Below are 112,970 nucleotides of genomic sequence, written 5' to 3'. Positions count from 1 at the left end.
ATCTCGGTGGGCCCGTCGGAGACGGTCGACGCGGGTCGGGTCATGACGGTACTGGGGCTGCACAGCCGCACCGAACTCCGCGAAGGTTTGGCCTGCGCCGTCTTGCGCCGCGCCGATCATCGGCCCACCTTCGACGTGCTGTTCGATCTGTGGTTTCCGCCCGCGCTCGGGGCGCGTTTCGTCGACGTAGACGTGGACGAGCCGCTCGACATCCGGGACATCGAGCAGGTGCGTGAGCAGCTGGTAGACCTGCTGGCCTCCGATGCCGGCGATCTGCCACTGAATTCGTTGATCGCTCAGATCGTGGAGGCCTACGGGAAGTACAACTCCACCCGGGGGACGTCCTACTCGGCGTATCAGGCGATGAAGTCGTTGTCCTTGGACCAGATCGAGGCCAAGCTGCTGATGGGCTTGCTCGGCGACGGCGACTCCGATTCCCCGGCCTCGCCCACGGGCGAGGCGGTTGCGAAAGCGATGGCAAAACAACGCATCTCGAAGGTCCGCCAGCTCGTTGAGGCGGAGACCAAACGCCGCACCGCCGAACAGCTGGGGCGGGAACGCGTGACGGCGTACGGTGTGCCACAGCTTGCCGAGAACGTGGAGTTCTTGCGCGCCTCGGGGGAGCAACTGCGCAACATGCGCCGTGTCGTACAGCCGTTGGCACGGACCTTGGCCAGCCGTCTGGCGGCGCGGCGGCGACGTGCACATACCGGCCAGATCGACCTGCGCCGCACCCTGCGCAAGTCCATGTCCACCGGCGGCGTGCCCATCGACGTCGTGCAGAAGAAGCCACGCCCGGCCCGGCCAGAGCTGGTCGTGTTGTGCGATGTGTCGGGATCGGTGGCCGGGTTCTCGCATTTCACGCTGTTGCTGGTGCATGCGCTGCGTCAGCAGTTCTCGCGGGTGCGTGTCTTCGCCTTCATCGACACGACCGACGAGGTGACCCACCTGTTCACGCCCGACACCGACCTTGCCGAAGCCATCGTGCGGATCACCCGGGAGGCAGAGGTGTTCACCGGCGATGGGCACAGTGACTACGGGCATGCCTTCAAGACGTTCGTCGAGAAGTTCCCGACGGTCCTTTCCCCCCGAAGTGCGCTGCTCATCCTGGGTGACGGACGCACCAACTACCGCAATCCTGCGGTCGAGGTGCTCTCATCGATGGTGTCCTCCAGCAGGCACGCTCACTGGCTCAATCCCGAGCCCAAGAACCACTGGGGAACCGGTGATTCGGCCGCCACGCGGTACCAGGACGCCATCACCATGCACGAATGCCGATCGGCCAAGCAGCTGGCCACGGTGATCGACAACCTGCTGCCCGTCTAGCGCCGGTCAGCACTCCAGTAGGCTGGCAATTCGTGCAATCTGTCCCTGACACTCGTGGCGTGAGCGGCTCATCGCAACGCCGCCGACTTGGGGTGATGGGCGGGACGTTCGACCCCATCCATAACGGTCACTTGGTTGCCGCCAGCGAGGTCGCAGACCGGTTTGAGCTCGACGAGGTCATCTTCGTGCCAACGGGCGAGCCGTGGCAGAAGCAAGGGCGCAAGGTCAGCCCCGCCGAGCACCGGTATCTGATGACCGTCATCGCGACCGCATCGAATCCGCGGTTCACCGTCAGCCGGGCCGATATCAACCGTGGCGGCGCGACCTACACCGTCGATACCCTCATCGACCTACGAGACGCGCATCCCGACGCGGACCTGTACTTCATCACCGGCGCAGACGCGCTGGCATCGATCCTGTCGTGGGAGAACTGGGAGCAGCTGTTCACCTTGGCCAAGTTCATAGGGGTTAGCCGGCCCGGATACGAGCTGAGTTCCGATCACATCGCCCATGCCGAGCTGCCTCCGGACGGGCTCTCGCTCGTCGAAGTGCCCGCGCTCGCCATCTCGTCGACCGACTGCCGGGTTCGGGCGGGCCAGGCGCGGCCGATTTGGTACCTGGTACCGGACGGCGTCGTGCAGTACGTCGCCAAGCATCAGCTTTACAGTCAGAACCGAGGGGACGCCGCATGACCGCAACCACAGACGCCGTCGAGCTTGCGACGCTGGCCGCACGGGCCGCCGCAGCCAAGCTTGCCACCGATATCGTCGTCATCGACGTCTCCGAACAGTTGGTCATCACCGACTGTTTCGTGATCGCCTCGGCCTCTAATGAGCGTCAGGTGAACGCGATCGTCGACGAGGTGGAAGAGCAGCTGCGCCGCGGTGGGCACAAGCCGGTGCGCCGCGAGGGTGGCCGCGAAGGACGCTGGACGCTTCTGGACTATGTGGATGTCGTTGTACACGTCCAGCATGAGGACGAACGTAACTACTATGCGCTGGAACGGCTTTGGCGTGACTGCCCGACCATTCCGGTGGATCTGGACGCGTTGCCCGCGGAGGCTGCGGCCGATGCGGAGGACGACGCATGATCCGCCGGTTGGTGCTGCTACGGCATGGGCAGACGACCTTCAACGCCGACAGCCGAATGCAGGGACAGCTGGACACCGGACTCTCTGATCTGGGCCGGGCGCAGGCGGTCGCGGCTGCCGAGGTGCTGGCCAAGCGGTTGCCACTGGCGATTGTGTCCTCGGATCTGCAGCGGGCGTATGACACCGCGACGGCGCTGGCGGACCGCTGCCATGTCGGGGTGTCGGTTGACGAGCGGTTACGGGAGACCCATCTCGGCGATTGGCAGGGGTTGACCCACCACGAGGTCGACGCCATTGCTCCCGGCGCCCGGGCTGCGTGGCGCGACGATGCGACCCTGGCGCCACACGGCGGGGAGAGCCGCATCGATGTGGCTAATCGCAGTCTGCCCCTCGTCGCCGAACTCATTGGCTCGGTGACCGAGTGGGGAACCGATGAGCGTGACCACCCGGTGGTCCTTGTTGCCCATGGCGGTCTTATCGCCGCACTCACGGCCGCGCTACTGCGCCTGGACGTCAGCAATTGGCCGGTACTCGGCGGGATGGGCAATGCGAGCTGGGTCCAGCTGGGCGGACATTCGGCGGACGGCGCCGGATTTGACGACATCCGGTGGCGCCTCGATGTGTGGAACGCCTCGGCGCAGGTGACCAATGACGTCCTCTGAGGGAGACTCAGGGCGCAGAAAGCTGCTGATTTTTGCGGACTCGTTGTCCTACTACGGACCTACTGGGGGTCTACCCGCCGACGATCCCAGGATTTGGCCCAATATCGTTGGGCGGCATCTCGATTGGGATGTCGAGCTGATTGCACGAATTGGCTGGACTTGCCGGGACGTGTGGTGGGCGGCCATCCAGGACCCGCGGGCCTGGGCAGCGGTACCGCATGCCGGGGCCGTCATCTTCGCGACAAGTGGGATGGATTCACTGCCGTCGCCGCTTCCGACGGCGTTGCGGGAGTCGATAAGGCTGATTCGTCCACCGAGATTGCGCAGCTGGATCCGCGACGGGTACGGCTGGTTGCAGCCCCGCCTTTCGCCCATCGCGCGGGTGGCGCTGCCCCCCAAGCTCACCGTGGAATACCTCGAAAAGACACGTGGTGCACTCGATTTCAACCGGCCTGGGCTGCCCATGATCGCCTCGTTGCCGTCGGTGCACATCGCCGAGTCGTATGGCCGCGTGCACTCGGGCAGGGAAGCCACCGCTTCGGCCATCCAGACCTGGGCGTCGGAACACAACATGCCGGTGGTGGACCTGAAGGAAGCCGTCGGCGAGGAGATCTTCGCGGGCCGGGGGAACCCGGACGGAATCCACTGGAACTTTGTCGCACATGAGCGCGTTGCCGAATTGATGATCAACGCGCTGCGGACCGTGCTGCCCGAACTCGGGGTTCGGTGACCCATGCCGGTTGTGGTGGTGACAGATACGGGGGCGCGACTGCTACCGCAAGACGCCGAGATGCTGGGTATCCGGCTGGTGCCGTTGCATGTCTTGACCGGCGATTTGGATCTGCGTGACGGCGTGGATCCCATCCCCGCCTCGGTGTACGAAAAGGGCCGCGCCACCACGGCCGGTGCGTCGCCCGCCGAGCTGACGGAGGTGTATCGGCAGGCCCTGATCGACAGTGGCGGCGACGGCGTGGTCGCGGTCCATTTGTCCGGCAGGCTGTCGAGCACGTTCGAAGCCGCCGAACAGGCGGCCCGTGAGTACGGCGATCGGCTGCATGTCGTTGATTCACGGTCGGCCGCGATGGGCAGCGGTTTCGTTGCGCTGGCCGCGGCCCGGGCCGCGGCTGCGGGCGCTGACCTGAGTGCGGCGTACCAGGCCGCGCGGGATGCGGTGGGGCGCAGTCGATGTGTCATGGTGGTACATAAATTGGACCATTTGCGCCGCAGCGGACGTATCAGCGCCACCTCGTCCTGGCTCGGCACCGCGCTGGCCCTCAAGCCGGTGCTACAGATCGACGAAGACGGCAAGCTGGTTCTCGCGCAGCGCGTCCGCACCGCCACCAAGGCGATCGGAGCGATGGTCGACAACATCGTCGAATTCGTGGGCGAGCGTCGCGTCTCGGTGACGATCCACCACGTTGACAACACCGAAACCGCCGAGAAGGTCAATGAGCTGGTGTGTTCGCGGCTGAATACCGCGCATGATCCGGTGATCTCGGAGATGGGGCCGGTGCTGGCGGTGCACGTGGGGCCCGGTGCTGTCGGGGTATGCGCCGAACCCGTGGAGTGAGCTAGGCGTTTGGATTTCTCCACAGCTCCGTATTGATCCACAGATACCGGTTCATCTCTGGCCGGATGGTCCGGTGCTTTCTAGCGTTGAGATATGGAATCCGAGCTGCTGCACCGACGCCTGGCGCCGCCCGGGCGCGAGGATGACGATGACGGAGATGATGATGACGTCGCGGGGGCGGCTGGTGTCGAGCCGGATCCTGCGTTGCGTTGGCTTCCGGATTCACTGACACCGGGCGGTCCGCACGGATGGCTGGAGTCCGTCCGCACCGATCCCGGCCGTGCCGGGATTGTCGCCTTGGGTGCCATCGGTGTGCTGGCAGTGCTGGTCACCATCTTCACTGTGATGCGTCAGCCGCCACCCCCGGTGAGTGCACATCTTCCTGCGGTGCAACCGGTTTCATCGAGTTCGGTGTCGGCGCCGAGTTCCTTGGTCATCAGTGTGGCCGGTCTGGTGAAGCGGCCGGGCCTGGTCACGTTGTCCAGCGGTGCGCGAGTCGCCGACGCGGTGACAGCGGCCGGGGGTGTGGTCGATGGTGCCGATGTCGTGACGCTCAACATGGCCCGGCCGGTTGCCGATGGCGATCAGATAGTGGTCGGCCTCGCTCCGGCGCCCGGGCAGCCGGTAGGAATGGCGAGCTCGATTATCGCCGCCGGGCAGCCGCCGGCCGCGGGTGGAGGAGCCGCGGGGACGGCACCGCAGGGGCGGATAAACCTCAACACGGCAACGGAGTCCGAGCTGGATACGCTACCTGGCGTGGGGCCGGTCATGGCGGCGTCGATTGTGCGGTGGCGATCTGAACATGGCAAGTTCACCAGCATTGACCAGCTCTCCGAGGTCGACGGGATCGGCCCGACACGGCTGGACAAGCTGCGTGCCCTCGTCGTGCTGTGACTCACGCCGATGAGTCTCTTCTGGATCTGCGGCTGGTACCGCCCGCGCTTGCCGCCTGGGCCGCGACGGCTACGGGAATCCTTTGGCCAATAGGTTATTTCATGGCTGCGGTGCTGGCGCTGGGCGCGCTCGCCGTGCAACTGCGTCGTCGCCGGCTGAACAAAGCACTCGTCCACGGGGCGCTCGTCATCCTCATCGTCGGTGTCGGGTTTTCGGTTGCCGCGGCAATGCGACGTGACGGGGTGCAGAGTCATCCATTGCGCTCCAGCGTGGGACAGGTTGTTGCGGTGCAACTACGAGTAACAGATGACCCGCGTTCTATCGCCGGTGGTCGTGCGATGGTGCGCGCCGACCTTGTCGCGATGGGTGATCCCGCACGGCCAAGTGCCGGCTCCGTAGTCCTCTTCGGGTCATCGTCGTTACTGAGCGTCGCCGCGGTCGGGGACACTCTGCAGACCCGAGCGGTGGTCGCTCGTCCTGCGCGGCGTGATCTGACCATCGTCACGCTAGCCGCCACGGGAGAGCCCACGGTGATCGGCCACTCGCCAATGCATGCTGCGGCCAACGGTATTCGTGATCGATTTGTCGAGGTTACGCGAAGTGCACTGCCTGTCGACCAAGCCGCGCTGCTGCCAGCGCTGGTGCTGGGCGACACCAGTGCGCTCGATGAGGACACCGTCGTTACGTTCCGAACATCGGGACTCACTCATTTAATGGCGGTGTCGGGGGCCAACGTATCCATCGTGTGCGGAGCCGTGCTGCTCCTGGGGCGACTGATCGGCCTGCGGGCCTCGGTGTTGTTGGCAGCGCTCATTCTGGTCGGTTTCGTCGTCCTCGTCAGGCCGTCTCCGAGCGTGTTGAGAGCCGCGGTGATGGGTGCGATCGGACTACTCGGTGTGTTGACAGCACGGCGGCGACAGGCCGTACCGGCTTTAGCGGCAACGGTTTTGGTACTGCTTGCCGTGTCGCCAGGTCTTGCCGTCGATATCGGGTTTGCGTTGTCGGTGGTCGCCACCGCGGCACTGGTGGTGTTGGCGCCGCGCTGGTCGGTGCGCCTGACCGCCCGAGGTTGGCCAAAGCCACTGGCCGACGCGCTGTGCATCGCGGTGGCGGCGCAGGTGGTTACCGCGCCGCTGATCGCCGCGATCTCCGGAAGCGTCAGTGTGGCCTCCGTCGCCGCCAATGTGGTCGCGGGAATTGTCATCGCACCCATCACGATCCTCGGCACCGCAGCCGCAGGGCTTGCCGTGATCTCACCGCTTACCGCAGGTGTGCTGGTGCGGTTCTGTGGCCCGGAACTGTGGTGGCTGCTGCGCGTAGCCGACTACGCCGCCGCGGATGGAGCGACAGCGATTTCGGTGCTCTCTGGTGTCGTCGGTTTCGTTATTGTGGCCCTGCTGCTTGGTATTTCGGTGTGGTTGTGGCGTCGTCGGTGGTTCCGCGGAGTGGTCTGGTTTGCGACGCTGTGCGTGCTCGCGTTGGTTATCTCGGCGCGACTGGCGAGCTGAGGGGGTATCTCTACGTCCTGGAAACGGTGAGCCGGCGGCGAGGTGATTGCACGACGGGTGCTTCGTGTCGCCGCCGGCTGTGGCGCAGCACCCGTAGCAGGAATGCGGGCCGTCGCATCTGGGATGGGGACTCGTGCAGGTGGCTGACGCGCAGGATCGTTTCAGTGATGCGAATGTCCTCACGCGCCGCGGCCATCATCGTGAGCGCCCACCACGCCAACAACCTCCAGGTGATACGTTGCGTGACAGAAGCATTCGCCGGAGTTCCGGTGAACAACGGAGCCGCTGTCTTGTTCTGCTGCCATACCGCGTTGATGCGCCGGCCGACAGCACCGAAGTATCGGCGGGCGAGCTCGGCATCGCCTGCGGTGAGGCAGTCCCGCAATGTCATTGCCTCGACAAGAGCCATCGTCATTCCTTGGCCCTTGATGGGGTCCAGGCTGCAGATCGCGTCTCCGATTACCAGCAGACCCTCAGGGAACTGCTGAATCTGGTCGTAGCGCCGCCACACGGCCTCGCGATACCGGTAGGTGTGCACGTCGTCGATCGGTATCGCCGACTGAATGGTGTCCACCAGCTCGGTGGGTACGAATTGTTCTGCGAAGGACAGCATTTCGTCGAAGGTGGTGGGTGGTTCTTCGAGATTGAGCCTGCCCAGAGTCATCATGACGGTGCCGTTTTCGCAGCGGGCGATCGCTCCGCCATACGGATGTTCTGGTGCAGGGTTGAAGAAGGTCAGCTTGTCCAAGTCGACGTCATCGGGAACGTGCAACAGCTGGCTCGCATACGTCACGGGCGATGCCATGCGGATTTCGGCAGGCCTTTCGCATCCGAGCCGATCCAGGAAGGTTTGGGTCCGCGGTGTCCGTCCGGTGGCGTCCACCACCAGGTCCGCGATGAGCGTCGTCACCAGACCGGTGGATCGCCGCGCCACCCGAACCCCGGTGACGCGGCGCCCGGCGGTCATGGGTTCGATGACGTCGTGTCCATCGAGAAACCTGACGTTATCGATTAGTCGAACATGTTGTCGTACATGTGATTCCAGGAATGGCCGGGTCGTGAGATAGAGCTTGAAAGTTCCGGGGTTGCGGAACTTGTCTGATCGGTTGAACATCTCATGCGGCCCAATGAGCATCCGGACACGCGAGAGGTCGCCCTCGTCGCAGACGGTGGCTCCATCCGTCCGGAGTTCTTCGAGAATTCCGGGGAACAGCTGTTCCAGCGCCTCGGTGCCTGAGCTCATGAACATGTGGATGTGCTCACCCTGCCGCACCCCGCTACGTGAGATGGCGCCCACGCCCAATTCATCGCGCTCGACCACAGTGACCGATTCGTAAGACTCCGACAGCACCCTGGCTGCCAGTAGTCCGGCCATCCCGGCCCCGAGGACTACCGCGTGATCTCTGTGTTCCCGCTTTTCAGGTGTCATCGCTGATCCTTTCGTCTCGATGCACCCTACTCTTACTGCTCTCTTAATTTCTTAGAAAAGCCTTAGATTTGGGCGGTAGCGCCGTCATCCGCCGAAAAGCAGGTACAGCCCCGTGAAGGTGTAACCGACCATCACCAGCATCATCGCCAGCTGCCCGGTCACCTGATGTCTCCTGGGTAAAACCTGCAGGGCCCGGTCGTGCGCGGCCATCACGCCCGCGATGTGCCCGGCCAGCACGAAACCCACCTTGAGCGTCGCAAGCACCGACGGATGCATCGACAAGACGTACGACACGTCGACAGTGGAGAACCATCCGCGCCCGAGCGGGTCGGCGAGTCGCAGCAGCGTCTGCTGACCGCGCTCCACCAGATAGGTCAGATAGTGGGCGAACACATAACCGATGACGATCGGGATCAGTGAGTGCGCGAGCAGGCCCGGCATACCGCGCCGAGTGGCGGGGGTGACCCCACCGGTCGCGCGCGCAGCCAGGCAGAAGGTGGTCGCGACCGTGGTCACGAAGACCGTCAGCCCGACGGTTCGGACCGCGACTGCCGCGACTGTGGAACCACCGGCAAGTTCGTCGACGAACGTGCGCCAGCCGGGCATGGCCGAGAAGCTGTCGAACGCGGTCGAACCCAGCAGGACAGCGAGCACCGCCACGATGCCGGGCCGAATCGGCAGCGACAGCAGATGGTCGAACGGGTTGCCGACCGCGATGCGGCCGTCAGCGTTGCGCCGCACGGGTGATAGCCGCGAAGCCACCATGCTGTACACCTCGAACGGATCGGCGCGTGCGAACCAGCGCGTGCCACATGCCAGCGCGCCCGCGAGAGTTATCGTCAGGTACGCCAGTAGCCAGATCTTTACTGCGCGAAGCGATCCCGGGTCCGCGCTGGCCAATTCCAGCCATACGAACATGTACAGTCCGGCGGCTGCGGGCCAATATCCCCACCGCCGTGGGTATCCGGTGGGCGGGGGCCGCCGCGACGCGGCCAGTAATCGGTACGCGGCGCGCAGGGGAGACAGCAGCCGCCACACCGGCCCGAACAGCAGCGACAACGCGACCACGCCGACCCACAGCAGTACGTAGAAGACGCCCGGCAGCGAATTCCTGCCGTCCTGCGGGCCGAAGGCCGCGGCCACGGTGATCCACGCGGTCGCCAGGAGTACCAGTGCGGTACTTGTCCAGCGCGCGGGCCGCCCGCCGGCGACGGCCGTGACCCACGCCGGCAGCGGTCGCCCGGGCCGGTCCGCGTCGAACCGGGGCTTCTTCCATGCCAGCGCAACGACGGCGAAGGTGAACGTCAACGCCCACGCCGCGCCGATCAGTGCATAGGTGTAAGGGATCGGAAGATCGGACGAACCGCCCAGGCCGTGGGCGAGTATGGCCGTCGACCGACCGGCGGTCACGGTTGTACGGAGATCGTGGCGATCGTCTTCTTGAGCCGATGGAGCTCGACATCGACCTTTCCGGGCACCGTGACGCTGAACTGGAACGTCTGGCCGCTCTTCGGTTCGATCTCGAAGCTGTGATCGGGGGTGGAGTGCACGTGTAGCTCGTCGGCGACATCGCTGTCCACGCGGATCACGATGGGCTCGGAGACTCGGGTGTGCAGTGTGGCATTGCTCGGTGTGACGACCCCGCCCTTGATGGTGACATCGATGGTCAGCTGAGGTGACGGTGCGGTCGATTCGGTGGCGGGTGTCTCCCTCGATGTTGCGCAGCCGCTGCAGATCAAGGCGACGGCGCAGATCGCGGTCAGCGCTTTGGCGATCATTCTCGGTTCCTCCTCATCACGTTCTAATCACGGTGCTGCTCTTCCTCGTTGGCCGGGTCGTCCTCGTCGTCGTGACGGCGATCCCGCATCGCCACCCAGATGACCACGCCCGCCACGACAACCGCGGGTGCGAATGCGGGCAATGCCAACAGCAACGAGTGGTCTGCCAGGTACGCCACGGTCATGGGCCGTGTGGCACCGGCTCCTTGGGTCCCGGTGTCGGCAATGCATCACTGTCACTGCGTGTTTCGGTGCCATTGATGCGCCCGGCGCCCCAGCTCAATGCCGCGATGAGCGCCAGGGTGCAGAACAGCACCACCAGCGATGCCACGTTGAACAGCCAGGACGGATGATTCTGGTTGCGCTCGCGCTGCAGGATCGTCAGCTCCTGGGTGAACGGCTTGGTGCTGGACGCCAAGGCTGGCGTCTCTTGCGCACCGATGCCGGGGTCGGCGGGAAGGAAGATGGGCACCCCCGTCATCGTGGTGCCGTCCTGCACACGCAGCAGTGTCTTCCACGAGCCGTACACGGGGATGGGCTGAGTCGAACGGTAGTGGCCCTCGCCGATCTTCTGCAGTCTGTCTATCGCCAGGCCGTGATCGTTGGCCAAGCCGCCCTGCCAGGACAGGATCGTCACCCATTCGGGATCATCACTGATCAGATCGTGCGGGCTGATCACCACGTCGGCCGACACCATCCGCTTGCCGCCCTCGTTGGACAGTTCGCTCAATGCGATTGTCGCGGTGGCATGTTCGGGTACCTCGGTGCGTAGGCCGTTGGCCACCGCAGCCCCGAGAATGAGCACGGTCAAGACAACCGATGTGATGCTCACGGATGGTTTGGGCAGCTTCTGGCCGGTGAGCACCATGCCCAGCAGGGCTCCGCAGACACCCATGGCGATCGCGGCAGGCACCGACATCGCCAGTGCCTCCGGCCACATGCTCAGCGGCCATGGGTAGCGATAGACCGCACCGATCCAGAGAGATTCCAGCCACAGACCGACGGTCCCTACGCCCAGGCCCGCGATGGCGCCGAACAGTATGGGGCGCTTGATCAGCGGGGTCAGGGCAATGAGCTCGACGACCAACGCGGGCCCGAGATACAGCGCGAACCAACTCGTCGGACCGCCGAGTATCGGCCCCGCGAGCAACGAGACGGCTGCGCGCAGAACAATGGCGAATAGGGCGCCGATGATTGCGGCGCCGCGGCCCATCACGGTTCGTGCGCACACCGCGGCGAAGGCAGCGGCCGCGGCGATCATCATGGGCTGCTGGACCAATCGGAACTGTTCGACGCCGAAGTCGTATTCGATCTGGAACACCGACAGTCCGATGAACAACCCGCCAAAGGACAAGTAGCGCAAGAATTTCACGAAAGTCGTGTCATCGTCTGGGTTGAAGCCGATGGCCCGCCTGCCCTCGTATTCCAGGATCAGTACGGAGACCAACGAGAGCCCGGCGCCGCCGATCAGCATCAGGTGGGTCGGGCCCCACAGTGTGACGTCCTGGCCGAAGATGCGGTGCCAGATGTCATCCAGCGGGAAACCGATCAATGCGTACAACCCACACATCGCCATCAGCAGGCCACCCACCGGTGCGTACCAGGTGCGGGTGATGCGCACCGCCGCCGGCCCGGGTTTGTCGTAGGGCAGGACCACCGCCAGGGTGCCCGCGATGAACAGCAGGAACAGCCCGAACAGAATGAAGTAATGCGCGGGATTGGCTAGCGGACCCGCATCGCGGCCCTTGCCGATGTGCAGGCTGACATCCCAGATGAAACCGAACAGTGCGGCGACGATCGTCGTGACGAAGAGGCAGATCTGTAAGGCCACCCAGGAGGGGCGGTTGAACTTCTCACCCACCCGGTCTGCGAGGTTCTGTAACCAGGTGATGCGTCGCCGACGATGCAGGTAGCCGATCCACAGCAGACCGCCGGAGACGATCGTGGCGGCCACAGACATGCCGATCACCTGGTCGAGTGCGGCACCGCCGCCTTCGTCGGCGGCAGCGATGATGTGCAGAGACTCCGTTGTCATTGGCCGGCCATCCTGTTCGCTAGGTGGGGAGCGACGGTGCTACTGGTCGGTAATGTTTCCAGAATTCTGCGGCTCAAACTGGGGTACGTACTAATCGGTCACCGGGTGGAAGTGGGAAACTCCCTGTCCCCGCGGCATGGCACGATCGTCGGGTGACCGATGCGCTGCACCTCATCCTGGGAGACGAAGAACTACTGGTCGAACGCGCGGTGACTTCGGTGCTCCAGGCTGTTCGCGGCAAGACGGGCGCGGATATCCCCGTCAATCGATTGCGAGCAGGGCAGGTCGACGTGGCCGAGCTGGCCGAGCTGCTGAGCCCCTCGCTGTTCTCTGACGAAAGAGTGATCGTCGTCGACGCCGCCGCCGAAGCAGGTAAGGACTCGGTCACCCTCATCGAGCAGGCAGCCTCGGATCTGCCGCCGGGTACTTTTCTGCTTGTCCAACATTCGGGTGGTGGCCGTGCGAAGGCGCTGGCCACCACATTGCAGGATCTCGGCGCAGCGGTGCACAACTGTGCGCGGATCACCAAGGCCGCCGAGCGGGCCGACTTCGTACATAAAGAATTCCGCCGGCTGGGACAGAAAGTGGACGCCGGCGTGGTCGCCATTGTGATAGACGCCGTCGGCTCCGACATCCGTGAGTTGGCGGCAGCGTGTTCGCAGTTGGTATCGGACACCGACGGCAACGTCGACGAGGCCGCGGTGCGCCGTTACCACTCCGGACGTGCGGAGGTGTCTGGATTCGATATCGCCGACAAGGCGGTGGTGGGTGACGTCGCCGGCTCGACGGAGGCGCTGCGCTGGGCGATGCAGCGGGGCGTCCCGCATGTGCTGTTGGCCGATGCGCTCGCCGAGGCGGTGCACACCATCGCACGCGTGGGGCCCATCAAACAGAACGCGTACGCGGCAGCATCCGAACTGGGGATGCCGCCATGGCGCATCGAAAAGGCGCAGAAACAGGCACGCCGGTGGTCGCGTGACGCGGTGGCCGAGGCCATCCGGGTAGTGGCCGCGCTCAACGCCGATGTGAAGGGGGCGGCGGCCGATGCCGACTACGCCCTGGAATCTGCGGTGCGCAAGGTGGCCGAATTGGTGAATACCTGACTCGGCGGAGCTGCTGTGGGACGCGAAAAACGCCGAGCACGCGTGCGCGCTCGGCGTTGATCGAAAACTAGATCAGAGCTTGTTCAGAGCCAGGGCCAGCGCCGACTTCTTGTTGGCGGCCTGGTTCTTGTGGATGACACCCTTGGTGACAGCCTTGTCCAGCTTGCGGCTGGTGGCGACGAGCAGCTCGCCCGCCTTCTCCTTGTCACCTTCGGCGACGGCATCGCGGAAACCGCGGACTGCCGTACGCAGAGACGACTTGGTCGCCTGGTTGCGCAACCGGGCACGCTCGTTGGTCCGGATGCGCTTTTCCTGCGACTTGATATTGGCCACGCGTCTAAATCCTTCGGTAAATCGTCCGGTAGGGCGGCGGGCCTCCAGATCATTGGATCCAGGGCAGCTGAGCAGCGCCGCAAGGGAAGAGACTACCAGGGGTGCGGCCGAAACCTGAAACCGGCGGGTCGGTCAACAACGTGAGATTGCGTCCAGGTAGCCAGCAAGTATCGGCGATACGCGCGCACGCACTGCCGAATCCGGCGAGTTAGTGCAGCATAGGCAAGGTGAGCCTGCGAACAGTGATGCCAAACTCGGGCCGACCCACACGCACGGCGGCAACGCCACGGCTAACCCGGCGTGATGACCAGATCTTTGGCGGATACCGCGCACTGGTGTCCGAGAAGGGTGCCTACTCCAAGGCATTCGACGAAATGTTCGACGCGGATGGCAACGTGCGCGGCCCCTACAAGGGGATCTACGCCGAGCTCGCGCCCACCGACGCTGCCGACCTGGCCGCGCGCGCAGACGCGCTGGGCAGGGCATTCGTCGATCAGGGAATCACCTTCTCGTTGTCGGGTCAGGAACGGCCGTTTCCGCTGGATCTGGTGCCGCGCGTCATCGCCGCGGCCGAGTGGTCACGTCTGGAGCGGGGCATCGCCCAGCGGGTGCGGGCGCTGGAGATGTACCTGGCAGACATCTACGGCGATCAGGAGATCCTGCGTGACGGGGTGATCCCACGTGCCTTGATCACGTCCTGCGAGCACTTCCACCGCGAGGCCGCCGGGATCAACCCGCCCAACGGGGTGCGTATCCACGTCGCGGGAATCGACCTGGTGCGCGATGCGCAGGGCACCTTCCGGGTGCTCGAAGACAACCTGCGGTCCCCGTCGGGGGTGTCGTACGTGATGGAGAACCGCCGCACCATGGCGCGCGTGTTCCCGGACCTGTTCACCTCGCACCGGGTGCGCGCGGTGGACGACTACGCCTCGCACCTGCTGCGCGCCCTGCGTAAATCGGCGGCCACCAACGAGGCAGATCCGACTGTGGTGGTTCTCACCCCGGGTGTCGCCAATTCCGCCTACTTCGAGCACTCACTATTGGCCCGCCAGATGGGTGTGGAACTCGTCGAGGGACGCGACCTGTTCTGCCGAGACAACCAGGTATACATGCGCACCACCGAGGGGGAGCGCCAGGTCGACGTCATCTACCGCCGCATCGACGACACCTACCTGGACCCCATGCAGTTCCGTCCGGATTCGGTGCTCGGGGTCGCGGGGCTGCTCAATGCCGCACGCGCCGGGAACGTCGTCATCTCCAGCGCCGTGGGCAACGGAGTGGGCGACGACAAGCTCGTCTACACCTACGTGCCGACGATCATCGAGTACTACCTCGGCGAGAAACCCATCGTCGCGAACGTCGACACCTACCGATGTTGGCTCGACGACGAACGCGAAGAAGTGCTTGACCGCATCGACGCGCTTGTCATCAAGCCGGTGGAGGGGTCCGGCGGGTACGGCATCGTGTTCGGCCCCGATGCCTCCGAAAAGGAACGCGCCGCGATCGCCAAGAAGATCAGAGCGGACCCGCGCGGGTGGGTGGCCCAGCCCGTGGTCCAGCTGTCCACGGTGCCCACGAAAGTTGGCGATCAGCTGGTGCCCCGGCACGTGGATCTGCGCCCCTTCGCGGTCAACGACGGTGACGACGTGTGGGTGCTGCCGGGTGGCCTCACCCGGGTGGCGCTGCCGGAGGGCTCGCTGGTGGTGAACTCGAGCCAGGGCGGCGGGTCCAAAGACACCTGGGTGCTGGCCTCGCGGGCCTCGGTCGCCGATCGTGAGCTCTCGGGCGCCGAAGTGGTTCCCGAACTGCCGCAGGCGGCGGAGGTCGAACAGGGACCTGAGGCAGCCACCGCGGGTCTGCAGGTGCAACAACAGCAACAACAACAGCAGGTGATGTCCTAATGCTGGCGCGAAACGCGGAGTCGCTCTACTGGATCGGCCGGTACGTCGAGCGTGCCGATGACACCGCGCGCATCCTCGATGTCACGGTGCACCAGCTGCTTGAGGACGCCAGCGTGGATCCCGACCACGCCTCCCGGGTACTGCTGCGTGTACTGGGCATCGACGCGCCGGACATCGTGCTCGATGTGTGGTCGCTCACCGAACTTGTCGCGTTCAGCCGGGGAGTGCAGGGCGGGTCGATCGTGGACTCCATTTCCGAAGCGCGCGAGAATGCCCGCGGCGCACGCGAAGTGACTTCTACCGAGATGTGGGAGTGCCTCAACACCACCTACAACGCGCTGGCCGACCGCGAGCGCGCCGCCCGCAGGCTCGGCCCACACGAGTTCTTCACCTATGTGGAGGGACGCGCCGCGCAATTCGCGGGACTCGCCGACTCCACGCTCAGCCGTGATGACGGATACCGGTTTCTGGTGCTGGGCCGGTCCATCGAGCGGGTGGATATGACAGTGCGGCTGCTGCTCTCGCGCGTTGGTGACCGCGCATCCTCGCCCGCCTGGGTGACCCTGTTGCGCAGCGCCGGCGCCCACGACACGTACCTGCGTACCTACCGCGGGGTATTGGATGCCAGCCGGGTTGTCGAGTTCATGCTGCTGGATCGCCTGTTTCCGCGTTCGGTGTTCCACTCGCTGCGCCAGGCCGAGCTGAGCCTGGAGGAGCTCGATCACCAGCCGCACAGCCGGGTGGGGGCGCGTGCCGAGGCGCAGCGTCTACTGGGGCGGGCCCGCAGTGAGTTGGAGTTCATGCGTCCCGGGGTGCTGCTGGAAGACCTGCCGACGCGCCTGGCCGGCCTGCAGCAGACCTGCCGGGAATTGGGTGAAGCGGTGGCGCTGCAGTACTTCCACGCCGCGCCGTGGGTGGCGTGGAGCGATGCCGGTGGTCGCCACGATGTGGATCCCATTGAAGAAGGCGAGATCTGACGATGAGGCCCCCAGCGGGAGATACCCCCAGCTTGCGCGAAGAGGAGAAGTAGATGTGGCGCCTGCGAGTCGTCCATGCGACCGGTTACGCCTACAAGACGCCGGTGACCGCGTCCTACAACGAGGCGCGGTTGACCCCGCGTAGTGACGGCCGTCAGAACGTCATCCTCAATCGCGTAGAGACGGTTCCCGCCACCCGCTCGTATCGGTATGTCGATTACTGGGGTACCGCCGTCACGACGTTCGACCTGCACGCACCGCATACCGAGCTGGAGGTGACGGGTCTGTCGGTGGTGGAGACCGATGTCGCGGAAATGCCGGAGGAATCCGTGGGCTGGGATGACATCCACGCCACGGCCGTCCTCGACCGATTCGACGAGTATCTTTCGCCCAGTGCGTACGTCCCCCACAGCAAGAAGGTGCAGTCGGTGGGCAAGAGGATCGCCAGGGATGCCACTCCCGCCGAGGCCATTGTCGCGGCGTCGAAATGGGTGCACGCGGAGCTTGACTACGTGCCCGGAACCACCGGTGTGCACTCGTCGGCGCTGGATGCGCTGCGTGAAAAAAAGGGTGTCTGCCAGGACTACGCGCATCTGACATTGGTTCTGCTGCGCAGTATGGGAATTCCGGGGCGCTACGTGTCGGGTTACCTGCACCCCAAGGGCGATGCGGCAGTGGGCGAGACGGTGGATGGACAGAGTCACGCGTGGATCCAGGCCTGGGCCGGCGGCTGGTGGGACTACGACCCCACCAACGACAGCGAGATCAACGAGCAGTACATCACCATTGGCGTCGGCCGGGATTACTCGGATGTCAGCCCTCTCAAGGGCATCTACTCGGGGGGCGGGTCGACCGATCTGGACGTCGTGGTCGAGGTCACACGACTCGCCTAAACGCCGCAGAAAAGCCGGTTATTGCACAGGTGTCTGGCAAGAAGAGTAATAATGCGTAGACCATGGTGACCAAACAAGCTACCGGGCTATACGGCGGACGAACGGCGGATGAGCGCCGCGCGGAGCGGCGGCGACGCCTCCTTGAGGCGGGGCTCGAGGTGATGGCCAGTTCAGGCTGGGCAGCGACAACGGTTCGGGAGATCTGCAAGACCGCCGGACTGAACACCCGTTACTTCTACGAGTGCTTCGACGGCCTCGACGAGCTGCTCGTCGCGGTTTTCGACTGGATCATCGAAGACAGCATCGCCACGGCAGGTTCGGCGATGGCCGCGGCTGAGAAGGACTCACGCTCGCAGGTGCATGCTGGCGTCGTGGGTGCGGTGACCGCACTGACCTCCGACCCCCGGCGCGCCCGTGTGATCGCCACCGAGGCGATGGGAAGCCAGCGACTCACTCGTCGTCGTATGCGGTTGACGCACTACATGGCGTTGATGCTCGGTGCCGCTCGCGCCGAGTTCGACCCGGATGCCGATCCGAACTACACCGCGGTTCAGGCCGAAGCCCTGGCCGCGGGTGTCGCCGGCACCGTGTTGGCCTGGCTCGACGGACGGTTGCGTCTGGAGCGCGAAGAACTGGCCGAGTACACCGCGCAGTTCATCGATCAGGCCATGTTCACGCCGTCGCCGGTGCGCAACTCCGTAGAACTGCGCAACTCCGTAGAACACTGACTGAGTTGCGCTGAGGCGCTGAGCGCTCAGCTCCAGGAGAACTGTGCGCGCAGACGTGTCGCGACGATGTTGAATCGCTCTACGTCCAGGATGGCGCCCTCGCGCCGAATCCCTTCCTCGGGAACATCAAGCACGCGATCGAGGCGCACCCAGCTGGGGCGCCCGTCGTAATCCCAGCTGCCGCTGCCGAGCGCCACCCAATCCAGATCGCTCTCGTGGCGCTCCCGAGTGGACAGCATCAGGCCGAGCAGTAGCGTCCCGTCCCGTCCCACGACGAGCACCGGGCGGTCCTTCCCCTGCGAGGGGTCATCCTCGTAGACCACCCACGTCCACACGATCTCCCCAGGATCGGCGCGGCCATCCAGGTTGGGCGTGTACTCGATGCGCCGGGCGCGATGGGCCGTAGGCACGCTGCGGTGCGTTACGGGGCGCCCCGGAATGGCTGTCTGTGGTTCGGGCTCCACGACACCGATCGCCTCCAGCCCGCGCTGGAGCCCCCGCTGGACGAGTTCCGATCCCTGTAGCTGCCGCAGCACCTTCGGGCCGTCGCGGAACACGACTTGCTCGACGGCGGACGCCGCCATCCTCCCGAGCCTCCGCCCGAGCGTCTGCCACTGTGACGCCATGCTGCGAGCATACTGACCGGTAGGCCTCGAAGGCCCCCACAAGGGTGGGGGGTACCTCCCGCGTGCGGGGGCGTGCTCCCAGCGTGTGTCGGGAGCATGGTGCGCGGCATGGGAGCATGGTGCCGTGCCAAGTTTTGCCGACACGACGTTCACGGACCCGGCGCGCATCCGTAACTTCTGCATCATCGCCCATATCGACCACGGGAAGTCGACCCTGGCCGACCGGATGCTGCAGCTGACCGGGGTGGTCGACGCGCGATCCATGCGTGCCCAGTACCTGGATCGCATGGACATCGAGCGTGAGCGCGGCATCACCATCAAGGCGCAGAACGTGCGGCTGCCCTGGAAAATCAGCACCGCGCCCGATTCCGCCGAGTACGTCCTACATCTCATCGACACCCCCGGGCACGTCGACTTCACCTATGAGGTGTCGCGCGCCCTGGAGGCGTGTGAGGGTGCCGTACTGCTGGTCGATGCGGCACAGGGCATCGAAGCGCAGACGTTGGCCAACCTGTACCTGGCGCTCGACAAAGACCTGACGATCATCCCGGTCCTCAACAAGATCGATTTGCCCGCCGCCGACCCCGACCGCTACGCGCAAGAGATCGCGCACATCATCGGCTGCGAACCCTCCGATGTGCTGCGGGTGTCCGGGAAGACCGGCGAGGGCGTCGAGGCACTGCTCAACGAGGTAGTGCGGTTGATTCCGGCGCCGCAAGGTGATCCGGATGCTCCGGCGCGCGCGATGATCTTCGACTCGGTGTACGACATCTACCGCGGCGTTGTCACCTACGTCCGCGTTGTCGACGGCAAGATCACGCCGCGCGAGAAGATCGCCATGATGTCGACGGGCACCACCCACGAACTGCTAGAGGTGGGCATCGTCTCGCCGGATCCCAAACCCTCTGTGGGGCTTGGGGTCGGTGAGGTGGGCTACCTGATCACCGGCGTGAAAGACGTGCGCCAGTCGAAGGTCGGTGACACCATCACCTCCGCGCGCAAGGGTGCGACCGAGCCGCTCACCGGCTATCGCGAACCCAGGCCGATGGTGTACTCCGGGCTGTACCCAGTGGACGGATCCGACTATCCGAATCTGCGTGAGGCGCTGGACAAGCTGCAGCTCAACGACGCAGCGCTCACCTACGAGCCGGAGACATCGGTGGCCCTGGGCTTCGGATTCCGTTGTGGCTTCCTGGGATTGCTGCACATGGAGATCACCCGTGAGCGGCTGGAACGGGAGTTCAACCTCGACCTCATCTCGACAGCACCGAACGTGGTGTACCGGGTGATTACTGAAGGAATGGCCCCCGGCGATCCAGGGATGATGGTGACCAACCCGTCCATCTGGCCCGAGGGCAAGATCCGTGCCGTCTACGAGCCGGTGGTCAAGACCACCGTCATCGCGCCGAGCGAGTTCATCGGTTCGATCATGGAGCTGTGCCAGTCGCGGCGCGGCGAACTCGGCGGCATGGACTACCTCTCGCCGGAGCGCGTCGAGCTGCGTTACACAATGCCGTTGGGCGAGATCATCTTTGACTTTTTCGACTCGCTGAAGTCGCGCACCCGCGGCTATGCCAGCCTGGACTACGAAGAGGCCGGTGAGCAGGAGGCCGACCTGGTGAAGGTCGACATCCTGCTCCAGGGCGAGGCGGTCGACGCGTTTTCGGCCATCGTCCACAAGGATGGAGCCAGCGCCTACGGCAACAAGATGACCGTCAAGCTCAAGGAGCTGATCCCGCGCCAGCAGTTCGAAGTGCCGGTGCAGGCTGCTGTCGGCTCCAGAATCATTGCGCGCGAGAACATTCGGGCCATCCGTAAGGATGTGCTCTCCAAGTGCTACGGCGGCGACATCACCCGCAAGCGCAAGCTGCTGGAGAAGCAGAAGGAGGGCAAAAAGCGCATGAAGACCATCGGACGGGTCGAGGTGCCGCAGGAAGCCTTCGTGGCGGCGCTCTCCTCCGAGTCCGCGGCGGACAAGCCCAAGAAGTCCTAGCGGCGGCCCACCTCAGTCTTCCTGGCAACACTGACTCGGCATCCCGACGATCGCCCCGCCCTGCGGCCAGCCGGCGGGCGAGTCTTCCCAGGGCTCCTGACGTCCATACGGCGTCAGGTCCAGGAACGGATACCCGACCGCGGAATGGTCCAGCCCCCGCGCGAAGGCCGAATAGGTATGAAAGACCTCGTTTCCGCGGCGCAGGAAAACGCTGGCGCCCGGCCAGTCCCCACGCAGGTCCTCGTCGCTGAATCCATCGGCGCACAACTCATCACGCGACTTGTAGTTGTACTCGACCGGCGCGCGTGACGGGTCGAGCGTGACGTGGAAGTCGTAGCTGAAATCGCCGTCGTTGGTGGAGTACCACGGGAACGTCCACCCGTGTTCGTCGCGGTAGCGGGCGATGCTTGCGTACGGCGCACGGGATACGCAGGCGAAGGTGACGCCCTTGTCGGTCAACAATGCACGGTCCCGTTCGGTGAACGTCATGTCGGCGGCCCCGGTGCAGCTGGGGCAGCCGCGGTCGATCTCGTCGAGCCACATGAAGTGGTGGATATACAGCGTGTGTCGTCCCTCGAACATGTCCAGGAGCCGTACCTGTCCGTCGGGGCCCTCGAATACGTAATCCTTTTCGACCTGCACCATGGGCAGTCGTCGACGTTCGGCGTTGACGGCATCGCGCAGATGCGTGGCCGCGCGCTCGTGGGCCAGCAGCTGCTTGCGGGCCGTCAGCCATTCCTCGCGGGTGACGGCGGTGGGGTAGGCGGGTGAGCTTGTCATATCCATACCGACCCGGCCCGGCCGGAAAAATCATCGCGTCGATACGCTGAGGTACATGAGTACCGTGCTTGCCGGGCTTCGCCTTCCCATTGTCGGTGCTCCGATGGCCGGCGGTATCACGGTGCCGGCGTTGGCGCGCGGAGTGAGTGCGGCAGGCGGTTTCGGTCTGATGCCTGCCGGATACCGCACCATCGCGCAGTTGGATCAGGACCGCGAGGCGATGGGCGATCTGCCCTTCGGCTTCAACGTTTTCGTCCCCACGCCGGACCATGGTGCCGACTTGCGGGAGTATCTCGACAAGCTGAAGGTCTGGGCCGACAAACTCGAGGTCGCTCCCGGTGACCCGGTCTGGCATGACGATGCATATGCCGACAAGATCGAGTATCTGGTCGCCAACCCCGTCCCGGTGGTGTCATTCACCTTTGGTGTGCCGTCCGCGCGGGATGCGCAACGGCTGCACGACGCCGGATCCGAGGTGTGGATCACCGTCACCAGTGCGGTCGAAGCCACGATCGCCGAGGGGATCGGCGCCGACGCGCTGGTTGTCCAGGGCCCAGAGGCCGGCGGCCACCGCAGCAGTTTCGATGCCGGTGCTCCCGAGGAGCCGCTGGTGAACCTCATCGCGAACGTGCAGGCAGTCACCGCGTTACCGCTGGTCGCCGCGGGCGGCATCATGGACGGCGCCGACATCGCCCGGGTGCTTTCCGCCGGAGCGGCGGCAGCGCAGCTGGGCACCGCACTGGTGGTGACCGACGAGTCAGGTGCCAAACAGGTCTACAAGGACGCTCTGCTACAACCGGCCGAGACGGTGGTGACCCGGGTGTTCTCGGGCCGCCCGGCGCGCAGTATCTCCAACGCATTCCAGCGTGATATGGAATCTGTTGCCCCGGTGAGCTTCCCGGCGCTGAACTCTGCGACCAAGGAACTTCGGGCGAGCGGGGACCCGGACGTGATGTCGCTGTGGGCCGGCACCGAACATCACCGCGCGCGGGCCCTGCCGGTGGCGGAATTGATGTCCGTGTTGGCTGCCGAGCTGGACTCGGCACGGGGTGAGGCGACGACATGAAGCCGGCCGCTCTCATCTGGACCATGGTCATCGCCGCATGCGTGTTGATCGGCCTCGACCTGGTCATCTACCTGGCGGGGCCGCGTACTGGAGGCTCGACCGGTGTCCTTGTGACGCTTCTGGTGTTCAATCTGCTGCTCTTCGGCGGTCTCGGTATCTACCTGCGCCGCCGACGCTAAATATCCGGTGCCTCCCCGGGACGCACATACGATGGTCCGATGGTGTCGTCTCTTGATCCCGAACTGTCGCTAGAAGGACTGTTGTCCTCCAGTCAGTCGCCCATTCAGCGCCGCGGTCCCTTCCCGCCGATCGCCGACTACGCATTCCTCTCGGACTGGGAGAACACCTGCCTGATCGCTTCCAACGGATCGGTGGAGTGGATGTGCGTGCCCCGGCCGGACTCGCCGAGCATCTTCGGAGCCATCCTCGACCGTGGAGCGGGACACTTCCGGATCGGGCCGTACGGGCACAATGTTCCGGCCGCGCGCCGTTACCTGCCGGGCAGCCTGATGGTGGAAACCACCTGGCAGACCAAGACCGGATGGCTCACCGTCCGCGATGCGCTGGTCCTCGGGCCGTGGCATGACGTCGATTCGCGGTCGAAGACGCACAAGCGCACGCCGACCGACTGGGACGCCGAACACATCCTGCTGCGCACCGTGCGCTGTGTCAGCGGCACCGTCGAAGTGATCATGAACTGTGAGCCCGCCTTCGACTATCACCGTGAGGGGCTCACCTGGGAGTACTGCGGTGATGGATACGGCGAGGCGATAGCGCGAGCGGCCAAGAACCCCGAGGCCAACCCCACCCTCAAACTCACCACGAATCTTCGGCTGGGGTTGGAGGGCCGCGAGGCCCGGGCGCGCACCCGCCTCACCGAGGGTGACAATGTCTTCGTCGCGCTCAGCTGGTCCAAGCACCCTGTCCCGCAGACGTATGCGGAAGCTGCCGATAAGATGTGGAAGACCGCCGAAGCCTGGCGGCAATGGATCAACATCGGCGAATTCCCCGATCATCCGTGGCGGTCATACCTACAGAGCAGCGCGCTGGTCCTCAAGGGCCTGGCGTACTCGCCGACCGGAGCACTGCTGGCGGCATCCACCACGTCATTACCGGAAACTCCTGGGGGAGTGCGTAACTGGGACTATCGCTATTCCTGGGTGCGGGACTCGACCTTCGCGCTCTGGGGGCTGTACACGCTTGGGCTGGACCGTGAGGCCGACGACTTCTTCGCCTTCATCGCCGACGCATCCGGTGCGAACAACGGGGAGAGACATCCGTTGCAGGTGATGTACGGCGTGGGTGGGGAACGCACGCTGACGGAGGGGGAGTTGCCGCATCTATCCGGGTACGACGGGGCCAGGCCGGTGCGGATAGGCAACGGCGCGTTCGATCAGGTCCAGCATGACATCTGGGGCACCATGCTCGATTCGGTGTACGTGCACGCGAAGTCACGTGAACAGATCCCGGCGACACTGTGGCCGATTCTGAAGAATCAGGCAGAGGAGGCCGCGCGGCACTGGCGCGAACCCGACCGTGGCATCTGGGAGGTCCGCGGCGAGCCGCAGCACTTCACCTCCTCCAAGATCATGTGCTGGGTGGCGATGGATCGTGGTGCCAAACTCGCCGAGCTGCACGGAGAGAAGAGCTACGCCCAGCAGTGGCGCGGTATCGCCGACGAGATCAAAGAGGACATCCTCGAGCATGGCGTCGATGAACGCGGAGTGCTGGTACAGCGCTACGGTTCAACGGCTTTGGATGCTTCACTGTTGCTCGCGGTGCTCAACCGCTTCCTGCCGCCCGACGACCCGCGAATTCGTGCGACGGTGTTGGCGATTGCCGATGAGCTGACCAACGACGGTCTGGTGCTGCGCTACCGGGTGGAGGAGACCGACGACGGGCTCTCGGGTGAAGAAGGCACCTTCACCATCTGCTCGTTCTGGTTGGTCTCGGCATTGGTGGAGATCGGCGAGGTGCGCCGGGCACGGCACCTGTGCGAGCGATTGCTGTCCTTCGCCAGCCCGCTGCAGCTCTACGCCGAGGAAATCGACCCGCGTACCGGTCGGCATCTGGGCAACTTCCCGCAGGCGTTCACCCACTTGGCATTGATCAACGCCGTCGTGCACGTCATCCGCGCCGAGGAGGAGGCGGATGTCAGCGGAACCTTCCAGCCCGCGAACGCACCCACATGAGGGCCCGGGGCGGCACCGTTGCCATCGCGGCGGCGATGTGTGTGGTCGCATCCGGTTGCGGCCGCACGTCGGGCCCCGCTGAGCAGACGCCTACCACGACGGAATCCTCTTCGGGGACAACGGCGGCGAGCACCGCAGTGAATCCCGCCCCGGCATTTGGGTATACGCCCGTATTGGAGTCGGTCAAGGGCGCCCAAGGGACGATCACCTACGACGTCCAGGTGCCGCAGCTCTCCGGCGGAATGCCCGCCGTTCGTGATCGATTCAACGAAGGTACCCGCGCCGCGCTGCGGGAATTGATCGACACGTTGCCCGGTCCTGGCGCGAGCCAGCAGGTGTCGATCGGTGACGGTGATGTCGGGCCTGAACTGGAGACCACCCGTGTCGCCATGATCGGACCGCACGTGGTCGCGGGTATCCAGGTGTATCTCTGGTACGCCGGTGGCGCGCACCCTAACCGGTCGGTCTCGACAATCGTGGTCAATAGCGATACCGCCCAACCCATCACGTATGACGACCTGTTCCCCAACCAGTACGCGGCCCTCGAACGGCTGAGGCAGGTACTACCCGGTCTCGATCCGACGGGGCGGGTGCGGCAGCAGACCGTCAACGGGCGACTTGAGCAGTGGGTGCCGGCGCCGACGGGACTGCGGTTCTATGTGCCGGTCTCGCATGCCGCCGGTGATTTTGTTCCGATTACCGTGCCGTGGGACAGGATTCGCGATCAGGTGGCGCCTGGGATTCTGCCGGTATTGAGTCAATAGTTGGGGGCTGTGCTTGTGACGTCACGTCTTGTGTTGATGCTGGTGTTGATGTGTGGTGTTATCGCCGGTTGCCTCAAACCGCCGGAAGAACCCACGCAGACTCCTGAAGCCCCGTCGTCCACCAGCGCGACACCGTCCAAACCGGTTGTCTCCGCAACTCCGGCGCAAGCGCCGCCGACCGCCACGCCCGCGTTTGGCTTCACCCCAACGCTGGAGCCGGAGAGCGGAAAGCAAGGCAAGGTCGACTACAACGTCAAACTGCCTCACGTCACTGGAGATAACGCCGGCGCTCGGGACAGATTCAATGAAGGCATGCGCGTGGCGCTGAAGGACGTGGTGCGGATCCTGGACGATCCGAAGAACACCAAGCCGGCGACAATAGGCGATGGACAGCTGCAGGCACGGGAATCGAGTCGGGTTTCTTTCATTGGTCCACATGTCTTGTCGGGTGCCGCGGTGTTCCTCGCGAACAGCGGTGGACCGTATCCCAGCAATACGGTAGCGACCATCACCATCAACACCGATACGGCTCAGCCCATCATGTTCGGTGACGTCTTCGCCGACCAGAGTGCGGCTCGGGAGCAATTGCGCACGCTGGCTCGGGAGCTGGGGCCGCCCGATCGCATCAAGGCCGCCGGAGACATGAAGTCTGAGCAGTTCCTGCACTGGTTACCCGTGCCGAACGGGCTGACCTTCTATATCTCTGTTCCGCACGTCGCAGGAGATTTTGTACCGGTTACCGTGCCGTGGCAGAAGATCCGTGACCGGGTGGCTCCCGGGATGCAGCAGGTGCTCAGCCGGTAGGTAAACGGCGCGCGAAGTCGGGCGCGTGCTCGGGCAGCGGTCCGATCGCCACCCCGTAGGCCGGAATCGCCTGCAACCATGGGTACTTGGTGGCGATCGACAACACCGATGCGATCCTGGTGCTCGGGGTGATGTCGGTCGTCGAGCCCACCGCGGAGAACACCCTGCGGTGTACGGCACGTTGCACGCGCTGGATCAGGGCGGTCGGTCCCCATCGGCGCAGCTGTACCTTGCGCAGGTCGGCGGTGGTGAGTGTTCCCCGACGCAACGGCTCGGCGAGGATGCGTGCGGTGGCCACGGCGTCGGCGATGGCGAGGTTGATACCCACTCCACCGACCGGGGACATGGCATGCGCGGCATCGCCGATGAACAGCAGCCCCTCCCGGTACCACGTGCGGAGCCTATTGAGCTGCACATCAAGCAGTTTCACATCATCCCAGCTGGTGATGGCACCGGTGCGGCCGGCCAGCCAGGGCACCATTTCGGCGATCCTGTCGCGTAGCACCTGCACATCACCGCTGCGCATCTGTGAGTCGGTGCCCTTGCCGATGAGATACCCGCATTGAAAGTAGTCACCGCGATCGAGCATCACCATGAAGCGGTTGGCGCCGACCCTCGCGCGCGGCCCCTGTGGGTCATCGTGATGCTTGGGCAGGCGGAACCACCAGACATCGATCGGAACGCCGAACTGTCGCGGCCGCATTCCGGCCGCGGCGCGAAGCGCCGAGCCACGGCCGTCGCAGGCGACGGTGAGGTCCGCCTTGAGTTGGCCGGCTTCTCCTGCGGCGGTGCGGTATTCGACGCCGGTGATGCGATCGCCGGATCGTAGGAGCCCGGTGACTTCCGTGCTGCGCAGCAGCCGGAAGGTGGGCTCGAGTTCCGCGGCACTGGCCAGCATCTCCAGAAAGTCCCATTGAGGTGCCATTGCGATGTGCTTGTGCGGTCCGGGAAGCCGATTGAGGTCGCCCAGCCGATATGTTTGCTCACCCAGGTCCACGGTTACCTGCTGAACCAGGTTGTGCGGCATGGCCGCGAACTGCGGGCCGAGCCCCAACTCATCGAGCAGGTTCAGCGTGCTGGCATGCACGGTGTCTCCGCGAAAGTCCCGCAGAAAGTCGGGGTGCTTCTCCAGCACGGTGACGTTGACGCCGGCACGTGCGAGCAGTAGCGCCAACATCATGCCGGCGGGTCCTCCGCCGGCGACTGCACAGGTAGTGCTGTGCGACAGATCAGGTTTGGTCACGAGTCCTCCTCCACGCCACGATCAGGACCGCGGCCAACGCGAACACGGGCATCAGCGAAAGAGTCCAACTCAACGCCAGCGGCGGTCCGGGCTGGCGCAGCACCTCCAGGTTGAGAATGCCCTTGCCCGGCCCCCGCGGACCGGTGATGTCGAAAATAAACTGGTAATGCCCCTCTTCCTGCAGCGCCCGGATATCTAAACCCCAGACCTCGCGCTTGCGTGGATGGCGGGCCAGCGGTTCGGCGCGGCCCTCCTTACCGTCGGGTGATACGACGGTAAGGGTGCCCGACTTTCCGGTGATCCCATCGACGGGAATGAAGGTGAAATCCAGTGATTGCATGGCGCGCAGCGGCCATGTCGAGAACCCGACGGTCAGCGGATACGGGCCCGCCGCCACCTGTTCGGTATGCACCACGTTCACCGGCGCGTAGGCGTTGGCAGGGGCGCTGACCCCGAGTGACAGGCCGATGACGGCTATGAGCGACAACAGGATTCGGTTGTGCCTCACGCGACGGCCTCCCTAGTGTCGGCGTCGTTTCCGGGCACCCTGAGCATCAGCGCGATCCGTTGCGCCAGGAATCCGGCGAGGGCGCCCAGCGCCAGCCCCGCCAGGCCGACGGTGATGTAGCTGCTCACGGTTTCGGTTCCCTGGTGATACAGCATCGCTCCCTGCAGCAGATACCCCATACCTGCCACCGAACCCAGGACCGCGCCGATCGCGGTCATCGGCCACCGTTGCCATCTGCGGTCCCGTGCCTGGTGCAGCAGCCCCGCGGCGAGCAGGGCGAAGACTGCGAGAAATATCGGCATCATTCCCGGGATCGTGGGTGGGCCACCCCAGAGGTCATCGCGTAGCGGCAGTCCCACTGCCGCGGCGTATTCGTGTGCGGCCCAAGGTGAGAACCACCAAAAGATGGCTTGAATGGCGGCCATGATCGCCGCGACGCCGAGCGGTGCCAGTGGCGACCGCAAGACGCCCGCAACGAGTAGCAGCACGAGCGGGACAATGAACGCCGAGCCCAGTGAAATCGGGTTGAAGTCGAACTTGAAGAGGAACAGCGCGGTGAACGGAATGGCCGTCATCGCCGCCACCAGCGACGCCTGCGCCATCAAACCGATGACGCCCCAGCGAAATCGGCGTGCCGCCGCGAAGGTGACGACACTGCCGAGGTCGGTGACGGTCCCGGATACGAACAATGCGAAGTGTGGGGGAGAGGCCAGGACGGCATCGAACCCGTAGACCGTGTGCCACCACAGATCCAAGAGGCCGTACATGAGAAACGATGCGGCACCGCAGCCGGAGAGCAGGAAGCCCAGGGGCGCGGTGAATCTGCCGCCGAACACGCGGACAGGCACACCACCTATCCAGCGCGGTACCTCTTCGCCCGCGCGTTGGGCGGCCGTGATCAGCAACACCATGACGAGGCTGGTGATTCCACCGATGGCACTGCCCGCGTAGAGGAACAGATGCGGCAGCGTGAAGAACGTATCGGGGCCCACATCGTCATGCCATTCCACGTCCCAGGTGGTCCCCACCGCCCCCACCACGCTGCCCAACAGCACTCCGTACGCCCCCAGCGGTGCGTACTTCTCGATGGTGGCGCGGGTGATGCGCGGCGTCTGCTGGGCGCCGACACTCGTGGTGCTTGTCTCCGGGCTCATCTCAACCTCCAGTCACCCATAGTGGCATTGTCGTGCGCTCATCGGGATCACCCGACGGTGGCGTGACGGTCACGACGATGTCCCAGGGCCCGGCCATCGAGAGCATCACTTGGTCGAACTTGGTGCGGCCGGATACCACCTCGCGCAGCGGTGGCATGGCGTGGCCCATCAGCGGCATCACCAATTCGACTGATACCGACTCGGATTCGGGCAGATTGCCATCTTCACGGTCGGCGATGGCGATTTCCAGTGCCGTCATCCCGACGCGGGGATGGTCGATGGTCACCGTGACGGCGTAGTGCTCGGTACCGGAATAGAGGGTGACGGCTTCGGGCGCGCTGGGCCAGGCAATCCATGTCAATCCCACCACGGCGGCAAGTATGGCCGCGAGCCCCGCCCACACCTGACGTGTCATGAGATGTCCAGTCGTACCGGGATTGTCAGCACCCGATAGTCACGCTGCGCCTGAATCCAGGCGAGATACCGGCCCGGCCTGGGGAACGTGAAGGTGAACGGCACATCGGGGCCGAAGGCGGCCACCGTCTCATCGGGTGGACTGTCACCGTTGAGGGGCGGCGCACCGACCGCCGGCGGCGGGAAAGACTCCGCATCATCTGGTGTGGGCGAATGGCCGGCGCGGTGATCCATGCCCGTCATGCCGGGCATATTGGTTCCACCGTGACCGCCCATGGAATGAGCATGGGCCCAGACCGCTGAATCCTGGACCGCGGTGCCGAGACCGCCCGCGGGGGCGTCGCGCGGAATGGGTCCGGCGATCACCAGATGACCGAGCATGCCCAGCCACGGCTGCAAGACCGGGTCGGCTCCGACCGTGGCGGAGAGTGTCGTCGGCCGCCCCGCACGCAGGCCGGTTGCGGTGACGTGCACGTGCAGCCCATCGATCATGCGCATCCCGGGTCCGTCGAATGGTGCGGCTGCGGCGGGCATCCCGCCATGCGATGTGAGTCCACCCGGCAGGCGCACCGTCTGCACGCCGCCGCCACGGCGCACGAACTCGGCCGATACCGCGTACCGGCCCGGGACCGCCGGCGAGAACGGCACCGAGTAGCGGCCCGGCGCAACCCTTATCGGATGCAGGTGGGATAGTCGCCCATCCGGGGCCACAACCAGCAGATGGATCAGCGCGCTGTCATGGATGACAAGGTCGTCTGCGGACAGCCCGGTCGCCGTGTCGATGAGTGAGAAGTAGACGTCCGTCGCGTGTCCCGAATCCAACTCGGGCTGTTCGGCGATGAGCATGGCCGAAGGCCGGGAGTAGTCGGTGACCGCGGGGCGGTCCAACCGGTAGGGGTTGGCGGTGTTGTCGACGGTCGGGTCTCGTTGCGGGCCTGGCTCGGGCGGCGGGGGCGCCGATGCGGACAGCACCGCGCCGGTGATGGCCACCGCGAGGGCCGTCACCGTGGCGGTCACCGGCACCGCGATCCACACACCACGACGTACCCGAGTGGCCACCACGAGTGAGACCACCAGGAGCAGACCGGTGGCGGCCAGACCCAGATAGGCCACTCGCTCGGGTGGTGACATCGCCTGACCGACGAGGACCAGCGGGATCCGGGCGGTGTGCACGCCGTCGCTGATGGTCAGGTCGGTCGGGCCGGTGCGGTCGACATCGAGAGTCGCGCCGTACGGGCCGGGTTTCTCGCCGAGGACCACCATCGCGGTAGAGGTGGGTACGCCCGGAGCGGGTTGACGGTCATCGGTACCGGCGCCGGTGGGCACGGTTTGTACCCGGAGCGGGCCGGCCGCGGTGCCGTGGTGAGCGATCACATCGACACGCAGTGGGCCGGGAATGCTGGTCACCCGGCGGGCGACCACGGTGAGTTCACGCTCGCCCAGGCTCAGCGCGACCTGCACGTCGGCTCCTGCGGCTGCAGAATCGGCCGCCGCGACGGGGGCCCCGCTGAACAGTGCGGACAGTACGAGCACCAGGAACAGGCACTTCGCGCGCAAGTGGCTCATCGGCATCCAGTCTGCCCTGCGCCGGAGAGGCCGCGGAATGGTCCGCCTAAACTGGCTCGCGTGAACAGCGACAGCGTGATCGGCCTCCTGAGTTGGTGGGATGGCGTGGAGCTGTGGCTCAGCGGACGCGGGTTCATCCTTCAAACGATCATCGTGATGCCGGTTGTGCTGGTGCTGGCGTACGCGATGGCCGTGGCCGGTGACAAGATCTTGTTTGTGCTGCTCAGCATGGTGAATCGGCTCGGTCTGTTCTATCGGGCGACGCGCCGCCATTCCATAGAAAATCGGGTCGCCGCGGCCGCCCCGGTGGACCTTCCATGAGCGGTATGCCGCAGTCACGCGTCACGTTGGCGCTGGTTGCGCTGGCCATTCTGGTGATAGTCGCCTGGCTGTTGAGTCGGTAGTTACTGTCTGTTGACGTAATAGTGCTTCTACCTGCCGATTCGACCGTAAAGACCGCGTCAAAGGGCTCTGCTACGCTTCCGCTCATGCATTCCGCCGCCCCGGGTAACCGCGTGCGCCACATCTTGGCGCTCATCGCGGTCGGTACATGCGCGGTTGCAGACGTTCACTGTTGTCGCTAGACCCATCCCGTCCGCGGTTTGGTGTCGGTAGCGGCTAGTTCGAAGCCCACTGGCTGTTTCGCTACCTTTCTGTCGTTACGGGATTCAGAGATTTCCGCTGAGATATCCGTCCCAGGTAATCGTCATCCCACGAAAGGCATCGCATGCTCGGCTCCAGGATCAACATCGCGAAGACGGTCGGCGCCCGCCGGTGGCGCCACATCGGAGTTCTTGCCACAGCGGCAACAGTTCTCGCCGCCTGCGGTGGGGGATCCAGTGATGTCGCCGGTGGCGAGTCTCATTCCAATGCCGACACCACATTGACCCTCGTTGCCTACGCCGTACCGGAGCCCGGCTGGAAGAAGATCATTCCGGCATTCGCGAACACTGCCGAGGGCAAGGGTGTCGCGGTCACTACCTCGTACGGCGCCTCCGGCGACCAGTCGCGGGCTGTCGTCGACGGCAAGCCGGCCGATATCGTCAACTTCTCGGTTGAGCCCGATGTGAGCCGTTTGGTCAAGGCGGGCAAGGTTTCCGAAGATTGGAATGCCGACGCTACAAAGGGCGTGCCGTTCGGTTCCGTGGTTTCTCTTGTGGTGCGCAAGGGCAATCCGAAGAACATCAAGGACTGGGATGACTTGCTCCAGCCTGGGATCACGGTGATCACCCCCAGCCCGCTGAGCTCGGGCTCGGCAAAGTGGAACCTGTTGGCGCCGTACGCGGCCAAGAGCAACGGCGGCCGCGATGACCAGGCGGGTATCGACTACATCAATAAGCTCGTCGGCGAGCACATCAAGCAGCGCCCCGGTTCGGGACGCGAGGCCACCGACGTGTTCCTGCAGGGCAGCGGTGACGTGCTGATCAGCTACGAGAACGAGGCGATCAATGTCGAACGTCAGGGCAAGGACGTCGAGCATGTCAATCCGCCGCAGACATTCAAGATCGAGAACCCCGTCGCGGTGGTCAAGGAAAGTGCCCACCTCGACAAGGTGAATGCCCTGAAGAACTACCTGTACACCCCGGAAGCTCAGAAGATTTGGGCCGAGGCCGGTTTCCGCCCTGTCGATCCGGCCGTTACGGCAGAATTCGCCAAGGACTTCCCGACGCCCGAGAAGCTGTGGACCATCGCCGAACTGGGCGGCTGGAAGACTGTTGACCCGGCACTGTTTGATAAGGAAAACGGCAGCATCACCAAGATCTACAAGAAGGCGACCGGATGACAGCGTCTACGGAACAGTCGGCGGAACCGGCCTCCGAGCCGAAATCGGCTGCCCGGCCCGACCGTGAGGTCGGTGCCGGGCAGCCGGGGGGGCTTTTGAGGCGCCGGTATGGAAGTACCTCGCTGCGAGTCGGTGCGGCATCGATCTGGCTCAGCATCATCGTGCTGTTGCCGCTGGCCGCAATCATCTGGCAGTCGGCAGGTGGCGGGTGGACCGCGTTGTGGAACGCGATCACTTCGAACGCCGCGGTGAGCTCGTTCCAGGTGACCCTGGGAGTCTCGTTCGGGGTGGCCGTGATCAACCTGTTTTTCGGGCTGCTGGTGGCCTGGGTGCTGACCCGTGACGACTTCCCCGGAAAACGTTTGGTCGACGCCGTCATCGACCTGCCGTTCGCGTTGCCCACGATTGTGGCAAGTCTGGTGATGCTCGCGCTGTACGGCCCGGGCAGCCCGGTGGGCATCCACATCCAGCACACCAGGTGGGGTATCGGGATCGCACTGCTGTTCGTCACCCTGCCGTTCGTGGTGCGATCCGTGCAGCCTGTCTTGTTGGAACTCGACCAGTCCGTCGAGGAGGCCGCCGCGTCGCTGGGGGCCGATAACTGGACGATTTTTCGGGCGGTGATCCTTCCCGCGCTGCTTCCGTCACTGTTATCGGGTGCGGGCCTCGCCTTTTCACGTGCGATTGGTGAATACGGTTCGGTGGTGCTGATCGGTGGTGCGGTGCCTGGCGAGACGGAAGTGTCTTCGCAATGGATCAGGACGCTCATCGAGAACGACGATCGCACCGGCGCCGCGGCGATCTCGATCGTGCTGCTGATTATTTCGTTTGTCGTGTTGTTCGTCCTGCGCACCATAGGGTCGCGCGCGGCCAAGCGAGAGGAGCTGGCGCAGTGACGCCGTCACCGCTCGTCAAGTATGTGGCGCGTTACACGGCGCTGCTGTACATCGGCATCCTGGTGATCGTTCCGGTCGGTCTGATCCTGTGGCGCACCTTCGAGCCCGGGGTTGGAGCGTTCTTCGAGTCGATCGCCACCCCGGCCGCGGTGTCGGCCCTGCAGCTCTCGCTGCTGGTGGTCGCTATCGTGGTGCCGCTGAACGTCATCTTCGGCATCCCTACGGCGTTGGTACTGGCGCGGAACAAGTTCCGCGGCAAGGCCGTGCTGCAGGCGATCATCGACCTCCCGTTTGCGGTCTCACCCGTCGTGGTGGGTGTCGCGCTGATCCTGTTGTGGGGATCGGCGGGTGTGTTCGGGTTCGTCGAGAACGATTTGGGGCTCAAGGTCATCTTCGGGTTCCCGGGCATTGTGCTCGCCAGCATCTTCGTCACGATTCCGTTCGTCATCCGTGAGGTCGAGCCGGTGCTGCATGAGCTGGGCACCGAGCAGGAAGAGGCAGCCGCAACGCTGGGAGCCACTGCCTGGCAGACGTTCTGGCGTATCACGTTGCCGTCCATCCGGTGGGGCTTGACCTACGGGATCGTGCTCACCATCGCGCGCACACTGGGTGAGTACGGCGCGGTGATCATGGTGTCGTCGAACCTGCCCGGGACGTCGCAGACCCTGACCCTGCTGGTGTCCGATCGCCATCAGCGCGGCGCCGAGTACGGCGCCTACGCCATCTCAGCGTTGCTGATGGCTGTGGCGGTGATTGTCCTGGTGGTCCAGGTGGTCATCGATGCGCGACGAGCAAAAGCCAATAGCGAATAGCAAGGAGCCACAGAATGACTGACGCGATTACCGTTCGCGGCGCGAACAAGCATTACGGCGACTTCGCCGCGCTGGACAATATCGACTTCGAGGTGCCCTCAGGCTCGTTGACCGCGCTGCTGGGGCCCAGCGGTTCGGGCAAATCGACGTTGTTGCGGGCCATCGCCGGGCTGGACCAGCCCGATACCGGCACGATCACCATCAACGGGCGTGACGTCACCGGTGTTCCGCCACAGCGGCGCGGCATCGGGTTCGTGTTCCAGCATTACGCCGCCTTCAAGCACCTGACCGTGCGCGAAAACGTCGGATTCGGTCTCAAGATCCGCAAGAAGCCAAAGGCCGAGATCAAGGAGAAGGTCGACAATCTGCTGGAAGTGGTGGGGCTGAGTGGTTTTCATGCACGCTATCCCAACCAGCTTTCCGGCGGCCAACGTCAGCGCATGGCGCTGGCCCGGGCGCTTGCCGTCGATCCGGAAGTGCTGCTGCTCGACGAGCCCTTCGGTGCGCTCGATGCCAAGGTGCGTGAGGACCTGCGGGCCTGGCTGCGCCGACTGCACGAGGAAGTGCACGTCACCACGGTGTTGGTGACCCACGACCAGGCCGAGGCTCTCGACGTCGCCGACCGGATCGCGGTGCTCAACAAGGGACGCATCGAGCAGGTGGGTTCTCCCGACGACCTGTACGACCGCCCGGCGAACAGCTTCGTAATGTCCTTCTTGGGCCCGGTGGCCAAGCTGAACGGAATCCTGGTGCGCCCGCACGATATTCGTGTGGGACGCAATGCCGACCTCTCCCGGGCCGCCGCGGAGGGCACCGGCGAGACCACTGGGGTGACGAAGGCCACGGTGGGTCGGGTGGTGCACCTCGGTTTCGAGGTGCGGGTGGAGTTGACCAGTGCCGCCACCGGCGAGCAGTTCACCGCGCAGATCACCCGTGGCGACGCCGAGGCGCTCGGGCTGCACGAGGGCGACCAGGTGTATGTGCGGGTCACCCGGGTTCCCGACTTGGGCGACCTGGCCGAGGTCGCGTCCTAGGGACCGAGCACCGCATGCTGCAGCGAGAGAAGGCGCTGTTGTCGCTCATAGCCAGGCAAGACCAAGAATGTTTCTGAAACAGTGCGGATAGAGAAATGGCCCCCGGTTCTCCGGGGGCCATTTTGTTATCGGACTCTAGTGCTCGTCGTAGTGATCGCCGTGTGGGGCGTGGCGGTGCCCGTCGTGGATGTAGTCCACGTGGTCCTCGTGAGTGACCGCCTCGTGGCCGCAGTCAGGGCCGTGGACGTGGTCGGGATGATCGTGGGTCTTGTGCTCGGTGCTGGTCACGCGTTCAACACTATCGCAGACATGCGCATATAACAATGTGTTGAGCGGGAAAGAGTCGCACGTGCGGAGGGTTTACTAGTGCGGTACCGGGACCGGCGCCGGGACCGCCGCGTCGTAGCGCTCGACAACCACCTCGGCGACCAGCCGGTCCGCACCTAAAGGCGCTGCCACCTGGATGCCCGCACGTCCGGCCTCGGCGCGCATCTGATCCAGCAGCAGCCCGGGGGACAAGAACCACGGTGCGACAACGATGTCCGTGGCTCCGCGTGAACGCAGCGAACCTGCCGCCTCGGCAAGGGTGGTCGATTCCCCGGTGGCGAACACCGTCGTCGAGATGGCCCACTGCGCGGCAAGCGCCCGGGTGCGAGCATTGGCTGTGGAGTCCGAGGAACCGACCGCGGTGAGAATCACGCCGGGACGGGCGATACCGAGTTCAGTCACGCGACGCCGGGCCAGCCGCAGCAGGCGATCATCGGCACCGAGCACCGGGGCTTGCGTCACCCGCAATCCCGGGGGCGCCCCGGACAGCACGGTCGGCAGATCGATCCGTGCGTGGTAAGCGTCCGATAACAACAGCGGCACCACGACCGCATCACCGCTCAAATCGCCCAGCACATCAACGAGATTCGGCTCGGACAACTCAAGGAACGCCAGCCGGACGTCCAGTTCCGGCCGGAGCATCCGCACCTGCGCGACCAATCGGCGCGCGTTCTCCGCGAACCGTGGGTCGCGGCTCCCATGTGCGACCGTAAGAAGCGCCGGACTACGCACGATTCAGTTCGACGGCGCTCAGGGCATCGCCGACCAGCCCTGCCGCCAACGTGTTACCGCTCGAGGGATCAATCAGCAGGAAGCTTCCCGCCGTCCGGTCGTCGGCGTATTCATCGACACTGATCGGCTCGGCCAGGCGAACGCTGATCTGCCCGATGTCATTGAGTTCCAGCGATTCCGGCGCGGGATCGGCCGACAGGTTCTGCTCATCGAAGCGCTCCACCAGCTCGCTGACGATCGCGGGAACTGTGCGGGTGCCGTGCTTGAGCAGCAGGCGTGCCCCGGTCTTCAACGGCTTGTCGGCGAGCCAGCAGACCGTGCCGTCAATCTCCGAAACCGGATCTGGCACATCGGGTGATGCGATCAGATCGCCACGCGACGCATCCACATCGTCGGCCAGGATCAGCGTCACGCTGCGGCCCGCCTCGGCAACCTCGAGTGGCCCATCGGCGGTGTCGATGCCAGACACGGTGGTGCGCTGCCCGGCGGGGGAGACGATCACCTCGTCGCCCACCCGCACGACGCCGGCGGCAACCTGTCCGGCGTAGCCGCGGTAGTCGGGGTACTCGGCGGTACGGGGTCGGATTACATACTGGACCGGGAAACGCAGACCCACATTGCTTGATTCCTCATGCGCTGGAATCGATTCCAGATGCTCGATGAGGGTCGGCCCGCTGTAGAAACCGGTCCGCTCGCTGCGGGTGGCGATGTTGTCGCCGTGCAGTGCCGATACCGGGATCTCCACGATGTTCTCCGGCTTCCAGCCCAGCGAGCTGGTCAGTTCGTTGAACTCGGCGCTGATCGCCTCGAAAATTCGGGCGCTATCGGCCACCAGGTCGATCTTGTTGACCGCCAACACCAGCCGTGGCACACCCAGTAGCGCCAGTACTGCCGCGTGTCGACGGGTCTGCTCGATGACGCCCTTGCGTGCGTCGACGAGAAGGATCACCAGTTGTGCCGTCGAGGCTCCCGACACGGTGTTTCGGGTGTACTGCACGTGCCCGGGCGTGTCGGCGAGGATGAACGAACGCTTCGGGGTCGCGAAGTACCGATACGCCACGTCAATGGTGATGCCCTGCTCGCGCTCGGCGCGCAGTCCGTCGACAAGCAGTGAAAGATCGGGAGCATCGAGCCCGCGTGATTCGGAAGCCTTTGTCACGGCATCGAATTGGTCAATGAGCACCGACTTGGTGTCGTACAGCAGCCGGCCCACCAGGGTGGACTTACCGTCGTCGACGCTGCCGGCGGTGGCAATACGCAGAAGATCGCTCATGATCAGCCCTGCCCTTGATTCTTCGTGCAAGCCCTCATCAGAAATAGCCCTCTCGCTTGCGGTCTTCCATCGCGGCCTCGGACACTCGGTCGTCGCCGCGCGTCGCGCCCCGCTCGGTGATCCGCGATGCGGCCACCTCGGCGAGCACTGCATGGACGTCGGTGGCATCCGAGAGCACGGCGCCCGTGGTCGAGCCGTCTCCCACGGTGCGGTATCGCACCGAAAGTGTTTGTAGCTCTTCACCGTCGCGCGGCCCACCCCAGGGGCCCGGCGTCAACAGCATGCCGTCACGGTTGAACACTTCGCGCTCATGCGCGTAGTAGAGATCGGCCAGCTGCACGTTTTCGCGAGCGATATAACGCCACACGTCCAACTCGGTCCAGTTGCTGATCGGGAACACCCGCACGTGCTCGCCGGGCGCGTGCCTGCCGTTGTAGAGGCTCCAGAGTTCGGGGCGCTGCTTCTTGGGATCCCACTGCCCGAACGCATTGCGCAGGCTGAAGATGCGCTCTTTGGCGCGCGAGCGCTCCTCGTCGCGCCGTCCACCTCCCAGCACCGCGTCGAACTTGTTGTCGGTGATGGCCTCGAGCAGTGGGATGGTCTGCAACGGATTGCGAATTCCATCGGGCCGCTCGGTCAGGCGGCCGTCGGCCAGGTAGTCCTCTACATTCGCGACCACCAGGCGCAAGTTGTGGCGTGCGACGATCTCGTCGCGGAAGGCCAGCACTTCGGGCAGGTTGTGGCCGGTGTCGACATGCAGCAGTGCGAAAGGAAGCGGTGCGGGCCAGAAGGCCTTGAGCGCGGTGTGCAGCAGCACCGTCGAATCCTTGCCACCGGAGAACAGCAGCACCGGGCGCTCGAACTCGCCGGCCACCTCGCGGATGATGTGAATTGACTCGGACTCGAGATCTGTCAGTGCCTCAGTCTGGCTCAACGCGGTGTCCGTTCTGATTTCCGGTCCAATGTGTGTCGTCATGAGGCGTGCAACCCGCATTCTGTCTTGGCCAGGCCCTGCCAGCGCCCGCTGCGGGCATCGCCACCGAGAACTGGCTTAGAGGTGCAGGGAGCGCAGCCGATCGACGGATATCCCTCGTCCACAAGCGGATTGACCAGCACTCCGTGCTCGTCGATGTACTCCTGCATTTTCTCGTCCGACCAGGCGGCAATGGGATTGATCTTCACCAGTCCGAAGGCCTCGTCGAAGGTGATGAGTGGTGCATTGGCTCGAGTAGGGGCGTCGACCCGGCGGATGCCGGTGACCCATGCCGAGTACCCGGCCAGTGACTTGCCTAGCGGCACCACCTTTCGCAGCCGGCAGCACTCGGCGGCATCACGGGCGAACAGGTCCTTGCCGAGCATCTCGTCCTGCTCGGCGACGGTCTGCTCCGCCGTCACGTTCACCACGTGCACGCCGTAAACCATCTCGGCGGCGTCGCGGGTCCCGATGGTCTCCGCGAAGTGGTAGCCGGTGTCGAGAAACAGTACGTCGATGCCCGGATGTACCTGCACGGCAAGGTGAATCAGCACCGCGTCCTGCATATTGGAGGCGACGACGTACCCCTTGGGGTCATTGCCGAAGTGCTCTTCCGTCCACCGCAGCAGCTCCTCGGCAGAGGCGTCCTGCAGTTCGGCGGCGCCGCGCTCAGCCAATTCACGCAGCTGGTCGGCGTTCTTCTGGCCCTCCAGAACGCTCATCGCAGATCCGCCTCCTCAGCCCGAACCGCCCACTGCGCGAAGCGCTCTCCGTCGGTGCGCTGCTTGACGAAGTTGCGCACCACCCGGTCGACGTAATCGCCGAGCTCGGTGCTGGTGACCTTGTGCTGGCGCAGCTTGCGCCCGAATCCGCTGTCCAGGCCCAGGCTTCCGCCCAGGTGCACCTGGAAGCCCTCGACGCTGGCACCGTCGCCGTCGTCAACCATCTGGCCCTTGAAGCCGATATCGGCAACTTGGGAACGTGCGCACGAGTTCGGGCAGCCATTGATGTTGATGGTGACCGGCGTGTCCAGCTGAGCATTCAGGTCATCCAGCCGCTTTTCCAGCTCTGGCACCAGATCCTGTGCACGCTTGCGGGTTTCGGTGAAGGACAGCTTGCAGAACTCGATTCCCGTGCAGGCCATCAGGTTCTTGCGCCAATGCGACGGACGCGAGGGCAGCCCGAGCGCGTCCAGCCCTTCGGTCAGCTCGCCGAGCTTGTCGTCGGGGACGTCGAGGATTATCAGCTTCTGGTACGGCGTGAAGCTCACCCGGTTCGAGCCCGCCTTCTCGGCGAGGTCCGCGACCGCGGAAAGGATGGTTCCCGATACCCGGCCTGCGATGGGTGAGACGCCAACGGCGTTGAGCCCGTTCTTGAGTCGTTGCACACCGACATGGTCGATGGGATGCGCGGGCGGTACCAGCGCGGGGCCGTCGAGCAAGGGCCGCTTCAGGTACTCGGTTTCGAGAACTTCTCTGAATTTTTCGATGCCCCAGTCCTTGACAAGGAACTTCAGCCGCGCCTTGCCGCGCAGTCGGCGGTAGCCGTAGTCGCGGAAGATGCCGACGACACCCTCCCAGACATCGGGAACCTCGTCGAGCGGCACCCACACCCCGAGGCGCTGCGCCAGCATCGGGTTGGTGGACAGGCCGCCGCCCACCCACACGTCCAGACCTGGACCGTGTTCGGGATGGACCACGCCGATGAAGGCGACGTCGTTGATCTCGTGCACCACATCCTGCAGACCGGAGATGGCCGTCTTGAACTTGCGGGGGAGGTTGGAGTACTCCTTCTTCCCGATGTACCGGCGCACGATTTCGTCGACCGCCGGTGTCGGGTCGAGCACCTCATCGAGTGACTCGCCCGCCAGAGGAGAGCCGAGGATCACGCGGGGGCAGTCGCCACAGGCCTGCGTGGTGTACAGGCCCACCTCGTCGAGACGGCGCCAGATCTCGGGCATGTCCTCGACGCGGATCCAGTGGTACTGCACGTTCTCCCGGTCGGAGATATCGGCGGTATCGCGGGCGTATTTGGTGGACAGATCACCGAGGGTGCGCAGCGCGTCGACGGAGAATGCCCCGCCGTCGCAGCGGACCCGGAGCATGAAGTGCTCGTCCTCGAGCATGTCGGTGTTGTCATCACCGGTCCACGTGCCGTCGTAGCCGGGCTTGCGCTGGGTGTACAGACCCCACCAACGGAAGCGGCCACGCAGGTCGGTCTTGTCGATGCTCTCGAAGCCCTTATGGGCGTAAATGGTTTCGATGCGCTCCCGCACGTTCAGCGGGTGGTCGTCTTTTTTCACCTGCTCGTTGGAGTTGAGAGGCTCGTGGTAGCCGAGTGCCCACTGGCCCTCGCTGCGCTGTTGCTTGGGGCGAGCGGGCCGGGTCTCGCTGGTGGTCATGGTGCTCCTCAGAAAGGCAGGCACAGTCGTGGGCGACACACCGGGGGCTGACCGGAGGCGCAGATCCTCACGACCGTTTGGGTGGCAGACGGGTAGGACTACGTCACTAGGGGAGACAACACGCGCTACAGACACGCTTCAGGTCGATGTGTCGCCGCGCGACAAGGGGGACCTGATGTGTGCTCACCCGGCCAATTGTGCCATGCGAAACGGGCACCCCGTACGACCGGGTCGTAATTACGCTCATTGTGAGCAAAACCTCTATTCGGTGTGGGGGATTCCCGCTATTGACCGGACAGATTTTTTCTGCCGTCGCCCCTGGCACACACTTGAGCGGTGAGACCCGAAACGATTGCCACCCTGCCGCCCCTGGTGCCAGCAGCGGGGCGCCCGTTCGGGATCTACGTGCATGTTCCGTTCTGCGCCACACGCTGTGGATACTGCGATTTCAACACTTACACCGCCGACGAACTTGGTGATGGCACCTCACCCGCGGGCTGGCTCGAGGCACTGCGCGCCGAGCTGGACCTGGCCGCGCGGACCCTGCACGGGAAACCGCTGGTGCAGACCGTGTTCGTCGGTGGTGGCACACCCTCCCTGCTGGGCGGCTCCGGGCTCGCGGAGGTGCTCGACGCGATCAGTGCCCATTTCATGTTGGCGCCGGGCGCCGAGGTGACCACCGAGGCCAATCCCGAGTCCACCTCGCCGGCGTTCTTCGAGACGATTTGCGCCGCCGGGTACACCCGCGTCTCGCTGGGTATGCAGTCCGCGGCTCCGCATGTGCTGGCCACGCTGGATCGTGTGCACGCCCCCGGGCGGGCGGTGGCGGCGGCGCGGGAGGCGCGTGCGGCCGGTCTCGGGCATGTGAATTTGGACCTCATCTACGGCACACCCGGTGAGACCGATGATGATCTGCGCCGGTCCGTCGATGCCGTGCTCGATGCCGGGGTAGACCATGTCTCGGCGTATGCGCTGGTGGTCGAGGAGGGCACCGCCCTGGCCCGGCGCGTCCGGCGCGGCGAGCTGCCGAATCCCGATGAGGACGCCCTGGCCGACCGGTATCAGCTGCTGGACACGGCGCTGTCGGCGGCGGGGCTGGACTGGTACGAGGTGTCCAACTGGGCACGCCCGGGCGGGGAGTGCCGCCACAACCTTGGGTACTGGGCCGGCGGTGACTGGTGGGGTGCCGGGCCGGGTGCGCACGGACATGTCAACGGGGTGCGGTGGTGGAACGTCAAGCACCCCAACGCCTACGCCAAGCAGTTAGGGCAGGGACAGCTTCCCGTCGGCGGGCACGAGATCCTCAGCCCCGCCGAACGGCACACCGAGGACGTGTTACTGGCGGTGCGGCTGAACACGGGAATCGCCTTGGCGGACTTGACCGTTGAGGAACGTGGCCGGGTGCCCGCCGTGGTGTCCGGGGGGCTGGGACAGCTGGTGGGTGATCGGCTGGTGCTCACCGATGGGGGGCGCCTGCTGGCGGACGGCGTGGTGCGCACGATCCTGGATTAACGCCGCCTAAAGCCCGCGTAGCTGATCCATATCGAAAACTCTGGCGTGGAGTACAACCCGGTTGCGCAACGCGGCCCGGACGGCTCGGTGCAGTCCATCCTCCAGATAGGTGACGCCCTGCCACTTCACGGCGTGCGGGAACAGGTCCCCGTAGAACGTCGAGTCCTCGCTGAGCAAGCGGTCCAACGCGAGCACCGTGGTGGTGGTGACGAGCTCGTCGAGACGGATCTGCCGGGGCGGGATGCGCGACCAATCCCTCGTCGACAGCCCATGCTCTGGGTACGGCTTCCCCTCGCGAACACCCTTGAAGATCACTGCAAATCACTCCGTAATGATCCCTGCATAACAGTTGAGGTTAGCCTGGACGGCCTCGGTGGCGGGTTAGCCCAGCGTGGCCCCGTAAAATAGGGCACATCACGCGTGAGGGAGGTGACCATGGCCAGTGCCGATGACCGGCGCTTCGAGGTGTTGCGCGCCATCGTCGCCGACTACGTCACGACCAAGGAGCCGATCGGCTCTAAGGCGCTGGTCGACAGGCACGGCCTCGGGGTTTCCAGCGCCACCGTCCGCAACGACATGGCGGTGCTGGAGGCCGAGGGGTACATCGCCCAGCCGCACACCAGCTCAGGACGTATCCCGACGGAAAAGGGCTACCGCGAGTTCGTCAACCGGCTCGAGGACGTCAAACCGCTCTCGGGTGCCGAGCGCAAGGCCATCCTGAATTTCTTGGAAGGCGGTGTCGACCTCGATGACGTGCTGCGCCGTGCGGTGCGCCTGCTGGCGCAGATGACTCGTCAAGTTGCCGTCGTGCAGTACCCGACGCTGTCCTCGTCCAGCGTGCGTCACCTTGAGGTGGTGCTGCTGACCCCGGCCCGGCTGCTGCTGGTGGTCATCACCGACACCGGGCGGGTCGATCAGCGGATTGTCGAGCTGGGCGACGTCATCAGCGATGACCAGCTGAGCAGGCTCCGTACGCTGCTGGGCGCGGCCCTGGACGGCAAGAAGCTGTCGGCGGCCTCGGTGGCTGTCGCCGAGCTCGCCGAACAGTCCGACGACGACCTGCGCAATGCACTCACGCGGGCGGCGACGGTCCTGGTGGAAACGCTCGTCGAACATCACGAGGAACGCCTGCTGCTCGGTGGTACCGCCAACCTGACCCGCAACGTCGGCGACTTTGGCGGTCAGCTGCGCACCGTGCTGGAAGCGCTGGAGGAGCAGGTGGTGGTTTTACGCTTGCTCGCCGCCCAGCAGGAGGCCGGCCGGGTCACCGTGCACATCGGTCACGAAACCGCGGCTGAGCAGATGATCGGCACCTCCGTCGTCTCCACCCCGTATGGTGCGGGCGGAGCGGTATTCGGCGGTATGGGTGTGCTAGGACCCACACGGATGGACTACCCGGGAACCATCGCGAACGTCGCGGCGGTTGCCATGTATATCGGCGAAGTGCTAGCTAATCGCTAGCGATATGTGAACTAGACAGATACCAACGGAGCGAGATCAACACAGTGGCGCGTGATTACTACGGCATCCTCGGGGTCAGCAAGGGTGCTAGCGACAGCGAGCTCAAGCGGGCGTACCGCAAGCTCGCCCGTGAGCTGCACCCCGACATCAATCCCGATGAACAGGCCCAGACGCAGTTCAAAGAGGTCAGCATCGCCTACGAGGTGCTGACCGATCCGGACAAGCGGCGCATCGTCGACCTCGGTGGCGACCCGCTGGAGAACGGTGGCGGCGGCAACGGTTTCGGCGGTGGCTTCGGTTCCGGTTTCGGCGGCCTTGGCGATGTGTTCGAGGCGTTCTTCGGCGGCTCGGCCGGTGGATCGCGCGGTCCGCGCGGCCGGGTTCAGCCCGGATCCGACTCGCTGCTGCGGATGCGGCTTGAACTGCTGGAATGTGCGACCGGTGTCAGCAAGCAGGTGACTGTGGACACCGCGATCCTGTGCGACGGATGTGCGGGCAAGGGTACCCACGGAAATTCGGCGCCGAGCGCCTGTGAGACCTGTGGCGGCCGCGGCGAGGTACAGACCGTGCAGCGTTCCCTGCTTGGCCAGGTGCTGACGTCACGGCCGTGCCCGACGTGTCAGGGGGCCGGGGAGGTCATCACCGATCCATGCCACAAGTGCGGTGGCGACGGCCGGGTGCGCGCGCGTCGTGAGATCACGGTCAAGATCCCGGCCGGTGTCGGCGACGGGATGAGGGTGCGCCTGGCAGCTCAGGGTGAGGTCGGCCCCGGAGGCGGACCGGCAGGTGACCTGTACGTCGAGGTGCACGAGAAACCGCACGACGTGTTCATTCGTGACGGGGATGACCTGCACTTCACGGTTCGGGTCCCGATGGTGGAGGCGGCGCTGGGTACCAGCGTGTCCGTCGACGCCATCATCGATGGGCCGACCGTGGTCAAGGTCGAGCCGGGATCGCAGCCGGGTTCGGTGGTGACGCTGCGCGGGAAGGGCATGCCGCATCTGCGCACCGGCGTCCGTGGAAACCTGCATGCGCATCTGGACGTGGTGGTGCCCACCCGAATAGATGCCAAGGAACGCGAGCTGCTGAAAGACTTCAAGACCCGGAACAAGGAAACCGCCGAGGTGGTGTGGGCCGAGTCTGCGTCCGGCGGGGTGTTCTCGCGGCTGCGCGAGGCGTTCACGGGCCGCTAGATCCAGATGGCGGCCGCCACGATCTTCTACGTTGACCAAATCCCCGCCCTGGGGGAGCCGGTGAGCCTGCTCGGGGACGAGGGGCATCACGCCACGCGGGTGCTGCGCATGCGCGTCGGTGAGCCCGTCATGGTGTGCGACGGTGCGGGCGAGGTTGGCGACGGCGTCGTCGCCTCTGTCGACCGCGCTGGCCTGTCGATCGAGATCACCGGGCGCTGGAGCGTTGCTGCTGCCGCGCCCAGAGTGACTGTGGTGCAGGCACTTCCCAAATCCGATCGCTCCGAACTTGCCGTCGACCTGGCGGTGGAGGCGGGCGCCGACGAGATCGTCCCGTGGCAGGCGCGGCGATGTGTGTCGCGCTGGGACACACCGAACGACCCGAACAAGGCGGAGAAGGGTCAGCGGCGCTGGGAGGCGGTGGCCCGGGCGGCGTCACGCCAGTCCCGGCGGGCTTTCGTACCGACGGTGTCGGAGCTGCGCTCGACGGCGCAGCTGGCCGAGTTGGCCCGTGAGCGGGTCGCCGGCGGGGCCATCGTGCTGGTGCTGCATGAATCGGCGGACTCCGGGCTCAGCGCCCTGGGCGAGCGGTTGTCCTCGGTGCCGTCGGTAGTGCTGATCGTGGGGCCCGAGGGCGGTGTCGCGGACGAGGAGCTGGGCGTTTTGACGGACGCGGGTGCGGTTCCGGTGCGTTTGGGGCCGACGGTGTTGCGCACGTCCAGCGCCGCCGCTGTCGCGTTAGGTGCCCTCGGGGTGCTCACCGACCGATGGGCCGACGGCCCGCTGGCGCACCGATGAGCGCCCGCGCGAAGCGACGACAACGCTAATCGCGTGGAGGCTGACGGTTGCCAGCGGTAAACTCGACGCAACTTCACAACCCAAGAAAGCAGGCGACTTCAACCACGTGACGAGCCGAGAACAAGGTGCCGCTGTGCCGTCCGTATCGTCGTCATCGTCTTCGGACGTGCGCAGCAGCGTCGAGATTCCGAACGATCTCATCATGGGCCTGCTGGGTTCTGCTGATGAAAACCTGCGGGAGCTCGAGGACATGTTGACTGCCGACGTCCACGCCCGCGGAAATACCATCACCTTCACCGGCGAGCCCGCTGACGTGGCGTTGGCCGAGCGGGTGGTCTCCGAGCTGATCGTGATCGCCCGCCGGGGCCAGCAGCTGACGCCCTCGACGGTGCGGCATACCGCGGCAATGCTCGCCGGCGACGACGACGAGTCGCCCGCCGAGGTGCTGAGCCTGGACATTCTGTCGCGGCGTGGCAAGACCATCCGCCCGAAGACGCTGAACCAGAAGCGCTACGTGGATGCGATCGACGCCAACACGGTGGTCTTCGGTATCGGACCGGCCGGTACCGGCAAGACATATTTGGCGATGGCCAAGGCGGTCAACGCGTTACAGAGCAAGCAGGTCACCAGGATAATCCTGACCCGCCCAGCGGTCGAAGCGGGGGAGCGGCTCGGCTTCCTGCCCGGCACGCTGAGCGAGAAGATCGACCCATACCTGCGGCCGCTGTACGACGCGCTGCACGACATGATGGATCCCGAACTCATCCCGAAGCTCATGTCGGCCGGGGTCATCGAGGTTGCGCCACTGGCATATATGCGGGGCCGCACTCTCAACGACGCGTTCATCATTCTCGACGAGGCACAGAACACCACCGCCGAGCAGATGAAGATGTTCCTCACCCGGCTGGGCTTCGGGTCCAAGATTGTGGTCACCGGTGACGTGACACAGGTCGATCTGCCGGGTGGTGCCCGTTCCGGATTGCGTGCCGCGGTCGACATTCTCGACAATATCGAGGGAATTCACTTCTCGGAGTTGACCAGTGCCGATGTGGTCCGCCACCGGCTGGTATCGGAGATCGTGGATGCCTATGCACGTTTTGAGGACTCCGATCTGACAGGTAACCGCGCGCAGCGGCGCGCATCGGGGAACCGGAGCCGGCACCGATGAGCATCGAGGTCGTCAACGAGTCGGGCATCGACGTCGCCGAGGGCGAGTTGGTCAGCGTCGCACGATTCGCCATAGCGGCAATGGATGTCCATCCGGCGGCAGAGCTTTCGATGATGCTTGTCGATCTTGCGGCCATGGCGGACCTGCACATGAGGTGGATGGATCTGCCCGGTCCCACCGATGTCATGTCCTTCCCGATGGACGAACTGGAGCCCGGTGGGCGCCCGGATGCGCCCGAACCGGGGCCCTCGATGCTCGGCGACATCGTGTTGTGCCCGCAGTTCGCGGCCGAACAGGCTGAGGCGGCGGGGCATTCGTTGGCTCACGAGCTGGCGCTGCTGACCGTGCACGGCGTGCTGCATCTGCTGGGCTACGACCACGCCGAACCCGAGGAAGAGCGCGAGATGTTCGCGCTGCAGAACCAACTGCTGAAGGATTGGTACGAGCAGCAGGCCCAGCTGTACCGGGATAGCCGTCTGCTCGACAAGTCGCGCAACTTCGACGAGTGATGTCTGGCATAGGGCTGCTGCTGGCGGCGATCGTCCTTGTCGGTCTGGGCGGTGCGTTCGCGGCGATCGACGCGGCCATCAACACCGTGTCCTCGGCGCGTGTCGACGAGCTGGTTCGGGAGGAAAGGCCGGGCGCGGTAAGGCTTTCCGTGGTGATCAGGGAGCGTCCGCGCTATGTGAACCTGGTTGTCCTGCTGCGCACCACCTGCGAAATCTTGTCGACGGTGTGTCTGGCCGGATACCTGACCGCGCGGATGAGCCTGGGTGCGGCGCTGACGATCTCGGCGATCGTCATGGTGGTGACGAGCTTCGTGGCGATCGGGGTGGGCCCGCGTACGTTGGGACGCCAACATGCGTACTCGATAGCGTTGGGTGCCGCCGTTCCGCTGCAGATGATTTCGGTGTTACTGGGCCCCATTTCGCGGCTGCTCATCCTGCTCGGTAACGCGGTGACGCCCGGACGCGGTTTCCGCAACGGCCCGTTCGCCTCCGAGATCGAGCTGCGCGAGGTGGTCGACATGGCGCAGCAGCGTGGTGTGGTGGCCGATGACGAACGTCGAATGATCCAGTCGGTGTTCGAGCTGGGCGACACACCGGCCCGCGAGGTGATGGTGCCGCGTACCGAGATGGTGTGGATCGAATCTGACAAAACAGCCGGTCAGGCGACCTCGCTGGCCGTGCGCAGCGGGCACTCCCGTATCCCGGTGGTCGGCGAGAACGTCGACGATGTGGTCGGGGTGGTTTTCCTCAAAGACCTTGTGCAGCAGACGTACTACTCGGTGAATGGTGGCCGCGACGTCACGGTGGCGCAGGTGATGAGGCCGGCGGTGTTCGTTCCGGACTCCAAGCCGCTGGATGCGCTGCTGCGTGAGATGCAGCAGCACCGCAAGCACATGGCGCTGCTGGTCGACGAGTACGGGGCGATCGCCGGGTTGGTGACCATCGAGGACGTGCTGGAGGAGATCGTCGGCGAGATTGCCGACGAGTACGACCATGACGAGGTTGCTCCGGTAGAGAACTTGGAAGACAAGATATTTCGTGTCTCCGCCAGGTTGCCGATCGAGGACTTGGGAGAGCTCTACGGCATCGAATTCCACGAGGACCTCGATGTCGAGACCGTGGGCGGACTATTGGCGTTAGGGCTGGGTCGCGTTCCGCTGCCGGGGGCCAAGGTCGCCACGCACGGACTTTTGCTACAGGCTGAAGGCGGCCCGGACACGCGGGGCCGGGTGCGCATCGGCACGATCCTGGTGCAACCCGACCTCGACAGCGGCACGGTGGCAGATGACGAGAAAGCAGAGGAAAGAAATGACTGAATCAGACGCCAGTCTGAACGATGAAGATAACAAGCTCGTCGTGCTGGCCCGTGGAGCGATGGGGCGCGCCGAGGCGAAGTCGGGAGCGGCGGTGCGTGACGGCGACGGCCGCACCTATGCCGGTGCGCCGGTGTCGCTTTCGGGGCTGACGTTGACCGCGCTGCAGGCGGCGGTGGCGGCGGCGGTGTCCAGCGGAGCTTCGGCCATCGAGGCGGCGGTGCTGGTCGGTGGTTCCTACGAGGATCCGGGTGTCGCGGCGGTGCGAGAGCTGTCACCGTCGGCGACGGTCATCGTGACCGATCGCACCGGTGTGCCTGCGGGGCAGTTGTGAGCGGATCCGATGAGGAGTTCCGTTCTGGCTTCGTATGTTTCGTCGGGCGGCCCAACACCGGAAAGTCGACGCTTACCAATGCGCTGGTCGGGCAGAAGGTCGCCATCACCTCAAGCCGGCCACAGACCACGCGGCACACGATTCGCGGGATCGTGCACCGCGAGAATTACCAGATCGTTCTCGTCGACACTCCGGGGCTGCATCGGCCGCGCACACTGCTTGGACAACGACTCAACGATCTTGTGCGCGATACGTATTCCGAGGTCGACGTGATCGGTCTGTGTATTCCGGCCGATGAGGGCATTGGGCCGGGGGACAAGTGGATCTACGAGCAGATCAAGCTCGTCGCGCCGCGCACCACGCTGCTTGCGATCGTCACCAAGATCGACAAGGTGAGTAAGGAGCGGGTGGCCGAGCAGCTGTTGGCGGTGTCCGAACTCGTTGGGCACGATGCGGATATCGTGCCGGCATCGGCGGTCTCTGGAGCCCAAGTCGAGGTGCTGACAGAGGTTTTGGCATCCAAGCTGCAGCCGGGGCCAGCGTTCTACCCCGACGGTGAGTTGACCGATGAGCCCGAAGAGGTGCTCATGGCCGAGCTGATCCGTGAGGCCGCGCTCGAAGGTGTACGTGATGAGCTACCGCACTCGTTGGCGGTGGTGATCGACGAGGTGAACGAACGCGAGGGGCGGCCCGAGGGCTCGGAGCTGATCGACGTGCACGCGATCCTCTACGTCGAGAGGGACAGCCAGAAGGGCATCGTCATCGGCAAGGGTGGAACGCGGCTGCGGGAAGTCGGGACCAACGCGCGCAAACAGATCGAAAAGCTGCTCGGCACTAAGGTTTTCCTGGATCTGCGGGTCAAGGTGGCCAAGAACTGGCAGCGCGACCCCAAACAGCTCGGCAAGCTGGGGTTCTAGGCCCGCCTACCGCCCCGCCGCCCCGCCCAAACCGCACCCCCGCCCCGCCCGCCTACCGCCCCGCCCAGACCGAGGTTGTGGCGGTTTCGTCTCGCACAAATTCACCACAACCTCGGTCTCGCTGAGTTGTCAGAGGTCCATGGCATGGTCGCGACATGGGGAACCTGGTCATCGGGAGTGCGGCGATTACTTCGGGAGCGCTCACCCGCCACGAGTTGCGAACCGGCTATCGGCGCATTTATCGCAATGTCTATCTACCCGTCGGAGTGGAGCTCACCGCACGTGTACGGGCCGAAGCGGCCTTCCTGTGGTCGGGCGGCAGTGGCGTGGTGTGCGGCATCTCGGCTGCGGCCTTGCACGGTAATCCGTGGATATCTGCTGACCGTCCGGCCGAATTGATCCGCGAATGGCGTAGCGCACCCAAGGGGATCGTCTTGCATGCGGACTCGCTGTGTCCTGATGAGTTGACCGTGATTGGCGGGGTTAAGGTCACGACGCAGACCAGGACGGTGTTCGACATCGGTCGTCGGGTCTATACGTCCCGTGCGGTCGAATTGGTTGACGTGCTACTTCGGGACTGCGCGAAGAGCGAAGTAGACGATCTTGTTTCGCGGTATCGGGGTGCGCGGGGCATTCGGCGATTGACGAATGTGTTGTCGCTCGCGGACCCCGGCGCTGAGTCTGTTCAGGAGACACGACTGCGGATGTGCCTTGTCGGTGCGGGACTACCGCGTCCTGAAACTCAGATCGAACTCCGCGGTCGTGATGGGCGGACCATTCGCCTCGACATGGGTTGGCGGGAGCAACGGGTGGCCGCCGAGTTCGACGGGGCGCAGCATTGGGGCGACTCCGCTCAGCATCGCCGCGATATCGAACGGCAAGAGATGATCGCTTCGATGGGCTGGAGGCTGGTGCGAGTAAGTCGTGACCAGCTCATCAACCAACCGTTGGCGGTTATCCACCGGGTTCGAGCCGCCCTGAGCGCCGCGCAGCGAGCAGCTTAGCCGCCGAGACCGAGGTTGTGGCGAATTTGTGCGAGACGAAACCGCCACAACCTCGGTCTCGGCGTATGGGGTGCGCGGGGGCGCACCTCACCACCAGGGGTCGGGGGTTTCCGATGCCCAGTCGTTGATCGACTCCAGCTGCGCCGCAAGGGAAATCAGCAGCGGCTCGCTGTTTGCCGGACCCATCAACTGCACACCGACCGGCAAACCGTCCTCGGTGAACCCGGCGGGCACATTGACCGACGGCCACCCGAGCACATTCCACGGCCAGGTCATGGGACAGGCACCGATCTGTCCGCGATCCGTTGCGATACTGCCGATATCGTCGAAATCATAGATACCCGTTGGCGGTTGGGCGGTTGTCGGCGCCAGCACGACATTGAAACTGCCGAAGATCTTGCCGACGCGTGCCTGCAACCGCGGCTCCGCGGCCCGCGCCCGCCGCAGCGCCCAGCCTGCCAGTCGATCGCCCGTGCGCATATTGGTCACGGTGCGGTGATCCCAATGTGCCCCGGCATCGAGCCGGTCGCGCCACGGCAGCAGCCCGGCGGTTGCCCGCGGCAGGAAGTTCAGAGCCAGTCCGATGCCGTAATCCGGATCGCCCTCGGACACCATGTGCCCGAGGGAACGCAGCTGGTGGCCCACATATCGGGTGGCGGCTTCGATCGTCGGATGAAGGCGTGCGGAAAACCCCGAGAACGGAACCTTGAGCGACAGTGCGATACGAAGCTGCCCCGGGTCTTCGTGGACGGCATCGAGCACCCGGACGTGGGGTGGCTTGTGCAAGTCCCCGGAAGCGCTCCCCGAAGCGGCGTCCAATAACAGTGCGGCGTCGGCAACCGTGCGGGCCAGGGGCCCGTGCACCGTTATCCCGTTGAACGCCTCGGCCTGTGGCCAGGTGGAGATCCGGCCACGCTGGGGCTTGATGCCGATCAGATGTGTCCACGCGGCCGGAATGCGGATGCTCCCCGCCCCATCCGAACCGATCGCCCCCGCGACGAGGCCGGCCGCTACCGCCGCGGCGCTGCCGCCCGACGATCCGCCGGGGGTGTGACGGCGACTCCACGGGTTGCGGGTATGTCCGAAGCCGGGCCCACTGGTGAAGCCCCACTGGCCCAGCTCGCAGGTGTTGGTCTTGCCGACGATCACCGCGCCCGCCGACCGAAGCCGCCGCACCAGCTCGGCGTCCTCGGACTCCGAGCCGACGGCCCCGGCGGTGCCGAATGCGGTCGGGGTGCCCGCCAAGTCCGTGTCGTCTTTGATGGCGATAGGGACCCCGAGCAGCGGCAGCCGCTCGCCGGCGGCCAATCGCTTGTCGGCCTCGGCGGCGTCGGCGAGGGCGCTCTTGGTGCACACCACCCGGAACGCGTTGAGGGTCGACTGGCTGGATTTGATCGCGTTGAGCGCCGCGAGGGTCAGGGAAACAGAGCTGGCCGAACCCTCTACCAGTGCGGAGGCCTGGGAGGTGAGCGTAGGAAAGCCCGACATGACCAGAAGGGTAAGGCGTCGAAATAGTGCGTCAATGCGGGGATTCGTCGGTACCAGATGGAAAACTGTTCGAATGCGGCTTTACCGGGATCGTGCTGTCGTACTGCGGCAGCACAAGCTCGGTGAGGCCGACCGCATCGTGACCCTGCTGACCCGTCAGCATGGCCTGGTCCGTGCGGTAGCGAAGGGAGTGCGTCGCACCCGCAGTAAGTTCGGGTCACGGCTGGAGCCATTCGCGCATATCGATGTGCAGCTGTACCCGGGCCGCAATCTCGACATCGTCACGCAGGTGCAGGCCATCGACGCCTTCGCGTCGGACATCGTCAGCGATTACGGTCGGTACACCACCGCCTGCGCCATCCTGGAGACCGCCGAGCGGATCGCCGGTGAAGAGCGCGCCCCGGCCGTCGCCCTGCACCGCCTGACGGTCGGCGCGCTACGGGCGATCGCCGATCAGCAGCGCTCCCGCGAGTTGGTCCTCGATGCATATCTGTTGCGCGCCATGAGTATTGCTGGATGGGCGCCCGCCATCAGCGAGTGCGCGCGCTGCGCCACTCCCGGCCCGCACCGTGCCTTCCATGTGGGGGCGGGCGGCAGCGTCTGCGTGCATTGCCGCCCCGCGGGTGCGGTGACCCCGCCGCCGGGTGTGCTGGAGCTGATGGCCGCACTTCATGACGGCGACTGGGTGGCCACCGATGACGTGCCGCAGACCCAGCGCACCCAGGCCAGCGGATTGATCGCGGCGCATTTGCAGTGGCATTTGGAGCGCAAGCTGCGGACACTCCCGCTCGTCGAACGCGGGACCAGGTTAAATATGACCCATGGTGAAGAGCAGCCAGCCCGATCCGCAGCAGGATAAGTACTTCACGGATTGGGCCGATGTCCCGCCCGGCTACGCCCCGACGTTCCCGGACAAGACGGTTTTTCCTGCCGTTTTCCCCAAGCTGCTGCCCGGTTCGGGCCCCGCTGGCACCCGGCCGCATCCCGCGCCGATGCATCCGTCGGGTGCCACACCGCCGGCCATCCCCAAGGAGCTGATTCCCCGGCACGTCGCCGTGGTGATGGACGGCAACGGGCGCTGGGCGCGGGCCCGCGGGTTGCCACGCACCGAGGGCCACAAGATGGGCGAGGCCACCATGATGGATATGGTCTGCGGCGCCATCGAGATGGGCATCCCGTGGCTTACCACCTATGCGTTCTCGACGGAGAACTGGAGAAGGCCCGCGGACGAGGTTCGATTTCTCATGGGCTTCAACCGCGACGTGGTCAAGCGTCGACGGCACGATCTGAACAACATGGGGGTGCGGTTCCGCTGGGCGGGACAGAAGACACGGTTGTGGAGCAGCGTCTACAAGGAGCTCGAGATCACCGAGGAGCTCACCAAGAACAACAGCACGCTGACGTTGACCACATGCATCAACTACGGGGGCCGGGCCGAAATCGCCGAGGCAGCAAGGAGAATCGCCCGACTGGTGGAGTCCGGGCAGCTCAAGCCGGACCGCATCACCGAGGAGACCATTGCCAAGTACCTCGACGAGCCGGATATGCCCGACGTCGACCTGTTCTTGCGGCCCTCGGGTGAATTCCGGTCGAGCAACTTCATGATGTGGCAGTCGGCCTACGCCGAGTTCGTGTTCCAAGAGAAGATGTACCCCGACTTCGACCGCCGCGATCTGTGGGCGGCCTGCCTGGAATACGCGCAGCGTGACCGACGATTCGGTACCGCGTAATGGTTGACGAGCCGCTCGCACGAAGAGGATCAGGCAACGACCCGGAAAACGGCGCCGACGAGATTCTGGACCGGGTGTACCGCGTGTTGCACCCGGTGCTACCGGTCGTCAGGGAAGCCGATGGCGCGCTGACCGCCGACTACGAGGGCACGCTCACCTCGATCCGCGCGGTCACCATCGCGGCGGGCCTGGATGTGGTGTCGCTGTCGCAGGTACTGGCTTGGGATGTGGCCGTCAACGCCAAATCGCGGCACCTGGTCGACGGGCTCGCGCAGAAGTCCCTGTTTGGGAACATCTTGTTGATTGCCAAGGGGCGCAAGGCAGATGTGTTGTTGCGCTACAACTTTCCCGCCACCGAAATCTCCGATGAGGCATTGGTGACACTGCTACTGATGGTGTTTTCGACGGGTGCTGACGCGAGAAAGGCGTTGGGCAACTAGGAGACCGGGTTGCTGGCGCTGCAACGACTGCACAGGCCGAAGACCTCCACCGTGTGGTGGACCTCGGTGAAGCCGTGTTCTTCGGCGATGTCGGCGGCCCATGCCTCGACGGCGCCCGCCTGTACTTCGACGGCGAAACCGCAGCTCTGGCAGACCAAATGATGGTGGTGGCCGTCCGAACAGCGCCGATATACCGACTCTCCGGTGTCGTTGCGCAGCACATCGACCTCGCCCGACGTCGACATCGACTGCAGGGTTCGATAGACGGTGGTCAGGCCGATGCCTTCCCCGGTGCGCCTGAGTTCGTCATGCAGTTCTTGCGCAGACCTGAATTCGTCCGTCCGTTTCAGTAGGGCGGTAATGGCTGCCCGCTGGCGGGTGGATCGCACGGTCCCTCGCAGGACCGGACGCTCCTCGCGGACGCTCATCGCTGTTCCTCGGTGTGCGCCACGGCATCGACGACGATATGAGAGAGGTGATCGTCGACGAGGCGGTACATCACCTCTCGCCCCTGACGCTCCCCGGAGACCACTCCGGCGGCCTTGAGCACTCGCAGGTGCTGACTGATAAGCGGCTGGGCGACACCGACCGCGTCGACCAACTCGTGGACGCAGCGTTGCGATTCGCGCAGCTGCAACACGATGGCGATGCGCACCGGAGCGGCAAGTGCACGGAGCAACTCGCCGGACTGTTCGAGGATCTCGCGCGGGGGCAGCGGCCCGGGCGGCGTGAGCGGAGCATGCGGTGGTTCGTCATGTGCGGAACTAAGCACGGTGTTCACCACGGCGCTTCACCTCAACCTGATCACGCCCCGGCCTGTCCGGAGACCCAACATTCGGGACCGGCGGCAAACCGGGCCCATCTACTGAGGGTAGTGGCCGATCGCCGATCTGGTTGTAACGGTGTGGTCGTGGCGGCTGGGGACCGGTGTGCATCCGGGCCACGTCGGTGCTCGCCCTCTGGACCCTCTGATGTTTGCTGACCTGTCCAAAATCGTTGGCGTGGTGGGTGACGAACAGGGCGGAACGGCCTGCAAGTGTCGCCATATTCAGCGACTCGCGCGGTGGCGGCCGTAGGTTCACTCCCGGTGTGTGCCGTCGGCTTTCTGGGCCCTCACCAATCAATTTATGCACCCTAACTGGTCGATTGCGGGTGAGCAGCGTCACAGCCTGCTCACAGGTCTCGGCGTTGACACGTGGCCGCTACATCTCTACGTTATGAAAACGATAACCATTATCAATTACGATTTTGACGCCTATCTGAGGATGATCGCCATGGCCACCTTTGCTACCGGCACCGATGAGCTGAAGAACACCGACGGTGTGAACCGGCCGGGGTGGTTTGTCAGCAGACGTGTCGACATCCTTTTTGTCTTCGGGCTGGGCGCGTTGTTGTCTGCAGTGCTCTTCGCGGCAGACGGGCACAAGGGCGTGTTCCTCATCGGTGCGGTGGCCTTCTCCCTGCTTTCCGACCTCCCGCATGTGCTGACGACATCGGCCCGGGTGTGGATGGATCCCCGCGAGCGGTCCCGGTTCTGGGCGCACTATGTGATCAGCTTCGTCGTGGTCGCCGCGATCGTCGGCACGTTGTGGTTCGGCGGCTGGATGGTGCCACTGCTGGCCATCTGGGCCTATTGGCAGGTGTTCCACGTCCTCAAACAGCACTTCGGCATCATCAACATCTACGCGGCAAAGAACGGTTACAAGGGCCCGCGCAACCGGCTCAAGTACGCGTTGTACGCCGTCTGCCTGGCCCCGGTGCTGTACCGGGCGAGCCAGGGCCTGAACTTCTCCGAGTACGTGGTCTTCGGCCACCGACTGCCCTTCTCGAACCTGAGCGTGCCGGTGCCGCCCATTCCCGGATTCTTGGTCATCGGTGGATTCGTCTGCGCCGCAGTCATGTTGGGTATTGCCGTATGGGAGCAATTCCAGTTGAAGCGGGCCGGGCAGCGCACGCTGCCCGCCATGTCGGTGGCCACCTTCGTCATCGCGGCACTGTCCTACAACCTGTCCTACCTGCTGGTATCGGACCTTTTCGCGCTCATTCTGATCGCGACGACAACGCACAGCCTGCAGTACCACCTGATCAACTGGACCCGGAACAACACCCGCTTCGCGCGCACAGAGGATCCGGGCGAGAAGAAGCTGCTGTTGGCACGGCTGTCGACGCGTAAGGCGCTGCCGCTGTACGTCGCGTTCTTCGCCGGGCTGGGCATCCTCGCCGGGCAGCTCGACACGGTCATCTTCGCGGTCCCGCTGACCTTCGTGCTGCACCACTTCTACATGGACGGCGCACTGTGGAAGAGCAAGGGCAATCCGGAATTGGCCTACGACCTTGGAATCGTCCGTGCTGGATAGCGGACTGATCGAGCAGCGGCAGGCTCGCGTGCCGGTATCGGTGCGGCGCGTCGAGTCTCGCCGCGACGCCCAGCAATTCGTCGCGATGCCATGGCGTATCTACGGTGACGACCCCTGCTGGCGCCCCACACTGCGCCGCGTCATGCACGCGAAGATGAACGCCAAGCACAACCCTGTGCACCGCGAGGTGCAGATCGAGAATTTCGTCGCCTATCGGGGCGGCAGCCCCGTCGGCCGCATCTCCGCAAGCATCGACTCGGCATACGTGCAGCGCTACGGGGACTGCGCATTCTTCGGGTTCTTCGAGAGCGAGGACGACGAAGCAGTAGCGGGTGCTCTGCTCGGGACGGCCGAACAATGGGCTGTGCGCCGGGGCGTCACCAAGATGGTCGGCCCGTTCAGCTATACCTCCCGTGAGGAAGTCGGCCTCCTGGTCTCCGGCTACGACAGGCCGCCGGCGGTCATGCAGCCCCACAACCCCCGGTACTACCCGGCGCTGGTAGAGGCGGCCGGATATCGCAAGAAGTTCGATTCCGCCTCTTTCCGTTGGCATGTCGACGGCAGCCCGGAGGTCCAGCAGCGCCTGATCAGGCGGGCCGACGCGGTGATGCGCGACCAGGGAGTGACGGTGCGCTCGGTGCGGATGCGTGACTATGCGGACGAGCTGGAGATACTGCGCGGTCTGTACAACGACTCCTTTGCTCACCATCCCGAGAATGTCCCGCTCAGTCGTGAGGTGTTCTCGGGGATGGCCGCGGAGATGCGGCCCCTGATCGACCCGAAAATCGTCCGGATAGTCGAATCCGAAGGCACCCCAGTGGGATTCCTGTTGATGCTGCCGGACGTCAATCAGGTCGTCGGGCGCTCGGGCCGGCTCACGCCCGCGCTGCTGGCACGGCTCGCGGCCCGGCGCGACGGACGCATCCGTGGGATCGAGACCGCCGTGGTGGTGCTCATCGGCGCGGTGCAGACTCAGTTCGGCGCCGGGATCGGACGGATCCTGGCGGGGGAGATCGTCCGGACAATCACCGGCAGCGGCTACTCCTCGGTTGCCACCACGTGGGTTCACGAGGACAACGTGTGGTCGAATTCGCTGACCTCTCAGATGAAGACGGACCCGGAGAAAATCCACCGGGTCTATCAGAAGGCGCTGTGATGGGCGATCGGATATTGGTCACCGGGGCCACCGGGTACCTGGGTTCCACTCTCGTCGCATCGCTGGTACAGGCCGGCGAGCGGGTCACGGTCCTGACGAACCCGCACGACCCTGCCGTTCTCGGCGACGAACTGCGTCCCCATGTCGACACGGTCTGCGCCGATATCACCGATGCGCAGAGCATCGACGACGCGATGCGCGGTGTATCCCACGTGTATCACCTTGCCGGTATCGCGTCGCCTAATTCTCGTCTTGGGCACAGGATTTGGCAGACCAATGTGCTCGGTACCTACCATGTGGCGCGCGCTGCGGTGAAGCAGGGTGTGCAGCGCGTGGTGCACGTTTCGTCCACCGCTGCCGTCGGTTACCCGCCCAACGGTGTGGTGGCAGACGAAGACTTTGATCCACGGGATTCGGTGCTGGACAACGTGTATTCGGCAACCAAGCGTACGGCAGAGCGGCTGATGCTGGACTTCGCCGAGCGCGGTCTGGACGTTGTCGTGGTGAACCCCGCCGCCGTGTTCGCGCCCGGTGTGGGGCCGGCACGGTCCTGGCGGGGGCTGTTGGTTGCCGCCCGTAGGGGTCTGCTGCGTGTGGTACCGCCCGGAGGCACCGCGGTGTGTTCGGCACGGGATTTCGTCGTGGGCATCACCGCGGCGATGGCCAAGGGCGACACGGGGCGCCGGTACATCCTGAGCACCGCGAATCTGTCCTACCGGCAGATCGGGGAGCTGCTCGTGACCGCGGTCGGGCGCCAGCATCCGGTGCGGTCTGCGCCCATGGGGTTGTTCCGGGCGGTGGGAAAGGGCAACAGGCTGGTGCGCGATGTCTCCACACGCTTCGACCCCGATGATGCGCTGATTCCCGAAAACGTCGAACTGATGGCCCGTGAGTTGTACTACGCGCCCGATAGGGCGGTGCGAGAGCTGGGAATTCCCCAGTTGTCTACCCACGAATTGATAGCGGAGTTTGTGCGATGAGTCCCCCGCAAGCGGGAGGTACCCCCAGCGTGCGCGAAGAGCATCAGGGCCGGATGACGGTCGAGGCACGGCAGACGCAGGGCGGTTCCAGGGAAGCGCTCGGCATATCGATGGCCGATGCGCGCGCACTGGTCGCGGACCTGACCGCCCGCCGCCAATGGATCTACTGGCTGGACCTGGCCGCGTGCGTGGCAGTTGGATACACGGCATTCCTGTTATGTCCGGCCGACAACTTGCTGTCGCTGCCGGCGGTGGCCTGCATGACGGTGGCGGCCTTCGCGTTCTATCGCGGAGTGCTGTTTGTCCACGAGCTGGTGCACGCCGAGCGTGACCTGCGCTGGTTCTCGGTGGTCTGGCACATAGTATGCGGAATCCCTTTCCTGGCACCGAAGTTCACTTTCGAGTTCCATCATGAACACCACGCTTCGCGCACCTATGGCACCGCCGAGGACGGGGAGTATGTGGCCTACAGCGGCGAGCCTCGCTGGCGCATCGTCCTCTTGCCATTCACCGCGCTGGGCGGTCCGCTGGCATTCGTCTTCCGGTTCCTGGTGCTGGCTCCGCTGAGCTGGCTGATTCCCGCGATCAGGCCCGTCGTGCTCACCCGCGCGTCATCGCTCATGATCGACGCCGATTTTGAGCGTCCGTTGCCGCCGGCCGGCACGCCCCGCTCCTGGTTGGTGCAGGAGATCGCTTGTTTCGCATACACATCCGCTTTGCTGGTGCTGCTGCTCCTGGGCGCCTTCTCGCCGTACCGGCTGCTGGAGGCGTACCTGGTGATCGCCCTGGCGCTGTTCGTGAACTGGTTGCGAGTGCTGGCGGCGCACCGGTACGAGGGCACGACCGAGCGGATGACGTTCCCGGAGCAGGTCCTCGATTCGATCGACCATCCCTCGGTCCCCGTCTTGGGCTCACTGTGGGCGCCGGTCGGGTTGCGTTTCCATGCGGTGCACCACTTCTTCCCCCAGTTGCCCTATCACCAGCTGGGCGAGGCACGCCGCCGGCTTGTGGCGGCGATCCCGCCCGATGCCGGGTACTGGTCCACCGAAGACCGTTCACTCGCCTCATCGCTGCGGCGTCTGCTCGCCCACCCGCGTAAGGACACGGCATGAACACCAGCCAACTAACCTCCGTTGCCAGAGAATCCGGGGCCGCCACCTACTCCCGGCGCCTCCCGATACGGCCGATTGAGGCACGCGGCGCCCGAGTGCGCGCCGACGACGGCCGCTGGTACGTCGACTGCCTGGCCGCGGCCGGGGCCATGTCGCTGGGCTGGAATCACCCGGTTGTCAGCGAGGCCGTCATGAAGACGGTCTCTTCAGGGGAACCGTTACTGTCCCTGGACTTCCACACCCCGTCCCGGGACCGGTTCGTCGAGGAGCTGCTCTCCATCCTGCCGGTCCGGCTTGCCGCCGACGCCAGCATCCACCTGTGCTCGCCGAGCGGGGCGAGTGCGGTGGAGGCCGCACTCATGCTCGCCGAGGTTGCCACCGGCGGACGCGAACACGTTGGTGTGCAAGGCGGATTCCACGGCTGCACCCGGGCGGCACGCGCGGCGAGCTCGGGGGGTGGACTGCGTCAGCAGCCGGTGGTTCTGTCCCCGCACGCGAGCTTCCTGCCGTACCCGCAGGAGTACCGCAGCCCATTCGGGATAGGCGGGGAGCAGGGGGTCGAGCTGGCGATTGCCGCGGCCGACGCGCTTGCGCGCCCACATAGCGGCGTGACGGCACCGGCATCACTGATCGCCGAGTTCGTGCTGGGTGAGGGCGGGGTGATTCCCGCTCCGCCGCGCTGGGGACAGGCATTGCGCCGGACCGCATCGACGCTCGGGATACCGCTGATCGCCGACGAGGTGCAGGCGGGTATGTACCGCACCGGCCCGGCGTGGGCGTTCCAGCATTGCGGCATCGAACCCGATATGGTGGTGATCTCCAAGGGGCTCGGATCGGGTATCCCCATCGCAGTCCTCGTGGTGCGCAAGGAATTTGACGTGTGGGAACCCGGTGCATTCACCGGGACGTTCCGCGGGAACGCCATGGCCTTCGCCGCCGCCAGCGCCGTGATGCGCTTCGCACGCGAGAACGGCCTGCGTGCACAGGTCGCCGCCCGGGGCAAGGTCTTCCTGGATGGCCTGAACGCCATCGCATCCCGCTTCAACCTGGTCGGTGATGTGCGCGGGATCGGGCTCATGCTGGGCGTGGAGATCGTGGATCCCGATCTGCCATGGCCGCATGAGGCCGGAGCGCCGGCACCCGAACTCGCCGCCGACATCCAGCGGGCGTGCCTGCACCATGGTCTGATCGTCGAGACCGGCGGCCAGTACGGCAACGTGGTCCGATTCTTGCCGCCGTTGACCATCGAGGAAGTCGATATCGCCGCGGCACTGAACGCGTTCGAGTTGGCTCTCGCCGCGGTAGAGCGCACGCGGTCACGCAGCGAGCCCGCATTGGCGGAATCCCGGTGACGCCCGATCCCAGCCCCTTCGTGAGTGACTTCCTCACCGGGGGAAGCGAAACCGCATACCGCGAAGCCATCGTGCTGGCGGCCGACCGGGCGTGCGCGGCGCTGGGCGGCGTCACCAAGCCGGGCCTGGTGGAGGGGTACGCGGCGCTGAAACGTGATGCTGGGCGCCTGGACCTCGACGATCCCGAGGGCGCGGGACTGAGCCGGGCACTGGACGAGGCTGCGGGGCTGCTCGCGGAGAAGTCCGTAGTGGTCACCCACCCGGCGTATCTGGCGCACCTGCACTGCCCGCCCGCGCTGCCGTCGCTGGCCGCCGAGGTCCTTATCAGCGCGTTCAACCAGTCGATGGACTCCTTCGATCAGGCGCCCGCGGCCACCGCAATCGAGCAGCAGGTCATCGAATACCTATGCGCCAGAATGGGGTACACGCCCGGATCGGATGGGACCTTCACCAGTGGGGGCACCCAGTCGAACCTGCAGGCGCTACTGCTCGCGCGGGATCTGTTCGCCCGCAACACCTACGGCTGGGACATCGCGGCACGGGGATTGCCGCCGGAGGCCAGCTCGTGGCGTGTGCTGTGCACCCGGCAGACACATTTCTCGGTACAGCAGGCACTCCGGCTCCTCGGGCTCGGGACCAGCGCCGTCCTCGAAGCACCCACCGACGATGCCGGGCGTCTGAGAGTCGAGGAGCTCGCGGGAATTCTGGACGAGGCGGATCGTGCGGGCACACCCGTGTTTGCGCTCGTGCTTACCGCCGGTACCACGGATTTCGGGGCGATCGACCCACTGGAAGCGCCCATCGCCATGGCCCGTGCGCGCGGAATCTGGAGCCATGTGGATGCCTGCGCGGGTGGGTGCCTGATCTTCAGCGAGGAGCACCGGGCCCTGCTGCGCGGTATCGAGCTGGCGGACTCGGTTGCTCTCGACTTCCATAAGCTGCTGTTCCAGGCGATCAGTTGCAGCGCCCTGTTGGTACGCAACCGTGCGAGTTTCGACGTGCTTGCCGCACATGCCGATTACCTCAATCCGGAGAGCGACGCCGAGCACGATGTGCTCAATCTGGTGGGTAAATCGCTGCAGACCACCCGCCGTTTCGACGCGCTCAAGGTGCTGGTCACGCTGAGGGCGGTGGGGCAGCGTCATATCGCGGCGATGATCGATGCCACCTGTGCGGCCGCACACGCTGCTGCCCAGGCAGCGGCTGATCATCCGGACCTGGAACTGGTGGCGCCGGTGTGCACCAACACCGTGGTGTTGCGCTGGCGGCAGCCGGGCCTGGCGGACGAGGTGTGCGACGGTGTCAACGACAGGGTCCGTGCCGAGCTGGCCCGCACCGGTAGGGCGATCGTGGGCCGGTCCAGTGCGGCTGGGGGACAGGCGATCAAGCTCACCTTCGTGAACCCGTTGGTCGCGGCGTCGATGGCGGCCGCGATGGTCTCCGAGATCGCCGCGCACGGTAACCGGATCTGGTGTGCCCGCATCCCAGAGGTCAGCGCCGTATGAGCAACCCCGTGGTGCGTGTTGACCGTGTTCCGGCATCCGATGCCCGTTTTGCCTGGGCCAAGAATGTCGAGTTCTCGATTTTCGGTTTGGAGAACGATTTCGCCGACGACGCCGATATCGCGGCGGGGGAGATGGTGCACTACCGGCCCTGGGAGCGGTCGTCGGAGATCTACGTCGGCTTTACCGAAGAGTCGCGGGACTATCCCGTCGGCGTATTGCGTGCGTTGCGGCACGATCCCGAGCTTGGGTTCGGTAGTTTCAGCACCTTGCGAGATGCCCGGAACTTCCGGAGCGGCACTGGACCGGCGCGCAATTACCTTTACCCGCAGTGGGATTCGTTCTTCGGTGAGGTGGCGCCGGAGCGCATCGCCGAGCTCGCCACACAAGGGGTACGCAAGAAGCACCGGCGCGCCGGAATGATCGAGCAGATCTGGCAGGCCCTCTTCGGGACGCTGGCCGCCGACGGCGTCCAGTTTGTGACGGTGGCGCTGGTGGTGCCGCTGTTCGACTGGTACCACCACCTGCTGCCCCACCGGCTGCATCAGATCGGCGACATCTTGCCCAACTACATCGGTGCGGACAGTGTGCCGGCCGTCCTCGACATCAGCGGCTCCTTCGTCCCCGATGCCGCCGCCGCGGTCCGTGACGGCTCGCTGTTGACCGCCACCACCGTGCTTCCGTCCCCCGATAAGGAAAGAACCAGATGAGATCGATTCACACCGAAGAGCATGTTTTCCGCAAGGTCAGCGAGATCGACTGTCCCGTAGACAAAGTGTGGGAACGGGTCACCTCGCAAGAGGGCATCAACGATGAAATGGGCCCGTACATGAAGATGACCATGCCCAAGCAGTTCCGCGGCAGGTCCATCGCAGACGTCACTCCGGGCACCCGGATTGGCAAGAGCTTCCTGCTGTTGTTCGGCATTCTGCCGTTCGGATTCGACGACATCACGGTGGCGCGGCTCGAGCCCGGCCGGATGTTCCGTGAAGAGTCGCTCATGACCGGTATGCGGGTGTGGGTACACCACCGCACCCTGGAGCCGGTGGCATCCGAGACGGGCGAAAAGACCAGGGTGACCGACGAGATCACGCTGGCCCCGCAGGCACCGCTGGGCTTGATCCCCGGGTGGGGCAGGCTGATGAGCAAGATTCTGGCGGCCTTCTTCGCGCACCGGCACCGGCGGCTGAGCCGGACCCTGTCCGTCACCGGAGCGCTGCGATGAGACGCCTGGGCGCGGGAGCCGCGGCGGTGCTCTCGGTGGCGGTGGCCGCCGCCTGCGCACCGGTGAACGAGGAGGCCGGGAAACCCGTCGGGCATGCCTTCGCGTTGTTGAAGTACCCGTCAGGACAAGGGGACCCGGCAGCAGAGCCGCAGGGCAAATCACCCTTCGGTGACTATGCACAGGAGGTCTCCGGCTCGGTGACCTATCTCGGAGAGACCACCGCGCTACCGGGTGCCGGAGTCATGACCATCGGCCCGGGACCCCGGCGCGGCGAATTGAAGATCGAGCAGTACTACCAGGGAGACCGATTCCCGTACGAGACCGGGATCGTCTCCGGTGGCGAGGGTAAGCGCAGCACCCTGGATGCCATCACCATCGTCAACCCGCTGGACTCGCGGGTGACGCTGCAATGCGCCATCGACGGTGGAATCACCTTGGCGGACATCGATAGTGAGCGTGAACTCAACGGCACCTGCGGCGGGGGAGCCACGGCTCACGGTCACATCAGGCCCGAGGGCAGTCGCAAGGTGACCTGGCGCGACAAGCCCGTCGAGCTCGTGCGCACGGTCATGGATCTGACCGTCACCGGTGTGAGCAGTGGCGAGATCCACCAGATCAACGAGGTACCCCGCGACAGCACCGTCGGCAGCTTTCCCTTGTTCACCTCGATTGACGTGAACATGACAGCGCAGGGCATCACTCTTGCCGAGAAGCTGGAACGCCAGGTCCTCCCGAAAGTGAAGGGCTGAGCATGACAACAGATGTAAACGCCCCCGCATTGCGTGCGGCAGATCTGGTCAAGGCCTACCCCGGCTCGGAGACTCGGGCCGTCGACGGGCTGAATCTGACTATCCCGCAGGGCATCGTCTACTGCCTGCTCGGCAGGAACGGGGCCGGCAAGACCACCACCATCCGGATGGCGACGACACTGCTCGCTCCCACCAGTGGGGAACTCGAGGTGCTCGGAATCCCGGTCGCCAAGACCAAGGAGTTGCGTCCCCTGATCGGTGTGGCTCTGCAAGAGGTGGCGCTGGATCTGTGGATGTCACCGGTCGAGCAGATCCGGATGAGTCTGGCCATCGCGGGCTGGCCCAAGGGGCAGCGGAGGGCGCGCGAGGAAGAGCTCGTCGAGCAGTTCGGCCTGAGCAGTTACCTGAACCGGAAGGTGGGCGCACTCTCCGGCGGCATGCGCCGTCGCGTCGACGTCGCGCTGGCGGTCGCCCACAACCCGCAGATGCTATTCCTCGACGAGCCGTCCAGTGGACTGGATATCGAAGGCAAACAGGAGGTGTGGAATGCCATCCGGCTGCTGCGCGCCGAAGGACGCACCGTCGTGCTGACGACTCACGATATGGACGAAGCAGTGTCGCTCGCCGACGAGGTCGGCATCGTCAAGAGCGGTCAACTCGTCGCCTCGGGCTCCACCCAGGAGTTCACCCGCAGCCACGGTTACGCCGTGGAGATCTCCGTGGACGGCGGCATACCCGAGGACACCGCCCACGAGTTGGCGGCCGCGGGATACACCGTGCAGCGCCAGGATTCCGGTGCGCTGACGGGAACCCTGGATTCCGCATCGGCATCGGACCTGGGGGCGCTGAGTGCCGAGCTCGGCCGGGTCGGCTTGGGCGCGGCCAGTATCGAAGTGCGATCCACCTCGCTGCGCGACGCATTCCTGGAGGTAACCCAGTGACCGCCTTGTCCAATACCGCACGGCTGTTCCGCCGTTACGTCGTTGTCGGCTTGCGGCAGCCGGTTTTCGGGTTCATCTTCCCGATCGTCTTCCCGGTCGTTCTGGTGATCTTCGTGCGGTCGATGTTCCAGCGCGTTGCCGACTTGCCCGGATTCCCGCTCTCCTCGTACACCGCGTACATCGCGCCCGGGCTCATCATGCTGATTCCGATGCTCGGTGCCGGGTACGGGGCCGGGACACTCATCGACGAGATCCGATCGGGGTTCACCGACCGACTGCGGCTGTACGGCGTCTCCACCGGCCAGATCATGGCCGCCAAGATCGGCTTCGAGATGTTCCGCATCCTGCCTGCGGCGGTCATCGTGATCGGGCTGCTCGCCTTCCTCGACGCACCACTGCGGGCGGGCCTGCTGACCGGGGTCTTCCTTGTGCTGGTGATGTTCTTGTGGTCGGCGGCCTACAGCTCGCTGTTCTATCTAGTGGCATTGCGAACCCTCAATCCGCAAGCGCCCGTGGCGATGCTGCCGCTGGCGCTGCCGGTGCTGTTCATCAGCCAGGCACTCATGCCCTCGGTGTTCCTGTCCGACTGGCTCAGGATCAGCATCAACGCGAACCCCTTCTCGCACATTGTGTCCGCCGCCTCCACAATCATGTACGGCGAGTTCGACGCGATGCTCGTCGTCAAGGGTTCACTGGTGGCCATCGGCATGTTCGCCCTCCTCCAAATTCCCATCCACCTGGTGATCCGCCGAAAAATAGGCAAGTAGAAGGCTCATAAAGAAAATGGAAACTACCTCAGGCCCCGACGTTCTTCGCGCAAGCGACTCATCACAAGTCCGCGAGTTCCTCATCGAGTTCATCGCCGAGGAACTCGAGATGCCCACGGCGGACGTCAACGACTTCTCCGAACTGGTGGGGGATCTCGGATTCGATTCGCTGTCGTTCGCGGTGGGAGTATCGGAGATCAAGGGCCGCTTCGGTATTCAGCTGACTAAGGACGATGTCTTCGAGTGCAAGACGCTCGGGGCGTTGATCGAACTGGTGGAGAGTCGTTTGTGATGAGCCGCTTGCGCGAAGAACCTCCGATATCGAACCCGGTGTTGGACAGACTGCGGGCCAGTGCCGTCAACGAACGCGGCCTGACCTGCGCACCGATCGGACCCGACGGCACATCGCGGCTGGCCGAACTGGGCACCACGGCGTGGGCCGATGTGCACCAGCAGGGGCTGCGTATCGCCGGTGCCCTGCAGGCGGCGGGTGTGCGAGCGGGTGACGCGGTGGCCGTATTGGCCGGTGCCCCAGGTGAAATCGCACCTTTGGTACAAGGCATCTGGATGTCGGGTGCCTCGGTGACCATGTTGCACCAGCCCACGCACCGGTCCGATATGCAGCTGTGGATCGCGGACACCGCCAAGGCGCTGGCCGCGGTGGGTTCGGCGACCGTGATCGTGGGGGACCCGTTCCTCGGGGCCGCCGGGCAATTCGCGGCCGTCGGTGCTCGCGCGCTGGAGCTTCCGGACCTGCTGACCGGCGCACCGGGGGAGATCATCGTTACCGACCAGGACGACATTGCCTTCCTGCAGTTGACCTCCGGGTCCACCGGCACGCCGAAGGCGGTCAGCATCACCTATCGCAACATCGAGGCCAATCTGCGGGCGATGGTCGACGCTTCGGGCGCCGATCCAGCGTCCGATGTCGTGGTGAGTTGGCTACCGCTGTTCCACGACATGGGCATGATGGGTTACTTGATCGTCCCGATGTGCCGGGGGATGAATACCGTCAGCGTGACTCCGATGGATTTCCTCGGTGACCCGCTGCTGTGGGCGGAACTGATCAGCAGGTACCGCGGCAGTATGACGGCGGGGCCCAATTTCGCGTATTCACTGCTGGCCCGACGTCTGCGCAAGGCACCGGAGGGTGCCTACGACCTGTCCTCGCTACGGTTCGCACTCAGCGGTGCCGAGGCCATCGATGTCGCGACACTGGAACGATTCGCCACCGAGGGCGCCCGGTTCGGTATGCGCGCCGACGCCATCGTCCCCGCGTACGGCATGGCTGAGGCCACCTTGGCGGTCTCTTTTGTTCGGCGCGGCGAGGGCTACCGGGTGTGTCCGCCGCATCCTGACCTCGTCGCCGTCCAGGGTGAAGAGGCCAGCGCCCGTGTGGCACTGGGCCTTCCGCTGCCCGGCTGTGAGGTGAGGGTGGTGGCCGAGGACCGCTCGGTGCTGCCCGCGGAGACGATCGGTGAGCTTGAGATCCGGGGAGAGAACGTGACCGCCGGATACCGCACCGCGGAGGGGTTCGAGCCGATGCTCGACGCACAGGGCTGGTTGTCCACCGGCGATATCGGGTACCTCACCGAGGACGGGCAGCCGGTGATCTGTGGCCGCAAGAAGGACATCCTGATCATCTCGGGTCGCAATGTGCACCCCGAAGACATCGAGCGGTCGGTCGCGGGCGTCCCGGGTGTGAAGTCCGGTGGTGTCGCCGCGGTACGTCTGTCCACCGCTGCGGCGGGCGAGGGGTTCGCGATGGTGGCCGAATCGGCGCTGCATGCCGACGATGCCGAGAGTGCACGCATCCGTGCCGAGGTGGCCGACCGTGTGTACCGCAGTCTGGGGGTGAGCCCGCGCGATGTCCACGTGGTTCCGGCCGGGTGGATCCCCAAGACATCCTCGGGAAAGCTGCGGCGGCGGGAGACCTCCGAACGGCTGAAGAGGTGTGAACCGGCCCGATGACGGCACGGGAGAATCTTCAGGCGGCGAGGCACAATGCCCGCACCTGGATGCCCGAAGGGCTTCGCACGCTGGGTGATGGCGGTGCCCGGTACCTGCGGCACCATCCGATTGCCGCACTCACCACCGTAGGCGAACAGTTCGTCCTCGGTGCGCATACGCTGCGGTACTTCGCGACCGACCTGGTGACGGGCCGGTTCCAGTGGGCGGAGTTCGTGCGGCAGGCGGCGTTCATGGCAGGAACCGCCGTGATGCCGACGGTGCTGGTGGCACTGCCCATCGGGGTCACGCTCTCCATCCAGTTCGCGCTGCTGTCAGGTCAGGTCGGTGCGACCTCACTGGCCGGTGCGGCTAGCGGGCTGGCCGTGGTGCGGCAGGCCGCCTCATTGGTGGCGGCCATATTGCTGGCCTCGGCGGTGGGCTCGGCGATGACCGCCGATCTCGGCTGCCGGACCATGCGGGAGGAGACCGCGGCCATGGAGGTCATGGGGGTGTCGGTGGTGCGGCGTCTGGTGGTGCCGCGCTTCGCGGCGGCGATCGTCGTCGGTATTGCGCTGACCGGCGTGGTCTGTTTTGTCGGGTTCCTGGCCAGCTATCTGTTCAACGTGTATGTACAGGGCGGTGCCCCAGGGAGTTTCGTCGCCACCTTCGCATCCTTTGCAACCACGGGGGACCTGCTGCTGGCCTTGTCGAAGGCCGCGGTGTACGGCGCCATCGTGGCGGTGATCGCCTGTCAGAAGGGGCTGGCCGCGCACGGCGGACCGACCGGGGTGGCCAATTCGGTCAACGCGGCCGTCGTGGAATCGGTGCTGCTGCTGATGGTCGTCAACGTTGTAGTCAGCCAGGTTTACACCATGTTGTTCCCGCGGGGTGTGCTATGACCGCCACCCTCCCGGCTCCTCGGGCGCTGTTGCAGCCCATGGTGTTCCGCGCCGACGCCGCGATGGGACCATTGGCGCGGTTCGGCCATATGGTCACCTTCTTCCTGCATGCCTTCCTGGCGATCCCGATTGCGCTGCGCCGTTACCGGCGTGAATTCCTGCGCTTGCTTTCCGATATCACCTGGGGCAACGGGTCGATCGTTGTCGGTGGGGGGACGGCCGGTGTGGTGCTGGTGCTCGGCGTCACCACCGGCGCCCTGGTCGCGATCGAGGGCTACAACTTCCTGGAACTGATGGGCCTGGGCCCGGCGACGGGGGTCATCTCCTCGTTGGTGACCACCCGCGAGCTCGCTCCGATCATGGCCGCCTTGGCCTTCGCCGTGCAGGCGGGATGCCGCTTCACCACCCAGCTCGGGTCGATGCGCATTGCCGAAGAAGTGGACGCGATGGATTCCCTTGCCATCCGGCCGATTCCGTACCTCGTGACGACACGCCTGCTGGCTTCCGTGGTGGCCATCATCCCGTTGTACGTGGCGTGTCTGACGATCAGTTATCTGTCCTGCCAGGTCATGGTAGGCATTGTCAGCGGCGGCTCGCAGGGCCCGTACCTGCACTACTTCACGTTGTTGTCCAGCGGCACGGACATCCTGTACTCGGTTCTCAAGGCCATCGTCTTCGTCTGGATAGCCTCGGCCGTGCAGTGCTATTACGGGTTCTGTGCCGACGGCGGACCGGAGGGCGTCGGTATCGCGGCAGGGCACGCGATGCGTGCCAGCATCACCGCGGTGATCGTCGTCAACATGCTGCTCACCATGGCGCTGTGGAGTGTCGACTCTGGCGCCAGGTTCGGGGGATGATGTGACGAATCACGTTGGTACTCATTATGACCTGGACGGTGTCGTCTTCACGCGGCGGCAGCTACTGACGCGTGGGGGAGCGGCCTTGGTCGCAGTCGCCGTGATCACATCGGCCCTGTTGATCAAGTCGACGGGAGTGCTGGACAGGTACGTCAACGTGGTCGCCGAGCTCCACAACGTCGGCGACGGGCTGCCGCCGCGGTCGGATGTGAAGTACCGGGGCGTACTCGTCGGTGCGGTGGACAGCGTCACCCCCGGGGCCGGCGCACAACCCAATCGGGTGTATTTGCGGCTCAAGCCCGGGTACGCGAGGTCGATCCCCGCGACCGTCACCGCGCGCGTGGTACCGAGCAATGTCTTCGCCGTCTCGGCCCTGCAACTCGTCGACCACGGGTCCGGTGCACCCGTTCGCGACGGGGCGCATATCGCCGAGGACACCCGGCTACCGACCGTGCTGTTCCAGACGACGGTGAACAAGCTGCGCGAGATCCTCTCCGCGGTAGGCCGCGGCCGCGAGGACGACACCGTCGGGATATTGGCGGCCGTCGGTGCGGCCACCAATCATCGTCGCACCGAACTGCTCACCAGTGCAGCGCAACTCGACCGCATCCTGGATCAGCTCAACGCCATCGTGGCGACGGACCAGGGGCCTTCCACGGTGTCGGCGCTCGTCGACGCGGCACGCGGGCTCTCGCAGACCGCACCGGATCTGATGGATGCCCTGCACCAGGCGGTGGGTCCCATGCGCACCCTCGCCGAGAAACGGGACCAGTTGCGTACGTTCATCGGCGCCGGGGTGCACACCACCGGTACCACCGTGGAGTCGCTGCGCAACCACACCGACCAGCTGATCCAGATCACCACCGACCTGACGCCGGTGCTGGGCGTGCTGGCCGACAACGCCGAGCACTTCGTGCCGATCACCCGGCGCATCACCAAGTTCTCGGACACCTTCTTCCAGGAGGTGTGGGACCCGGAACTGGCCACCGCCCGCGGGCGGGTGAATCTGTCCTTCACCCCGTCGTACACCTATACCCGCGCCGACTGTCCACGCTACGGAGAGCTGAAGGCGCCCAGCTGTTTTACCGCTCCCCAGATCGCGGTGCGGCCCGACCTTCCCGAGGTGTTGCTACCCCAGAATTATCAGCCCCCGGCCAATCTGGCCCCGCCGCGGGGCACGGTGGTGGGCCCCAATGGCAACCTGGTCGCGGTCGGGCCGCCGCTGGTGAACCCCAACCCGGACCTGCGTGATCCCAATCCGCCGGTGCCACCGTGGCTCAGTCCGGCTCCACCGGTACCCGGAAGCGCAGTCCCGGACGAAACCGCGGTCGCACCGGCATCTTTCGGCGGGAATGTGGGGCCCGTCGGCAGTGTCCAGGAACGGAGCCAGTTGGACCGGATCCTGGGGCAGCCGGCAACGGCGGCGGATCAGCTCATGCTCGGTCCGATTGCCCGCGGCACCGCCGTCACCCGAAACCAGGACGCGCACCACGAGGAAGGCAACCGATGAGGCGTTCGGCAACCGCGAGTTTGCGTGGTCCCGTCATCGGCCTCGCCATCTTCCTGGTGATCACCACGGTGTTGACGTGGCTGGTCTACGTCACGCTGCGGCGCGACGTCAGGGGTTCGACCATCTCCTACGCCGCGATGTTCACCGATGCATTCGGGCTGCGCGAGGGTGACGACGTGCGTATTGCCGGGGTCCGTGTGGGCAGAGTCCAGGGCATCGAGCTCAACGGGACACTCGCGAAGGTGAGCTTCGCCGTCCAGGACGGCCAGCGGCTCCCCGACAGCACCACCGCATCGGTGACCTATCAGAACATCGTCGGTCAGCGGTATCTCGCACTGGCGCAGGGCCACTCGGGGCACGGTGGCCTGCTGGCCCCGGGCGGCATCATCCCCGTCGAGCGCACCGAGCCCTCCTTCGATATCGGCATTCTGCTCAATGGGTACGAGCCCCTTTTCGCGGTGCTGGACCCTGCTCAGGTGAACAACCTGACCCAGGCGGTCATCGGCTCCCTGCAGGGGGACACCGCCGCGTTTGCGACGCTCGTGGACCAGACATCCACGTTGACAAAGACATTCACGGGGCGCGATGACGCTCTGGACCACGTGATCGGGAGCCTGGACCGGGTGGTGGGCAGCCTGGCGGCGCAGAACAGGGACTTCGAGGAGGCGATCGCCGCGACCCGTGCGGTGGTCGGTCAGTTCGACGGCCGCAGACCCGAGCTGGTGTCCTCCGTGGGCAAGATGACCACGGTGGTCAGAAACCTGTCGCAGATTGCTCACGATGTGAACCCGCCACTGCACGAGTTGCTCACGCGCGAGCCCGGTTACACCCGGCACATGCTCGACATCGAGCCGCAGATCGCCTACACCGGACTCAACACACCGCTGTTCCTCAAGGGCCTGGCGCGCATGTTCGGGGAGGGCGCCTACATGAATGCCTATGCCTGCGACGTGAACGCGTACGGATTCTTCCCCGGGCTCAACGACGTCGTCCCGATCATCGTCGACGCGGCCACACCGGGCGGCAAGGCCAAACACACGGCGCGATGCAGGAATGCCGGCGATGGCGGCTGAGACCATGAGGCCGCGGCGTCTTTCCGCTATTCGTACCTTTGTGCGGAGGCCGCTGGACTCCTACAACAAGACCTGGCTCGGTGTTGTCGCCGTGGCGGTCGTCGCGGTGCTCATCACCACACTGCTCTTGGTAAAGGAGCTAGGGATCGGATACCGGCAGTTCACCGCCGAGTTCCTGCAGGCCGCTGCGCTGCGGCCGGGAAACATCGTCACCATCGCGGGGGTGCAGGTCGGGTCGGTGACCGGTGTGCGGCTGGCCGGCGACCGCGTCGAGGCCACCTTCCGGGTCCGCGACCACGTCCCGGTGGGTAGCGATACGCGGGCGGCGATCAAGATCACCACGCTGTTCGGCTCTCGGTACGTCGACCTGCGCCCGGCAGGCACCGGCACGCTCGCGGGGCGGCGGATCGATCTGCCGCACACCGAGGTTCCCTACGACCTGCAGGCAGCGCTCGCCGACTCCACTCGCACCTTCGAACAGGTGGATGCCGACCGCATCGCCTCCTCGTTGAACGTCCTGGGCTCCCAGCTCGACGGTCTGCCGAGCGTGGTGCCGCAGGCCATGGAGAACGTACGTGCGTTGTCTTCGGTCATCGCGCAGCGACGCGATCAGCTCGGCACATTGCTGGCCAATACCGAGAAGGTCACCGGCATGCTGCGCCGTCAGCAATCCGATATCGGGACATTCATCCGCCAGGGGCAGGAACTGGTGGGGGAGTTCGTGGCGCGCTCGGCGGCTTTCCACGCGATGATGCGCTCGCTGCAGAGCATCGTGGACTCGCTGCGCAGCATCGTTGTCGATGACCACCGGGTACTCGACGGTGTCATCCACACCATGGAGGAGCTCAGCGGCAAGCTCGCCGAGCAGGATGCCTTGTTGCGCAACCTGCTCCAGATAGCGCCCGTGACCGTCCGGGAGATCGCCAACGCCACCGGATTCGGCAACGCGGTCGAGGGCAACCCGCCCGGGGGCGCCCTCATTGACTCGTGGATGTGCGCGATCAGTGGCCGCGCCAAGCAATTCGGGATGATCGAGTACGTGAAGGACTGCCAGTGACCAAGATTCGCCAACTACTCCTGGTCGGCCTGGGGCTGTTCGTCATCACCGCGACGACAGTGGGCGCCGCCTGGTCCGTCACGGGAGGCGGTAGGGCCATCACGGTGACGGCCCAATTCGACAGTGCTGCTGGTCTTTATCCCGGAAATGTGGTCGCCGTGCTCGGTATGCCGGTGGGGCAGGTCTCTAAGATCACCGCGAGAGGCGGATACGCCGAGGTGGAGTTCACCGTCGACAGGAAGGTCAAGATCCCTGCCGATGTCCAGGCCGTCACCCTCTCGACGTCGATTCTGACCGACCGCCAGATCGAGCTGTCACCGCCGTATCGCGGCGGGGCGACGCTGCGCGACCACGACACCATCGGCCTGAACCGCACCAAGACACCCGTCGAATTCGACCGCGTGCTGGGCATGCTCGACAAGCTGTCGGGCTCCCTGCACGGTGACAGCACCGGCGGCGGCCCCATCGCCGCGGTGCTCAATGCCGGTGACGGCGTTGCGGCCGGGAACGGCGACCGGATCAAGACGGCATTGGACGAGCTGTCCCGGGCATTGCGTCTGGGTGCCGATGGTGGGGCACACACCCGCGAACAGATGACCGCCATCGTCAAGAATGTCAGCGGCTTGTTGGACGCGGCGGCCCGCAACGATACGAGTCTGCGGCAGTTCGGTTCCACTGTGCGTCAGCTCAGCGACATCCTGGCACGCGAGAGTTTCGGTTCGGGGAGCACCGGCCGGCAGTTCAACGAGGTCATCGAGCAGACGGGCAACATCCTGCAGGCCCACCGGGATGCTATTGCCCGCGGTATTGCGAACGGCAACAAGAGTATCCAGACGGTGTACGACCGCCAGCGCGAGCTCGCCGAGTTCTTTGACGTGCTGCCACTGATGGCCGACAACTTGTATAACGCCATCGACCAGCGCAACGGTGCCATCCGCGCGCACTTTCTGGCCGACCGCATGGTCTTCGACGGGCAGATGGCCAAGGAGATCTGCAATCTGCTGGGGCTGCGCCAGCTTGGCTGCAGCACAGGGACATTGCAGGACTACGGACCCGACTTCGGATTGACCTACATGCTCGACGGTCTCGCCGCGATGGGGCAGAAGTGATGGGGCACAGGCTATCGGCATTGACGGCTGTGGTGTTTCTCTGTGCGGGGTGTTCCACCACGGGGCTGGCCGACCTGCCACTGCCGGCACCGGGATTGGGCGCCGGGGGCTACCGGCTGACCGCGGTCTTCGCGAATGCACTGAATCTGCCCGAGCGCGCCAAGGTGAAACTCGCCGGCGCCGATATCGGCGAGGTGGAATCCATGGCGGCCCGCGATTTCAGCGCCGTGACCACCCTGCGTATCCGGCATGACGTCACGCTTCCGATCGGCAGTACGGCGCAATTGCGCACCGCGACACCGCTCGGTGATGTGTTCGTGGCCATCGCGCCACCGGAACAATACGTCGGCGGCATGCTTGCCGACGGCGACACCATCCCGATCGACCGGACCGGGGCGGCCGCGACCGTGGAATCGGTGCTCAGCTCGGCGGCGATTCTCGTGAACGGCGGTGCGGTGCATAACCTCACCAACGTCGTCAACGGCACGGGCAGGGCTGCCGGGCAGGACGGGCAAGCCTTCGGGCGCATGATCGGAAAGTCGAATGAGCTGCTGGGCAAGCTCAATGCGCGGTCCGGACAGCTGGACGCCGCGATGACCGAGACGGCTCAGCTGGCCGAGGCGCTCGACGGCAAGAGTGACACACTCGCCGAGGTACTGCACGCGGCGGCCCCGGCCACCGCGACCCTGCGGGACAATGCCGATCAGATCTCGAATCTGGTTCTGCTGCTGGGCGATACCGCCAGCGAGCTGAGCAAGTTTCCGTCCATCGCGGGCACCGATACCAGCGGGCGCAGCGTCGTCGCCGACGCGAATGCCATCTCCCGGTCCTGGAATGACGTGGTGCTGGATCCCGAAACCAGCCTGCTCGCGCTGAACCGGCTGTACGCACCGTTCATCAAGATCACCGCGGGCTCGGCCATATCCGGCAGCGCCGGCATCGACCGCCTGGTGCTGGGTGCTATCCCGGATGCCGGTTTCGGGGGAGATCCCGGCTTCCACGGCCCGAAGCGGTACGACTGGGCCAAGCTCGTGGGAACCTTCAAATACACGCTGTGGCGACTGCAGGAGCGCGTGGTGGGTCAAGGGCCCGCCGCGCAGGAGGCCACCCGATGAGCCGCGCCTGGGTCAGCGGCCTGTCGCTGCTGATGATGCTGACGGTCTCGGTGACCTATCTGCTTGTCGGGGTGCTGCACGTGCGGCCGCTGGCGTCGAGTTACCCGGTGACCATCCAGCTCGCCGAATCCGGTGGCCTGCTGCCCAATCAAGACGTGACACTGCATGGGGTGCGTATCGGAGCGGTCGACTCGCTGAGCTTCACCGGCGCGGGAGTGAACGCGACGGTGAACGTGGACGGTGGTGTTCGGGTTCCCGCCTCCAGCACGGTGCGGGTCTCCGGGCTGTCCCCGGCCGGTGAGCAGTACCTGGATTTCTCGTCGGGATCGGATGCGGGCCCGTTCCTGTCCGCCGGGGACGTGATCACCCGGGATCGCACCGCCATCCCGGTCACCCCGGCGCAGCTGCTGGTCCATGCCGATGGTGTTCTCGCCCAGGTGGATCCGGCCAAGATCGACCGCATCAAGAAGGAACTGAGCCTGAGTTCCGAAGGGCCACAGAAGCTTACGTCGATCGTCGACGGTGGGGTGTTCCTGCTCGCCACCCTTGACTCGGTGCTGCCCGAGACGGTCAGCGCGATAAAAGACAGCCGGACGGTGCTGACGGCGGCGATCGACGTCAACGGCGGCATCGCAGCTACCGCACGCAATCTGCGCGGCACCCTGGCGGGCGTCAACAGGATGGACGGCGGCTACCGGAAACTTATCGACCAATCGCCACGGGTGCTGGGGGCCGCAGACAACCTGTTCGCCGATAACTCCGACACCATGGTGCAGCTGCTGGCCAACCTGGCCACCAATGCACGGCTGTCGTATGTGCGGGTGCCGGCGCTGAACGGGCTGTTCCCCGACTATCGCGGTTCGGCACTGGAGGCGTTCATCAGCACCATGCATGAGCACGGGCTATGGGTGACCGCCGACCTGTACCCGCGTTACGTCTGCGACTACGGCACGCCGCGGCGCCCGCCGTCTTCGGCCGACTACCCGGAGCCGTCGCTTTACACCTACTGCCGCGACGACGATCCCGCTGTTCTGGTGCGCGGCGCCAAGAACGCCCCGCGCCCCGCGGGCGACGACACCGCTGGCCCGCCTCCCGGCGCAGACCTGGGCGCCACCACCGATCCGACACCGCGCGGGAGGTACACCATCCCGACGCCCTACGGCGGCCCGGCGCTGCCGATCGAACCACCGAGGTAACGATGCCCGTGAACAACGCGCACGACCGTCCCCCGTCTGCTGCTACCCGTGCGGTGAACACCCGCCGGATCACGTTCACCTTTGACGGGGCGTCACCTTCGCAGCGGCACTTCGTCGCGGGCGATATCGCGATGAGCCATCTGGTCGCCCTGTTGTCCGGCTTCTTTCCCTCGGGGGAGGAGCTCTTCATCCAGTCGGTGCGGCGCTATGACAGCCAGATCGTCGATCCCGTGCTGAGGAAGCAGGTGGCCGGATTCATCGGGCAGGAGATGACCCACGGCATCCAGCACCGCGAGCTCAACACGCAGCTGGTTCACCGCGGCTACTGGGCCACCGGGCTCATGGACCGGGTGGGCGCGCGACTGGTCAAGCGAATGAAGCAGAACAGAGAGCGGCTACCGGATCGGGTGGCCCGGTCCGCGCTCGCAGTGACCGCCGCGGTGGAACATCTCACGGCAATCCTCGGGGAGCAGGTGCTCAGTGTCCCGTGGATACAGCAGCAGCTCACCGATCCCGAGGTGCGCGCGATGCTCAACTGGCATGCCATCGAGGAGATGGAGCACAAGTCCGTCGCCTTCGATGTGTATCGCCACGTCGGGGGTACCGAGCGCATGCGGATCGGGGCGATGGCCGTCACGCTGGCCCTCTTCCTGAGTCGGACGCTGATACTGCTGGCCTCGATCTTCACCGATCCGTGGGCGTGGCGTCATCCCGCGGCGACCCTCCGCAGTGTGGTCACCCTGCCGCGTACGCCGCTGTTCGCCGGGCTCGGTGCCAAGATCCGGTGCTACCTGCGCTCCGGCTTCCATCCCGACGACATCGACCACGGCCCCCTGCTGGAGAAGTGGCGCGACGAGTACTTCGGCCCCGACGGCATCCTGCTGGACCATCTGAAGTAGCTGCTAGAAGCCACCGAGGTAAAAGGCGCTTTGCGCGGCCCTTAGGCTGTTCAGGTCAATTACTGCAGTCTTGCAAGAGGAGCCTGAGCAGATCGTGGCCGCCAAGCCGAACGCCGCCGGTAAGAAGCCGGTGAACAATATTGACGCTGTCGTCAACCTCGCCAAGCGCCGGGGACTGGTGTACCCGTGCGGCGAGATCTACGGCGGTACCAAGTCGGCGTGGGATTACGGCCCGCTCGGTGTGGAGCTCAAGGAGAACATCAAGAAGCAGTGGTGGCGCTCGGTCGTCACCAGCCGCGACGACGTGGTGGGCCTGGACTCCTCGGTAATCCTGCCCCGGCAGGTGTGGGTTGCCTCCGGTCACGTCGAGGTCTTCAACGACCCGCTGGTCGAATGCCTGAACTGTCACAAGCGCCACCGTCAGGATCATCTGCAGGAGGCGTACCTGGAAAAAAAGGGTGCGAAAGAAGGTCTCACGGACCCCGAGTCGGTCTCGATGACCGAGGTCGTGTGCCCCGACTGCGGCAACAAGGGCCAGTGGACCGAGCCGCGCGACTTCAACATGATGCTCAAGACCCACCTCGGTCCGATCGAGACCGAAGAGGGGCTGCACTACCTGCGCCCGGAGACCGCCCAGGGCATCTTCGTGAACTTCAAGAACGTCGTCACCACCTCGCGCCAGAAGCCTCCGTTCGGCATCGGCCAGATCGGCAAGAGCTTTCGCAACGAGATCACCCCCGGCAACTTCATCTTCCGCACGCGCGAGTTCGAGCAGATGGAGATGGAGTTCTTCGTCGAGCCGTCCACGGCGCCGGAGTGGCACAAGTATTGGATCGACACCCGGCTGCAGTGGTACATCGACCTGGGTATCGACCCGGAGAACCTGCGGCTCTATGACCACCCGAAGGAGAAGCTGTCGCACTATTCGGACGGCACCGTCGACATCGAGTACAAGTTCGGTTTCAGCGGCAATCCGTGGGGCGAGCTGGAGGGTGTGGCGAACCGCACCGACTTCGACTTGTCCACGCATTCAAAGCATTCCGGTGAGGACCTGTCGTACTACGACCAAGCCGAGGACCGCCGCTACACGCCGTACGTGATCGAGCCCGCGGCAGGTCTCACCCGCTCGTTCATGGCGTTCCTGGTCGATGCTTATCACGAGGACGAGGCCCCCAATGCCAAGGGCGGTGTGGACACGCGCACCGTGCTGCGCCTGGATCCGCGCCTGGCCCCGGTCAAGGTCGCGGTGCTGCCGCTGTCGCGTAACGCCGACCTGAGCCCGCGCGCCAAGGCACTGGCCGCCGAGCTGCGCCAGAGCTGGAATGTCGACTTCGATGACGCCGGTGCCATCGGTCGCAGGTATCGTCGACAGGACGAGATCGGCACCCCGTTCTGCGTCACAGTCGATTTCGACTCGCTCGAAGACGACTCCGTCACCGTTCGCGACCGCGACGAGATGACACAGCAGCGTATTCCGATCGGCGGCGTGGCCGATCATCTCGCCAAATCTCTCAAGGGCTGCTAGCCGAGGAGCAGAAATGACTGACGTCCAGAATCACATCGGAATCGATCCCGCCAGCGCGCCCATCGAGGCGCCGGCGGCCGAGGCGCAGGTCCGCGCCGACGACCGTGGACACGTTTTCCACTCGTGGTCCGCGCAGGCGGCCATCGACCCGCTGCCGGTTGCCGGCGGTTCGGGTGCGACGTTCTGGGACTACACCGGCAAGGAGTACCTGGACTTCGCCTCGCAGCTGGTGAATCTCAATCTGGGACATCAGCATCCGCGTCTGGTCGAATCCATTCAGCGTCAGGCCGGCCGGCTGTCCACCATTGCGCCCGCCTTCGCCAACGATGTGCGCGGTGAGCTTGCCCGGCTGGTCGCCGAGCGTGCGCCGGGAACGTTGAACAAGGTGTTCTTCACCAACGGTGGTACCGAGGCCGTGGAACACGCGGTACGTATGGCCCGCCACCACACCGGTCGCCGCAAGGTGCTTGCCGCGTACCGCAGTTACCACGGCGGTACCACCACCTCGATGTCGCTGACGGGTGAGCCGCGCCGCTGGGCCAACGACCCGGGTGACAACTCGGTGGTCCGCTTCTTCGGTCCGTACGCCTACCGTTCGGTCTTCCACTCCACCTCGCCCGAGCAGGAAACCCAAAGGGCGCTGGAGCATCTGGAGCAGGTGATCAACCTGGAGGGCCCGCCCACCATCGCCGCGATCATTCTGGAGTCGGTGGTCGGCACCAACGGTGTGCTGGTGCCCCCGCCGGGCTACCTGGCCGGGGTGCGGGAGATCTGCGACCGGTACGGCCTGGTGTTCATCGCCGACGAGGTGATGGTCGGCTTCGGGCGATTCGGGGAATGGTTCGCCATCAACGCCTTTGACGTCACCCCGGATCTCATCACCTTCGCGAAGGGCATCAACTCCGGTTACGTCCCGCTGGGCGGTGTGGTGATCTCCGATGCCATCGCCACCAGCTTCGACCATCGTCCGTACCCGGGTGGGCTGACCTACTCCGGTCATCCGCTGGCCTGCGCGGTCGGTGTCGAGACCATCAAGGTGTTCGAGGACGAGAAGATCCTGGAGCGGGTGCGCGACCTCGGCGAGCGCGTGGTGCGTCCGGAGCTTGAGCGCTGGGTGCAGACGCATCCGAGCGTCGGCGAGATCCGTGGCCGCGGCCTGTTCTGGGCCGTGGAGCTGGTGCGTAACAAGGACACTCGCGAGCCGCTGGTGCCGTTCAATGCCAGTGGTGAGGCGGCCGCACCGATGAACGCCTTCGCGGCGGCATGCAAGAAGGACGGCCTGTGGCCGTTCACGCACTTCAACCGCACGCACGTGGCACCGCCGCTGATCATCAGCGAGGAGGATCTGCGGCGCGGGCTGTCGATCATCGACGAGGCACTGAACGTCGCCGACGGGTATGCCGACTAGCCGGTGAAGACGCCGCTGTAGGCGTTCAGGGCGGGCTGGCCGCCCAGGTGGGCGTACAGGACGTTCGAGCCCCGCTCGATGGTCCCGTCGGTGACTAGGTCGATCAGGCCTGCCATCGATTTGCCCTCGTACACCGGGTCGGTGATCATCGCCTCCAGGCGCCCGCACAGCTCGATCGCCTCGATGGTGGAATCGACAGGCACGCCATACTTTTCGCCTGCCCAGCCCTCGAGCACGGTGATCTCATGGGCGCTCAGGTCGCGTTCGAGACCAATTTGGCGTGCGGTGTGCCGGGCGATGCGGGTGACTTGTTCGACGGTCTTCGGGAGAGTGGCCGACGCGTCGATACCCAGTACTCGGCGCGGCGGGCCGCCGGCATCGGCGAGCGCAGCGAATCCCGCGATCATGCCGGCGTGCGTTGACCCGGTAACGGTGCACACGACGATGGTGTCGAAGAACACGCCCAACTGCTGTTCTTGTGCGGCCAGTTCATATGCCCAATTGGCGAAACCCAGGCCGCCGTACTTGTGTTCGGAGGCGCCTGCCGGGATGGGATAGGGCTTGCCGCCGCCTTTTTCGACGGCGGCCAGTGCGTCCTCCCACGACCCGCGGATGCCGATATCGAAGCCCGCGGGGTCCAGCTGAGTCTGGGCTCCCATGATCCGCGAGAGCAGGATGTTGCCGGCCTTGTCGTTGACCGGGTCGTCCCAGTCCACCCAGTGCTCCTGGACCAGGTGGCACCGCATACCGAGCACCGCCGCCACGGCGGCCACCTGCCGGGTGTGATTGGACTGGTAGCCGCCGATGGATACCAGGGTGTCGGCGCCGCTGGCCAATATGTCCGGGACGATGTATTCGAGCTTGCGTGTCTTGTTACCGCCGAAGGCAAGTCCGGAATTGCAGTCCTCGCGCTTGGCCCAGATCTGAGCGCCGCCGAGGTGTCGGCTCAGCCGTTTCAGCGGGTGGACGGGGCTGGGCCCGAAGGTCAGCGGGTAGCGGGGGAAATCGTGGATCGACAAGGCGCTCTCCTGGCAGTGTTCGGAATGGCAGCGATCGGAATGGAGTTGTGGGGCAGCGGTGTTCAGCCGGCGCCGCGTTCTTTGTGCTCGGCGCCTTCCGGTGCGGCGATGAGGGTGTGCCAATTGGTGCGCGCGGCATGACCGGCGCCCTCGCCGTCACCGGCCTCGCACCGGGCGATGATCTGCTCGTGCAGGGCCACGGAGTGGCGCCCGTCGCGGCTGGCGAACCGGATGCGCTCGAGGCGGCGCAGCACGGGGGTGACCTGCTCGAGCACCGCGGCGATGTAGGGGTTGGCACTGGCCTCGACGGCGATGGCATGAAACTCGTCGTCCGCGGTCAGCGCGGCATCGGGATCGTGCGCGTCGAGTGCGGCGGCGAAGCGCGCGTTAGCGTGCCGCATCGCGGCGAGGTCGCCGGCGGAGATGTTGGTGATCGCCTCCCGGACGGCAAGCTCGTGCATCGCCGCGGCGACGGACTGTGCCGCGCGTGCCTCCCGGACGTCGACGGGGCTGACGATGGTGTGCCGGCCCGGTTGGGTCTGCACCAAACCGGCCTGCTCCAGACGAGCGAGGGCCTCCCGGATCGGTGTTCGGCTCACGCCCAGCCAGCGGCTCAGCTCGTCGTCCCGCAGCCGCTCGCCGGGGGCCAGGGTGCCGTCCACGATGGCCTTACGCAGGGCTTTGTAGGCATCGTCGCGGAGCAGGGATCGTGCTACGACACCCTCAGAGAGCGGTACTGGCATGCAATATATTGCACATCGCCAGCGGCGTGCCGTCAAGCAATTAGGTGAATTTCGGGCAGAGGTGGCCCTGCTAGAAGCGGCCGCCGCCACCCCGGAAGCTTGACCCGGACGATCGGGACGACCCGCCGTAGGACGACGACCCGGAGCCGGACCAGGAGCTGTGGTGGCTTGATCCGCCGCTGAGCATGCCCCGCAGGATGCCGCCGATCACGGCACCCGCGACATTGCCGGCCACATCGCCCGCGACGGAGTATCCGGCGGAACCGCCGTAGTTGCCGTACCCGTTGCTGTAGTAGGACTGGGCCGCGCGCACCTCTTGTACCGCACCGCCTTCGGCGCGCGTCGCCAGTTCGGTCGCCCGGTTGGCCCACAGAATGGCGTTCGACGGATCCGACTGGCGGGCGGTCTCGGCCGTCGCGATGCTGCTCTCGGCTTCCGCGAGGTACCCCCGCGCGGCGGCGCCGACGGCCCCACGGTGCAGGCCGATGTACTGGCTGACCGCATTCACCTTCTGGCGGGCGCTGGTGATCGCCTGATCCAGCGCGCGGGCGCGGCGTTCGGCGGCGTCTTTCTCCTCCCGCACGGCAGCCAGCAGCTTGTCGAGTTCGGCATCGGCCGTGGCGAGGTGTGTGAAGGCGGTCAGTGGATCGGTGGATCCAACGCGTTCGGCATCGGCGACGGCGGCGACGGCGGTGTTGTGGGCCTTCGTCAGCTCGTCGGCACGTGGCACCGAGCCCTGCCGCTGGAGTTCTTCGGCCTGGGCGATACCCGACTTGGTGTCCGCGATTGCCGCGGGCAGCGCATCGGTGGCACGCCGGATGTTGTTGGCGGCGTTGTCCACTGCGTCCAGGAGCGCAGTGGCCTGGGCCAGTGCCGATTCGGCGCCGCGTACGGCGTCGACGAGGTTCATCTGCTGGCCCTCCATGGGGCGGGCCGCCAGTTCTCGACCGTGGGTAATCCGGGAGTCGGCGAATGTGACACGTTCGGTGGCTTCGGTGATGTTGTCGGCAATCGAGGCCAGCGCGGCGGCATCGAACTGGGTGCGCAGTTGCTCGAGAACCCGCTGCGACTCCGGCACCCGGGCGGTCGTTGCGACCACGTGTTGGGTCAGGGTGTCCAACTTCGTGGGCGCGTTGATCACCAGGTTCCGCAACGCGTCAAAGGCACTGGACTGGTCATCGAGGGTGCGGTCGGCGCGTGCGGCCGTCGTGATGACATCGATCAGCAGACGGCGCTGTTCCATCGGCGTCTCCGGGACCGCGTCGTCGAGCTGTTTGCGTACGGAGAATGCCTGGGCCAGGGCCCTTTTCGCGGAATCGACGGCCTGCTGGAAGGGTGCGGTCTGTTCGGTGCCGAATTCCTCGACGGCCAGCGTGAGCTCGGCCTCGCTGGTGCGGACCGCGTTGTCGACATTCACCACAAGCGATTTCGACAGTCCGTCGAGTGCATCGACCGATTGCGCGGCGAGGGCCTCGGCGTTGGTCGGGTCGATACCCTTGGCGGCCTCGATCTCCGCGCGGCGACGGGATCGATTGCGTAGCCAGGAGTACAGCATGAAGGCGCCGACCACGACGGCGCCGAAGGCTAATGCGACCAGGATCGGCTTCCAGGGAATCGAGGTGGACGACGCGGCGGCCGATTCCAGGCCGTTGGCGGTGTTGATGGCGGCGCCATCCCAATTCGATGAGCGCAGCGCGGGTTCGATCGTGTTGGTACGCAGGTCCTCGATCTCGGAGTCGCTGACGTTCTTGACCTCTGAGGCGACTTGGAAGGCATAGCTGCGCTCCTGGGTCGCCACGGCCAGCAGGGCATCGCGATCGCCCAATCCGCTTGCCTTCAGGGTCTTGTCCGCCCATGTCACGGGATCGGCGCCGTCGAAATCGTTGACGTACACCACCCAGAGCCGCACATGCTGCTTGTCGTAGAGCTGGTCGATGGCGGCGCGCACCTTCGTCGGGTTCTTGAGTGCCCCGGCCCGATCGGTGACATAGCTCGGTATGCGGAAGGGCGGGTCGGCGCTCGCCACCGGTGCCAGCAGCAGGGCCGGGGCAAACACCGTGAGCACCGCGATCATGACTCCCAGCAGGCCTCCGAGGGCACGCAGCAGACGCATGGTCGCCAATCTAATGCCTCGCGAGGCGCTTGGACCCGTCCTGGCAGACTGGTGCCCACGATGCGTACGGATGACTACAGGGATGCCCATAGGGATGCCTATAAGGACGCCTACACCGATGTCGACCGTGAACGCGTCGTCACCGAGACGCCGAAGACGGCGGCCCTCCTGGGAACCCCAGCGATTCCGGCCGTGCAGTCCCAGGACTACCGGACGGACTTCGCGCGCGACCGGGCCCGCGTCCTGCACAGCGCCGCATTCCGGCGTCTGGCGGATAAGACACAGGTGGTGGGTCCACGCGAGGGTGACACGCCGCGCACGCGGCTGACGCACTCGGTGGAGGTGGCGCAGATCGGCCGCGGTATCGCGACCGGGTTGGGTGCCGACCCGGACCTGGTGGACCTGGCCGGACTGGCGCATGACATCGGCCATCCGCCGTATGGGCACAACGGTGAACGCGCCCTCGACGAGGTGGCGGTCGACTGCGGCGGGTTCGAGGGCAATGCCCAGAATCTGCGCATCCTCACCCGGCTGGAGCCCAAAGTCGTTGATGCGGACGGCAACAGTGCGGGGCTCAATCTCACGCGGGCGTCCTTGGATGCGGCGACGAAGTATCCGTGGCTGCGTCCCGTGGGCGGCGGAAAGTTCGGCGCCTACGTCGAGGATGCGACGGCCCTGGAGTGGGTGCGCGCCGAGGCGCCGCCCAGGCAGCGCTGCCTGGAAGCGCAGATCATGGACTGGTCCGATGACGTCGCCTACTCGGTGCACGACGTCGAGGACGGCGTGATCTCCGGCCGCATCGATCTGCGGGTGCTGGCCTCGCCGGGGGAGGCGCAGGTGCTCGCGGAGCTGGGGGTGAAGTCCTTCGGTGGGCTGGAGCAGGGGGCATTGGAGGAGGCCGCCGCGCGCTTGGCCACGCTGCCGGTGGTCGCGGCGATCGGTCCGTATGACGGCACCTTGAGCGCGTCGGCGAACCTCAAGCGGCTGACCAGTGAACTGGTGGGCCGGTTCGCCTCGGCCGCGATCGGGGCCACCCGTGCGGTCGACGGGGATGGGGCGCTGGTTCGATTCGAGGCCCAGCTGACCGTGCCGGAAGTGGTTGCCGCCGAGGTAGCGGTGCTGAAAATGCTTGCGCTGCAATTCATCATGTCCGATCCGCGGCATATCGCGGTACAGGCCCGTCAGCGTGAACGCATCCATCGGGTGGCGCAGTGGCTGGCGGCGGGGGCTCCGGCCACGCTGGATCCGGTGTTTTTACCCGCGTTCGAAGCCGCCGCGGACGACGCGGCGCGCACCCGGGTGGTGGTGGATCAGATCGCCTCGTACACGGAAAGCCGGCTCGAGCGGGTGGACCGCGACAGCCTGGGCGTGCAAGCCAGCTGGGCCTGATCGCGCGGTTGGCTAAGCTGGCTCGGTGGCCGGACGCATCCCTGATCGCGATATCGCGGCGATCCGTGAACGCACCCGGATCGAGGACATCGTCGGCGACTACGTCCAGCTCAAGCGCGCGGGGGCCGACTCGCTCAAGGGGCTGTGCCCCTTCCACGACGAGAAGTCGCCGTCCTTTCATGTGCGGCCCAATCATGGCCAGTTCCACTGCTTTGGCTGCGGTGAGGGCGGCGACGCTTACACCTTCATCCAGAAGATCGAGCACATCAGCTTCGTGGAGGCCGTCGAGCGGCTGGCCGACCGCATCAACTACACCATCAACTACGAGGGTGGCGGTACGGCCGCGCAGCGTGACCGTGGCACCAGGGCGCGGCTCGTCGCCGCCAACGCCGCTGCGCAGGAGTTCTATGCCGCCGCATTGGATTCGCCCGAGGCTGCGCCGGCACGCCAATATCTGACCGAGCGCAATTTCGATGGCGCCGCCGCCAAGCAATACGGCTGCGGATACGCGCCCTCGGGGTGGGACACCCTGACAAAGCACTTGATGCGCAAGGGTTTCGAGTTCAAGGAGCTGGAGGCCGCGGGGCTGTCCCGTGAGGGCCGCCGCGGCCCGATGGACCGGTTCCACCGGCGGCTGTTGTGGCCGATTCGTGCCAGCAGCGGCGAGACGATCGGCTTCGGGGCGCGCAAGATCTTCGAGGACGACACCATGCCGGGCAAGTACGTCAACACGCCGGAAACCATGCTGTACAAGAAATCCTCGGTGCTGTTCGGTCTGGATTTGGCCAAACGCGATATCGCCAAGGGGCATCAGGCCGTCGTCGTCGAGGGCTACACCGACGTGATGGCGATGCATCTGGCCGGGGTGACCACCGCCGTGGCGTCCTGCGGTACCGCCTTCGGGGACGAGCACCTCTCGATGCTGCGGCGTCTGATGATGGACGACTCATACTTCCGCGGCGAGCTCATCTACGTGTTCGACGGGGATGCCGCCGGTCAGGCCGCCGCGCTGAAAGCCTTTGAGGGAGAGCAGAACCTGGCTGGCCAGTCGTATGTCGCGGTGGCGCCGGACGGAATGGACCCGTGCGACCTGCGGCTCAAGTCAGGGGAGGGGGCGTTGCGTGATCTGGTTGCGCGCCGCACTCCGCTGTTCGCCTTCGCGATCCGGACGGCGCTGGCCGATTCGGATCTGGAGATCGCCGAGGGCCGCGTGGACGCGCTGCGACGGTGTGTGCCGATGGTCGCCAAGATCAAGGACCCGACGCTGCGCGACGAGTACGCCCGGCAGCTGGCCGGATGGGTCGGGTGGGATGACGTGGCCCAGGTGCTCGCGCGGGTGCGTGAGGAGGCCGGTAAGGCGGCGAAGGGCGGTTCGGTCTCGCCCGACCGTCGTCCCCGCGGTTCCGAACCTGCCGCGGCACCCAAAGCCGCCATGCCCGACGCCAAGGACCCGACGTTGTGGCCGCAGCGTGAAGCTCTCAAGGCGGCGCTGCAGTTCCCGGCCTTCGCCGGACCGGTGTTCGACTCGCTGACTGCCGAGAGCTTCACCCACCCCGGATATGTGGCGGTGCGCACCGCCATCGAGACGGCAGGTGGCACTGGGGCAGGGATCGTCGGCGCAGAGTGGATCGACAAGGTGCGCCAGAGTGCGTCGTCGCAGAACCAGGTGATGCTGATCAATGCCCTGACCGCCGAGGCCATCCAGGTGGACAACGAAGAGCGGCTGCCGCGGTACATCGGCTCGGTGCTGGCCAAGCTGCAAGAGGTGTGGGTGGGACGGCAGGTGGCCGAGGTCAAGTCGAAGCTGCAGCGGATGTCGCCGGTGGACCACGCGGACGAATACCACGCGCTGTTCGGCGATCTGGTGGCGCTGGAGGCGTATCGGCGCAGCCTGGTGGAGCAGGTCAGCGGGGACGATCTGTCGGCGTAGCGGCGCTACTTGTTGTCGAGCTGAGGCTCCGGCTCCAAGATCATGGTGGTCTCGTCGATCGGTGTGAGCTCCACCATGTGCGGGTCGGGAGACAGTGAGTTGGCCAGGCGACGACGGCTGATCTCGATCAGCTTCTTGGTCGCGGGGCTGCCGGTGACGGCCTGATACCCGTTGACGATCTGCTCGTATCGGCGACGACCAGCCTTCGCACCCAGCACGTAGCCAGCGGCCAGCACCAACAAAACCCGAATCACGAACCCTCCACCAACTAAGAAGTTCTCCCTATCCTGCCTGACGCACCTGTGAACGGCTGAGCCAGGACGCTTCCTGGTGCCCGACTATGAGCGACAACACCCTGTGCACTCTGTTGTTGTCGCTCGTAGGCGGGCGATACGGCCTGGCGGCCGGTTTGGCTTTCACCCCTACCCGTAGGCTAAAGTCATGCCTCGGTTCGCGCTACAAACCGAGGCGAGCCGGGTAGTCCCCTGTAGCTCAATTGGCAGAGCTTCCGACTGTTAATCGGACGGTTCTTGGTTCGAGTCCAAGCGGGGGAGCACAGCAGGTTTTGCGCCTTGAACTCCGTCTCCTTCTGGAGGCGGAGTTTTGCATTCACCAGCCAGCAGCGCGAGCCGCCGACGCAGCATCCCGGTTCGGAGCGATGCGGATACCGCGAGCGCGGCGAGCAGCGCGACGCATCCGAACCACGGTGCGGAGGGGTGCTCGCCGGGGAGTGTGTACCGCACGAGGCCTGCTGTCGCGGCGAACCCGGCGGCAACCAGCCAGATCGTGAGCGGGCTCAACGCTCGCCGTTGGCGTATCTGTGTGAACCGCACGGCAGACGATCGCACCTGCGGATCGGTGGGTACGGCGCCGACGTAGGACGCGCGCAGCGCCTCGCCGTACGAGCTGGTCGGCACGCCCCACAGCGCCCACCGATGTTCGATAAGGCGTTCACTCTGGACACGGCTCATAAGCAGGCCGGCCGGGTATGCGATGAGCGCGACTAGTGCGCCCTGGAACGCGTAGGTGTATGCGTTGTCCTCCCAGGTCGCCACGTCTATGGCGGCGAGGAGGACAGTCATCGAGACGAATTGTTGCAGGGCATGGCCGACTGCCCGCCGCTGGAGGGAACCGACGAGCCCCCGGGCCCACCATTGCCAGGATGATCTTGCTGGACCCGCATTCTGCATGTTCAAGACCATATGACACGTTGCTGGTGGCTGTGAAATGTCGTTTCTCTGGTCGCGGCGGATAGCCGAACGATAAGCCGCGCCGTGAAAGGAGAGCTATGAACAACGCCCGCAACGAAGTTCTCATCGACGGCCTTGCTGATCAAGCAAGCCAATCCCGATGTCCCCTTGGGGTCATCCAAATCGAGGCTTTCGACACGGCTCGCGGTCTGGTGCGCGCTGGGCCGTATGAAATCGGGAAGGTGGAACGCGGAGCCGGCTTCGTCCCGTCGACCGACCCGCTAGGCGAGGGATCGAAGAAATCCGGTCGCAGTATGTCGACCACTACGGCGAACAAGGCGCCTGGGGGCGAGCGAATCGCTGAATCTCTTCTGCCTAAGGCCTAGGGAACGGAAGTAGCTAAACAGTTCCAGCGAGTGATCCACCACTCGCTGGAACTGTTGTGAACGCCTAGAACGGTGGTGTAGCCAATCTTGACGAGAAGTCTCGGAGAAAGTGACTCATCGTTGGCGCGCGAGTGGCGATGGGGTTAGACGAGCGGCCCATCATGGCTCATCGGAAAGTTTGCTCTTCTGGTGGACGATTGTCGGCTTGGGCCTGTACCGTTATCTTCACATTCTTTGCTTGAACTTGACGGGGGCGATGGTGGCCAGGCGCGAATTACCGGCAGAATACCTAACAGTGGGCTTAGACGACCACGGTCTAGTCACACAACCGGTCACCGCCGAGCGGTTTTCTGCACGCGACGTTGAATCGCGGTCTGATGCAGGCAGCGAGAGCAACCGACGTATTGCAGCTTTCGCTGCTGGCTGCATTTTGGTGGTTGGCGCCGTGGCCGCGTTGCACAGTCTGTACCGCGGTGGCGACGGCGCTGGGGAGCTGATTGGTTGGGCCGGGTTGTTGCTGTTGGGCATGACGGCTCTCGGCGGGGGTGTGAAGCTCGCGATGTGGGGGGCCAAGCCGGTGAACGATGCCGGGTTCGCGGTCGTCAAGGCGAGGGTGCCTGAGCCGGTGCAAGCGGTGGCCGCGTCGGGGGCGGTCATCGCAGGGGCGCTGGGTATGTGGTGGGTGTTCCGCGGCGGATACTCCAGCTGGTGGCAGCACCTCAGCGGTGAGAGCCAGTGGACGCTATTGCTCGGGGTTGGCCAGATGCTCGTCGCGGTGTTCGCTGGGGCCGCGCTGTTCACCGGCGGCAAGTACCTGACTGGTCTAGCCAAAGAAGCATTAACCGGTGCCGGAGTGCTCTTGGAGCGTGACCGCATGTCAGGCAGCGGTGGAGGATCAGAGAGTTTGTGGCATCCCGGTTTGGTGGCGGCCTTGATCGCTGGTGGTTTGGGGTTGGTGCTGCTGACTGCGGGGGTCACTCCGCGGTTGTATGTGTGGATTACCGGACCGGATGTGCTTCCTGCGGTGGGTGCTATTGCCTTTGTGTTGCTGTGGGCGATCGGCTCGAATTTGGGGTGGTGGAAAGGCCTGGCCGGTCTCTACGACTGGGCTACGGATGCTTCGCAGAAGGCTGGTGCTGTCGCGGGTGTGGTTGCGGTGCTGATGTTTTCGGCCAGTGGTCTGGGTTTGGGGTGGTTCACTCCGGCCACCGTTCCGCAGGCCCATGCGGCGTGCCCGCCGGATTGTGGTGGTCCGGGCGGCAGTGACGGTCCGCCTGGGGGTGGGCAGATGTTTCAGCCGCCCAGTCAGGGTGGGCCGCAGATGCCGGACTATCAGGGCGGTGTTAATCAGCCGCCGATGGATCAGAACGGCTCGGTATCGATCTACAACACGCAGGCACCCTCGGTCAGCAACAACGGCGCTAACGGGTCTAGTGGGCAGCAGGGTCCTCAGCAAGGCTGGGATCAGCCCGCACACGGCACCCAACCCCCTGACTATCAGAACCCCACCCCGTACACGCAGGGGCCGGGCAAGCCGAACCCGGATTTCAACCCAGGATCGCAAGGCGGACAAACCAATCCCGGCTCCAATGCGGGATCGCAAGGTGGGCAAGCCAACCAGGGCGGCCAGAGCGGTAACCAGGGTGCTCAACAGCCCCAGCAGCTGCCGTCACAAAACAACAGCAGCCAGCAGCCACCTCAAAACCAGCCGCCGCAGAACAACACCGGGCAGCAGCCGGATCAGCAGTCGCCGAATCAGTCTGATCAGCAGCGTCTTGATGAGTTGACCCGTCAGTTGCAGGACCAACAGCAGCAGGGCACCCAGGACCGGCAGCGCATCGATGATCTGACCAAACAGTTGCAGCAGCAGGGGCAGCAGAAGCAGAACGGCAACCAGAAGCTCCCTAAGGCTCCGTCCAAGGACAAGAAAAAAGACGATCAGCAGGATCGCGATAAGCAGTCCGGAGACAACGACACCAGCGCCCTATTACTCGGCGCAGCGTCTACGCGGCGCCGTAAACAAGACGATCAGCAGCAGCCTGAACAAGGCCAACAGCAGCAGGGGCCGGACACTCAGGCGCTCGCACAAGATGGGGCACAGCTGGGCCAATCGTTGCCGGGCGATATCGCCAACACGGTTTCCGACAGTGTGAATCTGGGGCAATCGGCGGGATCGGCAGCACAAAACTTCGGTTCAGCCGCCCAAGCGGGTGCCTCGATCGCCTCGTCGGTGCAGTCCGGTGCGGTGAACCCGATGGACGCTGTTGCGTTGGTGCAGGGCATATCTGGGGGCATCAGCGATACGGCCGACGCCGTGGGCTCCGGTGCGTCGATTGCCTCGACCTGGCTCAATAACGCCGGGCAGGGTGCCCTGCTGGCCGCTGACGCGAACCCACAACTCGAGCCTCAGGCCAAACAGGTGCAGCAGCTCACTCAAGCCGGAGGCCAGGTCGCCGATCTGACCGGCCAGGTCGCTGGCGGTGTATCCCAGGTGTCGGGTGTCGTCAACACCGCGTCAAGTCTCGGCACATCCGGAATGCCCGATAGCAGTGGTGCGAGCGACGCACTCTCGGGCACTGCAACTGCCGTGGATGTCCCCAAACCCACGCCACCGTCACCGTCTGCGGGCAGCCTGTCATCACTCCCCGGGGTGCGTGAGACCCAGACGCCGCCGCAGCAGCTGGCGCCGACATTGCAGCCCGATCAAGTGGATGCGTTTAGGGCTATTACTCGCCGGAATCTGGTGAACCAGCATGTGCCTGCCGACCAGATCGATCAGCGGATCAACGACGCCGTTAAACAAGCGCAGACTCCACGATTCATGCCCGACGCCGAGCCGATGCGCACACCCGGCGCGGTGCCATTGGACAGACCGCTTGGCGACAAGTTCAACGATGTGATGGGTCGCGCGAATGATCGTGCCTCTGACGACGTCAACAGGCTAGGGCAACTCGGCAAAAACCTCACTGGGCAAGGCGGCCCGGGGGCGCCCGGTGTCGCCGAATCCTGGAAAGACCTCGGTATCAACACAGTTAAAGGGCTTCCAGACGCCGTTGGCGGCGGCTTCATTGAGGACGGTAAACGTCTCTACGAGGAACCCGGAAACTTCATCGGCGACAAGATGATCGAAATCCCGCTTGCGGCCGCAACCCTGCCCGTGGGCGGCGAAGGCGCCGCCATAGAACGCGGTGCACTACGCGATGTGGCCTCCGTCGAAACCAAAGCACTACCCGGAGCTGCAAGACCAAGCGTCGAGGGCGCCGGGCCGAATCACCCAACCGTTCCTGTTTGGTCGGCACCAGCCTCGCAAGTGCCGAGCAGCGTCGCGCAAGAAGCGCGTGAACTTCTTGGCAAGCAAGGTGACGTAGTTGTGCTTGGGCGACTTGCCGATACAGCGGGATCTATAGGCAAGGACGGCCTTGTTGTCCTCAAGACGGACAGCTGGTCGCTGGAACTCAACGATGAGTTCATTCGGGGCGCAGCTGAACAGGGGCGTAAGATTTTGTTGGCCAGTCCATTGGAGGGCAATATGATTCAAACAAGCGGACGGTTTGCTGGGCAGCCAACCGTCTACGCGCGGGAACTCGATATGCTCACGAAAGCCGGCTATACAAAAGTCGGCGACTACCTGGTTCCTCCGGCATGAGCGTCTTGATGGTTCTCAAGGGAATCCCTCCGATCGGTTCTTCGATGCCCGAGGGTGATTGGTTCGCGCGTATCGAGCAGTCGCTGGAGGAGCATCCCCAAGACTGGGTTGCCGCTGCGACGCAAATGAGCGAAGACGATGCTTGGAGTTTGTTGTCATGGGCGGAAGTTGCTGCCAGCGATGTCGTTCGGACTAAGTCGCGTCGAACGCTCATAACTTCCGCGTTCGCGGTGAGTATCGTCCGGCAAAGTGGTATCGACTGGCGCGAATGTTCACTGGTGGCGTCACTTCTTCATCGCGCAGCCGACTTGTCAGACCTCGACTTTGCCGCCTGTGCTGCGGAAGGCTGCGCGTTGGCGGGGTCAATAGGCGAGCAAGCGCTGCCATTACTGCTCGGCGCGGAGGCAAAAACCCCTTCGACTCATGTCGAGTCGGGCACGCAGGGCACATTCTCGTTTACTCGGCGCGCTCCTGACTTCGACGTTCATGATCTCATGCGTCGACTTGGTGTACCTGAAGGATGAGAACTTTTAGGATGCGCCTGCGGATGCTTTGACTTCTGTTCTGCCGTAACCTATTACAGGTTTCGGCGCTATCCGGATGCGGGCCTACATGTAGCCGATCTCAACGAGAAGCCGACCCACCGCCAGCGCGAGCCTAGGAGCATTAAGACTCCACGATGTCTGCGCTACTTCCTGACTACTCAATGAAGGCGCTCGAGGCTTGATAGCAATCAGAATCCGTTGCCGGACGATCCATTCCTGTCCAATGCCACTAACCAGCTCCTGCAGCCTTACGGCCCAGAAGTCATCTCGGTGGTCCCCAACGGGAACGGTTCGACGCTGACTTTCCTAGCCAGTGAATGGGTCACCGACCCAACCCGTGCGTACCGCACCATCTTGTACACCGTGAACATCGGCCCGTCCTAACAAAACCCAGGAGTACACCGATATGACCGTCGTGAGGCGAATCAGACACCTCACCATGGTCACTGCGGCGGCCGGTTTTGTTCTGGCGCCAGCCGCTGTGGCCTACGCCGAACCGCCCGGTTTCCCCGACGTATCGGGTTTCGTTTCGGCCAATCCGGCCGAATATCCCCTCCCGCTTTCGCGCTCAACGGATAAGGCGGTGCGATTCTCAACCCCATTCGGATACACGTGTGACATGGGCAGGGCCGGTTTATCTATTGCTACGGCAAGGAGTTGCCGGGATATGTGGACACCGAGAACCCACAATCCAAACCATGCGGACAGCGGGTTGGCACTGGCGACGCGCCGGGTGGTCCTGCGTTCTTTCAGCCAGCCCAGATTTTCCGCGGTGACCCTCATGGCCCGGTCTTGTCGCAAGGACACAAGATCGAGTTTCGTGGAGAGTTGTGTGCGGTCGGATCTGATTTCACCGCGTGTAGGGACAACAGTCAGCCTGAACCCCGCGGTTTCGTACTGCGCCAGGACGGCAACAGCTTCCTTCTAACTCCCGTTTAAGAGCTCCGCCTCGTGGCTCATGACTGGAGACTCAAAAAGCATCTCCCAGACTCGCTCGGGACAGAACTGGCCAATGTAATCCCTGTGCGACCGTGCCGACTCAGCTGCGTCCTCCAAGCGATCGTTATCTAGCCGGACGATGGGTGACGATCCTGCAGGATGCCGTTATGTTGCCTAGGGATAAGTCCGGCGCACTATGCAGATTCATGAGGGGATTCGGTGAGGAACGCAGTCCGTCTCGGCATTCTCGGGATCGCTGGCGTCTCGTGCTCGGCTCCCGCGGCGCTGCCGCCGATGGGTACCGCGGTGAGCGACGGTCCGCTCGTCTGCCAGGTGCAGTCGTTGGAGCGCCTCGGCAATATGGTGCCGCTGCTCACGTCGCGCGGATCGCTGCCGCGACCGACGGGATACTGGGCAGTGTTCTCAATCTTGGTCACCAACAACGGACCTGAGCCTTCGGCTGCCTTCACCGTGGCCGAGCAATCGCTATCGACCTCGCAGGGCACGGTAGTACCGCTGCGGACGATCGATCACCTACTGAGCAACCCCGCCGATGTTCTCGCCGAGGACCACGAAACGTATACCGTTGCGTTCGAGGTGCTTCCGGGGGCGATCATGCAGTCCCTAACGCTCGACTGCGGCAACCGGTCGATCACCGTGGGTGTAGACGAGCCGGGATAGCTCTCGATCAAATTGCCCCCTCCTGAGATATCTATTGGCTAGGGCGCTTTGGTCTTACCGGCCAGGTAGCCGTGGCCCGGCTAGACGGCGTGTGCCGCCAGCGGGCCGGACTGGAGTGCCTCGGTCAGGGAGCCTGCGGTCGGAAGCCCGCAGTCAGCGTCGCCAATTTCGAGCAGCCGGTCCACGGCCTCACCGGACACCAGTGACCATTCGACGCCATGGTGCTTGCAGTAGCAGCGAATCTTGAGCACGGCGAGGAAGCCTTCGGTTCCGCAGAAGTCGAGGGAGCTGAGGTCCAGCACCAGTGGACGGTCCTCATTCACATGGCGCAGTGTGTAATTGACGTAGCAGTCGGCGTTGGTCGCGTCGAGTTCGCCGTGGGCCTCCACTACTACCGCACCGCTGTGGTGTGTGGTACTTGCGAATCGAGCTGTCGAGCTGTGGTGCTGCATCACCGCTGACGATGGGCTCACGTGGGGCATCGCATACGTAGACATTTTGTTGACTCCCGATCAGTCCTTGGACTTCTGCTGACTTCAGGAAGGACCGCCCCGGGCAGGCAAGGAGTTCTGCGCTGCACCGGGTGCTGACCACCCTGCACGGCTGTGAACTCAACCAATCAAAAAATAACCCTGATGCACCCGGAGCGCAACGAGTTTCGACGAATGATCCAGATCGATTTCCGGGTGGGCCCATGGTCGTGGGCACGACGTACGTTATCCAGCCGCGCACCGGGCCTGCGGGCCCGTATGCGGCTCCTATTCGGGTTTGAACTGAACGTATTGAGGGTAGGCCAGCGTCCTCGGTTGTTGCTTCGGTGAGGAGTTGGCGATGGCTGTTGTTCCTGGAACCACTTTTGTGCGGATCTTGCCCGGCCGTCGCCGGACCACCTTTGTCGTTCGGGTCGTGCGTCGGGCACCCGTGGAATACGTCGAGGTGGAGCCGGCCGAGGGAGGTCGGCGCGTGTCGATTCCGTTGCGCTTGGTCGAACAGTGGATTACCCGTGCGCCGATGGCGACGCGCCTGGCTCGCAGCGGCTGACTCAGAGGCTACCCAGGAGGCGCCGGGGGCCACGCTGTATCGCGTATGGCCGGAAACCGTTGGTGCAGTTGCTTGATGAGCCGTTGCGCTTCGTAGATGTCCTTGCGCATGGCGGCCACACGCAGTCGGTGGTGACGATGTGGGGACCCGTGACGCGGGGTATGTCGGATCAGGTGTTCGGCCTCGGCCATCGACTGCGCTACTTCGTCGACATGCTCATAGTGCGAGATCAGCAGTGTCCGTGCTTGCGCTACGGACGGGTCCTCCGCCACCGCAACATGCTCTCACATTTATTTGCTAATCCTGCTTGGTTGAACTGTGGGAAAATTGTGTACAGCCGTTCCGAAAACTGCGGGCTGATCGACATCTCGTTACCGGTGAGCCCTTCAAGTTTCGGTTCTCGATCATTGATATGGGCTTTGTATGGCGGCTATCAAATATCACTGCGGATCGATGGCCCGCGATCTCGATAGCTGTGCCGTGTCCTACCCGATGTACAGCAAAATAGTGGTACTACTAGTACGGGAACTTGGTTGCGGTTGCTAGCCCATGGTGACGTGCAGGCGGCTTTCGGGCTGTCCGGGGAAGGGGAGTAGGTGGTACGCGCTATATGGGAGTTCGAGCATCCGCGCTCACAGGTGTGGGAGGCGATCATCGACTCCAGTCAATGGCCAGTGAGCGTGCAGGGGTTCCGCCCAGAGCTTGGCGCGAAGTTTGTCACCGGGTCGATGCCGGCGGTGGGGACGGGATACGCGGGGACGCTGGAATGCGAGGTCGTAGAAGTCGTTGCGGGCGAATTTATCTCGGTTGACTCTTTTGCGCCCAAGCGCTGTGGGCTCGGTACCCATTGGCGGATGACCGGCGAGCTGTATGAGCGTGGCTCCGGTACCTCGGCGGTCACCAACATCTATGGGGTGGACGCGCAGGATCCTGAACAGCGGATCTTGCTGCATGTCGTCAGCTGGGTCATCTTCTGGATCTACGGGCATGCGGGTAAGGACCTGGACGAATCGGGGGGCACGTCTACGCCGCGATCAGAGTGCGTGACCAGGTCTACCCTGGAGATATGAAGCGACCACGAAATGTGGCGCGAACTCTCTGCTCGGCACTCATTGTCGGAGCTCTGGCTTCAGCGCCATTGATCTTGCCCAGCCCCGCTGCGGGCACCGCCCAGGCGACCGTCTGCGCGTCCGCCGGAAACACCTCCAAATGTGAGGGCGTGCCCAGCTCCGCCTGGTACGGCTACGGCTATTACCCGCCCGGCGCGTACTGGGGAGGGCCCGGATACCCGCCCCTTGCTGCCGGGGCGGGCATCCCGGTACGGCCTATCCCTTGACGGCGTTGACGGCTTTCACAAAGACGTCGGACAGCTCGTTGCGATCGACCTCACCCATGCCCGACACCGAAACGGCGTGGTGGTCGTCGAGCTGCGCGGAGTAGGCGATCTGCGCCATTTCCTTCTCCATGCCGGGCGCACTGATCTTGATGCTCGTTGAGGTACCCGTCGTCTTCACGCCATCGATGGCAGGCGCGTCGATCTTCTCGCCGGTGCCCTCGGCCATGCCGGCGATCGACAGGGTGAACTTGTCGCATGCTCCGCCGGTGCTGTCCGCGGGGATCGGGTTGGACGTCTCCATGGCCGCGGCGATGATCATCGTCTTGGACATCGGGTCGCCGTTGCCCTTGGCGCCGGTGACACCCTGCATGGTCGTGCCGGTCACCTGCGGGAAGGCGCCCAGCATCTTGTCGGCGCATTCCTGCGGAGTGAAGGTGGCCTTGTCGAAGATGCCCTTCATCTGATCGAGCATCTCCTGGGTCACCGTGGTCTTGGGCTGGACCTCGACGGTGTACCCGGCGGGGAACTGGTCTTTGATGGCGTCGATCTTGGCGATGTCGAAGCTGCTTGCGGCCGCCGCAGAGCTGGTGGCGCTGCTGCTGGCCGAAGAGCTCGTGGACTCGTCCTTCTTGTCATCGTTCGAACACGCAAGCATCAGCCCGCTGGCCAACACCACGGTGCCGAAAACAGTCAGTGAACGCTTCATATCGGTAATTCCCCTCTGAGCAGTGCGTTTTCAGCAACCTGGAAGTAGATTCATTCATCGTGGCACTCGACGGCTCTCCGGGACCTGCCGAACTACCGCATGAATTTGACCACACGCACCCGGACGTGTCCGGGGGATGGTTGCGTGCGGCCACGTTCGGCGCCATGGATGGCCTGGTTACCAACACGGCTCTGGTCGCGGGTGTGGGTGCCAGCGGGCTCGACACGCACGCGATCGTGCTGACCGGGGCGGCCAGCCTGGTGGCGGGCGCGTTCTCGATGGCGCTGGGTGAGTTCACCTCGGTATCGACGTCCAATTCGCAGATCGAGCATGAGGCGAGTGTGGAACGTCGGGCGATTCAGCTGCACCCCGACGCCGAGAAGCAGGAGCTCGTCGCCATGCTCGGCGATATCGGGCTCTCGCCGCAGACCGCGGCCGCGGCAGCCGACGAGATCCACCGGGACGAGAACACGGCGGTGACGATTCACCTCACCCGAGAGCTCGGCATCAACCCCAACGACACCCCGTCGCCGTGGGTGGCCGCGATCTCCTCGTTCGTGACGTTCTCGGTGGGCGCGGTGGTACCGCTGATCCCATTCCTGCTGGGATTCGCGTCACTGCTGGCCGGTCTGGTCTGCGGCGGAGTGGGCCTGCTGATCGCGGGGTGGGTAGCCGGGCGTTTCACGGCACGAGCGCCGTGGCTGAGCGCGTTGCGGCAGTTGGCCTTTGGTGCCATCGCTATCGGCGCCACCTACGTGATAGGTCATCTGATCGGCGTCGCAGTGAATTAGCGGCGCGCCGGGCGAAGCTGAGAATGTCCTGAGAGCGCACAAACCTGCTGGCAGAATTGTGAAGTGAATTTCACCAGGGTGCCCCTGAAACCCGATGAACTGGCTCAGGCGGCCGTGATGGCCGCGCTTACCGCCGCCATGGTCATCGTCGGGGTCGCCCTGCCCATTTTGGGTGCCGTGCAACTCCTCGGCGCTGTACCCATGGGTCTGCTCGGATATCGCTACCGTGTTCGCGTGCTACTGGCCGCCGCCGTGGCCGGCGGCGTCATCGCGTTTCTGCTTGCCGGGCTTGGCGGTCTGATCGCCATGGCCAATTGCGTGTACATCGGTGGCCTTACCGGCGTAGTGCGCCGCCGCGGACACGGCATGCCGCTGCTGACGGTCCTCGGGGTCATCTGCAGCGCGATCATCGCGGCGATGGCGGTCGGTGCACTGGCCCTCTTGAACCGGATGCGCACCTTGCTCTTCGATGCGCTGCGCGCCTCGCTGGAGGGCCTGTTCAAGATGATCGGCCACTTCCCGCATCTGGAGGCCGTCGGTGTGAACGCGACGAGCGCGATCGACTTCGCGATGCGCAACTGGGTGTGGTTCATCGGTGGCATCGTCTTCGTCTTCGTGTTGTTCAACACGATGTTCGGCTGGTGGGTGCTCTCTCGCGTGATCCAGCGCTTGGCGGTGATTCCCGATGTGCACCAGCTCGATCCGCCGACACCAGCAGGTGCGGTGGGTCCGGTGCCCGCTCACCTGCGGGATGTGCGATTCCGCTATCCGCGTGGTGAATCCGATGCGCTGGCGCCGCTTTCGATGAGCATCGAGGTTGGCGAGCATGTCGCGATCACCGGCCCCAACGGTTCGGGTAAGAGCACCCTGATGCGCATCCTGGCCGGGCGCGAACCCACATCGGGGGAGATCGAGCGGCCGGGTTCGGTGGGGCTCGGCGCCATCGGCGGCACCGCAATTGTCATGCAGCACCCGGAAAGCCAGGTGCTGGGCACCAAGGTCGCCGACGATGTGGTGTGGGGCCTGCCCGCCGATCACGACGTGGATATCGACGGTCTGTTACGCGAGGTCGGCCTGGACGGGATGGGCGAGCACAGCACCTCCTCCCTCTCGGGTGGGGAGCTGCAACGTCTGGCGGTGGCCTCGGCCCTGGCGCGCGACCCCGCGCTGTTGGTGGCCGACGAGATCACCAGCATGGTCGATCCGAAGGGCCGCGAAGATCTGCTGGGCGTGCTGTCACGGCTCACCGCGCAGCACCAGATGTCCCTGGTGCACATCACTCATTTCCAGTCCGAGGCCGCCGCCGCGGACCGCGAGATCGCCCTGCGCGCGGTCAACGGCAAGACGGCGCGCACGGCGATACAGACCGTGCCGGTGCCCAGCACCACGGCCGCGCGGCCCGATGTCGAATCGCCCGTCGTTCTCGAGTTCGATGCCGTCGCCCACCAGTACGCCAGCGGGACTCCCTGGGCCAAAACGGCATTGCACGACGTGTCACTGGCGGTGCACGAGGGCGATGGTGTGCTGATCCACGGCGGAAATGGATCGGGCAAGTCGACACTGGCCTGGATCGCCGCGGGGCTCACCAAACCTACTTCGGGGCAGTGCCTGCTGGATGGCAAACCGGTGTCCGATCAGGTGGGCTCGGTGGCCATCAGTTTTCAGGCGGCCCGCTTGCAGCTGCTGCGCAGCCGCGTTGACTATGAGATAGCTTCGGCGGCAGGGTTTTCCGCCCGCGACACCGACCGCGTGGTGCGGGCGCTTGCCAGTGTCGGGCTCGACGCGGACCTCCTCAAGCGTCCCATCGATCAGCTCAGCGGTGGCCAGATGCGCCGCGTCGTGTTGGCCGGACTGCTGGCGCGTTCGCCGCGTGCCCTGATTCTCGATGAGCCGCTGGCGGGTCTGGACGCCGAGTCGCAGGCCGGTCTGCTGCGGCTGCTGGTTCAGGTACGGGAGCGCGAACGGCTCACCATCGTCGTCATCTCGCACGACTTCGATGGCATGCAGGAACTGTGTCCGCGGACCGTGCATCTGCAATCCGGGGTGCTGCTGGCCGAATCGGTGGGGTCGGGGAACCGCTCATGACGACGACACGTGCACCGCGCCGCCCGGTGGTACTGCTGCGCCCAGTCCCCGGCACCTCACCGATCCACGAACTGTGGGCCGGAACCAAACTTGTTGCGGTCTTCCTTATCTCGGTGCTGCTGACACTGTTTCCCACCTGGACGGCAATCGGTGCGGTGGCGGCTCTGGTGATCCTCACCGCGTGGTTGGCCCATATCCCGCGCGGTGCGATGCCCACCATCCCGATCTGGATGGTCGCGCTGGTGATCGGTGGCAGCCTCACGGTGTTCTTCAGCGGCGGGCCGCCCTTCTGGCATATCGGCGGGCTGACTATCGGATTTCACGGTGTGCTCGCGGTGGCGCGCACCACCGCGGTGGCGATTGTGCTGCTCGGTACGGGAGCCATGGTGTCGTGGACCACGAATGTCTCTGAGATCGCGCCCGCCGTGGCCGTGCTGGGGCGCCCGTTGAAGGTCTTCGGAATTCCGGTCGACGAGCGCGCCGCCACGCTGGCGCTCGCGCTGCGCTCGTTCCCCATGCTGTCCGACGAGTTCCGGGTGCTCATCGCGGCGCGCAGGCTGCGTCCGCCGCAGGTGCGCGAGGGCAGACGCGGGTTGCGATGGGTGGCCGAGGTGGTCGACATGCTGACCGCGGCGATCACCGTCGCCTTGCGGCGTGCCTCCGAGATGGGGGATGCCATCACCGCGCGCGGCGGCACCGGGCAGATCGCGGCGCATCCGACACGGCCCGGCCTGCGCGATGCGATTGCGCTGTTGATCGTCCTTGCGGTCGGAACCGCCGTCGTATTGTTCGAGGTGCTGTAGAGCTACTTCTCGATAGCCTTGTTCGCGGCCTGCTGTGCCTGTTGTAGTGCGGTGTGGACGTCGAGGCGCCCCAGGAACATCTCCGCGAAATACGGCTTCAGCGCGGCGAATCCGGCGCCGAATCCTTGCCCGCCCGGTGCGGCGATCTGGGCACCGTTCAACACCTCGAAGAACGGGGCGACGTCGACGCCCTTGCCGGCCCAATGCTGAAAGTACGGCTCACGCGCACTCAGCACGGCGGGTATCGCCGAGCCGCTGCGGCCCAGGAAGGAGTTCCCGTCGGCGCTGCCCATCCACGCCAGCACCTTCTGTGTTGCGTCGGGATGGAGCGAGGACGAATTGGCTGCGGCCACAATCCCGTTGGTGACGCTGACCCGGCCCTCGGGCCCGGACGGCATCATCGCCACACCCCACGGGAAGGTGGCGTTCGCCTGGATCTGGGCCAGGTTGTAGGTGCCCGATTGAAACAGTGCCATCCGCCCCTGCAGGAACTGATTGCGCGAGAAGTCGTTATTGGAGTTGGTGTCGGCGGCCGACGGCGCCACCTTGTCGACGTTGATGAGGTCAACCAGGTACGTGAACGCCATCTCGGCTCGAGGATTGGCGAACGCGAACCTGTCATCGGCCTGGAATGCGGCGCCCGCCGACCCGAGGTAGTTCAGATAGATGCCCTGTAAGTCGTTGGCGGCGTTGTACGCCCAATGTCCGGGCCCGGTGAGCCGGTGCAGCATCGGGCGCAGGGTATCGACGGCGGGGTCGGCGTCCCACCGTAGCTCCGCCAGTTCGGCCGGATCCACCCGCGCCTCGTCGAGAAGATCCTTGTTGTAGTACAGCGCGATCCCGGCGTCGCTGAGCTGCGGGACACCCCACAGCTTGCCGCCGCGGGTGAACTGGGCGACGACCGCCGGATCCCAATCCTGGTGTGGATCAACGGGGACGAGGTTCCCGGTATCGGCGTAGTCGGACAGGTAGGCGTTACTGAGCCAGAAGATATCGTCGGCGCCGTGCCCGGCCACGTCGGTGCGCAGGCTGTTGAAATAGCTCGCGTAAGACGACACGGTGGTCGCCACGGCAATGTCGGGATTGCGGCGGGTGAACTCGTCGAAAGAGCTGCGGTAGGCGTCGGCCACCCGCTCGTCCCACACCCGGACCGTGACGACCGTTTTCCCCTGCGGTGTCTTCGGAATCCCGAGCCATCCCGCGATTCCGAACAGCAGCAGTGCGACCAGCCCGAGGGTCAGGGCGGCGCGGGTGGAGGATTTCATTACTTCAGTCCGCTCAACGTGATGGACCGGACGATGTACTTCTGGAATGCCACGAACAGGATCACCAACGGCACGATCGCCACGGTGGTCGCGGCCATCACGATGGGCCACTGCGCGTTGAACTGAGATTGCAGCCCGGCGGTCGCCACAGTGAGCACCCGCCAGTTGCTTCCGCTGGTGATCACCAACGGCCACATGAAGTTGTTCCACTGCGACACCACGGTGATGAGAGTGAGCGTGATGAGGATGGGACGGCTGACCGGCACCACCACATGCCACAGGATGTCGAGCGTGCTGGCGCCGTCCAGGCGGGCCGCGCGGATCAGGTCGTCGGGGATGGTGCGGAAATGCTCACGCAGCAGGAAGATCGCGTAGGGCGATCCGAACATGAACGGGATGACCAACGCCCAGAACGTGTTCCGAAGCCCGACCTGCGTCAGCATCAGATACATGGGCACCACGGTCACTGTTGCCGGAATCATCAGCGTGGCTAGGTACACCCAGAACAGGCCGTCGCGCCCCGGGAACTGCAGCCGTGCAAAGGCATACGCGGCCAGCACCGAGAAGGTCAACTGGCCGATCACGATGATGGCCGTCATCAACACCGTCACCAGCGCGGCGCGCCCGAACCCGGCGTCGGCCAAACCGGTGTAGTTGGCGACGGTGAACGGATTGGGCGGTGCCAGCGGAGAATCGGCTGCGAACTGTCGCGTCGATTTCAGCGATGCCGAGAGCGCCAGCAGGAACGGGCCCAGCGTCAGGACCGCGCCGAGGGTCAGCAGCAGATAGACGAGAACATTCCTAGGCGCGCTCCTATACCAGGTCATAGCTCACCCGCGTCCGGAAGTAGCGGTGCTGAATCACCGTGACGGTGACCAAGATCAGAAACAGGATCAGCGACATGGCGGCCGAGCGTCCCACGTGGGCGGACTCGAACGCCTCGGCGTACACCCGGTGTGCGGCCAAGTCGGTGCGGTTCTGCGGGCCACCGCTGGTGAGCGCGTACACGGTGTCGAACGTCTGCACCGCGCTCACCATTCCGGTAACCAGGACGAAGAAGAAGGTGGGCCGCAGCATCGGCAGGGTGATGCGGCGGAACCGCTGCCAGGACGTCGCACCGTCCACCCGGGCCGCGTTATGCACATCGCCGGGGATGGCCAGCAGACCCGCCATGAAGAACAGCGCCACGTAGCCGACGTTCGTCCAGACACTCACCGCCGCCACCACCGGCAGCGCCAAGGTGGGATCGGTGAGCCATTCGATACGCGCGCCGAGCAGAGCGCCAATCGCGCCGTCGGTGGGTGCCAGCATCCAGTGCCACAGCACGCCGATGGCCAACGGTGCGCAGACCCACGGGATGATGTAGATGGTCCGGAACAGCACGGTGCCGGGCAGGCCGCGTACCAGCAGCGTCGCCGCCAACAGTCCGAGCGCCGTCTGCACCGGGATCACCAGCGCCACAAAGAGCAGCGTCACCAGCAGGGAATGGCCAAAGGCGCCGTCGGTGAGTACCGAGCGCCAGTTGTCCATGCCGATGAACTCGATGGGGCCCAGCAGATCCCAGCGGCACAGGCTCAGCCACACCACCACCAGGATCGGCAGAAGCAAAAACGCGGCGACGCCGAACAGACTCGGGGCCAGTAGCCCGTACGCGAGCGCAGAACGTCGGAGACCTGCGCGGTGTTCCTGCACGGGGACATTAAACCGTGGACGCCACCGGTAGCGTTGAGCGCGTGACTCGGTCCGTAGATCCTGATTTCCTGGCGCTGCCTCGCGCCGAACTCGCCGATGCCGCCCTGAACGCGGCGCGCGCCGCCGGTGCCAGCTATGCCGACCTGCGCATCCATCGGCTGATCAACGAGGAGCTGGTGCTGCGCGACGAGCAGGTCGAGACCGCGGTATCCGGACGCACCATTGGTCTCGCGGTGCGAGTGATCGTCGACGGCACCTGGGGATTCGCCTCGCATGTGCAGCTCGACACGACCGCCGCCGCCGAGACCGCGCGCCGGGCCGTGGCCGTCGCACGCGGGCTGCGCAGCCTGAACCGTGAGCGCGTCGAGCTGGCGGCCGAGCCCGTCTACGCCGACGTCCAATGGGTGTCCGAGTACGAGATCGATCCGTTCGGAGTGCCGCAGGCCGACAAGATCGCGGTGCTGCAGGAGTATTCGGGGCGGCTGCTGGCCGCGAAAGGCCCAGTCGGGGTGGACCACGCCTCCGCGAGCCTGACGGCGGTCAAGGAGCAGACCTTCTACGCCGACACCTTCGGCTCATCCATCACCCAGCAGCGGGTCCGGGTCATGTCGCAGCTGGACGCGATCGCCGTCGACGCCGCCACCGGATCCTTCGAGACCATGCGCACCTTGGCACCGCCGATGGGCCGCGGCTGGGAAGCCATCGGCACCGACGGCGTGTGGGACTGGAGCACCGAGCTGCGTGAAATCCCGGAGCTGCTCACCGAGAAGGTGAAGGCGCCCAGCGTGGTGGCTGGCCGGACCGACCTGGTGATCGACCCGACCAACCTGTGGCTGACCATCCACGAATCCATTGGCCACGCCACCGAATACGACAGGGCCATCGGCTATGAGGCCGCCTACGCGGGAACCTCGTTCGCGACCCCCGACAAGCTCGGCACCATGAAGTACGGCTCGCCGGTCATGAACGTCACCGCCGACCGCAACGAGGTCCACGGTCTGGCCTCGGTCGGGTACGACGACGAGGGGGTGGCCTCGCAGCGCTGGGATCTGGTGCGCGACGGCATCTTCGTCGGCTACCAGTTGGACCGGGTGTTCGCGCCCCGGCTGGGTCAGGAGCGTTCCAACGGCTGCTCGTACGCGGACTCGCCGCACCATGTGCCGATCCAGCGGATGGCCAATGTGTCGCTGCAGGCCTCCCCAGATGAGCGCTCGACCTCCGACCTGATCTCTGGCGTGGAGGACGGCATCTACATCGTGGGCGACAAGTCGTGGTCAATCGACATGCAGCGCTACAACTTCCAGTTCACCGGGCAGCGGTTCTACCGCATTCGCGGCGGCAAGCTGGATGGCCAGCTGCGCGACGTCGCCTACCAGGCCACCACCACCGATTTCTGGGGGTCGATGGAAGCCGTTGGCGGCCAATCGACCTGGCGCCTGGGCGGAGCGTTCAACTGCGGCAAGGCCCAACCCGGACAGGTGGCGGCGGTGAGCCACGGCTGCCCGTCGGCGCTGTTCCGCGGCGTCAACGTTCTGAACACCAAAGAAGAGGGCGGTAGCAGCCGATGAGCCGCTTGCGCGAACAGGAGGCAGCACAGTGATTCCCGCACAGCAGGTCGCCGAGGATGTCCTGGCCGAGGCCGCGCGGCGCGGCGGTGCTGACGACACCATCGTCTTGATCCATGACAGCAGCGAGGCATCGCTGCGCTGGGCGGGCAGCTCCATGACCACCAACGGCGAATCGGTCAAGCGCGGTGTCGCGGTGATATCGATCCTGCGGCAAGGGGATCAGACCCGCGTTGGTTCGGTGCTCACCGAGGATGCCGATCCGGCCGCGCTCGCGGATCTGGTGGCGGCCAGCCAGGCCGAGGCCGCGTCGGCGCCGCCGTCACGTGATGCCATGCCGCTGCTCGGCCCCGGCGACGCCTTGGGGGAGAGCTGGGACGCGGCGATCTCACCGACCGGCGCCGACGTGTTCGGATCGCTGGCCGCCGATCTGTCGACGGGCTTCGATGGCCCCGACACCCTGTACGGATACGCCCGCCACGAACGCCAGACCACGTTCCTGGCCTCGTCGACCGGGTTGCGCCGCAGGTTCACCCAGCCGACGGGCCAGGTGGAGATCAACGCCAAACGCGGGGTGGGCAGTGCCTGGGCCGGGGTGTGCACCCCCGAATTCGTGGATGTGCCCACCGAATCGCTGCTGCGCCAACTCAGTGAACGGCTCACGGCCGCACAGAATCAGATCGAGCTGCCTGCCGGTCGCTACGAGACGCTGCTGCCGCCGTCTGCCACTGGCGATCTGATGCAGTACCTGGTGTGGACGATGGGCGGGCGCGGCGCGCATGAGGGACGCAACGCCTTCGCGGGGCCCGGCGGCACCCGGATCGGGGAGCGGCTCACCGAGCTGCCGGTCACGGTGTACTCGGACCCGTCGTACCCGGGGCTGGAGAGCAGCCCGTTCGTGGCGACCCCCATTTCGCGGGAATCGTTGTCGGTCTTCGACAACGGCGTGGGCATCGAGCGGGTCGACTGGGTGCGTGACGGTGTGATCAATGCGCTGAGCTACTCGCGTGCCGATGCGGCCGAATTCAATGCCGCCCCCACGGTGGGCGCCGACAACCTCATCATGACCGGGGGAGGCGGGGCGACGCTGGAGGAGATGATCGCCGCCACCGAGAACGGTCTGCTGCTCACCACGCTGTGGTACATCCGCGACGTGGACCCGACGACGCTGCTGCTGACCGGGCTGACCCGTGACGGCGTGTACCTGGTGCGCGACGGCCAGATCACCGGCGCCGTCAACAACTTCCGGTTCAACGAGAGCCCGATCGATCTGCTGCGGCGGGTGTCGCAGGTGGGCGCCACCGAGTACACGTTGCCGCGCGAGTGGAGCGACTACGCGACGCGCCAGGCTATGCCCGCGCTGCGGATCCCGGACTTTCACATGTCCTCGGTGAGCGCCGCGCAGTAGGGGCTTGTTAGCCCACACCGAGGTTGTGGCGGTTTCGTCTCGCACATATCCGCCACAACCTCGGTCTCGGCGGGGAGCTACCTCCACAGAACCTTCACAAAAGGCTCCAGCGATCACCACAAGCGTCAAATAGGCTGTTCATGTGCCCAGTCAGCGAAGAATCTTGGTTGTCGATGACGAGCCAACGATATGTGCGTCCATTTCCGCGCGGCTTCGGGCCGAGGGGTATGCCGTAGACACCGAGGACAACGGCCTCGACGCGGTGCGGCATTGCCGCGACAACCCGCCGGACCTGATGGTGTTGGACGTCATGCTGCCCGGGCTCGACGGCCTGGAGGTCTGCCGCCAGGTGCAGGCGCACGCGCCGATTCCGGTGCTGATGCTCACCGCGCGCGGCACCGAGACCGACATGCTGGTGGGCCTGGGGGTGGGCGCCGACGACTACCTGCCCAAGCCGTTCAGCATGCGGGTGCTGGTGGCCCGGGTGGCGGCTCTGCTGCGCCGCACCGATCGGGTCGCGGCGCCGAGCACCGATGTGCGGATCGGGCAGGTGCGCATCGACGTCTCCGAGCGCCGCGTCTATCACCACGACGACGAGGTGCACCTGACGCGCACCGAGTTCGATCTGCTGGCCTACCTGGCCGATAACCCTCGGGTAGCGATCAGCCGTGACCGGCTGCTGGATCAGGTGTGGGGCTGGAGCGAGGGACTGCCATCGGGACGGCGCACCGTCGACAGCCACATCAAGGCGTTGCGCCGCAAGCTCGGTCAAGAGCTGATCCGCACCGTGCACGGCATCGGATACGCGTTGGAGGTACCGCGATGAGTCAACTGCTGGAACTTCTGCCCCGGCCATTGGATCCGTTGCGTTCCTTCAAGTTCAAGACTGCGGTGCTGGTGGGGGTGGCGCTGCTGATCGCCACCTGCCTGCTGTGGATCACCGCCGAGTGGAAGCTGCGGTACGCGCTCACGCTCGCGTTGTTTGTGTCGTTCGGAGTGACGTGGTTTCTGGCGCACGGCATGACCTCACCGCTGCGCGATATGACGGAGGCGGCACGATCGATGGCGCAGGGCGACTACTCGCGCCGGATTCGTTCGACCTCCCGCGATGAAGTGGGCCAACTGGCAACGGCTTTCAATCACATGGCCGCCGAGCTGCAGTCCGCGGAACGGTACCGGCGTGAGCTGGTTGGCAATGTCTCGCACGAGCTGCGCACGCCGATCACGGCGCTGCAGGCGGTCTTGGAGAACATCGTCGACGGGGTGGCCGAGCCCGACGCGGCGACACTGAAAACCGCACTGGCACAGACCGAACGGTTAGGCCGGCTCGTGGACGACCTACTTGACCTGTCCAAACTCGAGAACGGATCGGTTCCGGTGCAACGCGAACCGTTCGTGGTGCGTGAGTTTGTCGACGGGGCGGTGGCCGAGGCCAAGACCACTGGACGTCAGGTGCGCTATCACGTGACCGTCGAGCCGTTCGATCTGGCGGCGGTCGCCGATACCGCCCGGCTGCACCAGGTGGTGGCCAACCTGCTGGATAATGCCTCGCGGCACAGTCCGCCCGGGGGACAGGTGTCGGTGTTCGCACGCACCGAGAACGACGCGCTGCTGCTGGAGGTCGCCGACACCGGGCCCGGCATTGCTGCGCACGAAAGATCACGAGTGTTTGAACGATTCACCCACGGGGGATCGCGCGATGGCGGCACCGGTCTGGGGCTGGCCATCGCGCAGTGGGCCGTCGATCTGCATGGCGGCCGCATCGAAATCGTGGACGCGCCCGGCTGCCGGGTCCGTGTCACATTGCCGCAGTTTGCATCCGAGGAGGGGAATTCATGACCACAGGTTCGATAGTGCCGTCGCCGCCGTACCCGATTCCGGGGGCTCCGGTTCCTGGTGCGCCTGCGGGGCCGCCCGTGCCGCGTCCGCCCGTGCCGATCTTCGGGCCGCCGACGCGGTTCCTGACGGCCTGGCCGCGGGACATCCGCTCGAAGATGACGCGGGGCGCGCTGCTCAGCGGTATTGGCACGGGCCTGGTGGCGGCGTTGTGCTGGCGGTCCTCCCTTCCGGGTTTGGGCTGGACGCTGACGGCGTTCGCGGTGGCGATTGCGGCCTTCGCGACGCAGAAGGTGCAGTGGACGCCCACCCGCATCGGCGCGCTGGTGCTCGCGCTGTGCCTGGCAGTGGTGCCGACCGTGCGCGACGCGGGATGGCTTGTTGCGCTGTGTGTCCTGACGTCGGGGGCGTTGTTCTTCTACGCACTGGCACCTGCGCGGACCTGGACGGGACTGGTCTATGGGCAGTTCGTGATGCTGAGGGCGCCTTTCAGGGTGGCGGGCTGGATGCGCCGGGGGACCCGCACGATGTCGCGCGGCCGCAAGGTCAGCCCGGACCGGGCAGCGATCGTCGTGCTGGTGACGCTCGGCCTGGTGGCGGCGTTCGGCGCGCTACTGGCCGATGCCGATGCGCGGTTCAGCGCGTTGATCAGCGGGGTCCTGCCGTTTATGTCCTTCGGTGATGTGGTCGGGCGGGTGATTGTTGGCGTGCTGGTCGGCGGGTTCGCTTTGGGTGCCATCTACGTGCTGTCCAAGCCGCCCACTTTCGATCGGTTGGCGCCGACGGCGCCGAAGAAGCTGCCGCGCTGGGAATGGAGCTTGCCGCTGGCCGCGCTGAACCTGTTGTTCATTGCGTTTGTGGGCGTGCAGATCTCGGTGTTGTTCGGGGGAGATGAGCATGTGCAGGTCACTGAGGGGTTGACCTACGCGGAGTATGCGCGGCAGGGCTTTTGGCAGCTGCTGTTCGTCACCATCCTGGTGATGGGCGTGATCGCGGTGGCCATCCGGGTCGCGGGGCGCCAAGATGCTCGCGATCGGCTGTACCTGCGGGTGCTGATCGGCGGGCTGTGCCTGACCACGCTGGTGATCGTGGCCTCGGCTATTCACCGGATGTCGTTGTATGAAAATGCGTACGGGTACAGCGTGGAGCGGCTGCTGGTGCGCTGGATTGAGCTTGGGATGGGCATGGTGCTCGTGCTGATCCTGGTGGCGGGGATTCGGATGAGTGCGCGATGGCTGCCCACCGCGGTGGTCGCGGTCGGCGCGTTCGGGATGCTGGGACTGGCGATCTTCAACCCGGAAAGCTATGTGGCGCAGCGCAACGTCGAGTTCTTCCAGCAGACCGGCAAGATCGACCAGTGGTACATGGGTGGTCTGTCCTCGGATGCGTTCGCGGCAGTGCAGGCGCTACCTGAGGCGGAGCGAGGATGCGTACAGGGGAGGATTGTGGAGCAGTTACGGTCGACGGCGCCCTGGTACGAGTACAACGTGAGCCGGGCGAAGGTGCGGTCTGCCGAGGTCAAGGCGGCGTCTTGCAATCTCCAGCGACCATAGGTGACCTGGCTTCCAGGGGCGTGGCGCGGGATCGGCTAGAGTTCAGTGCTGCTAGGGGCGGTAGCTCAGTTGGTTAGAGCCGTGGACTCATAATCCATTGGTCGCGGGTTCGAGCCCCGCCCGCCCTACTTCAGATT

At 65.2% G+C, this 112,970-nt stretch carries 114 protein-coding genes and 2 tRNA genes (1 of these 116 running past the window's edge); 82 read left to right on the top strand and 34 right to left on the bottom strand.

Features of this window, described 5'->3' with window-relative positions; genetic code table 11:
* From AC5Y5C_RS23490 to AC5Y5C_RS23455, 8 genes are all read left to right on the top strand, one after another.
* On the top strand, positions 1-1,326 hold the 3' portion of the coding sequence (locus AC5Y5C_RS23490; RefSeq protein ID WP_499976946.1) for a vWA domain-containing protein. The gene continues 99 nt to the left of window position 1, outside the view; the window shows 1,326 of its 1,425 coding nt (coding positions 100-1,425); its start codon lies off the left edge, out of view; the stop codon is at positions 1,324-1,326.
* A gap of 59 nt (positions 1,327-1,385) precedes the next feature.
* Positions 1,386-2,018: a nicotinate-nucleotide adenylyltransferase gene (gene nadD, locus AC5Y5C_RS23485; protein ID WP_499976944.1), complete on the top strand. Its 633-nt coding sequence runs from the start codon at positions 1,386-1,388 to the stop codon at positions 2,016-2,018.
* Positions 2,015-2,416, top strand: coding sequence for a ribosome silencing factor (gene rsfS, locus AC5Y5C_RS23480; RefSeq protein WP_499976942.1), 402 nt, complete (start codon positions 2,015-2,017; stop codon positions 2,414-2,416). Before nadD ends, rsfS begins: the two co-directional genes overlap by 4 nt.
* The gene (gene gpgP, locus AC5Y5C_RS23475) at positions 2,413-3,078 is read left to right on the top strand and encodes a glucosyl-3-phosphoglycerate phosphatase (RefSeq protein ID WP_499976940.1); all 666 of its coding nucleotides are present in this window, start codon (positions 2,413-2,415) and stop codon (positions 3,076-3,078) included. The genes rsfS and gpgP overlap by 4 nt, the downstream gene beginning before the upstream one ends.
* Positions 3,065-3,808, top strand: coding sequence for a diglucosylglycerate octanoyltransferase (gene octT, locus AC5Y5C_RS23470; protein ID WP_499976939.1), 744 nt, complete (start codon positions 3,065-3,067; stop codon positions 3,806-3,808). Before gpgP ends, octT begins: the two co-directional genes overlap by 14 nt.
* Before the next feature lie 3 nt (positions 3,809-3,811).
* Positions 3,812-4,648 (top strand): DegV family protein, encoded by an 837-nt coding sequence (locus tag AC5Y5C_RS23465; protein WP_499976937.1) that lies wholly within the window; start codon positions 3,812-3,814, stop codon positions 4,646-4,648.
* A gap of 93 nt (positions 4,649-4,741) precedes the next feature.
* Positions 4,742-5,542 (top strand): ComEA family DNA-binding protein, encoded by an 801-nt coding sequence (locus tag AC5Y5C_RS23460; protein ID WP_499976936.1) that lies wholly within the window; start codon positions 4,742-4,744, stop codon positions 5,540-5,542.
* Entirely contained in the window at positions 5,539-7,050 is a 1,512-nt protein-coding gene (locus tag AC5Y5C_RS23455) for a ComEC/Rec2 family competence protein (RefSeq protein ID WP_499976934.1), read from the top strand. The genes AC5Y5C_RS23460 and AC5Y5C_RS23455 overlap by 4 nt, the downstream gene beginning before the upstream one ends.
* A 10-nt stretch (positions 7,051-7,060) precedes the next feature.
* Here AC5Y5C_RS23455 and AC5Y5C_RS23450 read toward each other — a convergent pair whose 3' ends face one another.
* The 5 genes from AC5Y5C_RS23450 to AC5Y5C_RS23430 all read right to left on the bottom strand — a co-directional run bounded on the left by AC5Y5C_RS23450 (position 7,061) and on the right by AC5Y5C_RS23430 (position 12,292).
* Positions 7,061-8,479: an FAD-dependent oxidoreductase gene (locus AC5Y5C_RS23450; protein WP_499976933.1), complete on the bottom strand. Its 1,419-nt coding sequence runs from the start codon at positions 8,477-8,479 to the stop codon at positions 7,061-7,063.
* An 84-nt stretch (positions 8,480-8,563) separates the two neighbouring features.
* A complete protein-coding gene (locus tag AC5Y5C_RS23445) occupies positions 8,564-9,889 on the bottom strand; it encodes a hypothetical protein (protein ID WP_499976932.1) in 1,326 nt (441 codons plus the stop codon).
* Positions 9,886-10,257: a hypothetical protein gene (locus AC5Y5C_RS23440; RefSeq protein ID WP_499976930.1), complete on the bottom strand. Its 372-nt coding sequence runs from the start codon at positions 10,255-10,257 to the stop codon at positions 9,886-9,888. The genes AC5Y5C_RS23445 and AC5Y5C_RS23440 overlap by 4 nt, the downstream gene beginning before the upstream one ends.
* Before the next feature lie 23 nt (positions 10,258-10,280).
* Complete coding sequence (locus AC5Y5C_RS23435; RefSeq protein ID WP_499976928.1) at positions 10,281-10,442, bottom strand: hypothetical protein; 162 nt, start codon at positions 10,440-10,442, stop codon at positions 10,281-10,283.
* Entirely contained in the window at positions 10,439-12,292 is a 1,854-nt protein-coding gene (locus AC5Y5C_RS23430) for a hypothetical protein (protein WP_499976927.1), read from the bottom strand. The genes AC5Y5C_RS23435 and AC5Y5C_RS23430 overlap by 4 nt, the downstream gene beginning before the upstream one ends.
* A 152-nt stretch (positions 12,293-12,444) precedes the next feature.
* On the opposite strand from AC5Y5C_RS23430, the gene holA reads away from it, so the two are divergent.
* The gene (holA, locus tag AC5Y5C_RS23425; protein ID WP_499976925.1) at positions 12,445-13,395 is read left to right on the top strand and encodes a DNA polymerase III subunit delta; all 951 of its coding nucleotides are present in this window, start codon (positions 12,445-12,447) and stop codon (positions 13,393-13,395) included.
* A 72-nt stretch (positions 13,396-13,467) separates the two neighbouring features.
* On the opposite strand, the gene rpsT is transcribed toward holA, so the two are convergent.
* A complete protein-coding gene (rpsT, locus tag AC5Y5C_RS23420; RefSeq protein WP_499976924.1) occupies positions 13,468-13,728 on the bottom strand; it encodes a 30S ribosomal protein S20 in 261 nt (86 codons plus the stop codon).
* 245 nt (positions 13,729-13,973) lie between these two features.
* Between rpsT and AC5Y5C_RS23415 the strand changes: the two genes are divergently transcribed.
* The 4 genes from AC5Y5C_RS23415 to gplR1 all read left to right on the top strand — a co-directional run bounded on the left by AC5Y5C_RS23415 (position 13,974) and on the right by gplR1 (position 18,227).
* Complete coding sequence (locus tag AC5Y5C_RS23415) at positions 13,974-15,629, top strand: circularly permuted type 2 ATP-grasp protein (protein ID WP_499977040.1); 1,656 nt, start codon at positions 13,974-13,976, stop codon at positions 15,627-15,629.
* Complete coding sequence (locus AC5Y5C_RS23410; RefSeq protein ID WP_078291117.1) at positions 15,629-16,606, top strand: alpha-E domain-containing protein; 978 nt, start codon at positions 15,629-15,631, stop codon at positions 16,604-16,606. Before AC5Y5C_RS23415 ends, AC5Y5C_RS23410 begins: the two co-directional genes overlap by 1 nt.
* A gap of 53 nt (positions 16,607-16,659) precedes the next feature.
* Positions 16,660-17,499, top strand: coding sequence for a transglutaminase family protein (locus AC5Y5C_RS23405; protein ID WP_499976922.1), 840 nt, complete (start codon positions 16,660-16,662; stop codon positions 17,497-17,499).
* Positions 17,500-17,561: 62 nt separating this feature from the next.
* Positions 17,562-18,227 (top strand): TetR/AcrR family transcriptional regulator GplR1, encoded by a 666-nt coding sequence (gene gplR1 / locus AC5Y5C_RS23400; protein ID WP_499976920.1) that lies wholly within the window; start codon positions 17,562-17,564, stop codon positions 18,225-18,227.
* A 26-nt stretch (positions 18,228-18,253) separates the two neighbouring features.
* Here the strand turns inward: gplR1 and AC5Y5C_RS23395 are convergent, their stop codons facing one another.
* The gene (locus AC5Y5C_RS23395) at positions 18,254-18,853 is read right to left on the bottom strand and encodes a type II toxin-antitoxin system PemK/MazF family toxin (protein WP_499976919.1); all 600 of its coding nucleotides are present in this window, start codon (positions 18,851-18,853) and stop codon (positions 18,254-18,256) included.
* Positions 18,854-18,977: 124 nt separating this feature from the next.
* Between AC5Y5C_RS23395 and lepA the strand changes: the two genes are divergently transcribed.
* A complete protein-coding gene (gene lepA, locus AC5Y5C_RS23390) occupies positions 18,978-20,846 on the top strand; it encodes a translation elongation factor 4 (RefSeq protein ID WP_499976917.1) in 1,869 nt (622 codons plus the stop codon).
* Between the two features lie 12 nt (positions 20,847-20,858).
* Here lepA and AC5Y5C_RS23385 read toward each other — a convergent pair whose 3' ends face one another.
* Positions 20,859-21,626 (bottom strand): DUF899 domain-containing protein, encoded by a 768-nt coding sequence (locus AC5Y5C_RS23385; protein ID WP_499976916.1) that lies wholly within the window; start codon positions 21,624-21,626, stop codon positions 20,859-20,861.
* A gap of 55 nt (positions 21,627-21,681) precedes the next feature.
* On the opposite strand from AC5Y5C_RS23385, the gene AC5Y5C_RS23380 reads away from it, so the two are divergent.
* From AC5Y5C_RS23380 to AC5Y5C_RS23360, 5 genes are read left to right on the top strand one after another with little or no spacing between them, the layout of a single operon-like run.
* Positions 21,682-22,692, top strand: coding sequence for an NAD(P)H-dependent flavin oxidoreductase (locus AC5Y5C_RS23380; RefSeq protein WP_499976915.1), 1,011 nt, complete (start codon positions 21,682-21,684; stop codon positions 22,690-22,692).
* Complete coding sequence (locus tag AC5Y5C_RS23375) at positions 22,689-22,871, top strand: LPXTG cell wall anchor domain-containing protein (RefSeq protein WP_499976914.1); 183 nt, start codon at positions 22,689-22,691, stop codon at positions 22,869-22,871. Before AC5Y5C_RS23380 ends, AC5Y5C_RS23375 begins: the two co-directional genes overlap by 4 nt.
* A gap of 39 nt (positions 22,872-22,910) precedes the next feature.
* A complete protein-coding gene (locus AC5Y5C_RS23370; RefSeq protein WP_499976912.1) occupies positions 22,911-24,884 on the top strand; it encodes a glycoside hydrolase family 15 protein in 1,974 nt (657 codons plus the stop codon).
* On the top strand, positions 24,881-25,648 hold the full coding sequence (locus tag AC5Y5C_RS23365) for a hypothetical protein (RefSeq protein ID WP_499976911.1): 768 nt from the start codon (positions 24,881-24,883) through the stop codon (positions 25,646-25,648). Before AC5Y5C_RS23370 ends, AC5Y5C_RS23365 begins: the two co-directional genes overlap by 4 nt.
* Before the next feature lie 36 nt (positions 25,649-25,684).
* Positions 25,685-26,452, top strand: coding sequence for a hypothetical protein (locus tag AC5Y5C_RS23360; protein WP_499977038.1), 768 nt, complete (start codon positions 25,685-25,687; stop codon positions 26,450-26,452).
* Here AC5Y5C_RS23360 and AC5Y5C_RS23355 read toward each other — a convergent pair.
* The 5 genes from AC5Y5C_RS23355 to AC5Y5C_RS23335 are packed head-to-tail and all read right to left on the bottom strand — an operon-like array spanning position 26,442 to position 31,337.
* Positions 26,442-27,695, bottom strand: a complete 1,254-nt coding sequence (locus AC5Y5C_RS23355; protein ID WP_499976910.1) for an FAD-dependent oxidoreductase — start codon at positions 27,693-27,695, stop codon at positions 26,442-26,444. The genes AC5Y5C_RS23360 and AC5Y5C_RS23355 overlap by 11 nt on opposite strands.
* Positions 27,682-28,203 (bottom strand): hypothetical protein, encoded by a 522-nt coding sequence (locus AC5Y5C_RS23350; RefSeq protein ID WP_499976909.1) that lies wholly within the window; start codon positions 28,201-28,203, stop codon positions 27,682-27,684. The genes AC5Y5C_RS23355 and AC5Y5C_RS23350 overlap by 14 nt, the downstream gene beginning before the upstream one ends.
* Positions 28,200-29,357, bottom strand: coding sequence for a hypothetical protein (locus tag AC5Y5C_RS23345; RefSeq protein ID WP_499976907.1), 1,158 nt, complete (start codon positions 29,355-29,357; stop codon positions 28,200-28,202). Before AC5Y5C_RS23345 ends, AC5Y5C_RS23350 begins: the two co-directional genes overlap by 4 nt.
* Before the next feature lies 1 nt (position 29,358).
* Complete coding sequence (locus AC5Y5C_RS23340) at positions 29,359-29,772, bottom strand: hypothetical protein (protein ID WP_499976905.1); 414 nt, start codon at positions 29,770-29,772, stop codon at positions 29,359-29,361.
* Positions 29,769-31,337: a hypothetical protein gene (locus AC5Y5C_RS23335; RefSeq protein ID WP_499976904.1), complete on the bottom strand. Its 1,569-nt coding sequence runs from the start codon at positions 31,335-31,337 to the stop codon at positions 29,769-29,771. Before AC5Y5C_RS23335 ends, AC5Y5C_RS23340 begins: the two co-directional genes overlap by 4 nt.
* A gap of 60 nt (positions 31,338-31,397) precedes the next feature.
* Between AC5Y5C_RS23335 and AC5Y5C_RS23330 the strand changes: the two genes are divergently transcribed.
* The 6 genes from AC5Y5C_RS23330 to AC5Y5C_RS23305 all read left to right on the top strand — a co-directional run bounded on the left by AC5Y5C_RS23330 (position 31,398) and on the right by AC5Y5C_RS23305 (position 35,862).
* Positions 31,398-31,658 carry a hypothetical protein gene (locus AC5Y5C_RS23330; RefSeq protein ID WP_499976903.1) on the top strand — a complete coding sequence of 87 codons (261 nt, stop codon included), beginning with the start codon at positions 31,398-31,400 and terminating at the stop codon, positions 31,656-31,658.
* A 167-nt stretch (positions 31,659-31,825) separates the two neighbouring features.
* Positions 31,826-31,921: an Ms4533A family Cys-rich leader peptide gene (locus AC5Y5C_RS23325; protein ID WP_407661639.1), complete on the top strand. Its 96-nt coding sequence runs from the start codon at positions 31,826-31,828 to the stop codon at positions 31,919-31,921.
* A 143-nt stretch (positions 31,922-32,064) separates the two neighbouring features.
* Positions 32,065-33,120 carry a sulfate ABC transporter substrate-binding protein gene (locus tag AC5Y5C_RS23320; RefSeq protein ID WP_499976902.1) on the top strand — a complete coding sequence of 352 codons (1,056 nt, stop codon included), beginning with the start codon at positions 32,065-32,067 and terminating at the stop codon, positions 33,118-33,120.
* Positions 33,117-34,016 (top strand): sulfate ABC transporter permease subunit CysT, encoded by a 900-nt coding sequence (cysT, locus tag AC5Y5C_RS23315; RefSeq protein WP_499976900.1) that lies wholly within the window; start codon positions 33,117-33,119, stop codon positions 34,014-34,016. Before AC5Y5C_RS23320 ends, cysT begins: the two co-directional genes overlap by 4 nt.
* Entirely contained in the window at positions 34,013-34,828 is an 816-nt protein-coding gene (gene cysW / locus AC5Y5C_RS23310; RefSeq protein ID WP_499976899.1) for a sulfate ABC transporter permease subunit CysW, read from the top strand. The genes cysT and cysW overlap by 4 nt, the downstream gene beginning before the upstream one ends.
* A 14-nt stretch (positions 34,829-34,842) precedes the next feature.
* On the top strand, positions 34,843-35,862 hold the full coding sequence (locus tag AC5Y5C_RS23305) for a sulfate/molybdate ABC transporter ATP-binding protein (RefSeq protein ID WP_064408394.1): 1,020 nt from the start codon (positions 34,843-34,845) through the stop codon (positions 35,860-35,862).
* Between the two features lie 135 nt (positions 35,863-35,997).
* On the opposite strand, the gene AC5Y5C_RS23300 is transcribed toward AC5Y5C_RS23305, so the two are convergent.
* From AC5Y5C_RS23300 to AC5Y5C_RS23270, 7 genes are all read right to left on the bottom strand, one after another.
* The gene (locus tag AC5Y5C_RS23300) at positions 35,998-36,150 is read right to left on the bottom strand and encodes a zinc transporter permease (RefSeq protein ID WP_078291081.1); all 153 of its coding nucleotides are present in this window, start codon (positions 36,148-36,150) and stop codon (positions 35,998-36,000) included.
* A 75-nt stretch (positions 36,151-36,225) separates the two neighbouring features.
* Positions 36,226-36,921 (bottom strand): sirohydrochlorin chelatase, encoded by a 696-nt coding sequence (locus tag AC5Y5C_RS23295; protein WP_499976898.1) that lies wholly within the window; start codon positions 36,919-36,921, stop codon positions 36,226-36,228.
* Positions 36,914-38,194, bottom strand: a complete 1,281-nt coding sequence (locus tag AC5Y5C_RS23290; protein ID WP_499976896.1) for a sulfate adenylyltransferase subunit 1 — start codon at positions 38,192-38,194, stop codon at positions 36,914-36,916. The genes AC5Y5C_RS23295 and AC5Y5C_RS23290 overlap by 8 nt, the downstream gene beginning before the upstream one ends.
* 37 nt (positions 38,195-38,231) lie before the next feature.
* Positions 38,232-39,170, bottom strand: coding sequence for a sulfate adenylyltransferase subunit CysD (cysD, locus tag AC5Y5C_RS23285; RefSeq protein WP_499976895.1), 939 nt, complete (start codon positions 39,168-39,170; stop codon positions 38,232-38,234).
* Complete coding sequence (locus tag AC5Y5C_RS23280; RefSeq protein WP_499976894.1) at positions 39,167-39,889, bottom strand: phosphoadenylyl-sulfate reductase; 723 nt, start codon at positions 39,887-39,889, stop codon at positions 39,167-39,169. Before AC5Y5C_RS23280 ends, cysD begins: the two co-directional genes overlap by 4 nt.
* Positions 39,886-41,568, bottom strand: coding sequence for a nitrite/sulfite reductase (locus AC5Y5C_RS23275; protein WP_499976892.1), 1,683 nt, complete (start codon positions 41,566-41,568; stop codon positions 39,886-39,888). Before AC5Y5C_RS23275 ends, AC5Y5C_RS23280 begins: the two co-directional genes overlap by 4 nt.
* A gap of 106 nt (positions 41,569-41,674) precedes the next feature.
* Complete coding sequence (locus tag AC5Y5C_RS23270) at positions 41,675-41,815, bottom strand: Ms4527A family Cys-rich leader peptide (RefSeq protein WP_499976891.1); 141 nt, start codon at positions 41,813-41,815, stop codon at positions 41,675-41,677.
* Positions 41,816-41,904: 89 nt separating this feature from the next.
* Here AC5Y5C_RS23270 and hemW point away from each other — a divergent pair, with 89 nt between their 5' ends.
* Positions 41,905-43,080, top strand: a complete 1,176-nt coding sequence (gene hemW, locus AC5Y5C_RS23265; RefSeq protein ID WP_499976890.1) for a radical SAM family heme chaperone HemW — start codon at positions 41,905-41,907, stop codon at positions 43,078-43,080.
* A 6-nt stretch (positions 43,081-43,086) separates the two neighbouring features.
* Here hemW and AC5Y5C_RS23260 read toward each other — a convergent pair whose 3' ends face one another.
* Entirely contained in the window at positions 43,087-43,395 is a 309-nt protein-coding gene (locus AC5Y5C_RS23260) for a type II toxin-antitoxin system VapB family antitoxin (RefSeq protein ID WP_078313850.1), read from the bottom strand.
* Positions 43,396-43,515: 120 nt separating this feature from the next.
* Between AC5Y5C_RS23260 and hrcA the strand changes: the two genes are divergently transcribed.
* The 9 genes from hrcA (at position 43,516) to AC5Y5C_RS23215 (ending at position 51,774) form a co-directional block, all read left to right on the top strand.
* Positions 43,516-44,541, top strand: coding sequence for a heat-inducible transcriptional repressor HrcA (gene hrcA, locus AC5Y5C_RS23255; protein WP_499976888.1), 1,026 nt, complete (start codon positions 43,516-43,518; stop codon positions 44,539-44,541).
* Between the two features lie 44 nt (positions 44,542-44,585).
* On the top strand, positions 44,586-45,734 hold the full coding sequence (gene dnaJ, locus AC5Y5C_RS23250) for a molecular chaperone DnaJ (RefSeq protein ID WP_499976887.1): 1,149 nt from the start codon (positions 44,586-44,588) through the stop codon (positions 45,732-45,734).
* A 6-nt stretch (positions 45,735-45,740) separates the two neighbouring features.
* Positions 45,741-46,529 (top strand): 16S rRNA (uracil(1498)-N(3))-methyltransferase, encoded by a 789-nt coding sequence (locus AC5Y5C_RS23245; RefSeq protein WP_499976885.1) that lies wholly within the window; start codon positions 45,741-45,743, stop codon positions 46,527-46,529.
* Between the two features lie 106 nt (positions 46,530-46,635).
* Complete coding sequence (locus AC5Y5C_RS23240; RefSeq protein WP_499976883.1) at positions 46,636-47,697, top strand: PhoH family protein; 1,062 nt, start codon at positions 46,636-46,638, stop codon at positions 47,695-47,697.
* Positions 47,694-48,206, top strand: a complete 513-nt coding sequence (gene ybeY / locus AC5Y5C_RS23235) for an rRNA maturation RNase YbeY (RefSeq protein WP_078298601.1) — start codon at positions 47,694-47,696, stop codon at positions 48,204-48,206. The genes AC5Y5C_RS23240 and ybeY overlap by 4 nt, the downstream gene beginning before the upstream one ends.
* Complete coding sequence (locus AC5Y5C_RS23230; protein ID WP_499977035.1) at positions 48,206-49,522, top strand: hemolysin family protein; 1,317 nt, start codon at positions 48,206-48,208, stop codon at positions 49,520-49,522. Before ybeY ends, AC5Y5C_RS23230 begins: the two co-directional genes overlap by 1 nt.
* A complete protein-coding gene (locus AC5Y5C_RS23225) occupies positions 49,515-49,853 on the top strand; it encodes a cytidine deaminase-like protein (protein WP_499976882.1) in 339 nt (112 codons plus the stop codon). Before AC5Y5C_RS23230 ends, AC5Y5C_RS23225 begins: the two co-directional genes overlap by 8 nt.
* Positions 49,850-50,770 (top strand): GTPase Era, encoded by a 921-nt coding sequence (era, locus tag AC5Y5C_RS23220; RefSeq protein ID WP_499976880.1) that lies wholly within the window; start codon positions 49,850-49,852, stop codon positions 50,768-50,770. Before AC5Y5C_RS23225 ends, era begins: the two co-directional genes overlap by 4 nt.
* A 155-nt stretch (positions 50,771-50,925) precedes the next feature.
* Positions 50,926-51,774, top strand: coding sequence for a DUF559 domain-containing protein (locus AC5Y5C_RS23215; protein ID WP_499976879.1), 849 nt, complete (start codon positions 50,926-50,928; stop codon positions 51,772-51,774).
* 87 nt (positions 51,775-51,861) lie between these two features.
* On the opposite strand, the gene AC5Y5C_RS23210 is transcribed toward AC5Y5C_RS23215, so the two are convergent.
* Positions 51,862-53,262 carry an amidase gene (locus AC5Y5C_RS23210; RefSeq protein WP_499976878.1) on the bottom strand — a complete coding sequence of 467 codons (1,401 nt, stop codon included), beginning with the start codon at positions 53,260-53,262 and terminating at the stop codon, positions 51,862-51,864.
* A gap of 73 nt (positions 53,263-53,335) precedes the next feature.
* Here AC5Y5C_RS23210 and recO point away from each other — a divergent pair, with 73 nt between their 5' ends.
* Genes recO through AC5Y5C_RS23195 form a run of 3 tightly spaced genes read left to right on the top strand, consistent with a single transcriptional unit; the run spans position 53,336 to position 55,432 of the window.
* On the top strand, positions 53,336-54,121 hold the full coding sequence (gene recO / locus AC5Y5C_RS23205) for a DNA repair protein RecO (protein WP_499976876.1): 786 nt from the start codon (positions 53,336-53,338) through the stop codon (positions 54,119-54,121).
* Entirely contained in the window at positions 54,084-54,992 is a 909-nt protein-coding gene (locus AC5Y5C_RS23200) for an isoprenyl transferase (protein ID WP_499976875.1), read from the top strand. The genes recO and AC5Y5C_RS23200 overlap by 38 nt, the downstream gene beginning before the upstream one ends.
* The gene (locus tag AC5Y5C_RS23195) at positions 54,992-55,432 is read left to right on the top strand and encodes a hypothetical protein (protein WP_499976873.1); all 441 of its coding nucleotides are present in this window, start codon (positions 54,992-54,994) and stop codon (positions 55,430-55,432) included. Before AC5Y5C_RS23200 ends, AC5Y5C_RS23195 begins: the two co-directional genes overlap by 1 nt.
* Here AC5Y5C_RS23195 and AC5Y5C_RS23190 read toward each other — a convergent pair.
* Positions 55,429-55,821 carry a Fur family transcriptional regulator gene (locus tag AC5Y5C_RS23190; RefSeq protein WP_499977034.1) on the bottom strand — a complete coding sequence of 131 codons (393 nt, stop codon included), beginning with the start codon at positions 55,819-55,821 and terminating at the stop codon, positions 55,429-55,431. The two genes, AC5Y5C_RS23195 and AC5Y5C_RS23190, sit on opposite strands and share 4 nt — an antisense overlap.
* Positions 55,822-55,856: 35 nt before the next feature.
* Positions 55,857-56,216, bottom strand: coding sequence for an ArsR/SmtB family transcription factor (locus AC5Y5C_RS23185; protein ID WP_005060366.1), 360 nt, complete (start codon positions 56,214-56,216; stop codon positions 55,857-55,859).
* Positions 56,217-56,706: 490 nt separating this feature from the next.
* Here AC5Y5C_RS23185 and AC5Y5C_RS23180 point away from each other — a divergent pair, with 490 nt between their 5' ends.
* From AC5Y5C_RS23180 to AC5Y5C_RS23065, 24 genes are all read left to right on the top strand, one after another.
* The gene (locus AC5Y5C_RS23180; RefSeq protein WP_499976871.1) at positions 56,707-57,789 is read left to right on the top strand and encodes a hypothetical protein; all 1,083 of its coding nucleotides are present in this window, start codon (positions 56,707-56,709) and stop codon (positions 57,787-57,789) included.
* A 40-nt stretch (positions 57,790-57,829) separates the two neighbouring features.
* Positions 57,830-58,945 carry an N-acetyltransferase gene (locus AC5Y5C_RS23175; protein ID WP_499977033.1) on the top strand — a complete coding sequence of 372 codons (1,116 nt, stop codon included), beginning with the start codon at positions 57,830-57,832 and terminating at the stop codon, positions 58,943-58,945.
* Positions 58,945-59,925: an SDR family NAD(P)-dependent oxidoreductase gene (locus AC5Y5C_RS23170; RefSeq protein WP_499976869.1), complete on the top strand. Its 981-nt coding sequence runs from the start codon at positions 58,945-58,947 to the stop codon at positions 59,923-59,925. Before AC5Y5C_RS23175 ends, AC5Y5C_RS23170 begins: the two co-directional genes overlap by 1 nt.
* Positions 59,922-61,037 (top strand): fatty acid desaturase family protein, encoded by a 1,116-nt coding sequence (locus tag AC5Y5C_RS23165; RefSeq protein WP_499976867.1) that lies wholly within the window; start codon positions 59,922-59,924, stop codon positions 61,035-61,037. The genes AC5Y5C_RS23170 and AC5Y5C_RS23165 overlap by 4 nt, the downstream gene beginning before the upstream one ends.
* Positions 61,034-62,389 (top strand): aminotransferase class III-fold pyridoxal phosphate-dependent enzyme, encoded by a 1,356-nt coding sequence (locus tag AC5Y5C_RS23160; RefSeq protein ID WP_499976866.1) that lies wholly within the window; start codon positions 61,034-61,036, stop codon positions 62,387-62,389. Before AC5Y5C_RS23165 ends, AC5Y5C_RS23160 begins: the two co-directional genes overlap by 4 nt.
* Positions 62,386-63,894 carry a pyridoxal phosphate-dependent decarboxylase family protein gene (locus AC5Y5C_RS23155; protein WP_499976864.1) on the top strand — a complete coding sequence of 503 codons (1,509 nt, stop codon included), beginning with the start codon at positions 62,386-62,388 and terminating at the stop codon, positions 63,892-63,894. Before AC5Y5C_RS23160 ends, AC5Y5C_RS23155 begins: the two co-directional genes overlap by 4 nt.
* Positions 63,891-64,601, top strand: a complete 711-nt coding sequence (locus tag AC5Y5C_RS23150; protein WP_499976862.1) for a hypothetical protein — start codon at positions 63,891-63,893, stop codon at positions 64,599-64,601. The genes AC5Y5C_RS23155 and AC5Y5C_RS23150 overlap by 4 nt, the downstream gene beginning before the upstream one ends.
* Complete coding sequence (locus AC5Y5C_RS23145; protein ID WP_499976861.1) at positions 64,598-65,116, top strand: Rv1443c family protein; 519 nt, start codon at positions 64,598-64,600, stop codon at positions 65,114-65,116. The genes AC5Y5C_RS23150 and AC5Y5C_RS23145 overlap by 4 nt, the downstream gene beginning before the upstream one ends.
* Positions 65,113-65,865: a hypothetical protein gene (locus AC5Y5C_RS23140; RefSeq protein ID WP_499976859.1), complete on the top strand. Its 753-nt coding sequence runs from the start codon at positions 65,113-65,115 to the stop codon at positions 65,863-65,865. Before AC5Y5C_RS23145 ends, AC5Y5C_RS23140 begins: the two co-directional genes overlap by 4 nt.
* A gap of 2 nt (positions 65,866-65,867) precedes the next feature.
* Positions 65,868-66,806 (top strand): ABC transporter ATP-binding protein, encoded by a 939-nt coding sequence (locus AC5Y5C_RS23135; RefSeq protein ID WP_499976857.1) that lies wholly within the window; start codon positions 65,868-65,870, stop codon positions 66,804-66,806.
* Positions 66,803-67,573 (top strand): ABC transporter permease, encoded by a 771-nt coding sequence (locus tag AC5Y5C_RS23130; protein ID WP_499976855.1) that lies wholly within the window; start codon positions 66,803-66,805, stop codon positions 67,571-67,573. The genes AC5Y5C_RS23135 and AC5Y5C_RS23130 overlap by 4 nt, the downstream gene beginning before the upstream one ends.
* A 16-nt stretch (positions 67,574-67,589) precedes the next feature.
* Positions 67,590-67,865, top strand: coding sequence for an acyl carrier protein (locus tag AC5Y5C_RS23125; RefSeq protein ID WP_499976853.1), 276 nt, complete (start codon positions 67,590-67,592; stop codon positions 67,863-67,865).
* Complete coding sequence (locus AC5Y5C_RS23120) at positions 67,862-69,544, top strand: fatty acyl-AMP ligase (RefSeq protein WP_499976851.1); 1,683 nt, start codon at positions 67,862-67,864, stop codon at positions 69,542-69,544. The genes AC5Y5C_RS23125 and AC5Y5C_RS23120 overlap by 4 nt, the downstream gene beginning before the upstream one ends.
* Positions 69,545-69,591: 47 nt before the next feature.
* Positions 69,592-70,422 carry an MlaE family ABC transporter permease gene (locus AC5Y5C_RS23115; RefSeq protein ID WP_499977031.1) on the top strand — a complete coding sequence of 277 codons (831 nt, stop codon included), beginning with the start codon at positions 69,592-69,594 and terminating at the stop codon, positions 70,420-70,422.
* The gene (locus tag AC5Y5C_RS23110) at positions 70,419-71,279 is read left to right on the top strand and encodes an MlaE family ABC transporter permease (RefSeq protein ID WP_499976850.1); all 861 of its coding nucleotides are present in this window, start codon (positions 70,419-70,421) and stop codon (positions 71,277-71,279) included. The genes AC5Y5C_RS23115 and AC5Y5C_RS23110 overlap by 4 nt, the downstream gene beginning before the upstream one ends.
* The gene (locus AC5Y5C_RS23105) at positions 71,248-72,789 is read left to right on the top strand and encodes an MlaD family protein (protein ID WP_499976849.1); all 1,542 of its coding nucleotides are present in this window, start codon (positions 71,248-71,250) and stop codon (positions 72,787-72,789) included. The genes AC5Y5C_RS23110 and AC5Y5C_RS23105 overlap by 32 nt, the downstream gene beginning before the upstream one ends.
* Entirely contained in the window at positions 72,786-73,862 is a 1,077-nt protein-coding gene (locus tag AC5Y5C_RS23100) for an MCE family protein (protein WP_499976847.1), read from the top strand. The genes AC5Y5C_RS23105 and AC5Y5C_RS23100 overlap by 4 nt, the downstream gene beginning before the upstream one ends.
* Positions 73,852-74,919, top strand: a complete 1,068-nt coding sequence (locus AC5Y5C_RS23095) for an MCE family protein (protein WP_499976846.1) — start codon at positions 73,852-73,854, stop codon at positions 74,917-74,919. The genes AC5Y5C_RS23100 and AC5Y5C_RS23095 overlap by 11 nt, the downstream gene beginning before the upstream one ends.
* Positions 74,916-76,028, top strand: a complete 1,113-nt coding sequence (locus tag AC5Y5C_RS23090) for an MCE family protein (protein ID WP_499976844.1) — start codon at positions 74,916-74,918, stop codon at positions 76,026-76,028. The genes AC5Y5C_RS23095 and AC5Y5C_RS23090 overlap by 4 nt, the downstream gene beginning before the upstream one ends.
* Complete coding sequence (locus AC5Y5C_RS23085) at positions 76,028-77,143, top strand: MCE family protein (protein WP_499976842.1); 1,116 nt, start codon at positions 76,028-76,030, stop codon at positions 77,141-77,143. Before AC5Y5C_RS23090 ends, AC5Y5C_RS23085 begins: the two co-directional genes overlap by 1 nt.
* The gene (locus tag AC5Y5C_RS23080; protein ID WP_499976841.1) at positions 77,140-78,339 is read left to right on the top strand and encodes an MlaD family protein; all 1,200 of its coding nucleotides are present in this window, start codon (positions 77,140-77,142) and stop codon (positions 78,337-78,339) included. The genes AC5Y5C_RS23085 and AC5Y5C_RS23080 overlap by 4 nt, the downstream gene beginning before the upstream one ends.
* Before the next feature lie 2 nt (positions 78,340-78,341).
* Positions 78,342-79,238 (top strand): metal-dependent hydrolase, encoded by an 897-nt coding sequence (locus AC5Y5C_RS23075; RefSeq protein WP_499976839.1) that lies wholly within the window; start codon positions 78,342-78,344, stop codon positions 79,236-79,238.
* Positions 79,239-79,332: 94 nt separating this feature from the next.
* Positions 79,333-80,763: a glycine--tRNA ligase gene (locus AC5Y5C_RS23070; RefSeq protein WP_499976837.1), complete on the top strand. Its 1,431-nt coding sequence runs from the start codon at positions 79,333-79,335 to the stop codon at positions 80,761-80,763.
* A gap of 13 nt (positions 80,764-80,776) precedes the next feature.
* Positions 80,777-82,171: an aspartate aminotransferase family protein gene (locus AC5Y5C_RS23065; RefSeq protein WP_499976835.1), complete on the top strand. Its 1,395-nt coding sequence runs from the start codon at positions 80,777-80,779 to the stop codon at positions 82,169-82,171.
* Here the strand turns inward: AC5Y5C_RS23065 and AC5Y5C_RS23060 are convergent.
* The 3 genes from AC5Y5C_RS23060 to AC5Y5C_RS23050 all read right to left on the bottom strand — a co-directional run bounded on the left by AC5Y5C_RS23060 (position 82,168) and on the right by AC5Y5C_RS23050 (position 86,046).
* Entirely contained in the window at positions 82,168-83,190 is a 1,023-nt protein-coding gene (locus AC5Y5C_RS23060; RefSeq protein WP_499976834.1) for a 1-aminocyclopropane-1-carboxylate deaminase, read from the bottom strand. The genes AC5Y5C_RS23065 and AC5Y5C_RS23060 overlap by 4 nt on opposite strands.
* Positions 83,191-83,252: 62 nt before the next feature.
* Positions 83,253-83,933: a GntR family transcriptional regulator gene (locus AC5Y5C_RS23055; protein ID WP_499976832.1), complete on the bottom strand. Its 681-nt coding sequence runs from the start codon at positions 83,931-83,933 to the stop codon at positions 83,253-83,255.
* Positions 83,934-84,003: 70 nt separating this feature from the next.
* Positions 84,004-86,046, bottom strand: a complete 2,043-nt coding sequence (locus AC5Y5C_RS23050) for a TPM domain-containing protein (protein ID WP_499976831.1) — start codon at positions 86,044-86,046, stop codon at positions 84,004-84,006.
* A gap of 60 nt (positions 86,047-86,106) precedes the next feature.
* On the opposite strand from AC5Y5C_RS23050, the gene AC5Y5C_RS23045 reads away from it, so the two are divergent.
* Positions 86,107-87,435, top strand: a complete 1,329-nt coding sequence (locus tag AC5Y5C_RS23045) for a deoxyguanosinetriphosphate triphosphohydrolase (protein ID WP_499976829.1) — start codon at positions 86,107-86,109, stop codon at positions 87,433-87,435.
* A gap of 25 nt (positions 87,436-87,460) precedes the next feature.
* On the top strand, positions 87,461-89,365 hold the full coding sequence (gene dnaG / locus AC5Y5C_RS23040; RefSeq protein ID WP_499976827.1) for a DNA primase: 1,905 nt from the start codon (positions 87,461-87,463) through the stop codon (positions 89,363-89,365).
* Positions 89,366-89,370: 5 nt separating this feature from the next.
* On the opposite strand, the gene AC5Y5C_RS23035 is transcribed toward dnaG, so the two are convergent.
* A complete protein-coding gene (locus AC5Y5C_RS23035; protein WP_030095233.1) occupies positions 89,371-89,619 on the bottom strand; it encodes a hypothetical protein in 249 nt (82 codons plus the stop codon).
* A gap of 227 nt (positions 89,620-89,846) precedes the next feature.
* Here AC5Y5C_RS23035 and AC5Y5C_RS23030 point away from each other — a divergent pair.
* The 6 genes from AC5Y5C_RS23030 to AC5Y5C_RS23005 all read left to right on the top strand — a co-directional run bounded on the left by AC5Y5C_RS23030 (position 89,847) and on the right by AC5Y5C_RS23005 (position 96,752).
* Positions 89,847-89,919 (top strand) — tRNA-Asn (locus AC5Y5C_RS23030).
* An 18-nt stretch (positions 89,920-89,937) separates the two neighbouring features.
* Positions 89,938-90,372 carry a hypothetical protein gene (locus AC5Y5C_RS23025; protein ID WP_499976825.1) on the top strand — a complete coding sequence of 145 codons (435 nt, stop codon included), beginning with the start codon at positions 89,938-89,940 and terminating at the stop codon, positions 90,370-90,372.
* 828 nt (positions 90,373-91,200) lie between these two features.
* Positions 91,201-94,587, top strand: coding sequence for a hypothetical protein (locus AC5Y5C_RS23020; protein WP_499977029.1), 3,387 nt, complete (start codon positions 91,201-91,203; stop codon positions 94,585-94,587).
* Positions 94,584-95,111, top strand: coding sequence for a hypothetical protein (locus AC5Y5C_RS23015; RefSeq protein ID WP_499976823.1), 528 nt, complete (start codon positions 94,584-94,586; stop codon positions 95,109-95,111). The genes AC5Y5C_RS23020 and AC5Y5C_RS23015 overlap by 4 nt, the downstream gene beginning before the upstream one ends.
* Before the next feature lie 219 nt (positions 95,112-95,330).
* Positions 95,331-95,516 (top strand): hypothetical protein, encoded by a 186-nt coding sequence (locus tag AC5Y5C_RS23010; RefSeq protein WP_499976821.1) that lies wholly within the window; start codon positions 95,331-95,333, stop codon positions 95,514-95,516.
* Between the two features lie 774 nt (positions 95,517-96,290).
* Positions 96,291-96,752, top strand: coding sequence for a hypothetical protein (locus tag AC5Y5C_RS23005; RefSeq protein ID WP_499976820.1), 462 nt, complete (start codon positions 96,291-96,293; stop codon positions 96,750-96,752).
* An 80-nt stretch (positions 96,753-96,832) separates the two neighbouring features.
* Here the strand turns inward: AC5Y5C_RS23005 and AC5Y5C_RS23000 are convergent, their stop codons facing one another.
* Positions 96,833-97,225: an STAS domain-containing protein gene (locus AC5Y5C_RS23000; RefSeq protein WP_499976819.1), complete on the bottom strand. Its 393-nt coding sequence runs from the start codon at positions 97,223-97,225 to the stop codon at positions 96,833-96,835.
* 358 nt (positions 97,226-97,583) lie between these two features.
* Here AC5Y5C_RS23000 and AC5Y5C_RS22995 point away from each other — a divergent pair, with 358 nt between their 5' ends.
* Positions 97,584-97,793 (top strand): hypothetical protein, encoded by a 210-nt coding sequence (locus AC5Y5C_RS22995; RefSeq protein WP_499976817.1) that lies wholly within the window; start codon positions 97,584-97,586, stop codon positions 97,791-97,793.
* Positions 97,794-97,801: 8 nt separating this feature from the next.
* Here AC5Y5C_RS22995 and AC5Y5C_RS22990 read toward each other — a convergent pair whose 3' ends face one another.
* A complete protein-coding gene (locus AC5Y5C_RS22990; protein WP_499976816.1) occupies positions 97,802-98,065 on the bottom strand; it encodes a hypothetical protein in 264 nt (87 codons plus the stop codon).
* 324 nt (positions 98,066-98,389) lie between these two features.
* Here AC5Y5C_RS22990 and AC5Y5C_RS22985 point away from each other — a divergent pair, with 324 nt between their 5' ends.
* Together AC5Y5C_RS22985 and AC5Y5C_RS22980 are read left to right on the top strand one after the other, a co-directional pair.
* Positions 98,390-98,863, top strand: a complete 474-nt coding sequence (locus AC5Y5C_RS22985) for an SRPBCC domain-containing protein (RefSeq protein ID WP_499976815.1) — start codon at positions 98,390-98,392, stop codon at positions 98,861-98,863.
* Positions 98,860-99,129, top strand: coding sequence for a hypothetical protein (locus AC5Y5C_RS22980; RefSeq protein WP_499976814.1), 270 nt, complete (start codon positions 98,860-98,862; stop codon positions 99,127-99,129). The genes AC5Y5C_RS22985 and AC5Y5C_RS22980 overlap by 4 nt, the downstream gene beginning before the upstream one ends.
* Here the strand turns inward: AC5Y5C_RS22980 and AC5Y5C_RS22975 are convergent.
* On the bottom strand, positions 99,119-99,835 hold the full coding sequence (locus AC5Y5C_RS22975) for a DUF5642 family protein (RefSeq protein ID WP_499976812.1): 717 nt from the start codon (positions 99,833-99,835) through the stop codon (positions 99,119-99,121). The genes AC5Y5C_RS22980 and AC5Y5C_RS22975 overlap by 11 nt on opposite strands.
* Before the next feature lie 59 nt (positions 99,836-99,894).
* Here AC5Y5C_RS22975 and AC5Y5C_RS22970 point away from each other — a divergent pair, with 59 nt between their 5' ends.
* The 3 genes from AC5Y5C_RS22970 to AC5Y5C_RS22960 all read left to right on the top strand — a co-directional run bounded on the left by AC5Y5C_RS22970 (position 99,895) and on the right by AC5Y5C_RS22960 (position 103,514).
* Complete coding sequence (locus AC5Y5C_RS22970; protein ID WP_499976810.1) at positions 99,895-100,626, top strand: VIT1/CCC1 transporter family protein; 732 nt, start codon at positions 99,895-99,897, stop codon at positions 100,624-100,626.
* 84 nt (positions 100,627-100,710) lie between these two features.
* On the top strand, positions 100,711-102,711 hold the full coding sequence (locus tag AC5Y5C_RS22965) for an ABC transporter ATP-binding protein (RefSeq protein WP_499977028.1): 2,001 nt from the start codon (positions 100,711-100,713) through the stop codon (positions 102,709-102,711).
* Entirely contained in the window at positions 102,708-103,514 is an 807-nt protein-coding gene (locus AC5Y5C_RS22960; RefSeq protein ID WP_499976808.1) for an energy-coupling factor transporter transmembrane component T family protein, read from the top strand. The genes AC5Y5C_RS22965 and AC5Y5C_RS22960 overlap by 4 nt, the downstream gene beginning before the upstream one ends.
* Positions 103,515-103,516: 2 nt before the next feature.
* Here the strand turns inward: AC5Y5C_RS22960 and AC5Y5C_RS22955 are convergent, their stop codons facing one another.
* Genes AC5Y5C_RS22955 through AC5Y5C_RS22945 form a run of 3 tightly spaced genes read right to left on the bottom strand, consistent with a single transcriptional unit; the run spans position 103,517 to position 106,471 of the window.
* Positions 103,517-104,779 carry an ABC transporter substrate-binding protein gene (locus tag AC5Y5C_RS22955; protein WP_499976806.1) on the bottom strand — a complete coding sequence of 421 codons (1,263 nt, stop codon included), beginning with the start codon at positions 104,777-104,779 and terminating at the stop codon, positions 103,517-103,519.
* Positions 104,779-105,606 (bottom strand): carbohydrate ABC transporter permease, encoded by an 828-nt coding sequence (locus AC5Y5C_RS22950; protein WP_499976805.1) that lies wholly within the window; start codon positions 105,604-105,606, stop codon positions 104,779-104,781. Before AC5Y5C_RS22950 ends, AC5Y5C_RS22955 begins: the two co-directional genes overlap by 1 nt.
* A complete protein-coding gene (locus tag AC5Y5C_RS22945; protein ID WP_499976804.1) occupies positions 105,593-106,471 on the bottom strand; it encodes a carbohydrate ABC transporter permease in 879 nt (292 codons plus the stop codon). Before AC5Y5C_RS22945 ends, AC5Y5C_RS22950 begins: the two co-directional genes overlap by 14 nt.
* Before the next feature lie 41 nt (positions 106,472-106,512).
* Here AC5Y5C_RS22945 and AC5Y5C_RS22940 point away from each other — a divergent pair, with 41 nt between their 5' ends.
* From AC5Y5C_RS22940 to AC5Y5C_RS22915, 6 genes are all read left to right on the top strand, one after another.
* Positions 106,513-108,039 (top strand): TldD/PmbA family protein, encoded by a 1,527-nt coding sequence (locus AC5Y5C_RS22940; RefSeq protein ID WP_499976802.1) that lies wholly within the window; start codon positions 106,513-106,515, stop codon positions 108,037-108,039.
* Positions 108,040-108,067: 28 nt separating this feature from the next.
* Entirely contained in the window at positions 108,068-109,444 is a 1,377-nt protein-coding gene (locus AC5Y5C_RS22935) for a metallopeptidase TldD-related protein (protein ID WP_499976801.1), read from the top strand.
* A 163-nt stretch (positions 109,445-109,607) separates the two neighbouring features.
* Entirely contained in the window at positions 109,608-110,270 is a 663-nt protein-coding gene (locus AC5Y5C_RS22930) for a response regulator transcription factor (RefSeq protein WP_499977026.1), read from the top strand.
* On the top strand, positions 110,267-111,283 hold the full coding sequence (locus tag AC5Y5C_RS22925) for a HAMP domain-containing sensor histidine kinase (RefSeq protein ID WP_499976799.1): 1,017 nt from the start codon (positions 110,267-110,269) through the stop codon (positions 111,281-111,283). Before AC5Y5C_RS22930 ends, AC5Y5C_RS22925 begins: the two co-directional genes overlap by 4 nt.
* The gene (locus tag AC5Y5C_RS22920) at positions 111,280-112,833 is read left to right on the top strand and encodes a DUF4153 domain-containing protein (protein WP_499976798.1); all 1,554 of its coding nucleotides are present in this window, start codon (positions 111,280-111,282) and stop codon (positions 112,831-112,833) included. The genes AC5Y5C_RS22925 and AC5Y5C_RS22920 overlap by 4 nt, the downstream gene beginning before the upstream one ends.
* A 54-nt stretch (positions 112,834-112,887) precedes the next feature.
* Positions 112,888-112,961, top strand: a tRNA-Ile gene (locus tag AC5Y5C_RS22915).
* Positions 112,962-112,970 lie beyond the last annotated feature (9 nt).

This window comes from Mycobacterium sp. NGS15 (assembly GCF_059813245.1).
Note: the sequence above shows the minus strand (reverse complement) of the source record. Positions and strands in the feature narration are given on the sequence as shown.

What these genes read in the sequence shown, in the direction of transcription:
- AC5Y5C_RS23325 (WP_407661639.1), top strand. Translation starts at nt 31,826, where the DNA reads ATGCATTCCGCCGCCCCGGGTAACCGCGTGCGCCACATCTTGGCGCTC.
- AC5Y5C_RS23430 (WP_499976927.1), bottom strand. Translation starts at nt 12,292, where the DNA reads ATGACAACGGAGTCTCTGCACATCATCGCTGCCGCCGACGAAGGCGGC.
- AC5Y5C_RS23415 (WP_499977040.1), top strand. Translation starts at nt 13,974, where the DNA reads ATGCCAAACTCGGGCCGACCCACACGCACGGCGGCAACGCCACGGCTA.
- AC5Y5C_RS23380 (WP_499976915.1), top strand. Translation starts at nt 21,682, where the DNA reads ATGAGTACCGTGCTTGCCGGGCTTCGCCTTCCCATTGTCGGTGCTCCG.
- AC5Y5C_RS23200 (WP_499976875.1), top strand. Translation starts at nt 54,084, where the DNA reads ATGGTGAAGAGCAGCCAGCCCGATCCGCAGCAGGATAAGTACTTCACG.
- AC5Y5C_RS22955 (WP_499976806.1), bottom strand. Translation starts at nt 104,779, where the DNA reads ATGAAATCCTCCACCCGCGCCGCCCTGACCCTCGGGCTGGTCGCACTG.
- AC5Y5C_RS22980 (WP_499976814.1), top strand. Translation starts at nt 98,860, where the DNA reads ATGAAGCGACCACGAAATGTGGCGCGAACTCTCTGCTCGGCACTCATT.
- rsfS (WP_499976942.1), top strand. Translation starts at nt 2,015, where the DNA reads ATGACCGCAACCACAGACGCCGTCGAGCTTGCGACGCTGGCCGCACGG.
- AC5Y5C_RS23160 (WP_499976866.1), top strand. Translation starts at nt 61,034, where the DNA reads ATGAACACCAGCCAACTAACCTCCGTTGCCAGAGAATCCGGGGCCGCC.
- AC5Y5C_RS23395 (WP_499976919.1), bottom strand. Translation starts at nt 18,853, where the DNA reads ATGGCGTCACAGTGGCAGACGCTCGGGCGGAGGCTCGGGAGGATGGCG.
- AC5Y5C_RS23245 (WP_499976885.1), top strand. Translation starts at nt 45,741, where the DNA reads ATGGCGGCCGCCACGATCTTCTACGTTGACCAAATCCCCGCCCTGGGG.
- AC5Y5C_RS23225 (WP_499976882.1), top strand. Translation starts at nt 49,515, where the DNA reads ATGACTGAATCAGACGCCAGTCTGAACGATGAAGATAACAAGCTCGTC.
- AC5Y5C_RS22975 (WP_499976812.1), bottom strand. Translation starts at nt 99,835, where the DNA reads ATGAAGCGTTCACTGACTGTTTTCGGCACCGTGGTGTTGGCCAGCGGG.
- AC5Y5C_RS23080 (WP_499976841.1), top strand. Translation starts at nt 77,140, where the DNA reads ATGAGCCGCGCCTGGGTCAGCGGCCTGTCGCTGCTGATGATGCTGACG.
- cysD (WP_499976895.1), bottom strand. Translation starts at nt 39,170, where the DNA reads ATGACGACACACATTGGACCGGAAATCAGAACGGACACCGCGTTGAGC.
- AC5Y5C_RS22950 (WP_499976805.1), bottom strand. Translation starts at nt 105,606, where the DNA reads ATGACCTGGTATAGGAGCGCGCCTAGGAATGTTCTCGTCTATCTGCTG.
- AC5Y5C_RS23055 (WP_499976832.1), bottom strand. Translation starts at nt 83,933, where the DNA reads ATGCCAGTACCGCTCTCTGAGGGTGTCGTAGCACGATCCCTGCTCCGC.
- AC5Y5C_RS23335 (WP_499976904.1), bottom strand. Translation starts at nt 31,337, where the DNA reads ATGAGCCACTTGCGCGCGAAGTGCCTGTTCCTGGTGCTCGTACTGTCC.
- AC5Y5C_RS23460 (WP_499976936.1), top strand. Translation starts at nt 4,742, where the DNA reads ATGGAATCCGAGCTGCTGCACCGACGCCTGGCGCCGCCCGGGCGCGAG.
- AC5Y5C_RS23440 (WP_499976930.1), bottom strand. Translation starts at nt 10,257, where the DNA reads ATGATCGCCAAAGCGCTGACCGCGATCTGCGCCGTCGCCTTGATCTGC.
- AC5Y5C_RS23275 (WP_499976892.1), bottom strand. Translation starts at nt 41,568, where the DNA reads ATGACCACCAGCGAGACCCGGCCCGCTCGCCCCAAGCAACAGCGCAGC.
- ybeY (WP_078298601.1), top strand. Translation starts at nt 47,694, where the DNA reads ATGAGCATCGAGGTCGTCAACGAGTCGGGCATCGACGTCGCCGAGGGC.
- AC5Y5C_RS23195 (WP_499976873.1), top strand. Translation starts at nt 54,992, where the DNA reads ATGGTTGACGAGCCGCTCGCACGAAGAGGATCAGGCAACGACCCGGAA.
- AC5Y5C_RS23140 (WP_499976859.1), top strand. Translation starts at nt 65,113, where the DNA reads ATGAGACGCCTGGGCGCGGGAGCCGCGGCGGTGCTCTCGGTGGCGGTG.
- AC5Y5C_RS23280 (WP_499976894.1), bottom strand. Translation starts at nt 39,889, where the DNA reads ATGAGCGTTCTGGAGGGCCAGAAGAACGCCGACCAGCTGCGTGAATTG.
- AC5Y5C_RS23345 (WP_499976907.1), bottom strand. Translation starts at nt 29,357, where the DNA reads ATGAGCCCGGAGACAAGCACCACGAGTGTCGGCGCCCAGCAGACGCCG.
- AC5Y5C_RS23100 (WP_499976847.1), top strand. Translation starts at nt 72,786, where the DNA reads ATGAGGCGTTCGGCAACCGCGAGTTTGCGTGGTCCCGTCATCGGCCTC.
- AC5Y5C_RS23405 (WP_499976922.1), top strand. Translation starts at nt 16,660, where the DNA reads ATGTGGCGCCTGCGAGTCGTCCATGCGACCGGTTACGCCTACAAGACG.
- AC5Y5C_RS23320 (WP_499976902.1), top strand. Translation starts at nt 32,065, where the DNA reads ATGCTCGGCTCCAGGATCAACATCGCGAAGACGGTCGGCGCCCGCCGG.
- AC5Y5C_RS23180 (WP_499976871.1), top strand. Translation starts at nt 56,707, where the DNA reads ATGGCCACCTTTGCTACCGGCACCGATGAGCTGAAGAACACCGACGGT.
- AC5Y5C_RS23385 (WP_499976916.1), bottom strand. Translation starts at nt 21,626, where the DNA reads ATGACAAGCTCACCCGCCTACCCCACCGCCGTCACCCGCGAGGAATGG.
- AC5Y5C_RS23465 (WP_499976937.1), top strand. Translation starts at nt 3,812, where the DNA reads ATGCCGGTTGTGGTGGTGACAGATACGGGGGCGCGACTGCTACCGCAA.
- AC5Y5C_RS23095 (WP_499976846.1), top strand. Translation starts at nt 73,852, where the DNA reads ATGGCGGCTGAGACCATGAGGCCGCGGCGTCTTTCCGCTATTCGTACC.
- cysT (WP_499976900.1), top strand. Translation starts at nt 33,117, where the DNA reads ATGACAGCGTCTACGGAACAGTCGGCGGAACCGGCCTCCGAGCCGAAA.
- recO (WP_499976876.1), top strand. Translation starts at nt 53,336, where the DNA reads ATGCGGCTTTACCGGGATCGTGCTGTCGTACTGCGGCAGCACAAGCTC.
- AC5Y5C_RS22925 (WP_499976799.1), top strand. Translation starts at nt 110,267, where the DNA reads ATGAGTCAACTGCTGGAACTTCTGCCCCGGCCATTGGATCCGTTGCGT.
- AC5Y5C_RS23210 (WP_499976878.1), bottom strand. Translation starts at nt 53,262, where the DNA reads ATGTCGGGCTTTCCTACGCTCACCTCCCAGGCCTCCGCACTGGTAGAG.
- AC5Y5C_RS23165 (WP_499976867.1), top strand. Translation starts at nt 59,922, where the DNA reads ATGAGTCCCCCGCAAGCGGGAGGTACCCCCAGCGTGCGCGAAGAGCAT.
- AC5Y5C_RS23045 (WP_499976829.1), top strand. Translation starts at nt 86,107, where the DNA reads ATGCGTACGGATGACTACAGGGATGCCCATAGGGATGCCTATAAGGAC.
- gpgP (WP_499976940.1), top strand. Translation starts at nt 2,413, where the DNA reads ATGATCCGCCGGTTGGTGCTGCTACGGCATGGGCAGACGACCTTCAAC.
- AC5Y5C_RS23150 (WP_499976862.1), top strand. Translation starts at nt 63,891, where the DNA reads ATGAGCAACCCCGTGGTGCGTGTTGACCGTGTTCCGGCATCCGATGCC.
- AC5Y5C_RS23230 (WP_499977035.1), top strand. Translation starts at nt 48,206, where the DNA reads ATGTCTGGCATAGGGCTGCTGCTGGCGGCGATCGTCCTTGTCGGTCTG.
- AC5Y5C_RS23075 (WP_499976839.1), top strand. Translation starts at nt 78,342, where the DNA reads ATGCCCGTGAACAACGCGCACGACCGTCCCCCGTCTGCTGCTACCCGT.
- AC5Y5C_RS23085 (WP_499976842.1), top strand. Translation starts at nt 76,028, where the DNA reads ATGGGGCACAGGCTATCGGCATTGACGGCTGTGGTGTTTCTCTGTGCG.
- AC5Y5C_RS23170 (WP_499976869.1), top strand. Translation starts at nt 58,945, where the DNA reads ATGGGCGATCGGATATTGGTCACCGGGGCCACCGGGTACCTGGGTTCC.
- AC5Y5C_RS23360 (WP_499977038.1), top strand. Translation starts at nt 25,685, where the DNA reads ATGCTGGTGTTGATGTGTGGTGTTATCGCCGGTTGCCTCAAACCGCCG.
- AC5Y5C_RS23435 (WP_499976928.1), bottom strand. Translation starts at nt 10,442, where the DNA reads ATGACCGTGGCGTACCTGGCAGACCACTCGTTGCTGTTGGCATTGCCC.
- AC5Y5C_RS23125 (WP_499976853.1), top strand. Translation starts at nt 67,590, where the DNA reads ATGGAAACTACCTCAGGCCCCGACGTTCTTCGCGCAAGCGACTCATCA.
- AC5Y5C_RS22920 (WP_499976798.1), top strand. Translation starts at nt 111,280, where the DNA reads ATGACCACAGGTTCGATAGTGCCGTCGCCGCCGTACCCGATTCCGGGG.
- AC5Y5C_RS23270 (WP_499976891.1), bottom strand. Translation starts at nt 41,815, where the DNA reads ATGAGCGTAATTACGACCCGGTCGTACGGGGTGCCCGTTTCGCATGGC.
- AC5Y5C_RS23135 (WP_499976857.1), top strand. Translation starts at nt 65,868, where the DNA reads ATGACAACAGATGTAAACGCCCCCGCATTGCGTGCGGCAGATCTGGTC.
- AC5Y5C_RS23450 (WP_499976933.1), bottom strand. Translation starts at nt 8,479, where the DNA reads ATGACACCTGAAAAGCGGGAACACAGAGATCACGCGGTAGTCCTCGGG.
- AC5Y5C_RS23110 (WP_499976850.1), top strand. Translation starts at nt 70,419, where the DNA reads ATGACCGCCACCCTCCCGGCTCCTCGGGCGCTGTTGCAGCCCATGGTG.
- AC5Y5C_RS23115 (WP_499977031.1), top strand. Translation starts at nt 69,592, where the DNA reads ATGCCCGAAGGGCTTCGCACGCTGGGTGATGGCGGTGCCCGGTACCTG.
- AC5Y5C_RS22960 (WP_499976808.1), top strand. Translation starts at nt 102,708, where the DNA reads ATGACGACGACACGTGCACCGCGCCGCCCGGTGGTACTGCTGCGCCCA.
- AC5Y5C_RS23305 (WP_064408394.1), top strand. Translation starts at nt 34,843, where the DNA reads ATGACTGACGCGATTACCGTTCGCGGCGCGAACAAGCATTACGGCGAC.
- AC5Y5C_RS23410 (WP_078291117.1), top strand. Translation starts at nt 15,629, where the DNA reads ATGCTGGCGCGAAACGCGGAGTCGCTCTACTGGATCGGCCGGTACGTC.
- AC5Y5C_RS23365 (WP_499976911.1), top strand. Translation starts at nt 24,881, where the DNA reads ATGAGGGCCCGGGGCGGCACCGTTGCCATCGCGGCGGCGATGTGTGTG.
- AC5Y5C_RS23065 (WP_499976835.1), top strand. Translation starts at nt 80,777, where the DNA reads ATGACTGACGTCCAGAATCACATCGGAATCGATCCCGCCAGCGCGCCC.
- AC5Y5C_RS22995 (WP_499976817.1), top strand. Translation starts at nt 97,584, where the DNA reads ATGGCTGTTGTTCCTGGAACCACTTTTGTGCGGATCTTGCCCGGCCGT.
- AC5Y5C_RS23340 (WP_499976905.1), bottom strand. Translation starts at nt 29,772, where the DNA reads ATGACACGTCAGGTGTGGGCGGGGCTCGCGGCCATACTTGCCGCCGTG.
- gplR1 (WP_499976920.1), top strand. Translation starts at nt 17,562, where the DNA reads ATGGTGACCAAACAAGCTACCGGGCTATACGGCGGACGAACGGCGGAT.
- hrcA (WP_499976888.1), top strand. Translation starts at nt 43,516, where the DNA reads ATGGCCAGTGCCGATGACCGGCGCTTCGAGGTGTTGCGCGCCATCGTC.
- AC5Y5C_RS23050 (WP_499976831.1), bottom strand. Translation starts at nt 86,046, where the DNA reads ATGCGTCTGCTGCGTGCCCTCGGAGGCCTGCTGGGAGTCATGATCGCG.
- AC5Y5C_RS23145 (WP_499976861.1), top strand. Translation starts at nt 64,598, where the DNA reads ATGAGATCGATTCACACCGAAGAGCATGTTTTCCGCAAGGTCAGCGAG.
- AC5Y5C_RS23370 (WP_499976912.1), top strand. Translation starts at nt 22,911, where the DNA reads ATGGTGTCGTCTCTTGATCCCGAACTGTCGCTAGAAGGACTGTTGTCC.
- octT (WP_499976939.1), top strand. Translation starts at nt 3,065, where the DNA reads ATGACGTCCTCTGAGGGAGACTCAGGGCGCAGAAAGCTGCTGATTTTT.
- AC5Y5C_RS23290 (WP_499976896.1), bottom strand. Translation starts at nt 38,194, where the DNA reads ATGAGCGATCTTCTGCGTATTGCCACCGCCGGCAGCGTCGACGACGGT.
- AC5Y5C_RS23015 (WP_499976823.1), top strand. Translation starts at nt 94,584, where the DNA reads ATGAGCGTCTTGATGGTTCTCAAGGGAATCCCTCCGATCGGTTCTTCG.
- AC5Y5C_RS23375 (WP_499976914.1), top strand. Translation starts at nt 22,689, where the DNA reads ATGAAGCCGGCCGCTCTCATCTGGACCATGGTCATCGCCGCATGCGTG.
- AC5Y5C_RS23215 (WP_499976879.1), top strand. Translation starts at nt 50,926, where the DNA reads ATGGGGAACCTGGTCATCGGGAGTGCGGCGATTACTTCGGGAGCGCTC.